99 protein-coding genes, 1 tRNA gene and 7 pseudogenes (2 of these 107 only partly in view) are annotated in these 114,199 nt (G+C 70.2%); 52 read left to right on the top strand and 55 right to left on the bottom strand.

The annotated features are described in order from the left end of the window. From ACIREI_RS31705 to ACIREI_RS31685, 5 genes are all read left to right on the top strand, one after another. On the top strand, nt 1-613 hold the 3' portion of the coding sequence (locus tag ACIREI_RS31705; protein ID WP_403340021.1) for an HNH endonuclease family protein. It extends 32 nt beyond the left edge of the window; 613 of the gene's 645 nt are visible here — the last part of the coding sequence; its start codon lies off the left edge, out of view; it ends in the stop codon at nt 611-613. Between the two features lie 110 nt (nt 614-723). Further along, nucleotides 724-2,379 (top strand): alkaline phosphatase D family protein, encoded by a 1,656-nt coding sequence (locus ACIREI_RS31700; RefSeq protein ID WP_403340018.1) that lies wholly within the window; start codon nt 724-726, stop codon nt 2,377-2,379. A 524-nt stretch (nt 2,380-2,903) separates the two neighbouring features. After that, a complete protein-coding gene (locus ACIREI_RS31695; RefSeq protein ID WP_403340015.1) occupies nt 2,904-4,844 on the top strand; it encodes an FAD/NAD(P)-binding protein in 1,941 nt (646 codons plus the stop codon). A 90-nt stretch (nt 4,845-4,934) separates the two neighbouring features. Beyond that, entirely contained in the window at nt 4,935-5,372 is a 438-nt protein-coding gene (locus ACIREI_RS31690; RefSeq protein WP_403340012.1) for a DoxX family protein, read from the top strand. A 278-nt stretch (nt 5,373-5,650) separates the two neighbouring features. Further along, nucleotides 5,651-6,271, top strand: coding sequence for a DedA family protein (locus ACIREI_RS31685; protein WP_403340009.1), 621 nt, complete (start codon nt 5,651-5,653; stop codon nt 6,269-6,271). Nucleotides 6,272-6,313: 42 nt separating this feature from the next. Here ACIREI_RS31685 and ACIREI_RS31680 read toward each other — a convergent pair whose 3' ends face one another. Continuing rightward, complete coding sequence (locus tag ACIREI_RS31680; RefSeq protein WP_274238571.1) at nt 6,314-6,547, bottom strand: DUF2277 domain-containing protein; 234 nt, start codon at nt 6,545-6,547, stop codon at nt 6,314-6,316. A gap of 89 nt (nt 6,548-6,636) precedes the next feature. On the opposite strand from ACIREI_RS31680, the gene ACIREI_RS31675 reads away from it, so the two are divergent. Continuing rightward, a complete protein-coding gene (locus ACIREI_RS31675; RefSeq protein WP_403340006.1) occupies nt 6,637-7,572 on the top strand; it encodes a ketopantoate reductase family protein in 936 nt (311 codons plus the stop codon). 95 nt (nt 7,573-7,667) lie between these two features. Continuing rightward, nucleotides 7,668-8,012 carry a hypothetical protein gene (locus ACIREI_RS31670; RefSeq protein ID WP_403340005.1) on the top strand — a complete coding sequence of 115 codons (345 nt, stop codon included), beginning with the start codon at nt 7,668-7,670 and terminating at the stop codon, nt 8,010-8,012. A 14-nt stretch (nt 8,013-8,026) separates the two neighbouring features. Here ACIREI_RS31670 and ACIREI_RS31665 read toward each other — a convergent pair. Continuing rightward, nucleotides 8,027-8,567: pseudogene (locus ACIREI_RS31665) on the bottom strand (IS5/IS1182 family transposase); the annotation flags it as partial. A 34-nt stretch (nt 8,568-8,601) separates the two neighbouring features. Next, entirely contained in the window at nt 8,602-9,759 is a 1,158-nt protein-coding gene (locus ACIREI_RS31660; protein WP_403340002.1) for an FAD-dependent monooxygenase, read from the bottom strand. A gap of 73 nt (nt 9,760-9,832) precedes the next feature. Here ACIREI_RS31660 and ACIREI_RS31655 point away from each other — a divergent pair, with 73 nt between their 5' ends. After that, nucleotides 9,833-10,417, top strand: a complete 585-nt coding sequence (locus tag ACIREI_RS31655; RefSeq protein ID WP_403340001.1) for a TetR/AcrR family transcriptional regulator — start codon at nt 9,833-9,835, stop codon at nt 10,415-10,417. A 312-nt stretch (nt 10,418-10,729) separates the two neighbouring features. Here ACIREI_RS31655 and ACIREI_RS31650 read toward each other — a convergent pair. Both ACIREI_RS31650 and ACIREI_RS31645 read right to left on the bottom strand, forming a co-directional pair. Further along, nucleotides 10,730-10,801 (bottom strand) — tRNA-Val (locus ACIREI_RS31650). Continuing rightward, nucleotides 10,792-12,516, bottom strand: coding sequence for an IS200/IS605 family accessory protein TnpB-related protein (locus ACIREI_RS31645; RefSeq protein ID WP_403339998.1), 1,725 nt, complete (start codon nt 12,514-12,516; stop codon nt 10,792-10,794). Before ACIREI_RS31645 ends, ACIREI_RS31650 begins: the two co-directional genes overlap by 10 nt. A gap of 268 nt (nt 12,517-12,784) precedes the next feature. Here ACIREI_RS31645 and ACIREI_RS31640 point away from each other — a divergent pair, with 268 nt between their 5' ends. From ACIREI_RS31640 to ACIREI_RS31630, 3 genes are all read left to right on the top strand, one after another. Further along, nucleotides 12,785-13,594 carry a DUF4097 family beta strand repeat-containing protein gene (locus ACIREI_RS31640; RefSeq protein WP_403339995.1) on the top strand — a complete coding sequence of 270 codons (810 nt, stop codon included), beginning with the start codon at nt 12,785-12,787 and terminating at the stop codon, nt 13,592-13,594. 280 nt (nt 13,595-13,874) lie between these two features. Continuing rightward, complete coding sequence (locus ACIREI_RS31635; protein WP_403340056.1) at nt 13,875-15,287, top strand: hypothetical protein; 1,413 nt, start codon at nt 13,875-13,877, stop codon at nt 15,285-15,287. Between the two features lie 18 nt (nt 15,288-15,305). Further along, on the top strand, nt 15,306-15,527 hold the full coding sequence (locus ACIREI_RS31630) for a zinc ribbon domain-containing protein (RefSeq protein WP_403339992.1): 222 nt from the start codon (nt 15,306-15,308) through the stop codon (nt 15,525-15,527). Nucleotides 15,528-15,676: 149 nt separating this feature from the next. On the opposite strand, the gene ACIREI_RS31625 is transcribed toward ACIREI_RS31630, so the two are convergent. The 3 genes from ACIREI_RS31625 to ACIREI_RS31615 all read right to left on the bottom strand — a co-directional run bounded on the left by ACIREI_RS31625 (nt 15,677) and on the right by ACIREI_RS31615 (nt 20,377). Further along, entirely contained in the window at nt 15,677-16,495 is an 819-nt protein-coding gene (locus ACIREI_RS31625; protein ID WP_403339990.1) for an HAD family hydrolase, read from the bottom strand. Continuing rightward, entirely contained in the window at nt 16,495-19,134 is a 2,640-nt protein-coding gene (locus tag ACIREI_RS31620) for a phosphoribosyltransferase (RefSeq protein WP_403339987.1), read from the bottom strand. The genes ACIREI_RS31625 and ACIREI_RS31620 overlap by 1 nt, the downstream gene beginning before the upstream one ends. A gap of 73 nt (nt 19,135-19,207) precedes the next feature. After that, nucleotides 19,208-20,377, bottom strand: a complete 1,170-nt coding sequence (locus tag ACIREI_RS31615; protein ID WP_403339984.1) for an HpcH/HpaI aldolase/citrate lyase family protein — start codon at nt 20,375-20,377, stop codon at nt 19,208-19,210. Between the two features lie 187 nt (nt 20,378-20,564). Between ACIREI_RS31615 and ACIREI_RS31610 the strand changes: the two genes are divergently transcribed. Then, nucleotides 20,565-21,374, top strand: coding sequence for a TerD family protein (locus tag ACIREI_RS31610; RefSeq protein WP_403339981.1), 810 nt, complete (start codon nt 20,565-20,567; stop codon nt 21,372-21,374). A 30-nt stretch (nt 21,375-21,404) separates the two neighbouring features. Here ACIREI_RS31610 and ACIREI_RS31605 read toward each other — a convergent pair whose 3' ends face one another. The 6 genes from ACIREI_RS31605 to ACIREI_RS31580 form a co-directional block, all read right to left on the bottom strand. Further along, on the bottom strand, nt 21,405-22,142 hold the full coding sequence (locus tag ACIREI_RS31605) for a Tellurium resistance (RefSeq protein ID WP_403339978.1): 738 nt from the start codon (nt 22,140-22,142) through the stop codon (nt 21,405-21,407). A gap of 103 nt (nt 22,143-22,245) precedes the next feature. Continuing rightward, nucleotides 22,246-23,394: a DUF475 domain-containing protein gene (locus ACIREI_RS31600; RefSeq protein ID WP_403339975.1), complete on the bottom strand. Its 1,149-nt coding sequence runs from the start codon at nt 23,392-23,394 to the stop codon at nt 22,246-22,248. Nucleotides 23,395-23,520: 126 nt separating this feature from the next. After that, complete coding sequence (locus ACIREI_RS31595; RefSeq protein ID WP_128428150.1) at nt 23,521-24,096, bottom strand: TerD family protein; 576 nt, start codon at nt 24,094-24,096, stop codon at nt 23,521-23,523. A 122-nt stretch (nt 24,097-24,218) separates the two neighbouring features. Beyond that, nucleotides 24,219-24,794 (bottom strand): calcium homeostasis/redox stress adaptation protein, encoded by a 576-nt coding sequence (locus ACIREI_RS31590; RefSeq protein WP_345010743.1) that lies wholly within the window; start codon nt 24,792-24,794, stop codon nt 24,219-24,221. Between the two features lie 157 nt (nt 24,795-24,951). Next, on the bottom strand, nt 24,952-25,410 hold the full coding sequence (locus ACIREI_RS31585; RefSeq protein ID WP_048582333.1) for a peroxiredoxin: 459 nt from the start codon (nt 25,408-25,410) through the stop codon (nt 24,952-24,954). A gap of 128 nt (nt 25,411-25,538) precedes the next feature. After that, the gene (locus ACIREI_RS31580) at nt 25,539-25,973 is read right to left on the bottom strand and encodes a DUF3052 domain-containing protein (protein WP_030054586.1); all 435 of its coding nucleotides are present in this window, start codon (nt 25,971-25,973) and stop codon (nt 25,539-25,541) included. A 362-nt stretch (nt 25,974-26,335) separates the two neighbouring features. Between ACIREI_RS31580 and aceE the strand changes: the two genes are divergently transcribed. Together aceE and ACIREI_RS31570 are read left to right on the top strand one after the other, a co-directional pair. Then, entirely contained in the window at nt 26,336-29,083 is a 2,748-nt protein-coding gene (gene aceE / locus ACIREI_RS31575) for a pyruvate dehydrogenase (acetyl-transferring), homodimeric type (RefSeq protein ID WP_403339970.1), read from the top strand. 93 nt (nt 29,084-29,176) lie between these two features. Next, complete coding sequence (locus tag ACIREI_RS31570; protein ID WP_403339967.1) at nt 29,177-29,926, top strand: potassium channel family protein; 750 nt, start codon at nt 29,177-29,179, stop codon at nt 29,924-29,926. Between the two features lie 141 nt (nt 29,927-30,067). Here the strand turns inward: ACIREI_RS31570 and ACIREI_RS31565 are convergent, their stop codons facing one another. Next, nucleotides 30,068-30,373 (bottom strand): small hydrophobic protein, encoded by a 306-nt coding sequence (locus tag ACIREI_RS31565; RefSeq protein WP_403339964.1) that lies wholly within the window; start codon nt 30,371-30,373, stop codon nt 30,068-30,070. Between the two features lie 291 nt (nt 30,374-30,664). Then, nucleotides 30,665-32,284 carry an MFS transporter gene (locus ACIREI_RS31560; protein WP_403339961.1) on the bottom strand — a complete coding sequence of 540 codons (1,620 nt, stop codon included), beginning with the start codon at nt 32,282-32,284 and terminating at the stop codon, nt 30,665-30,667. A gap of 66 nt (nt 32,285-32,350) precedes the next feature. Here ACIREI_RS31560 and ACIREI_RS31555 point away from each other — a divergent pair, with 66 nt between their 5' ends. The 3 genes from ACIREI_RS31555 (at nt 32,351) to ACIREI_RS31545 (ending at nt 35,206) form a co-directional block, all read left to right on the top strand. Beyond that, nucleotides 32,351-32,977: a TetR family transcriptional regulator gene (locus tag ACIREI_RS31555; protein WP_403339958.1), complete on the top strand. Its 627-nt coding sequence runs from the start codon at nt 32,351-32,353 to the stop codon at nt 32,975-32,977. A gap of 93 nt (nt 32,978-33,070) precedes the next feature. Further along, nucleotides 33,071-34,288, top strand: a complete 1,218-nt coding sequence (locus ACIREI_RS31550) for an alpha/beta hydrolase (protein ID WP_403339956.1) — start codon at nt 33,071-33,073, stop codon at nt 34,286-34,288. Nucleotides 34,289-34,345: 57 nt separating this feature from the next. Continuing rightward, nucleotides 34,346-35,206, top strand: coding sequence for a DUF4429 domain-containing protein (locus tag ACIREI_RS31545; RefSeq protein ID WP_403340054.1), 861 nt, complete (start codon nt 34,346-34,348; stop codon nt 35,204-35,206). Nucleotides 35,207-35,382: 176 nt separating this feature from the next. Here ACIREI_RS31545 and ACIREI_RS31540 read toward each other — a convergent pair whose 3' ends face one another. Both ACIREI_RS31540 and ACIREI_RS31535 read right to left on the bottom strand, forming a co-directional pair. Next, nucleotides 35,383-36,396: an aldo/keto reductase gene (locus ACIREI_RS31540; protein ID WP_403339954.1), complete on the bottom strand. Its 1,014-nt coding sequence runs from the start codon at nt 36,394-36,396 to the stop codon at nt 35,383-35,385. Further along, nucleotides 36,393-36,893, bottom strand: a complete 501-nt coding sequence (locus tag ACIREI_RS31535; RefSeq protein ID WP_403339951.1) for a MerR family transcriptional regulator — start codon at nt 36,891-36,893, stop codon at nt 36,393-36,395. The genes ACIREI_RS31540 and ACIREI_RS31535 overlap by 4 nt, the downstream gene beginning before the upstream one ends. 234 nt (nt 36,894-37,127) lie before the next feature. Between ACIREI_RS31535 and ACIREI_RS31530 the strand changes: the two genes are divergently transcribed. Beyond that, entirely contained in the window at nt 37,128-37,952 is an 825-nt protein-coding gene (locus tag ACIREI_RS31530; protein WP_403339948.1) for a serine hydrolase domain-containing protein, read from the top strand. Here ACIREI_RS31530 and ACIREI_RS31525 read toward each other — a convergent pair. Further along, a pseudogene (locus ACIREI_RS31525) lies at nt 37,924-38,779 on the bottom strand (MMPL family transporter); the annotation flags it as partial. The gene ACIREI_RS31530 and the pseudogene ACIREI_RS31525 overlap by 29 nt on opposite strands. A gap of 11 nt (nt 38,780-38,790) precedes the next feature. Beyond that, nucleotides 38,791-39,438: pseudogene (locus ACIREI_RS31520) on the bottom strand (pirin family protein); the annotation flags it as partial. A gap of 300 nt (nt 39,439-39,738) precedes the next feature. On the opposite strand from ACIREI_RS31520, the gene fasR reads away from it, so the two are divergent. From fasR to fabF, 5 genes are all read left to right on the top strand, one after another. Next, nucleotides 39,739-40,944, top strand: a complete 1,206-nt coding sequence (gene fasR, locus ACIREI_RS31515) for a fatty acid biosynthesis transcriptional regulator FasR (RefSeq protein WP_403339945.1) — start codon at nt 39,739-39,741, stop codon at nt 40,942-40,944. Nucleotides 40,945-41,033: 89 nt separating this feature from the next. Beyond that, nucleotides 41,034-41,966 (top strand): ACP S-malonyltransferase, encoded by a 933-nt coding sequence (locus ACIREI_RS31510; protein WP_403339942.1) that lies wholly within the window; start codon nt 41,034-41,036, stop codon nt 41,964-41,966. A 16-nt stretch (nt 41,967-41,982) separates the two neighbouring features. After that, entirely contained in the window at nt 41,983-42,984 is a 1,002-nt protein-coding gene (locus ACIREI_RS31505) for a ketoacyl-ACP synthase III (RefSeq protein WP_403339939.1), read from the top strand. 101 nt (nt 42,985-43,085) lie between these two features. Next, the gene (locus tag ACIREI_RS31500) at nt 43,086-43,334 is read left to right on the top strand and encodes an acyl carrier protein (RefSeq protein ID WP_004001566.1); all 249 of its coding nucleotides are present in this window, start codon (nt 43,086-43,088) and stop codon (nt 43,332-43,334) included. An 85-nt stretch (nt 43,335-43,419) separates the two neighbouring features. Then, nucleotides 43,420-44,691 carry a beta-ketoacyl-ACP synthase II gene (gene fabF / locus ACIREI_RS31495; protein WP_403339935.1) on the top strand — a complete coding sequence of 424 codons (1,272 nt, stop codon included), beginning with the start codon at nt 43,420-43,422 and terminating at the stop codon, nt 44,689-44,691. Between the two features lie 66 nt (nt 44,692-44,757). On the opposite strand, the gene ACIREI_RS31490 is transcribed toward fabF, so the two are convergent. Continuing rightward, nucleotides 44,758-45,252, bottom strand: a complete 495-nt coding sequence (locus ACIREI_RS31490) for a DUF3145 domain-containing protein (protein ID WP_194046559.1) — start codon at nt 45,250-45,252, stop codon at nt 44,758-44,760. A 270-nt stretch (nt 45,253-45,522) separates the two neighbouring features. On the opposite strand from ACIREI_RS31490, the gene ACIREI_RS31485 reads away from it, so the two are divergent. Both ACIREI_RS31485 and ACIREI_RS31480 read left to right on the top strand, forming a co-directional pair. Then, nucleotides 45,523-46,413, top strand: coding sequence for an SGNH/GDSL hydrolase family protein (locus ACIREI_RS31485; RefSeq protein ID WP_403339932.1), 891 nt, complete (start codon nt 45,523-45,525; stop codon nt 46,411-46,413). Nucleotides 46,414-46,423: 10 nt separating this feature from the next. Next, nucleotides 46,424-47,401: an aldose epimerase family protein gene (locus ACIREI_RS31480; RefSeq protein WP_403339929.1), complete on the top strand. Its 978-nt coding sequence runs from the start codon at nt 46,424-46,426 to the stop codon at nt 47,399-47,401. Nucleotides 47,402-47,477: 76 nt separating this feature from the next. On the opposite strand, the gene ACIREI_RS31475 is transcribed toward ACIREI_RS31480, so the two are convergent. The 3 genes and pseudogenes from ACIREI_RS31475 to ACIREI_RS31465 all read right to left on the bottom strand — a co-directional run bounded on the left by ACIREI_RS31475 (nt 47,478) and on the right by ACIREI_RS31465 (nt 50,313). Further along, nucleotides 47,478-49,919, bottom strand: a complete 2,442-nt coding sequence (locus ACIREI_RS31475; RefSeq protein WP_403339926.1) for a glycoside hydrolase family 3 protein — start codon at nt 49,917-49,919, stop codon at nt 47,478-47,480. Between the two features lie 116 nt (nt 49,920-50,035). Then, nucleotides 50,036-50,167, bottom strand: a pseudogene (locus tag ACIREI_RS31470) (RidA family protein); the annotation flags it as partial. Beyond that, entirely contained in the window at nt 50,131-50,313 is a 183-nt protein-coding gene (locus tag ACIREI_RS31465; protein WP_403340065.1) for a hypothetical protein, read from the bottom strand. The pseudogene ACIREI_RS31470 and the gene ACIREI_RS31465, both read right to left, overlap by 37 nt. Here ACIREI_RS31465 and ACIREI_RS31460 point away from each other — a divergent pair. Both ACIREI_RS31460 and ACIREI_RS31455 read left to right on the top strand, forming a co-directional pair. Further along, nucleotides 50,272-50,409: pseudogene (locus ACIREI_RS31460) on the top strand (LysR substrate-binding domain-containing protein); the annotation flags it as partial. The gene ACIREI_RS31465 and the pseudogene ACIREI_RS31460 overlap by 42 nt on opposite strands. A gap of 105 nt (nt 50,410-50,514) precedes the next feature. Further along, complete coding sequence (locus ACIREI_RS31455; protein WP_403339923.1) at nt 50,515-51,780, top strand: pyroglutamyl peptidase; 1,266 nt, start codon at nt 50,515-50,517, stop codon at nt 51,778-51,780. Here the strand turns inward: ACIREI_RS31455 and ACIREI_RS31450 are convergent. Then, nucleotides 51,770-52,564 carry an EI24 domain-containing protein gene (locus ACIREI_RS31450; RefSeq protein WP_403339920.1) on the bottom strand — a complete coding sequence of 265 codons (795 nt, stop codon included), beginning with the start codon at nt 52,562-52,564 and terminating at the stop codon, nt 51,770-51,772. The two genes, ACIREI_RS31455 and ACIREI_RS31450, sit on opposite strands and share 11 nt — an antisense overlap. 70 nt (nt 52,565-52,634) lie before the next feature. Beyond that, complete coding sequence (locus ACIREI_RS31445) at nt 52,635-53,498, bottom strand: hypothetical protein (protein WP_403339917.1); 864 nt, start codon at nt 53,496-53,498, stop codon at nt 52,635-52,637. 170 nt (nt 53,499-53,668) lie between these two features. Between ACIREI_RS31445 and ACIREI_RS31440 the strand changes: the two genes are divergently transcribed. Both ACIREI_RS31440 and ACIREI_RS31435 read left to right on the top strand, forming a co-directional pair. Continuing rightward, the gene (locus tag ACIREI_RS31440) at nt 53,669-56,242 is read left to right on the top strand and encodes a M14 family zinc carboxypeptidase (RefSeq protein WP_403339914.1); all 2,574 of its coding nucleotides are present in this window, start codon (nt 53,669-53,671) and stop codon (nt 56,240-56,242) included. Next, nucleotides 56,239-57,390 (top strand): serine hydrolase domain-containing protein, encoded by a 1,152-nt coding sequence (locus ACIREI_RS31435; RefSeq protein WP_403339911.1) that lies wholly within the window; start codon nt 56,239-56,241, stop codon nt 57,388-57,390. Before ACIREI_RS31440 ends, ACIREI_RS31435 begins: the two co-directional genes overlap by 4 nt. 100 nt (nt 57,391-57,490) lie before the next feature. Here the strand turns inward: ACIREI_RS31435 and ACIREI_RS31430 are convergent, their stop codons facing one another. Both ACIREI_RS31430 and ACIREI_RS31425 read right to left on the bottom strand, forming a co-directional pair. Continuing rightward, nucleotides 57,491-57,910 carry an organic hydroperoxide resistance protein gene (locus tag ACIREI_RS31430; protein ID WP_403339909.1) on the bottom strand — a complete coding sequence of 140 codons (420 nt, stop codon included), beginning with the start codon at nt 57,908-57,910 and terminating at the stop codon, nt 57,491-57,493. A gap of 131 nt (nt 57,911-58,041) precedes the next feature. Beyond that, on the bottom strand, nt 58,042-59,040 hold the full coding sequence (locus tag ACIREI_RS31425) for an NADP-dependent oxidoreductase (RefSeq protein WP_403339906.1): 999 nt from the start codon (nt 59,038-59,040) through the stop codon (nt 58,042-58,044). 89 nt (nt 59,041-59,129) lie between these two features. On the opposite strand from ACIREI_RS31425, the gene ACIREI_RS31420 reads away from it, so the two are divergent. Next, nucleotides 59,130-59,573, top strand: a complete 444-nt coding sequence (locus ACIREI_RS31420) for a MarR family winged helix-turn-helix transcriptional regulator (protein ID WP_403339903.1) — start codon at nt 59,130-59,132, stop codon at nt 59,571-59,573. Between the two features lie 87 nt (nt 59,574-59,660). Here the strand turns inward: ACIREI_RS31420 and ACIREI_RS31415 are convergent, their stop codons facing one another. From ACIREI_RS31415 to ACIREI_RS31385, 7 genes are all read right to left on the bottom strand, one after another. After that, a complete protein-coding gene (locus ACIREI_RS31415; RefSeq protein ID WP_403339901.1) occupies nt 59,661-60,923 on the bottom strand; it encodes a hypothetical protein in 1,263 nt (420 codons plus the stop codon). Between the two features lie 163 nt (nt 60,924-61,086). Continuing rightward, a complete protein-coding gene (locus tag ACIREI_RS31410) occupies nt 61,087-62,106 on the bottom strand; it encodes a hypothetical protein (protein ID WP_403339898.1) in 1,020 nt (339 codons plus the stop codon). A 208-nt stretch (nt 62,107-62,314) separates the two neighbouring features. Then, the gene (yjfF, locus tag ACIREI_RS31405; RefSeq protein ID WP_403339895.1) at nt 62,315-63,346 is read right to left on the bottom strand and encodes a galactofuranose ABC transporter, permease protein YjfF; all 1,032 of its coding nucleotides are present in this window, start codon (nt 63,344-63,346) and stop codon (nt 62,315-62,317) included. Further along, nucleotides 63,343-64,437 carry an ABC transporter permease gene (locus ACIREI_RS31400; RefSeq protein WP_403340051.1) on the bottom strand — a complete coding sequence of 365 codons (1,095 nt, stop codon included), beginning with the start codon at nt 64,435-64,437 and terminating at the stop codon, nt 63,343-63,345. The genes yjfF and ACIREI_RS31400 overlap by 4 nt, the downstream gene beginning before the upstream one ends. A gap of 11 nt (nt 64,438-64,448) precedes the next feature. Next, the gene (locus ACIREI_RS31395) at nt 64,449-65,987 is read right to left on the bottom strand and encodes a sugar ABC transporter ATP-binding protein (RefSeq protein ID WP_403339893.1); all 1,539 of its coding nucleotides are present in this window, start codon (nt 65,985-65,987) and stop codon (nt 64,449-64,451) included. Nucleotides 65,988-66,139: 152 nt separating this feature from the next. Further along, the gene (locus tag ACIREI_RS31390; RefSeq protein WP_403339891.1) at nt 66,140-67,138 is read right to left on the bottom strand and encodes an ABC transporter substrate-binding protein; all 999 of its coding nucleotides are present in this window, start codon (nt 67,136-67,138) and stop codon (nt 66,140-66,142) included. 160 nt (nt 67,139-67,298) lie between these two features. Then, nucleotides 67,299-68,339, bottom strand: a complete 1,041-nt coding sequence (locus tag ACIREI_RS31385) for a LacI family DNA-binding transcriptional regulator (RefSeq protein WP_403339888.1) — start codon at nt 68,337-68,339, stop codon at nt 67,299-67,301. Between the two features lie 756 nt (nt 68,340-69,095). Here ACIREI_RS31385 and ACIREI_RS31380 point away from each other — a divergent pair. The 8 genes from ACIREI_RS31380 to ACIREI_RS31345 all read left to right on the top strand — a co-directional run bounded on the left by ACIREI_RS31380 (nt 69,096) and on the right by ACIREI_RS31345 (nt 79,350). Further along, complete coding sequence (locus ACIREI_RS31380) at nt 69,096-70,259, top strand: mandelate racemase/muconate lactonizing enzyme family protein (RefSeq protein ID WP_403339885.1); 1,164 nt, start codon at nt 69,096-69,098, stop codon at nt 70,257-70,259. 31 nt (nt 70,260-70,290) lie between these two features. Continuing rightward, nucleotides 70,291-71,295 (top strand): zinc-binding dehydrogenase, encoded by a 1,005-nt coding sequence (locus tag ACIREI_RS31375; RefSeq protein WP_403339883.1) that lies wholly within the window; start codon nt 70,291-70,293, stop codon nt 71,293-71,295. A 122-nt stretch (nt 71,296-71,417) separates the two neighbouring features. Next, nucleotides 71,418-72,386, top strand: a complete 969-nt coding sequence (locus tag ACIREI_RS31370; protein ID WP_403339880.1) for a hypothetical protein — start codon at nt 71,418-71,420, stop codon at nt 72,384-72,386. Nucleotides 72,387-72,523: 137 nt separating this feature from the next. After that, a complete protein-coding gene (gene chvE, locus ACIREI_RS31365) occupies nt 72,524-73,636 on the top strand; it encodes a multiple monosaccharide ABC transporter substrate-binding protein (protein WP_403339878.1) in 1,113 nt (370 codons plus the stop codon). Nucleotides 73,637-73,668: 32 nt separating this feature from the next. Further along, on the top strand, nt 73,669-75,219 hold the full coding sequence (gene mmsA, locus ACIREI_RS31360) for a multiple monosaccharide ABC transporter ATP-binding protein (RefSeq protein WP_403339876.1): 1,551 nt from the start codon (nt 73,669-73,671) through the stop codon (nt 75,217-75,219). Further along, the gene (gene mmsB, locus ACIREI_RS31355) at nt 75,216-76,460 is read left to right on the top strand and encodes a multiple monosaccharide ABC transporter permease (RefSeq protein ID WP_403339873.1); all 1,245 of its coding nucleotides are present in this window, start codon (nt 75,216-75,218) and stop codon (nt 76,458-76,460) included. The genes mmsA and mmsB overlap by 4 nt, the downstream gene beginning before the upstream one ends. A gap of 67 nt (nt 76,461-76,527) precedes the next feature. After that, nucleotides 76,528-77,574: an aldose epimerase family protein gene (locus tag ACIREI_RS31350; RefSeq protein WP_403339870.1), complete on the top strand. Its 1,047-nt coding sequence runs from the start codon at nt 76,528-76,530 to the stop codon at nt 77,572-77,574. Between the two features lie 186 nt (nt 77,575-77,760). Then, complete coding sequence (locus ACIREI_RS31345; protein ID WP_403339867.1) at nt 77,761-79,350, top strand: pyridoxal phosphate-dependent aminotransferase; 1,590 nt, start codon at nt 77,761-77,763, stop codon at nt 79,348-79,350. Nucleotides 79,351-79,378: 28 nt separating this feature from the next. Here ACIREI_RS31345 and ACIREI_RS31340 read toward each other — a convergent pair whose 3' ends face one another. Further along, nucleotides 79,379-80,812 (bottom strand): family 43 glycosylhydrolase, encoded by a 1,434-nt coding sequence (locus tag ACIREI_RS31340; RefSeq protein WP_403339864.1) that lies wholly within the window; start codon nt 80,810-80,812, stop codon nt 79,379-79,381. Beyond that, on the bottom strand, nt 80,794-81,813 hold the full coding sequence (locus tag ACIREI_RS31335; protein WP_403339861.1) for an arabinan endo-1,5-alpha-L-arabinosidase: 1,020 nt from the start codon (nt 81,811-81,813) through the stop codon (nt 80,794-80,796). Before ACIREI_RS31335 ends, ACIREI_RS31340 begins: the two co-directional genes overlap by 19 nt. 236 nt (nt 81,814-82,049) lie before the next feature. On the opposite strand from ACIREI_RS31335, the gene ACIREI_RS31330 reads away from it, so the two are divergent. From ACIREI_RS31330 to ACIREI_RS31320, 3 genes and pseudogenes are all read left to right on the top strand, one after another. Further along, complete coding sequence (locus tag ACIREI_RS31330) at nt 82,050-82,469, top strand: hypothetical protein (RefSeq protein WP_403339858.1); 420 nt, start codon at nt 82,050-82,052, stop codon at nt 82,467-82,469. Nucleotides 82,470-82,590: 121 nt separating this feature from the next. After that, entirely contained in the window at nt 82,591-82,836 is a 246-nt protein-coding gene (locus ACIREI_RS31325; RefSeq protein WP_403339855.1) for a hypothetical protein, read from the top strand. A gap of 148 nt (nt 82,837-82,984) precedes the next feature. Continuing rightward, nucleotides 82,985-83,866, top strand: a pseudogene (locus tag ACIREI_RS31320) (IS5 family transposase). A gap of 18 nt (nt 83,867-83,884) precedes the next feature. Here ACIREI_RS31320 and ACIREI_RS31315 read toward each other — a convergent pair. The 5 genes from ACIREI_RS31315 to ACIREI_RS31295 all read right to left on the bottom strand — a co-directional run bounded on the left by ACIREI_RS31315 (nt 83,885) and on the right by ACIREI_RS31295 (nt 87,851). Then, entirely contained in the window at nt 83,885-84,376 is a 492-nt protein-coding gene (locus ACIREI_RS31315; protein WP_403340049.1) for a DUF1877 family protein, read from the bottom strand. Between the two features lie 486 nt (nt 84,377-84,862). After that, nucleotides 84,863-85,093, bottom strand: coding sequence for a hypothetical protein (locus ACIREI_RS31310; protein ID WP_403339852.1), 231 nt, complete (start codon nt 85,091-85,093; stop codon nt 84,863-84,865). Nucleotides 85,094-85,489: 396 nt separating this feature from the next. Beyond that, on the bottom strand, nt 85,490-86,260 hold the full coding sequence (locus tag ACIREI_RS31305; RefSeq protein WP_403339849.1) for an aminoglycoside phosphotransferase family protein: 771 nt from the start codon (nt 86,258-86,260) through the stop codon (nt 85,490-85,492). A 35-nt stretch (nt 86,261-86,295) separates the two neighbouring features. Next, nucleotides 86,296-87,294, bottom strand: coding sequence for a winged helix-turn-helix domain-containing protein (locus tag ACIREI_RS31300; protein WP_403339847.1), 999 nt, complete (start codon nt 87,292-87,294; stop codon nt 86,296-86,298). Between the two features lie 176 nt (nt 87,295-87,470). Next, nucleotides 87,471-87,851, bottom strand: a complete 381-nt coding sequence (locus tag ACIREI_RS31295) for a peptidase inhibitor family I36 protein (protein WP_403339844.1) — start codon at nt 87,849-87,851, stop codon at nt 87,471-87,473. A gap of 195 nt (nt 87,852-88,046) precedes the next feature. Here ACIREI_RS31295 and ACIREI_RS31290 point away from each other — a divergent pair. After that, a pseudogene (locus tag ACIREI_RS31290) lies at nt 88,047-88,761 on the top strand (intradiol ring-cleavage dioxygenase). 42 nt (nt 88,762-88,803) lie between these two features. Here ACIREI_RS31290 and ACIREI_RS31285 read toward each other — a convergent pair. Beyond that, nucleotides 88,804-89,463, bottom strand: coding sequence for a DUF4360 domain-containing protein (locus tag ACIREI_RS31285; protein ID WP_403339841.1), 660 nt, complete (start codon nt 89,461-89,463; stop codon nt 88,804-88,806). 277 nt (nt 89,464-89,740) lie between these two features. Between ACIREI_RS31285 and ACIREI_RS31280 the strand changes: the two genes are divergently transcribed. Continuing rightward, on the top strand, nt 89,741-90,010 hold the full coding sequence (locus ACIREI_RS31280; protein WP_403339839.1) for a hypothetical protein: 270 nt from the start codon (nt 89,741-89,743) through the stop codon (nt 90,008-90,010). A gap of 11 nt (nt 90,011-90,021) precedes the next feature. On the opposite strand, the gene ACIREI_RS31275 is transcribed toward ACIREI_RS31280, so the two are convergent. The 6 genes from ACIREI_RS31275 to ACIREI_RS31250 all read right to left on the bottom strand — a co-directional run bounded on the left by ACIREI_RS31275 (nt 90,022) and on the right by ACIREI_RS31250 (nt 96,786). Next, nucleotides 90,022-90,936 (bottom strand): sulfite exporter TauE/SafE family protein, encoded by a 915-nt coding sequence (locus ACIREI_RS31275; RefSeq protein ID WP_403339836.1) that lies wholly within the window; start codon nt 90,934-90,936, stop codon nt 90,022-90,024. Between the two features lie 147 nt (nt 90,937-91,083). Continuing rightward, complete coding sequence (locus ACIREI_RS31270) at nt 91,084-92,595, bottom strand: alpha-N-arabinofuranosidase (protein WP_403339833.1); 1,512 nt, start codon at nt 92,593-92,595, stop codon at nt 91,084-91,086. An 81-nt stretch (nt 92,596-92,676) separates the two neighbouring features. Continuing rightward, nucleotides 92,677-93,648, bottom strand: a complete 972-nt coding sequence (locus ACIREI_RS31265) for an arabinan endo-1,5-alpha-L-arabinosidase (RefSeq protein ID WP_403339830.1) — start codon at nt 93,646-93,648, stop codon at nt 92,677-92,679. Beyond that, nucleotides 93,645-94,505 carry a carbohydrate ABC transporter permease gene (locus ACIREI_RS31260; RefSeq protein WP_403339827.1) on the bottom strand — a complete coding sequence of 287 codons (861 nt, stop codon included), beginning with the start codon at nt 94,503-94,505 and terminating at the stop codon, nt 93,645-93,647. Before ACIREI_RS31260 ends, ACIREI_RS31265 begins: the two co-directional genes overlap by 4 nt. Next, nucleotides 94,502-95,440, bottom strand: coding sequence for a carbohydrate ABC transporter permease (locus ACIREI_RS31255; protein WP_403339824.1), 939 nt, complete (start codon nt 95,438-95,440; stop codon nt 94,502-94,504). The genes ACIREI_RS31260 and ACIREI_RS31255 overlap by 4 nt, the downstream gene beginning before the upstream one ends. Continuing rightward, nucleotides 95,437-96,786, bottom strand: a complete 1,350-nt coding sequence (locus ACIREI_RS31250; protein WP_403339822.1) for an extracellular solute-binding protein — start codon at nt 96,784-96,786, stop codon at nt 95,437-95,439. Before ACIREI_RS31250 ends, ACIREI_RS31255 begins: the two co-directional genes overlap by 4 nt. A 293-nt stretch (nt 96,787-97,079) precedes the next feature. Here ACIREI_RS31250 and ACIREI_RS31245 point away from each other — a divergent pair, with 293 nt between their 5' ends. The 3 genes from ACIREI_RS31245 to ACIREI_RS31235 are packed head-to-tail and all read left to right on the top strand — an operon-like array spanning nt 97,080 to nt 100,347. Then, nucleotides 97,080-97,718 (top strand): toxin-antitoxin system, toxin component family protein, encoded by a 639-nt coding sequence (locus ACIREI_RS31245; RefSeq protein WP_403339819.1) that lies wholly within the window; start codon nt 97,080-97,082, stop codon nt 97,716-97,718. Between the two features lie 38 nt (nt 97,719-97,756). Continuing rightward, nucleotides 97,757-98,944 (top strand): MAB_1171c family putative transporter, encoded by a 1,188-nt coding sequence (locus ACIREI_RS31240; protein WP_403340046.1) that lies wholly within the window; start codon nt 97,757-97,759, stop codon nt 98,942-98,944. Beyond that, complete coding sequence (locus ACIREI_RS31235; protein WP_403339816.1) at nt 98,941-100,347, top strand: NAD(P)/FAD-dependent oxidoreductase; 1,407 nt, start codon at nt 98,941-98,943, stop codon at nt 100,345-100,347. The genes ACIREI_RS31240 and ACIREI_RS31235 overlap by 4 nt, the downstream gene beginning before the upstream one ends. 203 nt (nt 100,348-100,550) lie before the next feature. On the opposite strand, the gene ACIREI_RS31230 is transcribed toward ACIREI_RS31235, so the two are convergent. The 3 genes from ACIREI_RS31230 to ACIREI_RS31220 all read right to left on the bottom strand — a co-directional run bounded on the left by ACIREI_RS31230 (nt 100,551) and on the right by ACIREI_RS31220 (nt 102,808). Further along, the gene (locus ACIREI_RS31230) at nt 100,551-101,411 is read right to left on the bottom strand and encodes an SMP-30/gluconolactonase/LRE family protein (RefSeq protein ID WP_403339815.1); all 861 of its coding nucleotides are present in this window, start codon (nt 101,409-101,411) and stop codon (nt 100,551-100,553) included. Then, nucleotides 101,408-102,181: an IclR family transcriptional regulator gene (locus ACIREI_RS31225; protein WP_403339812.1), complete on the bottom strand. Its 774-nt coding sequence runs from the start codon at nt 102,179-102,181 to the stop codon at nt 101,408-101,410. The genes ACIREI_RS31230 and ACIREI_RS31225 overlap by 4 nt, the downstream gene beginning before the upstream one ends. A 150-nt stretch (nt 102,182-102,331) precedes the next feature. Then, a complete protein-coding gene (locus ACIREI_RS31220; protein WP_403339810.1) occupies nt 102,332-102,808 on the bottom strand; it encodes a hypothetical protein in 477 nt (158 codons plus the stop codon). A 165-nt stretch (nt 102,809-102,973) separates the two neighbouring features. On the opposite strand from ACIREI_RS31220, the gene ACIREI_RS31215 reads away from it, so the two are divergent. Then, entirely contained in the window at nt 102,974-103,561 is a 588-nt protein-coding gene (locus tag ACIREI_RS31215; protein WP_403339808.1) for a DUF2269 domain-containing protein, read from the top strand. A gap of 12 nt (nt 103,562-103,573) precedes the next feature. On the opposite strand, the gene ACIREI_RS31210 is transcribed toward ACIREI_RS31215, so the two are convergent. The 3 genes from ACIREI_RS31210 to ACIREI_RS31200 all read right to left on the bottom strand — a co-directional run bounded on the left by ACIREI_RS31210 (nt 103,574) and on the right by ACIREI_RS31200 (nt 105,496). Further along, nucleotides 103,574-103,735: a hypothetical protein gene (locus ACIREI_RS31210; protein ID WP_403339806.1), complete on the bottom strand. Its 162-nt coding sequence runs from the start codon at nt 103,733-103,735 to the stop codon at nt 103,574-103,576. Nucleotides 103,736-104,021: 286 nt separating this feature from the next. Beyond that, on the bottom strand, nt 104,022-105,272 hold the full coding sequence (locus tag ACIREI_RS31205; protein WP_403340044.1) for a helix-turn-helix domain-containing protein: 1,251 nt from the start codon (nt 105,270-105,272) through the stop codon (nt 104,022-104,024). Between the two features lie 71 nt (nt 105,273-105,343). Further along, a complete protein-coding gene (locus ACIREI_RS31200; protein WP_167364376.1) occupies nt 105,344-105,496 on the bottom strand; it encodes a hypothetical protein in 153 nt (50 codons plus the stop codon). Between the two features lie 233 nt (nt 105,497-105,729). On the opposite strand from ACIREI_RS31200, the gene ACIREI_RS31195 reads away from it, so the two are divergent. The 5 genes from ACIREI_RS31195 to ACIREI_RS31175 form a co-directional block, all read left to right on the top strand. Then, complete coding sequence (locus ACIREI_RS31195) at nt 105,730-106,716, top strand: DUF3068 domain-containing protein (protein ID WP_403339803.1); 987 nt, start codon at nt 105,730-105,732, stop codon at nt 106,714-106,716. 253 nt (nt 106,717-106,969) lie between these two features. Then, the gene (locus ACIREI_RS31190) at nt 106,970-108,124 is read left to right on the top strand and encodes a glycosyltransferase family 4 protein (RefSeq protein ID WP_403339801.1); all 1,155 of its coding nucleotides are present in this window, start codon (nt 106,970-106,972) and stop codon (nt 108,122-108,124) included. A gap of 172 nt (nt 108,125-108,296) precedes the next feature. Beyond that, the gene (locus ACIREI_RS31185; protein WP_403339798.1) at nt 108,297-108,974 is read left to right on the top strand and encodes a class I SAM-dependent methyltransferase; all 678 of its coding nucleotides are present in this window, start codon (nt 108,297-108,299) and stop codon (nt 108,972-108,974) included. Next, nucleotides 108,971-113,383 (top strand): alpha-(1->3)-arabinofuranosyltransferase family protein, encoded by a 4,413-nt coding sequence (locus ACIREI_RS31180; protein WP_403339795.1) that lies wholly within the window; start codon nt 108,971-108,973, stop codon nt 113,381-113,383. Before ACIREI_RS31185 ends, ACIREI_RS31180 begins: the two co-directional genes overlap by 4 nt. Further along, nucleotides 113,380-114,199, top strand: the 5' portion of a protein-coding gene (locus ACIREI_RS31175; protein WP_403339792.1) for a condensation protein. 566 nt of this gene lie beyond the right edge of the window; only the first 820 of its 1,386 coding nucleotides appear in the window; the start codon lies at nt 113,380-113,382; its stop codon lies beyond the right edge, outside the window. The genes ACIREI_RS31180 and ACIREI_RS31175 overlap by 4 nt, the downstream gene beginning before the upstream one ends.

Genomic DNA, 114,199 nt, shown 5'->3' with positions numbered 1-114,199 from the left:
CATACTCGCGGCCCTCAGCGGCCTCATAGCCTCCGTCGCCCTCTTCAACGCCCCGACCGCCTCCGCCGCGCTCCCCACGCCCGTCAGCGGCGCGACCGCCCGCAGCTACCTGGCCCAGCTCACCGTGGCCACGGAGGACCGCACCGGCTACGACCGCGACCTCTTCCCGCACTGGATCACCCAGTCCGGCACCTGCAACACCCGCGAGGTCGTCCTCAAGCGCGACGGCACCAACGTCGTCCAGGACTCCGCCTGCGCCGCCACCAGCGGCCGCTGGGTCTCCCCGTACGACGGCGCCACCTGGACCGCCGCCTCCGACGTCGACATCGACCACCTCGTCCCGCTGGCCGAGGCCTGGGACTCCGGCGCCGACAGCTGGACCACCTCCCGGCGCCAGGCCTTCGCCAACGACCTGACCCGCCCGCAGCTGATCGCCGTCACCGACAACGTGAACCAGGCCAAGGGCGACCAGGACCCGGCCACCTGGATGCCGTCGGTCAGCTCGTACCGCTGCACCTACGTGCGCGCCTGGGTCCAGGTGAAGTACTACTACGACCTCTCGGTCGACTCGGCGGAGAAGTCCGCCCTGACGAACTACCTCGCGAGCTGCTGAACAGAGCACCGACGGTGAGCTGACGGAGTTCGGCAAACCGTGACCTGCGGAACCTCCCCGCTCCCCTCCGTCGTTCCGTACCGTACGGGGCGACGGAGAGGGGCGATGACGTGGCCGAACTGCGCCTGGGACCACTGCTGAGGTACGCCGACGGCTCGGCGGCGACCGTCTGGGTCGAGGCGAGCCGTCCGTGCGCCGCCGAGGTGCGCGGGGCGGAGGGTGCCCACGGCACGTCCCGCACGTTCCAGATCGCGGGCCACCACTACGCCCTGATCCCGGTGACCGGTCTGACCCCGGGATCCTCACAGTCTTACGAGGTCCTCCTCGACGGCACACGCGTGTGGCCGCTGCCCGACTCCCCGTTCCCGGACTCCGTCATCCGCACCCCTGCCGACGGCGATCCCGTCCGCCTCGCCTTCGGCTCCTGCCGGTGGGCCGCGCCGCCGGCCGGTGAGGAGGACCCGGTCGGCCCGGACGCCCTGGACACACTGGCCGCCCGGATCGCCGCCGACCCGGACGGCGAGCGGCCGGACGTGCTGGTGCTGCTGGGCGACCAGGTGTACGCCGACGAGACCTCCAAGGCGACCCGGCACTGGCTGGCCGCCCGGCGCGATCTGAGCGAACCGCCGGGCGACGAGGTCGCGGACTACGAGGAGTACACCCGCCTCTACTACGAGTCCTGGCTCGACCCGGAGGTGCGCTGGCTGCTCTCCACCGTCCCCAGCTGCATGATCTTCGACGACCACGACGTCATCGACGACTGGAACACCTCCGCCGCCTGGCTCGCCGACATGCGGGCCACCCCGTGGTGGCGGGAGCGGCTGCTGAGCGGACTGATGTCGTACTGGGTCCACCAGCACCTGGGGAACCTCTCCCCGGCCGAGCTGGCCGCCGACCCGCTCCTCGCCGCCGTACGCGAAGTCCCGGACGGTACCGACCTGTTGCGCGACTTCGCCTGTCGCGCCGACGCCGAACCGGCCTCCGTCCGCTGGAGCTACCGGCGCGACTTCGGCCGCGTACGGCTGCTGATGGTGGACACGCGGGCGGCCCGGGTGCTCGACGAGGACGCGCGCTCGATGCTCGACCCGGGCGAGGCGCGGTGGCTGCGCGAGCAGGCGCTGGACGATCGCGGTTCGTACGACCACCTCCTCATCGGTACGTCCCTGCCCTGGCTGCTGCCGCACCTGGTGCACGACGCCGAGGCGTGGAACGCGGCCCTGTGCCGGGGCGATCGCGGGGAGCGCTGGGCGCGGTTCGGGGAGGATCTGCGGCGACGGGCGGACCTGGAGCACTGGGCGGCGTTCCCGTCGTCCTTCGACGCGCTGGCGGAACTCATCGCCGAGGCCGGCTCGGGGGCGCAGGCGCCGGCGACGGTATGTGTGCTCTCCGGGGACGTGCATCACGCGTACGTGGCCGAGCCGACCTGGCCGAGGGGGCAGGGCCCCGACGCCCGCGTCTTCCAGCTGACCTGCTCGCCCGTCCACAACGCCATCCACCTGGCGATCCGGCTCGGCTTCCGCTTCGGCTGGAGCGGGGTGGCGCGGATGCTCGGCCGGTGGTTCGCGGGACACGGAGGCTGTCCACGGCCACCGATCGACTGGCGCAGGACGGGCGGCCCCTGGTTCGGCAACCAGCTCATGACCCTGACGCTGCGCGGACGTTCGGCACGGCTGCGGCTGGAGCAGGCGCGGGCGGGACGGGGTGCGGAGGGGCGCGGCACAGGGGCACGGTTGCGGACGGTGGCGGAGTCCGAACTCGCCCCGTGACCGACCCGCACTCACCGCTGCCCCACCCCACGACCCGACCTCGCCCCATAACGGGCCTGCCTCGGCCCTGCCTCGACACGCGACCGCCCCGGACCCACCGCCTGATCGGCCCGCCCTCACCCGTGATTGCCCCCTTCGCCCACGATCAGCTCATCCCCTGCCACGTCGCAGGTCCTATCCGCCCCACCATCGACCCTGGCTCGGCACGCGCCCGGCCCGGACCCGCCGCTGATCGGTCACCCTCGCCCACGATCAGCCCAGACCCGCCACATGACGCCCCAGACCCGCCACGTGACGCCCCCGACTCGACACGTGACCCAACCCGTTGACGCGCGATCACCCCCGACCCAACGCGCCATCCATCCACCCTCGCCCCATAATCAACCCTTTCCCACCGCTTGCGACCCACGTGGCACGTGATGCTCGTGATGCATCCCACACTCGCTCACCCCGGGTCTCGGTTCGCCCCACTCCCGACGGCATGATGAGCCGGACCGTCCGCTTCCATCCTGCGGATCGCTCCAATGCGCCCCACACGCCCGGGAGTCACCCCTTTGTCTGTACCGACCTCCGTACCGACCCCGGAGTCCCCCACGGTCTCCGTCGCCCTGGTCGGCGCCGGCCCCCGCGGCACCAGCGTTCTGGAACGCCTCTGCGCCTCGGCTCCCGAGCTCCTCCCGCCCGGCGCCCGCCTCACGGTCCACGTGGTCGACCCGGCGCCGCCCGGACCCGGGCGGGTGTGGCGGACCGCGCAGTCGTCCGAGCTGTTGATGAACACGGTGTCCTCACAGGTCACGCTGTTCACCGACGACAGCGTGGACTGCTCGGGCCCGGTCCGGCCCGGCCCCAGCCTCTACGACTGGGCGGCAGGCGCGCTGGGCCCGGACGAGTACCCGACCCGTGCGCACTACGGCCGGTACCTGGAGTGGGTGTTCGCGAAGGTCGTGCGCGAGGCGCCCCCGGCGATACGCGTCGAGACGTACGCGGCCCGTGCGGTACGGCTCGACGACGCGCCCGACGGCCGCCAGGTCCTCACCCTCGACGACGGCCGCACCCTGCCCGGCCTGTCCGCCGTGGTCCTGGCACAGGGGCATCTGCCGACGGCCGCCGACGCGCCCCAGCGCCGTCTCGCCGCGTACGCCGAACACCACGGCCTGCGCTACGTACCGCCCGCGAACCCGGCCGACGTCCACCTCTCCCCCGTACCCCCGGGGGAACCGGTGCTGTTGCGCGGCCTGGGCCTCAACTTCTTCGACCACATCGCCCTGTTGACCACGGGCCGCGGCGGCCGCTTCGTACGTACCGGCGAAGAACTCCGCTACGTCCCGTCCGGCAACGAGCCCCGCCTGTACGCCGGTTCGCGCCGCGGCATCCCGTACCAGGCGCGCGGCGACAACGCGAAGGGGCCGTACGGCCGTCACCTCCCGCTCGTCCTGACCCCGGAGGTGATCGCCGGGTTCCGCAAGCGCGCGGACTCGGGCGAGGCGCCGGACTTCCTCGCGGAGATATGGCCGTTGGTGGCGAAGGAGGTGGAGACGGTCTACTACACGGCGCTGATACCGCCGGCCCGGCGGCCGGAGTTCGCCGCACGCTTCCTCGCCGTCCCGCACCGCGAGCCTCAAGAACCCTCCCTGCTCGACGAGTTCGGCGTCCCGGAGCACGAGCGCTGGAGCTGGGACCGGATCTCCCGCCCCTACGCGGAGTGCGACGTCGCGGATCCCGTGCGGTGGCGCGCGTGGCTGCTGGCCCACCTGCGCGAGGACGCCGCCGAGGCCGCCCGGGGCAATGTGCGCGGCCCACTGAAGTCGGCCCTCGACGTGCTGCGCGACCTGCGCAACGAGCTGCGGCTGATCGTCGACCACGGCGGCCTCACCGGCACCTCGCGCCGGGACCACCTGGACCGCTGGTACACCCCGCTCAACGCCTTCCTGTCCATCGGCCCGCCCCGCCGGCGCGTGGAGGAGCTGACGGCCCTGATCGAGGCGGGCGTGGTGGAGGTGCTCGGGCCCCGGCTGGAGGTGCGGGCGCAGGACGGGGCATGGGTTGCGCACTCGCCCGAGGTGCCCGGCTCGACGGTCCGGGCGACGACCCTGATAGAGGCCCGCCTGCCGGAGCCCGACCTGCGCCGCACCGCCGACGACCTGCTGGCCGGGCTGCTGAAGACCGGGCAGTGCCGCCCGCACACCGTCGACGGTTACGAGACGGGAGGGCTGGACGTGACGCAGCGGCCGTACCGTCTGATCGACCGTCAGGGCCAGGCGCACGCGAGGCGCTTCGCGTTCGGTGTGCCTACGGAGGGTGTGCACTGGGTGACGGCGGCGGGGGCGCGGCCGGGTGTGGATTCGGTCACTCTTTCGGACGCGGATGCGGTGGCGAGGGCGGCGCTACGTGCGGCCACTTACGGGGCGGAAGGGGATTCCGGGGTCGATTCTTGGCCGAATGTTGAACTTGCAAGCATTGATTAGGACTACCTAACGTGGGGCCTACCGATCGGTATCCGTCCCCACGCCGTCCCTCACAGGGACGGCAGACCCCAGACCGAGGGAGTCCCCCACATGACCGGACGCCTCAACAGCGCCCAGCCTTACGCCATCGGCCTCTTCCGCATAGTCGTCGGCCTGCTCTTCGCCTGCCACGGCGCCAACTCGCTCTTCGGTACCTTCGGGGGCCGGACCGTGGAAGCCGGCACCTGGCCCGGCTGGTACGCCGCAGTGATCGAACTCGTCGGCGGCAGCCTGGTCCTGCTCGGCCTCGGCACCCGCGCCGCGGCGTTCATCTCCTCCGGCGCCATGGCGTACGCGTACTTCAAGGTCCACCAGCCCCAGGCCCTGTGGCCCATCGAGAACCAGGGCGAAGGCGCCGCCATGTACTGCTGGGCCATGTTCCTGCTGATCTTCACCGGCTCCGGCGCGCTCGGCCTGGACCGGCTGTTCGCCAAGCGTTCCGGCGCCGAGAGCAGGACGGCGGCCGACAAGACGCCGGTCGCCGCCTGACGGCTGCTCAGGCATCCGCCCAGGCCCGGCCCCACGCCCGGCCCCGGGCCGGCCCGTTGCGACGGCGCCCGTATCCGCGAGGCTCACGCGGTACGGGCGCCGTTTCACCGCGCTCGTCCGCACGACAGCCGCGTGAACATCCTGTGCCGAACACACGAGCCCCCGATGGATCTCCTGTCAGACCCCGGGCGTACGCTGTATGGCTGTCATAGGCCGCCCCTGCCGCTCCCCCACGACGTCGCGGCACGGTCTGGCCACGGGGGAAACGGGGAGTTGCGGTGTTCGAGGGTCTCGGGGACGTGGGTTTGCTGACAGCGAGCCCATGGATCTACGTGGTGGTCGGACTGTCGGTCCTGCTGGACGTGTTCGTGCCGGTCCTGCCGAGCGGCGTCCTGGTGATCACGGCGGCGACGGCGGCGGCCGCGGGTTCGGGCGCCGCGACCGGCCAGGTCCCCGGCGACGTCCCGGACATCCTGGCCCTGACGCTCTGCGCCGCGACGGCCTCCGTCCTCGGCGACCTGGTCGCCTACCGCCTCGCCTGGCGCGGCGGCGCCCGCCTGGACCGCGCGATCGCCCGCTCCCGCCGCCTGACCTCGGCGCAGGAACGTCTCGGCACGGCCCTGGCCCGGGGCGGCGGCGCCCTGGTGGTCCTGGCCCGCTTCGCCCCCGCCGGCCGCTCGGTGGTCTCACTGAGCGCCGGCGCCACACACCGCAGCCCGCGCGACTTCCTGCCCTGGTCCGCCCTGGCAGGCGTCACCTGGGCCACGTACAGCGTGGCCCTCGGCTATTTCGGCGCCCAGTGGCTGGGCGCGACGTGGCTGGCGACGGCGGTGTCGGTGGCGGCACTGTTCGCGGCGGGGGCGGGGGCGACGTACGTGATGCGCCGGAAGCCGGCGTAGCCGCCCGCAGGTCCGGCCGCTGGAAGCACCAGGCGTCAGGCGTCAGCCGGCCTTGCGCGCCGGCGCGGCGCCACGCACCTCCAGCCCGTCGAGCAGGTCGGCCGTGGCCTCGGCGATCAGATCGACGGCACGGTCGAAGACCTCCCGGTTGTGCGCGGCGGGAGCCCGGAACCCGGAGACCTTGCGCACGTACTGCAGGGCGGCGGCCCGGATCTCCTCCTCCGTCGCCTCTTCGGGCAACGCGGGCGGACGAAGCGTCTTGATACTGCGGCACATGTCCAACAGTCTCCCTCGGGGAGGGGCCTGTCTGCCATGATCACGTCGAGGCGGCCACCACAACGGGGCCGACCGACGAGAGGAATCACATGACGGCGCATCCCACGGCGGCGAACGACAGCGCGCCGACCGACCGTCTCACCGTGGCGGTACTCGGCCCGGGCGGCATAGGCGGCCTGCTCGCCGCCCTGCTGTCCAGGGCCGGCCACCGCGTGATCTGCCTGGCCGGCGACGAGACGGCCAAGACCCTGCGTACGACCGGAATCCACGTCCGCAGCGGCCTGTTCGGGGAGTTCACGGCAGAGGTCGAGACGGACACCGAGCTCCGGGAACCGGTCGACGCCTGCCTGATCGCGGTCAAGGCCACCGCCCTCGACGCCGCCCTGACCCGCGTCCCGCCCACCGCGCCGGGCGACGCCCTGATCGTCCCCTTCCTGAACGGCGTGGAACACCCGCAGACCCTCCGCACCCGCTACCGCCCCGACCGCGTCGCCCCCGCCGTCATCCGCGCCGAGTCGACGCGTATCGCCCCGGGGGAGATCGAACACGCCAGCCCCTTCGCCGAGATCGACCTCACCGGCGACCCGGTCCCCCGCGGCCGCCTCGACACCCTCGCCCACGCCCTGGCCACGGCCGGCCCCACCACCCGCGTCTGCCAGGACGAGACGGCGACACTCTGGGCGAAGATGTCCTTCCTGGCCCCGTTCGCCCTGCTGACCACCCACCACGCCCTTCCCCTGGGCGAAGTACGCACCCACCACCGCGAGGAGCTGACCTCCCTCGTCGAGGAAACGGCAGCCGTCAGCCGCGCCTGCGGCGGCCCCGCCGACCCGGCCCAGGCGCTCGCCCGCTACGACGCCTTCCCACCGAGCACGAAGTCGTCGATGCAACGTGACGCCGAGGCGGGCCGCCCCCTCGAACTGGACGCGATCGGCGGCGCGTTGCTGCGCGCGGCGGAGCGGCACGGGACCCCCGCACCGGTGACGACCCGCCTGGTACAGCAGCTGAGGACCGTCGGCCACTAGGCCCCCCATCAGGCCCTTACCGACTCACACACTCGTTCGCATGAACCACCCAAAGAAACTCGCCACCCAAAATCGAACAGGCGTAGCATTGGGCCGTGGCTACGCCCTATGACTTTCCGAGTGACCTCCTCGCCGGCCAGGAGGAGCTGCATCAGGTCCGGGCCGAGCTGTCGGCCCTGCTGAAGCGACTCCCCTGGTCGGTCGTACCCCTGGACGGATTCAGCGACGACAACGGCTGGCGCAAGGTCGAGCGCCCCGCCTCCCCCGGCTGGACGGAGGACGAGCAGGCCGAGGTGGAGAAGCTCCGGCACCGCGAGCACGAACTCGCGGTCTTCGTCAGCGGCCACCGCTTCTGGTCGGACCTCACCGGACCGGAACGGGTGGACGCCCGCACAAAGCTGAAGCACGCCCACGAGGCACCCGCCGAGGCGGAGAACTGAAACGCGAAGGGTCCCGAGACGCAGCGTCGGGCGATCATGAGTTTGATGCCGCCCTTCCACAGCAGGCAGCGGTGCCTGTCGAAGTGGGAGCCCCAATCGGCGTACAGGCATCGGAGTTACGGCAGGGCCGCCCTCTCAGACCCCGAATCGGCGGGCCCCCTTCAGTAACAGGAACTGGATGACATCGCGACGGTTGCCGTCGGTGAGCGTGACAGCGAGCGGAGTTCCGCGGCGATCGACGATCAGATGATGGCTGGAGCAGGGACGGCGCCGTCGACCGGTGAGGGGCCGACATGATCCCCCCTTGAGCCCGGACGTGCGAGCCGTCAGCCGCCTAGTCATCCCGGTCCAGCAGGTTTGGGCGAAGCCCCTGTCCGCAGGCGGCGTGAAGGCGCGGCCACGCCGACCTCAGCCCAGTCCCAAAGCCGGCGCCAAGCCGTGGCCCCGGAGCAGCCGACGGCTCGGCGGGTACGTCGCCACGCGCCACCGGTCTGCAACACGTACACGGCTCCCGCGAGCACCCTCCAAAACGCGCGGTCGCCCGGGGTCACGGTGACACCACTCCCGAACGGGTGGCCGCGAGTCGCGGTCAGCGTAGCCGTGGTGGGACCCAGCCGTGGTGTCGAAGGATCATGCGCACGGCGGCACCGGAGGGTGTCAGCCGCATCGCCGTGTTGCGCAGGGCGACGGCCAGTGGGTGGGAGAGCTGCTGGCCCATCCGCCCGGCCTGCCGGGCGGCCCGAGCGACGGCCTGGCTGCGCGGTCGGCGTTCGGCGTCGTACCGGGCGAGCGCGGCCTCGACGGTGGGCTCGGCGGCGAGTGAGGCGGACAAGGTGACCGCATCCTCCAGAGCCTGGCAGGCTCCCTGTCCGAGGTTGGGGGTCATCGCATGTGCCGCGTCGCCGAGCAGCGCGATCCGGCCGACGGTGTACGAGGGGAGCGGCGTCCGGAGTTCGTTGACGTCGTGGTGCAGCACCGCGTCTGGCTGGGTCGCATTGAGCAGGGCGGGGATCGGGTCGTGCCAGCCGTGGAACCGGCGGCGCAGTTCGGCCAGCGGGTCGGCGAACCGTGTCCCGGCGGGGAGATTGAGGACGGCATGCCACTCGGCCCGCCCGTCCTGGAACGTGATGTGCCCGAATTCGGCGCCTTGCCCCCAGGTCAGCTCGAAGTCGGTGCGTAGTTCGACCGCTTGCTCGGTGATGGCACGCAGCACCGTCGAGCGGCCGTAGACGGGGCCGGGGTGTGATGGGAAGAGAAGGCTGCGCACCTTGCTGCCGATGCCGTCGGCTGCCACCACCAGTTCGGCGTCCAGGATCGTATCGCCGCAGCCGACTCGAACTATCCCGGGGCCGATCTGCTGGACCGAGTCGGCCTCGGAACCGATCAGCAGTACCTCGGCAGGCAGGGACTCGCGAAGCAACTGGTGCAGGGTGGAGCGCGGGATGCCCATGATCGGCATGCCGACCGCCTTCTCCAGCGCCACGCCGTCCATTCGGGCCAACCAACGACCTTCTGGTGTGCGGGTGCCGCCGGTGTACTGGCCTCGCGAGACCGCCCGCACCGCCGCGCCCACGCCGAGTTCGTACAGGGCCCGTAGGCCGTTGGCGGCCAACGAGATGCCTGCCCCCACGTCGTCGAGCACGGCCGCGCGTTCGACGACCGTCACCTGCCAGCCGATACGGCGCAAACCGATCGCGGCGGCAAGCCCACCGATGCCCCCTCCGACGACCACTGCCGTGTTGCCCACGCCAAACCCCTGGCTTCTTTCTACATCTGTAGAAGGCGACCTTACCCGCCCTCTACGGGTGTAGAAAGGAAGCATGGCTTCTGATCGGCGCGTCCTCCTCGCGGACGCGGCTCTCGACGTACTCGCCGACGAAGGGATCCGCAGCCTGACCCACCGGGCAGTCGACCGTAAAGCGGCCCTGCCGCCGGGCACCACGTCGGCATACTTCCGCACCCGGGCCGCACTGCTCACCGGACTCGTCACCCGGCTGGTCCAACTCGATCAGGCTGAACTGCAGACCACAGCCGAGCGGCTTCCACCCCTCCGCACCGTCGAGGAACTGGTGAACGGCATGGCGCTGCTCACCCGACGGCGGCTCACCGGCGAGGGCCGCCGCCGCTCACTCGCCCGCTATGCCTGCTACGTCGAGAGCGTGCGCGACCCGGAGCTGCGCGAGATTCTCATACCTCGCGAGAACGCCGGCCGGGAAGCCGTTCGCCTGTTCCTCATCGAGCACGGTGTAACGGACGTCGAGAACCGCACCCATACTCTGCTGACCTGCATCGACGGACTCGTCTTCGACCGGCTGGTGAACGGAGGCGAAGTGCCGCGCGAGGCTCTCGAAGGCTTGGTCGCCGCTGCCCTACGCCAGGACCGAGCCACCCCGGCCCCGACCTGAGCAACAGAGCACTCCGCCATAAAGCCCTGCTCGTACTGCCAGCGACGTCATCTGCCTCCGCCGCCTGCGCTCCAGGTCATCGCGTGCGGCGACCGCATCGAGCAGGCATGGAAGGTGCCGGTGCTGCCCCAGTCGTATGCGGTCCACACCGATGAGGCCCGAGACTCGCTGTACAGCTACGTCATCGCGCGGGTGACGAGGAGCCTCCGTTTGGCGCGCAAGGACGAGTCGCGGCTTCCTCGTCCCGCCTGGCCCCATAGGAAAGACCCCCCGGGGAAATCCTGGGGGGTCTTTCCTGCTACTTGGTTCCTGTGGGCGCGGACGGTTTCGAACCGCCGACATCCTGCTTGTAAGGCAGGCGCTCTACCACTGAGCTACGCACCCGGGACGAGTCGACAGCCTACATTGTCCCGGGCCCTGTCCTGCAAACCGATATCGCGGTCCGCACAGGAGGTCAGCTCTCTTCCTGGAGACCGGGCGGGAGCGTCCCGATCCCAGGACTCCCACCCAGCCGCGTGCCCCGAGCGGTGTTGGGCACGCTGGTCGCCCGCTTTCGCTCCGCTTCCGGGCGACACGGATCGTGTCCGTGGTCCAGGGGCGCGGGGGCGGGGTCCCTCACGCCTTCGGGACTCCGGTCCGGCCTGGGCGGTCCGATGCCCCGCACAATCTCTCCGGTCGTGCGGGGGCGGTGCCGTCCGTCGCCGGATCGGATGCCCGAGGGCGCGCCGTCCGATCGCCACGGCTGCAGCGTCGTGGCGAGTGGTCTTACGCCGCGAGGTGGCCAACGGCTGTTGCCAGTGCTGGGCACCCCATCGGGAGGTGTAGGCCGGGTCCACCGCGACCACCGCGACGTTCTGCTCGGTGGCCATCGAAACCAGCCTGGCCCTGAGCTTGGCGGTGGGGAAGCGGGAGAGGAGGGCGCGGAAACGCTTGTTCCCGCCATGCCGCTCGCGGCTCGTGCTTTCGGCGAAGTCGAGGTCCTCGATTGCGATCGCCGCCACCCCGCTCCTGCGGGCGTAGTACAGCAGCCGGGTGAGCGCGTGACGAATCTGGGCGTCCCGGTGATGGGCGCTGCCTGACAGGTCGTAGGAGAAGCGCCGGGGCTCGCCCACGGGGTTGCCGTGCAGGTCGAGGTGCCAGGCGGCGAGGTGGTCGTCGTTCATGTCCACCGCGATCAGACCATGAGCCAGGGCTGCCTCAAGTGGCAGCACCGGGGCTTGCATACGCTTCCAGGAGGCAGTCACGTACCACCGGCCGCGAAGGACGTCGTGGTGGACGCGATAGGCCACCGCTCGGTTGGCGGCGATCCGGTCCAGCCACTCCCCGGCCCGATGCCTGAAGGCCACAGTTGCATCGAACACGTAGCGACAGTGCGGGGCATTGGCCAGATGGGCAAGAGCAGCCGGAAGCCTGATCGACAGTTGTCCGTCATCGGTGACACGGATGGTCTCGTTGCCCCAGCGCTTGCCGGTCTCCCCATCCGCGGCCAGGAACATCCGGGCGGCCTGCCACTGCTCCCGCCATGCCTGTCGGCTCAGCCCTGCTTCGTCCACATGATGACGCCTGCGTGCGAGCGTCTTGCCGCCGCGCACCACGCGCACCCGGCCCGCCATCCAGTCCGACTCCAGGGCTGACAACCGGTCCTGCAGGACACGAAGACGGCGAGACTTGGCATGCCACTCCGTCCTGGTGGCGTAGCCACTCACCAACCCGGCCCGCTTATCTCCTCTGAGACCCAGCGGGCGGGCAAGCCGGGCCTCGATCCGCGTGATCTGCCCTCGTAGCCAGGCCATCTCTGCACCCTGGCCACGTCTCGCCAGCGCCCATTGATCGTCCGTGGCCTTGGTGACACTGCCCGCCCACCGTGCCGAAGAGGACACCGTCAGCGCCCGCTTCCGCTCAGCCCAGGAGGCAGCATCCTGGACCCGCCCCTGCCGGGATCGCGTCGCCAAATCCCCTGACGCCAGCGAACCGAGGAACATGCCGACCCCGGTCAGTACCGCCGCGTCCTGCGGTGACACCCGCAGCCGCGCCCGGATCGACACCCCGGCTGGACCGGGCACCACGAACGACGCGGCCAACTCACGCAGGCCACCCACCCGATCACCCCCACCGACCCCGAAGATCCCTTCATCACATCCAACGAACGCCCACCGGAAAGGTCACTCATTCGATGCAAGAACGCTTGTCCCGCCCCACAGGTCCACGTGCGCCACCTCACACAGCCCGCAGCACCGGGGGCTAGCCCCACCCTTAATCCGGTAGCACGCCGGATCCCTGGCAGAACCCCGGATCCGTACGGTCGAAGCACCGTCGCAATCCCGGGCCACCAAGACCGGCCCAGGGAAGTCTCAGGGGGAGATCGTCATGGCCCGTACCGTGCCCGTCCGCACCGCCCGTGCCGCCCGTACTGGCCGTGCCGCCCGCGTCACCGTCGTCGCCGGGGCCGTCGTGGTGCTTCTTGCCGGGGTCAGCGCATGCGGGGCCGCTGCCGGGGACGACAAGGAACCCGAGCATCGGTCGTTCGCGTTGGAGGGAAGGACCCTGACCATCGACTCCGACGACTCGGCGCTGGAGATCGTCGCCGCCGAGGGGAACAAGGCCGGCGCGGTCGAGGTCACGCGGTGGTTCGAGGGGTCGGTCGTGGTCGGCTCGGATCCCAAGGTGACCTGGTCGATGGAGGACGACCGGCTGGTGCTGCGGGAGAAGTGCTCCGGCATGATCGCCAACTGCTCGGCCAAGCACCGGATCGAGGTGCCGCGCGGGGTCACCGTGAAGGTCGAGGACGGGGACGGGAGTGTGCGGGCGCGCGGGTTCCGGGACGCGTTGAGCATTCGTACCGGGGACGGGTCCGTGCGGGTCACCGACTCCAGTGGTCCGCTGGACCTGAGGACCGGCGACGGCTCCATGCACGTCTCCGACGTCTCCTCGCGCCAGGTGAGGGCGCGGACCGGGGACGGCTCGGTCCGGCTCGAACTCGGCACCGTGCCGGACCTGGTGGAGACCCGCAGCGGCGACGGCTCGGTGACGATCGAGTTGCCTCGGGCGACGTACCGCGTGTCGGCCGAGACCGGTGACGGCGCGGTGGATGTGTCCGTGCCCCGGGACAACACCAGCTCCCATGTGGTCTCCGCCCGTAGCGGCGATGGAAAAGTCACGGTGCGAACCGCGAACTAACCGGCCCGTGTGTTCGTCCTAAACCGGTGGGAGAATGAACCGGGCAGGGCGAATGACAGCACGGGAGAGGGATGTGACGGCGACACCTCCGCAGCCGAACTCGCCGTCAGTACCGGGCGCGCAGGGACATCCCGCGCGGAAGGTCCCGCAGCCCGTACGCCGCGTCCCTCGCGACCCGACCGGCGACGCGTTCGACACGGCCCACCTCCCTGGCGGCACGGCCCACGTGCCTCATGACCCGGCCCGCGGCGCACACGACCTGGTTCGCGGCCCGTACGACCTGGTTCCCCTTCCGCGCAACACGGTCCGCAGTCCGCGCGACGCGGCTCGCGCCCCTCGCCGCACCGTCCGCGGCGTCCCGCGCGCCGCCCGCGGGGCCCTCCGGGACACCTTCGCCCTCGTCACCCTGCCCCTCGTCATCGCGCTCGCCCTGCCCGCCGCCTTCGCCGGTGGGGGTACGCGGCGCTGGTTCGGTGGGCGGGCCGAGAGTCAGCGGGCCGAGGCGCAGGCCGCGAAGGACGCGGCGGCGGCCGCGTTCTACGAGCTGGACACCGCCCAGCGGGACCTGCGGATCTCGATCGAGACGATCACGGCCGTCGACGACTCCCCCGCCGCCCGCCGTGCGATCACCGACTTCGAGGCGCTCGGGCGGCGTATCGACGAGGCCAGTCACCAGTACATCCAGGCCGTCGACGCGCACGACCTCGACCGCGACGACCTGGAGGCCTCGGCCGCCGCCCGCGCCCGCACCGAGCTGACGCAGGCCAAGGACGAGTTGGGTCGCGTCAAGCAGGACCTGGACCGGTTCGAGGAGGGGCTCGGTCCGCTGCTCGGCAAGGCCGAGACCCAGCTGGCCCGGCTCGCCCCGGCCGTCGAACGCGCCCGGCAGGGCCTGCTGGCCGCCTCGAACGCCCTGGACGCCGTACGGGGGTCGGGGCTGAAGGCGGACGATCTCGCCGCCCGGCTCGCGGCGCTCGCCCCGGAGCTGACCAAGCTGAACCAGGGCGCCGGGCAGCATGGTGTGCCGCAGACGCTGGAGCGTGCCGACCGGGTCGCTCGGGAGGCGGAGGCCGTCCGGGTGGAGGCCGAGCGGCTGCCGGAGAGGGCCGCCGAGATCGATCACCGGCTCGTGTCGCTGCGGACGCGTGCGCAGGCGCTCACCACCCGTGCCGGGCAGGTCGAGCCGGTGCTGAGCGAGTTGCGGCGGCGGTTCACGGCGGCCTGCTGGCAGGACCTGCAGAGCGTCCCGGACCGGGCCGGGGAGAACGTACGGCAGGCCGAGGTGAAGCTGAAGGAGGCGCAGGCCGCACGTGACGAGCAGCGCTGGCCGGACGCCACCGCGCTGCTGTCGACGGTCCGGGCGCTGCTGAACAGCACCGACGAGTCGGTGTCCGCCGCCGGGGACCGGCTGCGCCGGCTGAACGCCGTGCAGAAGGATCCCCAGCAGGAGATCGACCGGACCCGCTTCGCGATCCGGGACGCCCAGCGGCTGGCCATGGCGGGCCGCAACACGCCCGATCCGCGGCATGCGCGCCCGCTGGACGACTCGGTCGCCCGGCTGGAGCGTGCGGTCGGCACGCTGGAGGGGCGTCACCCGGACTACTGGCACTTCCTGACCGAGACGGAGGCGGTGCGGCGGACGGTGGCCCGGGTGGTCGCGCAGATCCGTGAGGAGCGCGGGGGCGGGCACTGACGGGGCTAACCTGTGCGTATGCCTCGCTATGAGTACCGCTGCCGCAGCTGCGGCGACACGTTTGAACTGAGCCGGCCGATGGCGGAGTCGTCCGCGCCGGCCGCGTGCCCTGCGGGGCATGACGACACGGTGAAGCTTTTGTCGACGGTGGCTGTGGGCGGCACGGCCGGCGCCCCCGCGGCGCCGAGGCCTGCCGGCGGCGGGGGCGGTGGGTGTTGTGGTGGGGGCTGTTGTGGCTAGGTAGACCGGTGCATTGTTGTCTGCGGGTTGCGTGAGGGCTTGTCGCGCAGTTCCCCGCGCCCCTTGGCGCGGTTGCAGCTCAGCCAACCCAGGGGCGCGGGGAACTGCGCGACGAGCCACACACGACCCGCAGCCGCCCGCGCCACCGATCATCCCGAGCTCTTGGGCGCCACGGCCTTCAAGAACTCCCTGAGGATCCGCTCCCCCGCCAAGACTCCCCGCTCCGGCAGCGCACTGATCGCCGGGGCGGTCCAGTCGGCGTCCGCCAGCTCGCCGTGCCCCGGTCGCCAGCCCTTGTCGGCGGCCAGCAAGAGGTCGGCGTCAAGCAGGGAGTCCCCCGCCGCCAGCGTCAGTTCCGCCCCCGTCCGGCGGGCGACCTCGTGCATGGCGGCGCTCTTGGTGAGCGGCTTCGGGACGGCGTAGAGCTTGCGGCCCTGCAAGGACACCGTCCAGCCCCGGTTCTCCGCCCACACCGCGAGCTCCTTCACCCACTCCTCGGGCAGCAGCTCGCGCTCGACGACGAGGTAGGCGAAGAGGTCCTCGGCGATCCGGTGCTTGCGCACCCACGCCGGGGAGGCCGTCGCCATCAGGTGGTCCTGCACCTCCCCCAGCGGCGCGCACTCGTCGGCCAGCCGGGCGGCGACCCGCGCGTTCCAGTCGGGGTCGGAGACGCCGTCGACCAGCAGGTGGCCGCCGTTGGCGCAGATCGCGTACTTCGGCGGCGGGCCCGGCAGGTTGATGCGCTGGTACTGCTTGCGGGTCCGGGTCGTCGTCGGCACGAAGACCGCCGCGTCGCCGAGGTCGGTCAGCAGTTGCGCCGACGTCTCGGTCATGTACGACAGCGGCTTGCTCTCGTGCACCTCCACGCACAGCAGCCTGGGTGCCCGCGCGTCCGGCATGGTCAGCGCGAGGGCCGCGGCGGAGTAGATCAGCGTCCGGTCGAGGTCGCTCGCCACCAGCACCGGCATCAGAGGTTCACCGCCTTGCCGTCGGCACCCGTCGCGCCCCGCGTGTACTTGGGGTGGATCAACCCCACGCAGGTGTACGGCAGTTCGGCCACCTCTTCCACCGGTACCCCTCTCTGTTCGGCCAGCAGACGTACGTGGTCCAGGTCGGCGCCGGCTCCGGCCCGCGCCAGGATCTTCCAGGGCACGCGGCGCAGCAGCACCCGCGTGGTCTCGCCGACGCCCGGCTTGACGAGGTTCACGTCGTGGATGCCGTACTCCTCGCTGATGCGCTCGACGGCCGCCCAGCCCTCCCAGGTCGGCGTGCGGTCGCCGGAGAGCAGTTCCTTGGCCGTGGCGTCGACCGCGTCCACGACCTCGGGGAAGCGCGCGGAGACGGCGTCCAGGAAGGCCACGGAGACGTCGGTGCCGGCGAGTTCGCGGTAGAACTTCGCGCCGTGGTAGTCGTGCGGGCCGACCAGGTCGGCACGCAGGACGGTGCGTGAAATGAGGCCGGAGACCGTGGAGTTGAGGCAGGCGGACGGGATGAGGTAGTCGTCGCGGGTGCCGTACGTCCGCACGCACGAGCCCGGGTCGGCCAGTACGGCGATCTCCGGGTCGAAGCCGGTGATGCCGTCGGACTTCTCGAACTCCGCCAGCGCCACGGCGAGTTCGCGGGTGATGGCGCCCTTGCCGGTCCAGCCGTCGACGAAGACGACGTCCCGCGGGTCGTGGTGCGCGGCCAGCCAGCGCAGCGCGTTGGCGTCGATGCCGCGGCCGCGGACGATCGAGACGGCATAGTGCGGCAGTTCGAGGCCGTGCCGGAACTGTGCCCAGCGGCGCATGAGTATGCCCACCGGGGTGCCGGCGCGGGCGAGCGAGACGAGCACCGGACGGGGCGACCGCTCGGCGAGGACGAGCTCGGTGACCGCGCCGGCCGCCTGCGCCAGCCGTGCCGCCGACTCCTCCAGGGCCGCGTGGAACAGCGCCTGGTACTGCTCGCTGGGCTGGTACTCCACGGGCAGCGACTCGGCGTAGTGCGCGCCGCCGCTCTGAATGGCCTCTTCCCGTTCCTCGGTCGGCGCCTCCAGGGTCACGTCCGAGAGGTCCTGCAGCAGCCAGCCGACCTCCTCGGGGGCGTACGAGGAGAAGGCGGGGCCGCGGAGGGGCTCGGGCAGCATCGGGTGCCTTTCGGGGATGGCCAGGGGGCCGGGGACGTACGACGGCACGACCGCGAGCATGACGTGCGGGGTGTGGGCGGCGAGCTGCGCCAACAGGCCCTCGGGCGCGTGCAGTTCGGGGGTGTCGGCGACCGAGTCGACGACGGCTATGACGGCGTCGAAGCCGGCGCCCGCGACGTTGTAGGCGTAGCGCTCGCCGGGGCCGTCGGCAGGGTCGTCGTGGGCGGGGAAGACGAGGCGGGTGCGTATCGCGTAACCGGGGTCGTCGACCGCGAGGACGGGCGAGCGGGTCGTGGTCGAGAACCGCACCTCGACGCCCCCGGCGACCTGCTCCAGCTCACGGGCGAGCTGCAGCGGCGCGTACATCAGCTCCTCGAAGCCGAGGACGAGGACGCTCCGCGTGTCGGCGGGGAGTGCCTCTGCGAGGCGGGCCGCCATGGCGGGGAGGGCGTTTTCGAGGCGGGTGCGGTGCGCGGGGGTGAAGCCGTGACGGCCGCCGTCGGGGAGGCCGGGGGGCCAGTGCAGGTCTATGCGGGCGGGGTGGGGGGCGGTGAGCTTGTCGTCCGAGTGCGAGCCGGTGGGGGCTTGTCGCGCCCACGCGGCGGTAGCCGCAGATTCAACACAGCCCCGCGCCCCTAGGGAGGTGGTCCGACCGTTGGTTTCAAATCCGGCGGCCCCACCATCGCCCTCAAGGGGCGCGGGGAACTGCGCGACCGGCCACGACGGCGCCGCAGACGACCGACTACCACCCTCGGCACTCTCCTCCTCGTACCGCGCCACCAACGCCTGCCCCTTCTCCAACACCCCCTCCGGCAACCGCACCGTCCCCGAAGCCGCGGCCACCAGATCCACTCGCGCGCCGATCTCCCGCGCGAACTCCTCCAGTCGCCCGGCGTCGGCCGCCGACCGCATGTCCACCAGCGCGACCACGACGTACCGCCGCCGCGGATACCGCTCGTGGAGATCACGGATCGTGTTCAGGACCGTGTTCCCGGTCGAGAACTCGTCGTCGACCAGTACCAGCGGCCCGTCCCCGACCAGCAAGGCGGGATCCTCCGGCAACAAAAGATGAGACGTGGCGTGCGAGTGGGACTCCTCGAAGCCGCCCGCCCTGGCGACCCCGGCGACCGGGCGGCGGGTGGAGTGCAGGTAGGGGGCGAGGCCGATGCCGTCGGCGACGGAGTGGCCGAGCCCGGTCGCCGTCTCCGCGTAGCCGAGGACGACGGCCCTGGCGGCCTCGTCGGCGCCCAGGAGATCCCGTACCCGGCGGCCGAGGGCGAAGCCGGCGCCGTACACCACGGACGGTGACTGCGGTACGTGCTTGCCGAGCACGTTGGAGACCAGCAGGTGCGCCCGCTTGGGGTTGCGGCGCAGGGCGAGCCCCAGCATCCGCGTGAGCTCGTCGTCGCCCACGAGCTGGACTCCGAGCCGCTCGGCGACCCAGCTCCCGGACCAGACCCCGTTGTTCACTGCGTTGTTCATGCGTCCCTTGGATATAGAAGCCGGTCAGCCGGCGCGAAGCCAGTCGAACGGTCGGAAGCCGGTCGTTTCCGGTTCAGGCGGGGATGCCGGCGGCGAGCAGCTCCACGAAGCCGATGTCCTCGTTGGCCACACCGAACACCTCGGCCCGCAGCAGGGTCCGCTCCGCCCAGGCGCGATGCGGCTTCACCTCATTCATCTTGTTCGTGTACTGCGACCTGAGTACACCCCCACCGCAGCGCTCGGGCCGCAGGATGTCCTTGGCGTCACTGAACTCCTCGTGACTGACCACGGACAGTGCGTGCACCGGCAGCACGTGCGAGGGGTGGATGCAGGTCTTGCCGAGCAGGCCGTTGGCGTGGTCCAGGGTGATCTCGCGCAGCAGGCCGTCCATGGAGTGCTCGATGAGGGCTTCGCGGAGCTCCTCGGCCTGGCCTTCGAGGAAGGGGCTACGGCGCAGCTGGGGCTTGAACATACGTTCCTGCACCCGGAAGTACTCCCACACCGGCCCGGTCACCGTGAACCCGGTGCCGTCGGCTCTGCCCAGCATGTTCACCACGTCGGCGATCACGGAGGCGACGATCTGGACGTCGTAGGCGGTCATGTCCGGGGCACGCCGGAGGCCGTACGACGAGCAGAAGTCGGTGACGCCCAGGCGCAGCGCCAGCACCCGCTCCCGGTACTTGTCGACCGCGCGGAAGATGCCCTCCAGGGTCTCCACGCGCGACTCCCGGTAGAGCAGCTCGGGCGACTCCAGCACCGGCATGGCGAACAGGCGGCGCCCGCTCTGTGCCTCGGCGCTCGCGAGGGCCTCCAGGAAGGGCATGCCGCGCTCTTCGGTGAACTTCGGCAGCACGAATCCGGACAGCAGCCGTACGGCGGGACCGAGCCGCCTTACGAGATCGGGGATCTGCTCGGGCGTACGGACCCGGATGAAGAGCAGCGGCAGGTCCACCGCGCTGCCCCGTTCCGCGAGGTCGGTGAACTGCCGGACGAGGTTCTCCTCGCCCTCCGCCACGTCCTCGTCGCCGATCGAGTCCTCCAGGCACAGCACCATCGAGACCACGCCGCGCCCGGTCTGCTTGACGATGTCGTCGGCGAGCCGCGGCCGTGTGGCCGGACTGTAGAGCGTGGCGCCCAGGGCCGCGGAGAGCAGTCGGGCCGGGGAACCGGCGCTGAACTCGCACGGCTCCTGGTGGAAGAGGCGCTGACGCACCTCCGGGGCGATGTGCCCGAAATGACGCATAGAGCTCCCCCGTGGCGACTCGATGGCCCCTGTGACCTGTTCACAGGTGGCCGGTAATAGTACGTAGATACCCATGTCAGGGGTTCCCGCAGGGCATGAATTTCTGGTAACGCGGACAAACACGAGCGCACACGGCCTGTGTACCCCCGCGTTGTCGTGACCAGGACGGAGAGGGCAGGATGACCGCATGACGCACGCGATGTTGAAGGGGTCGAACGTCCCGCTCGAAGCCACGACGGTACGCGCCGTGCTGCGCTGGACGCCCGGGCAGGGGGTCCCGGATGTCGATGCCTCCGCACTGCTCCTCGGCCCCGACGGTCGTGTGCGCTCCGACGAGGACTTCGTCTTCTACAACCAGCCCCGCCACCCTTCCGGACAGGTCTGGCGCCTCGGCAAGAAGCGACTCACCGAGGGCCTCACCGACACGATCCAGACAGATCTGGCCGGTGTCGAGGCCGCGGTCGGTCAGATTCTCCTGGTCGCTTCGGCGGACGGCGTCACCTTCGACCGCGTACGGGACCTGCGCATCCTGCTGTACGACGCGGCGGCCGCCGACGGCGATCCGCTGGCGTACTTCGACGTCAAGCCGGAGACGGGCGCGGAGACCGCTCTGATCTGCGGGGAGCTGTACCGCCGCGGCGAGGGCTGGAAGTTCCGCGCCTTGGGCGAGGGCTATTCGGACGGCCTCAAGGGCCTGGCCACGGACTACGGCATCTCGGTGGACGAGGCGGAGGCGATGGAGGAGTCCGCCCCGACGGCCACGCCGGAGATCTCCCAGCCCCTGCCGCCCGAGCAGCCGACGGCGGCGGTCCCGTCCCAGCCCTCCTACGGCTACCCGCAGCAGCCCCCGCCGACCCAACCGGCCTACGGCTACCCCCAGCCCACCAGCCAGCCGGCCACAGCCCAGTCGGGCTACGGCTACCCGCCCCCGGCGACGACAGCCCCGGGCCAGGAGTTCCGCCTGCCTCCCCAGGGCCCCCAATTCATCGGACGGTGACTGGGACGCGGCTTTAGGGGCGCGCGGCGACTACTTCTCCGCTTTGGTCTTGTATCCGCGCCCCCACTGCAACCCCCACCCGAACAACCGATCCAGCTCGGCCTGGAACCCGTAAACGAACTTCACCTCGCGCCGGACCCAGATCTCCCCCTTCACGTTCTCGATCATCACCACCGCGCAGGACCGAGCCTGCGGGTGCCGCTCGTCGAGGCCTATCTCGATCCGGGGCCCGTTGCTCGGGTACAACGTGACGATCGCGTGCGTACGGTCGAACGCCGGCGTCTGGTCGTAGATGTACACGAAGACCAGCAGCCGCTTGATGGCCTCCCGATGATCAAGGTTGACGTACATCGTCTCCCCGGACGCCGACCCGAACCGGTCGTCCCCGCTGAGCTTCACGTACGGCGGCGAGTTCACATCCCCGAGGAACCCGCCCAGCGGCTGCACGACCCCCTTCGTCCCGTCGGCCAGCTCATACAGACACCCGAGGTCGAGGTCCACGTTGACCATGCTCTGACTGTGCCCGAGCACCTCCGGCGGCTTGAGCGCCTTGAAGGGATGCCGCAACAGACTCTCCCGCTGCGATCCTCCGATGTCCGACGTCCGCATCCGCCAGGCCAGGTTGACCCGGAGATGCCCGGTCGCCGCGCCCTGCTTGGTGAGCGAGACCCGGTCGTGCCGCTTGGTCAGCTCGATCGAGTTCGACGACGCGCTGCCCGAGTCGAAATCGGCCGCCTTGCCACGCCAGAGTCCGTCCAAGAAGCCCATTCCGCCCCCACGTCCCACGAAGACCTGCGTTCACTTGGAAAAACCGGCGGGGCGGCCGGAGGCCCGGCCGCCCCGCTCAGAGCGTTCCTCACCCGCAGGGGTGTCACACCCCGGACGAGACCTCAGTCTTCTCGTCCGAGGTCGCCGCTTTTCCCTCCGCTGCCGCCAGCGCACGGTTGCGGCGCACCGAGGACAAGAAGGACCAGCCGATCAGGATCACGCCGATCGAGCCGGTGATGAGCTCGTGGATCTCGTACTGGATGGTGACCAGCAGGATCATGGCCAGCGCGCCGATCGCGTAGTGCGCGCCGTGCTCCAGGTAGACGTACTCGTCGAGGGTGCCCTGCCGTACGAGGTACACGGTCAGCGAACGGACGTACATCGCGCCGATACCGAGGCCCAGCGCCATCAGGACGATGTCGTTGGTGATGGCGAAGGCGCCGATCACACCGTCGAAGGAGAAGGAGGCGTCCAGGACCTCGAGGTAGAGGAACATGAAGAACGCGGCCTTGCCGGCCATGGCGACCGCCGAGCGGGGCTTGCCGGTGCGCTCGGCCTCTTCCTCGGCCTCGTGCTCGCGTTCCTCCTCCTCTTCGAGCTTGTCCTCGAAGTAGCCGGAGAGACCGCCCACGATCATGTAGGTGATCAGGCCGCCGATGCCGGAGAGCAGGACCGTCTCCGCCTTGTCGACGTGCGCACCGCCGTGCTGGTGGGCGTTGGTCGCGAAGGTCAGGGCCGAGATCAGCAGAACGACGAGCGCGATGCAGACCGACAGCATGTCGACCTTGCCGAGCTTGGCGAGCGGGCGCTCCAGCCAGCCGAGCCACTTGATGTCCCGGTCCTCGAAGATGAAGTCCAGGAAGATCATCAGCAGGAACATGCCACCGAACGCGGCGATCGCCGGGTGGGCGTCGGTGACGAGCTCCTGGTAACGGTCCTTGTCGCTGAGTGCGAGGTCGACCGCCTCGATCGGCCCGAGCGATGCGCTGATCGCGACGATCACGACGGGGAAGACCAGTCGCATACCGAAGACGGCGATCAGGATGCCGATGGTGAGGAAGATCTTCTGCCAGAAGGCATTCATCTTCTTCAGGATTCCGGCGTTGACCACCGCGTTGTCGAACGACAGCGAGATCTCGAGGACGGAGAGGATCGCCACGATGCCGAAGGCGGTCCACCCCCCGAAGAGGACCGCTGCAACCAGGCCGAGCGCGGTGACCGCGAACGACCAGCCGAAGGTTTTCAGAACCACTGGCTACCCAATCCTGTGTGTACGGGGCTCCCGAGCGCCGCACTCGGCTTTACGAAGACTTTGAAGCCGAAGTCTAGTCGGCCGCCCTCCTCACCCCACGGGGCCCCGACTTTTGCTCATATCGCGTTATGAGACGTTGACTCCGAAGTCCAGCGCGATGCCGCGCAGACCCGACGCGTACCCCTGTCCGACCGCCCGGAACTTCCACTCTCCCTGGTGGCGGTACACCTCGCCGAAGATCATGGCGGTCTCGGTGGAGGCGTCCTCGCTCAGGTCGTAGCGGGCGAGCTCCTGGCCGTCGGCCTGGTTCACGACGCGGATGAAGGCGTTGCTGACCTGGCCGAAGGTCTGGCCGCGCTCGTCGGCCATGTGGATGGAGACGGGGAAGACGATCTTGTCGCACTGGGCCGGCACCTTGGAGAGGTCGATCAGGAGCGACTCGTCGTCGCCGTCACCCTCGCCGGTGAGGTTGTCCCCGGTGTGCTCCACCGAGCCGTCCGGGCTCTTGAGCTGGTTGTAGAAGACGAACCACTCATCGCCCATGACCCGTCCGCCGGTACACATCAGGGCGCTGGCGTCGAGGTCGAAGGGGGCTCCGGTGGTGGAGCGCGCGTCCCAGCCGAGCCCGATCATCACCTGAGTGAGGTTCGGTGCGGCCTTGGACAGGGAGACATTGCCTCCCTTGGCGAGCGTGACGCCCATATTGCTGGTCCTCCCCGCGTGATGCTTTTTGGTTGTCCTGCGCATCCGGCGCCGCACTCAAACGAATGCGGCGCCGGACTCAGCCAGTGGTGTCCTGGACGGTCACCCCCCGGATGGTGACCTCAGACGTTCACACCGAAGTCCTGTGCGATGCCGCGCAGGCCCGAGGCGTAGCCCTGGCCGATGGCGCGGAACTTCCACTCCGCGCCGTGCCGGTACAGCTCGCCGAAGACCATCGCGGTCTCGGTGGACGCGTCCTCGCTGAGGTCGTAGCGCGCGATCTCGGCGCCGCCGGCCTGGTTGACGACGCGGATGAACGCGTTGCGCACCTGACCGAAGGACTGCTGGCGGTTCTCGGCGTCGTAGATCGAGACCGGGAAGACGATCTTCTCGACGTCCGCCGGGACGCCCGCGAGGTTGATCTTGATCTGCTCGTCGTCGCCCTCGCCCTCACCGGTGAGGTTGTCGCCGGTGTGCTCGACGGAGCCGTCGGCGCTCTTGAGGTTGTTGAAGAAGACGAAGTTCGCGTCGCTGCCGACCTTGCCTTCCGGGTTCAGCAGCAGCGCGCTGGCGTCCAGGTCGAAGTCGGTGCCGGTCGTGGTGCGGATGTCCCACCCCAGACCGACGATGACCGCAGTGAGGCCCGGAGCCTCCTTGCTCAGTGATACGTTGCCGCCCTTGCTGAGGCTGACTCCCACGAGTCCTCCATTGGTTTCCAGGGGCGGGGAGCCCCGCCGTGCGTTTGATATCGGATCAACGAGTCGATCCTAGTGACGGGTTCCCGTACCTCGCAGGCCCTGGTGCCGAAGAATCACAGGTGTCGGCCACCGGAGGGACCGGACGGGATCACACGGGTCAGAGGGTGTCGAGCGCCTTGACGTACTCGTTGAGGTCACGGGCGTCCGGCAGGGCGTTGACGACCGTCCAGCGCACGACGCCCTCCTTGTCGATGACGAAGGTGCCGCGCACCGCGCAGCCCTTGTCCTCGGCGAAGACGCCGTAGGCGCGGCTGACCTCGCCGTGCGGCCAGAAGTCGCTGAGCAGCGGGTACTCCAGGCCCTCCTGCTCGGCGAAGACGCGCAGGGTGTGGATGGAGTCGTTGGAGACGGCGAGCACCTGGGTGTCGCGGTCGGAGAACTGCGGCAGGTTGTCGCGCACCTCGCACAGCTCGCCGGTGCACACGCCGGTGAAGGCGAAGGGGTAGAAGAGCAGGACGACGTTCTTGGAGCCACGGAAGTCGGAGAGCTTCACGGTGGCGCCGTGGTTGTCCTTGAGCTCGAAGTCGGGGGCCTTGTCGCCGACCTGGATCGCCATCGTCGTGGATGTCCCTTCGGTGGGGCTGTTCGGGTGGAACCCACCCTATGCAGCGACCACCCAGGCCCGTGCAGGAGGCCGGGCCGGGCTTTTCAGCCCGGCCCGGCACCGCCAGCGGCTACTACCGATTACTTCTTGGTCTTGGCGGCCTTGGGCGTCACCAGCCGGCTGCCGCTCCAGTCCTTGCCGACGCTGACGCTCTTGGATGCCGACAGACCCGCCGTGGTCGCGGCTTCAGAGATGTCGCTGGGCTCCACGTAGCCGTCACGGCCGGTCTTCGGCGTCAGCAACAGGATCGCGCCGCCCTCTTCGATGTACGTGGTGGCGTCCACCAGCGCATCCGTCAGGTCGCCGTCCTCGTCGCGGAACCACAGCACCGCGGCATCGGCAACGTCGTCGTAGTCCTCGTCCACGAGTTCTGTGCCGGTGACTGACTCAATGGCCTCGCGGAGTTCCTGGTCTACGTCGTCGTCGTAGCCGATCTCCTGGACCACCTGCTCGGGCTGGAACCCCAGCCTCTCGGCAAGGGTCCGCTCCTCCGCGTGGTCCGCGGTCGCGCTCACGGGTTGCCTCCTGATCATGTCTTGGGAAATAACTCAGCCACGCGCGTGCGCGAAGCATTGGCCGTAGTCCACACGGGCGGGACGGATCGCGCAAGTACCCGGCCGTTCAGACCGCCGAAACGGTGACGATCCTGAACGTGTCACCGCAACTTCAGGCACACCATCATCGTCCCAAGGTGACGTACACCACGCCAATCTGCCCCCTTTGGGCGTTTGGGAACCCTGAGCGGGTACTCCGCCGTTACCAAGACCCGGTTACCTCGCAGTAGAGATGACGTTTGGCGCCCCGAGGTACACGATGGGGAGCGGTGCAGACGCCCAGAAACCCCAGAAACACAGCCCTCTGACAGGTAAGGAACAGCGTGGCTTCCGGATCCGATCGAAACCCGATCATCATTGGCGGCCTTCCGAGTCAGGTTCCTGACTTCGATCCCGAGGAAACCCAGGAGTGGCTCGATTCCCTCGACGCCGCCGTGGACGAGCGCGGCCGGGAGCGGGCCCGCTATCTGATGCTGCGGCTGATCGAGCGGGCCCGTGAGAAGCGCGTGGCCGTGCCCGAGATGCGCAGCACGGACTACGTCAACACGATCGCCACCAAGGACGAGCCGTTCTTCCCGGGCAACGAGGAGATCGAGCGCAAGATCCTCAACGCGACCCGGTGGAACGCCGCGGTCATGGTGTCCAGGGCCCAGCGCCCCGGCATCGGCGTCGGCGGCCACATCGCGACCTTCGCCTCCTCCGCCTCGCTCTACGACGTGGGCTTCAACCACTTCTTCCGGGGCAAGGACGAGGGCGACGGCGGCGACCAGGTCTTCTTCCAGGGCCACGCCTCTCCGGGCATCTACGCGCGCGCGTTCCTGCTGGACCGGCTCAGTGAGCAGAACCTGGACGCGTTCCGCCAGGAGAAGTCGAAGGCGCCGTACGGGCTGTCCAGCTATCCGCACCCGCGGCTGATGCCGGGCTTCTGGGAGTTCCCGACCGTGTCGATGGGCCTCGGCCCGATCGGCGCGATCTACCAGGCGCGGATGAACCGCTACATGGAGGCGCGCGGCATCGCCGACACCTCCAAGTCGCATGTGTGGGCGTTCCTCGGCGACGGCGAGATGGACGAGCCGGAGTCGCTGGGCCAGCTGTCCATCGCCGCCCGCGAGGGCCTGGACAACCTCACCTTCGTGGTCAACTGCAACCTGCAGCGCCTGGACGGCCCGGTGCGCGGCAACGGCAAGGTCATCCAGGAGCTGGAGTCGATCTTCCGCGGCGCCGGCTGGAACGTCATCAAGCTGGTGTGGGACCGCAGCTGGGACCCGCTGCTCGCGCAGGACCGCGACGGGGTGCTGGTCAACCGGATGAACACCACGCCGGACGGCCAGTTCCAGACGTACGCCACCGAGACCGGCGCCTACATCCGCGACCACTTCTTCGGTGACGACCAGCGGCTGCGCGCGATGGTCGAGGGCATGACCGACGACCAGATCCTGCACCTGGGCCGCGGCGGTCACGACCACAAGAAGATCTACGCCGCCTATTCGGCCGCCCGGGCGCACAAGGGCCAGCCGACGGTGATCCTCGCCAAGACGATCAAGGGCTGGACGCTCGGTCCCAACTTCGAGGGCCGCAACGCCACGCACCAGATGAAGAAGCTGACGGTCGACGACCTCAAGCGCTTCCGCGACCGGCTGCACCTGCCGATCGCCGACAAGGACCTGGACAGCGGGCTCCCGCCGTACTACCACCCCGGGCGGGACTCCGAGGAGATCCAGTACATGCACGACCGCCGCAAGGGGCTCGGCGGTTACGTCCCGACGCGTGTGGTGCGCTCCAAGCCGCTGGCGCTGCCGGACGACAAGACGTACGCGACCGTGAAGAAGGGCTCCGGCCAGCAGTCCATCGCCACGACCATGGCGTTCGTACGGCTGCTCAAGGACCTCATGCGGGACAAGGAGCTCGGCCGGAGGTTCGTGCTGATCGCACCGGACGAGTACCGCACGTTCGGCATGGACTCGTTCTTCCCGAGCGCGAAGATCTACAACCCGCTGGGCCAGCAGTACGAGGCGGTCGACCGCGATCTGCTGCTCGCCTACAAGGAGTCGCCGCAGGGCCAGATGCTGCACGACGGCATCTCCGAGGCGGGCTGTACGGCCTCGCTGATCGCGGCGGGTTCGGCGTACGCCACGCACGGCGAGCCGCTGATCCCGGTCTACGTCTTCTACTCGATGTTCGGTTTCCAGCGCACCGGTGACCAGTTCTGGCAGATGTCGGACCAGCTGGCGCGCGGTTTCGTACTGGGCGCGACCGCCGGCCGTACGACGCTGACCGGTGAGGGCCTGCAGCACGCCGACGGCCACTCGCAGCTGCTCGCCTCGACCAACCCGGGCTGTGTGTCGTACGACCCGGCGTTCGGCTACGAGATCGCGCACATCGTCAAGGACGGTCTGCGCCGGATGTACGGCGGCGACGCCGAGCACCCGCACGGCGAGGACGTCTTCTACTACCTCACCGTCTACAACGAGCCGATCCAGCACCCGGCCGAGCCGGAGAACGTGGACGTCGAGGGCATCCTCAAGGGCGTCTACCGCTTCAGCGAGGGCACGTCCGGGTCGATCCCCGCGCAGATCATCGCGTCCGGTGTGGCCGTCCCCTGGGCGGTCGAGGCGCAGAAGATCCTCGCCGAGGAGTGGAACGTCAAGGCGGACGTCTGGTCGGCGACCTCCTGGAACGAGCTGCGGCGTGAGGCCGTGGAGTGCGAGGAGCACAACCTGCTGCATCCGGAGGAGGAGCAGCGGGTGCCGTGGGTGACGCGCAAGCTCAGCGGGGCCGAGGGTCCGTTCGTGGCCGTCTCCGACTGGATGCGGTCGGTGCCGGACCAGATCGCCCGGTGGGTGCCGGGGACGTACCAGTCGCTGGGTGCGGACGGGTTCGGCTTCGCCGACACCCGCGGGGCGGCCCGCCGCTTCTTCCACATCGACGCGCAGTCGGTGGTCGTCGGCGTGCTGACGGAGCTGGCGAAGGAGGGCAAGGTGGACCGGTCGGTGCTGAAGCAGGCGATCGACCGTTACCAGCTGCTCGATGTGTCGGCGGCGGACCCGGGTGCCGCGGGAGGCGACGCCTAGTCTCGGCGGCGTCCGTCAAGGCTGTGCAGGGGTGGTGTGCCCGTGGGTGACCTGCGGGATACACCACCCCTTCACATTTCCTACGATGCGCCCATGAAGCACCCGCCCGCGCAAGTCCGTTGGGAACGGCGCACCCAGCGCCCCCTGTTCGCTCTGGCTCTGGTGTTCGCCGTGGCCTATGCCGTGCCGATCGTCGACCCGGACGCGAACGGTGAGGTGGTGGCCGCGTGTCTCGCGGTGGAGTGGGTGGTGTGGGGCGCGTTCGCCCTGGACTACGTCGTACGGCTCGCTCTCGCCGAGCGGCGGGTGGAGTTCGTACGGGGCCACTGGCTCGATCTGTTCGCGGTCGTACTGCCGCTGGTCCAGCCGCTGCGGCTGCTGCGGCTCGTGGCCATGCTGCTGCTCGTGGGGCAGCGCGCACGGATGGCCTCGCAGGTGCGGCTGACGACCTATGTCGTCGGGTCGGTGGTCGGGCTGCTGATGTTCGGGTCGCTGGCCGTGCTGTCCGTCGAACGGGACTCACCGGACGGGAACATCAAGACGCTGGGTGACGCGGTGTGGTGGTCCTTTACGACCATGACGACCGTGGGGTACGGGGATCACGCGCCGACCACGGGGGTGGGGCGGATGCTCGCCGTGGGGCTGATGCTGTCCGGGATCGCCTTGCTGGGTGTGGTGACCGCGAACATCGCCGCGTGGTTCATAGCTCGGTTCGAGATGGACGACGTGGAGGAGCGGCGCCAGACGGAGGCGATTCGGCTGCTTACTGAGGAAGTTCGGGCGCTGCGGGCGGAGGTTGCCGTGCTGTCGGGGGAAACCGTGAATGACGAGCGGGTGCGTTAGCGAGGTGCCCGGGGTGGGGGCCGGCGGGGGTTGGTCGCACAGCCCGGCGCTTACGGGGCGCCGCCCTTCTTTGGGTCGGGAGCCGCCCTAGGCGGCACGAATGCCCGCGGCTGGGCAGGCCCGAGGGGCGCGGGGTGGGCGTCAGAACATGCCGTTGCCCGGGCTCGCCGCCCCCGCCAGCCAGATGATGGCCAGCAGCGTGTCTATCGCGCCCAGGACCACCGCGATCAGGGCGGGGACAGGGCGGGCTCCGGACCAACTGCGGCCCATCGCCAGCCATCCACAGGCGATCGCCACGGGACCCAGGATGATGCCCAGTACGAAGAACCCGGCAACCGCGCAGACGGCTCCGATGATGCCCAGCGTCGCGCGATCCGGCCCGGTCCGTGACCACGTCCGGCCACGTGAGCGGGGGTACCTGCGCGTTCGGTGTCCGAAGCCCGCCATAGTCAACTCAACTCCCAGAACCTTTCGGTCGGTTGGGTTCGCCGAGTCGAGTACCCCGCGTGCGGGCGCTAATCCTCCGGTTGTTCCGGGCCGTCGGCGCGCTGTCCCCCTCCGGCAGCGCGCCGCAGCCCAGGCCGCCCTCCTCGTCGTACGAACTTGCCCGAGGAACATGCCGTACGAAGGGCTCCACCCAATCTGGCCTGCGGCGCACGCCGGAGGGGAGGGATCTTTAGCGAAGTCACCCTGATAGGGGAACTCCGGCCGCGGATCCCTCCGTTGACCCGAGACGGGTCAGATGTGTCCCGCGCCCGCGCCCGCCTGCGCGTTCTCACCGCGCTTGGTGAGGAAGGCGACGAAGACGGCGACGACCGCCACGCCCGCGGCGACCAGGGACGCCAGGCTCATGCCCGAGATGAACGTGTCGTGCGCCACGCCCTCGATCTTCGCGGCGATGGCGTCCGGCGTGCCCGGGGCCAGCGGTGCCACACCGACCTGGACCGCCTCGGAGGCCTGCGCCTCCTGGGCCTCGGTGAGCGGCGGCAGGCCCGCGGACGTCCAGTTGCCGGCGAGGTCGCTGTCGACCTTGGAGGCCATGACGGCGCCCAGGACGGCCGTACCGAGGCTGCCGCCGATCTGCATCGCGGCCTGCTGGAGACCGCCGGCGACGCCGGACAGCTCCATGGGCGCGTTGCCGACGATGACCTCGGTGGCGCCGACCATGACCGGGGCGAGGCCGAGGCCGAGGAGGGCGAACCAGAGCGACATGATGGCGCTGCCGGTGTCCGTGTCCAGCGTGGACATGCCGTACATGGCGATCGCGGTGGCCGCCATGCCGCCCGCCAGCGGGACCCGCGGGCCCAGCTTGGTGATCATCGCGCCCGCGAGCGGGGAGCCGACGATCATCATGCCGGTGAGGGGCAGGAGGTGCAGGCCGGCGTCGATCGGGCTCATGCCGTGCACGTTCTGGAGGTAGAACGTCACGAAGAACAGGCCGCCCATGAAGGCGATGGCCATCAGGACCATCAGTACGACACCCGCGGACAGCGGGACCGAGCGGAAGAGGGCCAGCGGGATCAGGGGCTCCTTCACCTTCTTCTCCCAGAAGGCGAAGAGTGCGAAGCCCAGGACCGACGCGGCTATGAACGCCCAGGTCTTGCCGTCGCCCCAGCCCCACTCCGGGGCCTTGATCAGGGCCCAGACCAGGCAGAACATCGCGGCCGACAGCAGGGCGATGCCCAGGATGTCGAAGGAGCGCGGGGCGTTCTCGGCGCGGTGGTCGAGCAGGATCAGCACGCCGAGGACGACGGCGAGGACGCCGACCGGCACGTTGATGAAGAACACCGACTGCCAGTTGACGTGCTCGACGAGGACGCCGCCGAGGATCGGGCCGCCCGCGGTGGAGGCGCCGATGACCATGCCCCAGATGCCGATGGCCATGTTGAGCTTCTCGGCCGGGAAGGTCGCCCGCAGCAGGCCGAGCGCGGCCGGCATGAGCAGCGCGCCGAACAGGCCCTGGAAGACGCGGAAGGTGACGACCAGCGCGATGCTGTCGGACAGGCCGATGGCACCGGAGGCGGCCGCGAAGCCGACCACGCCGATCAGGAAGGTCTGGCGGTGCCCGAAGCGGTCGCCGAGCTTGCCGGCGGTGATCAGGGAGACCGCGAGAGCGAGGAAGTACCCGTTGGTGATCCACTGGACCTGGGCGAAGGTGGCGCCGAGGTCCTTCTGGATGGCCGGGTTGGCGATGGCCACGATGGTGCCGTCGAGGGCCACCATCATGACCCCCACTGCGACGGTGATGAGGGTGAACCAAGGGTGCCCGCGCAGCCCCTTGGCCGGCGTCGCGTCCGACGGGCCCGCCGGCGCCTTGCCCCCCGACCCCGTCGTGTCGATGGTGGTCTGACTAGTCATGCGTTCGAGGCTAGTGACAGCCTCTGACAATTGACAAACCAATTCACAAGTCGGTAACTGACAGACATGGAAACACTGCGCGAACGCAAGAAGCAGCGCACCCGGGAAGCACTGCTGCGTACTGCGCTGGAGCTCTTCATCACCCAGGGATACGAGCGCACCACCGTCGACGACATCGCCGATGCCGTCGATGTGTCGCAGCGCACGTTCTTCCGCTACTTCGCCGGCAAGGAGGAGGCGGCCCTCGCCCTGGAGGGGATGACGGTGGCGCACTTCCTGGAGGCGGTGCGCGAGCGCCCGTCGCACGAGGCCCCCATGGAGGCGCTGCGGCAGGCCGTACTGGAGGGCTGGGACACGCTCAACGACGTGATCGAGGCCGTCGTACCCGTCGAGCTGTATCTGCGCATGCACAAGGTGATCGAGTCGACGCCCGCCCTGCTCGCCGCCCATCTGCGGCGCTCGGTGGAGATCGAGGAGGCGATCGCGCTCATCCTCGCCGAGCGCGAGGGGGTCGACATGGACACCGATCCGCGGCCGCGGCTCGCGGTGGCCGTCTTCGGCGGGGTGATGCGCCTGACGGAGCGTCAGTGGAGCACGGGCGGGGACTTCAGCCTGGACGCCATGCGGACGTTGACCATCTCATATCTCGAACAGGTGGGCCCGGCACTCAGCGAGAGCTGGCGAACACGCTGAGGTCATCGGCCTGTTAACGCCGCCTTGATCGAAACGTGATACCCGTCACTCGGTTAACGCGAGACCCTCTCGTTCTCCTAGTGTGTCCTTCCAGTGACTTCCTTCGACACGTCCCCGCAACTGAACGTCTGGCGCGCGCTGCTCGCTCTGGCCGTGGTGTTCGTGATGCTGGCGACCACCGGCTGGACCGCCATGCGACACCATCGCAGCGCCTCGCCGCTCGAGGCGTCGCTCAGCGCCTGGGAGGACGGCAGCATCGCCGGGCGCCGGCTGCCGGACACGGACTCCTCCCCAACCCGGATCGCCCGTTTCTTCGCCTCGCTCACCGCACCGCAGCGCAGCAGCCTCGCGCACCGCTATCCGCTCGCCGTCGGCAATATGAACGGCGCCCCCGTCGAGCTGCGCTACCGCGCCAACCGCGTCGCGCTCGACCAGGCGCGCAAGGTCGAGCAGAAACGCATGCACGACGCCGGGCTCACGCCGGACGGGCAGCGTGAGGCGGGCCGCCGAATGCATCGCTTCGAGTCGATGATGCAGGCGGACCGGCACATCCTCGCCTTCGACCCGGAGGGCTCGGGGCGGGCCGCGGAGGTGTTCGGCGACCTGACGAAGGCCGAGCGGATCTCGGTCGTCGTCCCGGGCGTCGACACCGACCTGCTGACCTTCCAGCGCACCAGCCGCGCGTACTCGGCACCGGTCGGCATGGCGCAGTCCCTGTACGCGGCCGAGCGCGAGGTGAGCCCCTCGACGCGTACGGCCGTGATCGCCTGGGCCGACTACACCACGCCGAGCGGGCTCGGCATCGACTCGGCGACGGCGATGCGCGCCGCGAGCGGGGCCATCCGCCTGAACGCGCTGGTGCGGGCCCTGCCCGGTGCGTCGCCGGTCTCCCTGTTCTGCCACAGCTACGGCTCGGTGCTGTGCGGGCTTGCCGCGCCGACGCTGCCGGAACGGGTGGCCGACATAGCGGTGGCCGGCTCCCCCGGGATGCGGGTCGCGAAGGCCTCCCAGCTGCGTACGTCCGCCCATGTGTGGGCGATGCGGGACGCGGACGACTGGGTGCAGGACGTGCCGTATCTCGAGGTCGGCGGGCTGGGCCACGGGGAGGACCCGGTGTCGGCGGTGTTCGGCGCGCGGGTGCTGTCGGCACGGGAAGCGAAGGGGCACGCCGGCTATTTCGAGCCGGGCACGGACAGTGTGCTGAACTTCGCCGAGATCGGCGTTGGCGCGTACGAGTCGGTGCGGTGCGCCGACGATGCCGAGGCCTGTCGGGCGGGTTTGTCCGACACGGCGTCGGCCGGACGCGCGTAGAAGCGCAGGAATTGCGGGTTGCGCGGGGTGGCGACGGAGGAGCACGTGCCGCATACGATGAGCCGCATGGGTGACGTACTGGCCGGATTTCATGCCGCCTGGGAGTTCGAGTCCGACTCCGTGCTCATCCGTTACGAACGGGGGATTCGAACACCCAAACTCTTTCAGAGTCTCGGGGAACGCCGTGTTCCGCTGGAGGCGATCGCCGGGGTGACGCCGACGCCGGGCAGGCGCGGGACCGTGGCCCTGCGCATCGAGCTGCGGCCGGGCGCCGATCCGTTGCTGGAGGCCGCGGCGGGGCAGTTGAAGGACGGCAGCGATCCGTATCGGCTGGTGCTGCCGGCCGACAAGGAGACGCTGGCCGAGTACTACGCCGACGAGTTGCGGGCGCGGTTGACGCAGACCGGGCCCGCCGAGGAGTTCCTCGTGGCGGCGCCCGAAGTGCCGTTGCAGTTCAAGGCGTACGACGGGAAGGCGTCCTTCGACGGGGAGACCGTCCGGTTCCGGTGGTTCTGGACGGGGGCGTCCTCGGCGAAGTGGAAGGCCGGGGACCAGCGCTTCCCGGTGGGCGAGTTGAGCGGGGTCGAGTGGCGGTCGCCGGAGGTGTTCGAGGGGTATCTACGGCTGCTGCGGCGGGACTCCGCGGACGCGCAGCCCGCGCAGGCCGACCAGGATCCGGCGGCCGTGGTGTTCGGGCTGGGGTATGGGCCCGTGCACGAGTCGTTGCCGTTCGCTGCGGCGGTGTTGGCGGCGGTGCGGAAGTCGGGGCCGGCGGCCGCGGTGCCGGTGGCGGCACCGCGGCGTGACCCCGCCGATATCGCCGAGCGGATTCGTCACCTGGGGGAGCTGTATGAGGCTGGGCTGGTGACGGATGAGGAGTTCTCGGTCAAGAAGGCCGAGTTGTTGGCGGAGCTTTAGGACTGAGCGTCTGCCGGGTGCGGTCGTCGGTTGGCTGCGGGCCGGTGGTGGTTGATCGCGCCCACGCGGCGGAGCCGCGTATCGAAACAGCCCCGCGCCCCTTAGGGCGTCGCAGTTCCCCGGCGACCGCAGGGGCGCCGTGCTACTCCCTGCCCGGCGCCGGCAAGGGCGCCGTCCTACTCCCTCCCCGCCGACGCGAACCGCATGTCCGCGTACCTGTCGCCCGCCACCTTCGCCGCGATCGGCTCCAGCAGCTCCATGTCCTCCTCGCCCAGCACGATCCGGGTCGCCGCCACGTTCTCCTCCACCCGTGTCGGCTTGCGCGTGCCCGGGATCGGGATGACCGGGAGGCCGTGCAGTGCCGCCTGCTGCTGGACCCAGGCCAGGGCGATCTGGCCCAGGGAGGCGCCGTGGGAGTCGGCGACCTTGCGGATCGGGTCCAGCAGGGCGGCGTTGGCGGCCGCGTTGTCGCCCGTGAAACGGGGCTGCTGGCGGCGGAAGTCGTCGGAGGTGAGGTCCTCGGCCTTGGCGAAGGAGCCGGTGAGGAAGCCTCGGCCCAACGGGGAGTACGGGACAAGGGCCACGCCCAGTTCGCGGGCCGTGGGGACCACCTTGGGCTCGATGTCGCGGCTGAACAGCGACCACTCGGACTGGACGGCCGCGATCGGGTGCACCGCCTGCGCGGCGCGCAGTTCGTCCGCCGTCACCTCGCTCAGGCCCAGGTGCTTGACCTTGCCCTCGCGGACCAGCTCGGCCATGACGCCGACGGTCTCCTCGATGGGGACGTTCACGTCCCGGCGGTGCATGTAGTAGAGGTCGATCGCGTCGACGTCCAGGCGCTTCAGGCTCGCCTCGATGCACTGGCGTATGTAGGGCGCGTCGTTGCGGATGATCCGCTTCGTGGGGTCGTCCGGGTCGATCGCCAGAGCGAACTTCGTGGCGATGACGACCTCGTCGCGGTGCGCCTTGAAGAACGGCGACAGGAACTTCTCGTTCTCTCCCGCGCCGTACGCGTCCGCCGTGTCGTACAGCGTGACGCCCAGTTCCAGCGCCCGTTCCAGGGTCGCCCTGGACTCGCCCGCGTCCGAGGGGCCGTACGCGAAGCTCATGCCCATGCAGCCGAGGCCCTGGACACCCACCTCGGGGCCCGCCGCGCCGAGTCGTGCCGTCGCGATCCTGTTGTCCGTCATCCGGCCTTCTCCGCCTTTTCCGTCGTCTTCTGCTCGTACGTCTTGTCCTGCTCGTACAGACGCCCCGCGTCCGCGTAGAAACTGATCTTCCGGTCGAGTACGGCCAGCGTGTCCTGGAGCTCGGTGATCCGGGCGAGGACGTCGCGGCGGGTCGTCTCCAGCAGCTCGAAGCGCGCGCCGAACGTGTGGTCGCCCTCGCGCACCAGCTCGGCGTACCGGACCATGTCGGCGACCGGCATGCCGGTCAGCCGCAGCTTGCCGACGAGGTCGAGCCAGTCCAGGTCGCGGTTGCTGTAGCGGCGCTGGCCCGTGTGCGAGCGGTCGATGTGCGGCATGAGGCCGATCCGCTCGTACCAGCGCAGGGTGTGGGCCGTCAGACCGGTGAAGGCGACGACCTCGCTGATGGTGTAGCTGTCCTGGCCTTCCGGGCGCCGGTGCGGATGCGGCGGAGCGGCACAGCTGTCGGTCCTGGTACTCGTGGTCTCCATCACCGTCATGCCCTCCACGCTATGACCTTGGAGTGCGCTCCAAGCAAGCGGAAACGGTAAGAAAGGCACGGGACATGGCGTGATCGCCGTGGTTGGCGTGCGGGGCATGAGTCTCGTGCGCCGTGCCATACAGCCCCGCGCCCCTTGGGGTGTTGCCGAACTGCTTGCTGTCCCTCACCGGGCTTTCCCCGGACACCGACCCCTCGATGCGAACGTATCTGTGAGCGGCTTAGGCTCGTCAGCATGTCCTTGCAGTCCACGCAGAGCCTCGCACTGATCGAGAACTGGCCCGTTCCCACCGCCGCCGCAGGTGTCGTACGAGCCGACGGCACGGTCCTCGGGACCCACGGCCCCGTCGGGCACCGCTTCCCCCTCGCCTCGGTCACCAAGCCGCTGGCCGCCTACGCGGTGCTGGTCGCCTACGAGGAGGGCGCGGTCGAGCTGGACGAGCCGGCCGGGCCGGAGGGGTCGACGGTGCGGCATCTGCTCGCGCACACCTCGGGGCTGGCCTTCGACGAGCACCGGGTGACGGCCCCGCCCGGGGAGCGGCGGCTGTACTCGAACGCCGGGTTCGAGCAGCTCGGGGACCACATCGCCAAGGCGACCGACATCCCGTTCGCGGAGTATCTGCGGCAGGCGGTGCTGGAGCCGCTGGGCATGACGGCCACCTCGCTGGAGGGCTCTCCGGCCAAGGACGGGGTGTCGACCGTCGAGGATCTGCTGCGGTTCGCGGCGGAGGTGCAGGCGCCGCGGCTGCTGGACCCGCGGACGGTCGCCGAGGCGATGACCGTGCAGTACCCGGGGACGAAGGGCGTGCTGCCGGGGTACGGGCACCAGAACCCGAACGACTGGGGGCTCGGCTTCGAGATCCGGGACGGCAAGTCGCCGCACTGGACGGGGTCTTCGTCCTCGCCGCGCACCTTCGGGCATTTCGGGCAGTCGGGTACGTTCCTGTGGATCGACCCGGATGCGGGGGCCGCCTGCGTCGCCCTCACGGACCGGGCGTTCGGGCCCTGGGCGGTCGAGGTGTGGCCGGGGTTCACGGACGCGGTGCGCGCCGAGCTGTAGTCGCGCCACCCGCCGCGCGGGCCGCGCCCTCCCCCTCCGCGTCGATGTGCGGCAGCGCCCGGTCCAGCCACCGGGGGGTCCGCCAGGCGTGCCGGCCCAGCAGCGTCATCACGGCGGGCACCATGAGCAGGCGCACCACGGTGGCGTCGATGAGCACGCTGACGGCGAGGCCCAGGCCCAGCATCTTGACCACGATGTTGTCGCTGACGATGAAGGCCGCGAAGACGCTCACCATGATCAGCGCCGCGCAGGTGATCACGCGTGCGGTGATCTCCAGCGCGTGGGCGACCGAGGCCTTCGCGTCCCCGGTGCGCAGCCAGGCCTCGTGCACCCGGGAGAGCAGGAAGATCTCGTAGTCCATGCTCAGCCCGAGCCACCAGCAGGCCGCGGAAGACCGCGAGGGTGATCAGGAAGGCCAGGGCGACCACGACGCAGATGATCAGCGGCAGCCGGCTCGCGACGAGGTCGCGGAAGTCGACCTGGGCGGCCGTAGTGCCGGGCGAGCAGCCCGAGGCAGGCCAGACCGCCGACCACGCCGATCAGCGCGGTGATCAGGGCAGTCCGGCGGCGATCACACTGCCGAAGCCGATGAGCAGGACCACGATGGCGACCGCGAAGCCGATCAGCTCGCTCACCCGGTCGTCGGCCTCGGGCCGCGCCAGCTCACCGAGCGATCCGCCGTACTCGACGTCGGCACCGGCGGCTCTCAGCGGCTGTACGGCATCGTCGACCCCGGCGAGGTAGCCGTCGCCGAGGAGGAAGGGCTGCTCGTCGAAGCGGATGGTGACGTAGGCGGTCTTCCCGTCGGAGGACACCGGCCCGACCTTTCGCCCAACGGCGCCATCTCCCAGATCAGCAGCTCCGCCGCGCTCCCCCCCACCGCCTCCACACCCTCGGCGTCCGTGACGCGCACGGCGTCGCCGGCCCTCAACTCCTCACCGCCCAGGTGCACTTCACCGCGCACGACATGCACATACGCGTACGCCCCGTCCGGCACCGCCGTCCGCTCCCCCGCCCCCAGCCGCCGTACGTGCAGCATCGCGCCCGCCTCCGGGACGGCGTACGGCGTCGAGTCCGCGATGCCGTGGACGATCTCGTACGAGGGGTCGCCGCCCGGCGAGAGTGGGGCCAGCCAGGTCTGGATGAAGGTGAGGGGGCTGTCGCCGTCGTTGCGCTCCACGTGCCGTACGCCACCCGCCGAGCTGAGCCGCTGCACGTCCCCGGGGCCGACCCGGGTCTCGTGGCCGGTGGAGTCGCGGTGGGTCAGCTCGCCCTCGACCACCCACGTCACGATCTCGGTGTGGCTGTGAGGGTGCTCGTCGAAGCCGGCGCCGGGGGCGAGCCGCTCCTCGTTGCAGGCGATCATCGCGCCGAAGCGGAGGTTGTCGGGGTCGTAGTGCGGGCCGAAGGAGAAGGCGTGGCGTGACTCGATGCCCGCTGCCGGATCCCCTCCGGGGTAGCGCTCCGCGGCGCGCCGTACGTCCATCACGGTACCCACGGTAGCCCTGCCGACGAGCCCGCACCGATGCCGGCCAAGGGCCCACCCGCCCGTACCGTCCCTCCGAGGACGCCGGGCACAAGCCCACCCACCTCCACTCTCCCCGCATCACCCGGGGCAAGTGCCCACCAACCTCCACTGGTCCGACGACACCGGCTGGAGCGCCCCGGAGGCGACCGAGCCAAACATTCGGCACACCAGCCGCAAAAGGCACCGCACAGCCCACCGAGCCATCAAGCGCACACCCTCCGGCACGCGCACCCGTCCCGATAAGGCAGTCTTGTCCCCGTGCCCGAACCCGTAGCCCGTAAGTCCGAAGCCGCCGCGCACGACATCCATCCCCACTCCGCGACCCTGAAGCGGCTCGAGAAGTCCTCCGGTTCTCTCGCCGCGCAGGCCATCGCGCGGATGGACGAGACGCTGCCGTGGTACCGGGCCATGCCACCGGAGAACCGTTCCTGGATCGGTCTCGTCGCCCAGGCCGGTATCGCCGCCTTCACCGAGTGGTTCCGGCGTCCCGACGCGCCCCAGGCGATCTCCACCGACGTCTTCGGGACCGCGCCCCGGGAACTGACCCGCGCGATCACGCTGCGGCAGACCGTCGAGATGGTGCGCACCACCATCGAGGTCATGGAGTCGGCCATCGACGAGGTGGCGGCGCCCGGCGACGAGAGCGTGCTGCGCGAAGCCCTGCTGGTGTACGCCCGGGAGATCGCCTTCGCCACCGCCCAGGTCTACGCCCAGGCCGCGGAGGCACGCGGCGCGTGGGACGCCCGTCTGGAGTCGCTCGTCGTCAACGCCGTACTGAGCGGCGAGGCCGACGAGGGGGCCGTGTCGCGGGCCGCCGCGCTCGGATGGAACTCCCCCGAGCACGTCTGTGTCGTCCTCGGCACCGCTCCCGACGGGGACAGTGAGCTCACCGTCGAGGCGATCCGGCGGGCGGCCCGGCACGCCAAGCTGCAGGTGCTGACCGGGGTGCTCGGGGACCGGTTGGTCGTGATCGCCGGTGGCAGTGACAACCCGATCGCGGTCGCCAAGTCGCTGATCGGGCCGTATGCCGCCGGGCCGGTCGTCGCGGGGCCCGTCGTACCCGATCTGCTCGCCGCCACGCGGTCCGCGCAGGCCGCGGCCGCCGGGCTGAAGGCCTGTTCGGCGTGGCAGGACGCCCCCCGTCCGGTGCTCGCCGACGATCTGCTTCCGGAGCGCGCCATCGCGGGTGATCCGAGTGCGCGCGAGCAGTTGGTGGAGGAGATCTACAGACCGCTGGAGGAGGCCGGGTCGGCTCTTCTGGAGACGCTCTCCGTCTATCTCGAACAGGCGAGCAGCCTGGAGGGGGCCGCACGGATGCTCTTCGTGCATCCCAACACCGTGCGCTACCGGCTTCGACGTGTGACTGACGTCACCGGCTGGTCGCCTTCCGATGTACGCTCCGCGTTCACTTTGCGCATCGCGCTGATCCTGGGGCGTCTGGTCGACGGCGATCTCCAACTCTAGGCTTTTGTCGGGGGCCCACAAAACCCCCTCGTGTTCTTCGTCCTTGTCCCCACGGGCGGCTGTGGCCGTCCCCAAGAGAGAGTGTGAGAGTGCTCGTACTCGTCGCTCCCGGCCAGGGCGCCCAGACGCCCGGCTTCCTGACCCCCTGGCTCGAACTCCCCGGTGTCCGCGGTGCCATCGAGGCATGGTCCGACGCCGTGCAGCTCGACCTCGTGCGTTACGGCACCGAGGGCGACGCGGAGGAGATCCGCGACACCGCGGTGGCGCAGCCGCTGCTGGTGGCGGCCGGACTGGCCTCCGCCCACATGCTCTTCGACGACCCCGCGGACCTGCCCCGCAAGGTGGGCGCGATCGCCGGACACAGCGTCGGCGAGCTGACCGCCGCCGGCCTGGCCGGGGTGCTCTCCGACGAGGAGACCGTCCGGCTCGTCCGCACCCGTGGTCTGGGCATGGCCGAGGCCGCCGCGATCACCGAGACCGGCATGTCGGCGCTGCTCGGCGGCGACCCGGAGGTCTCCGTCGCGCACCTGGAGAAGCTGGGCCTGACCCCGGCGAACATCAACGGCGCCGGCCAGATCGTGGCCGCGGGCACCATGGAGCAGCTCGCCGCGCTGAACGAGGACAAGCCCGAGGGGGTGCGCAAGGTCGTCCCGCTGAAGGTCGCCGGCGCCTTCCACACGCACCACATGGGCCCCGCCGTCGAGAAGCTGGCCGAGGCCGCCAAGGAGCTCGTCCCCGCCGACCCGAGGCTCACCTACGTCTCCAACAAGGACGGCAAGGCGGTCGCCACCGGCGCCGAGGTGCTGGAGCGTCTCGTCGGGCAGGTCGCCAACCCGGTCCGCTGGGACCTGTGCATGGAGACCTTCAAGGAGCTCGGCGTCACGGCCCTGATCGAGGTGTGCCCGGGCGGCACGCTGACCGGTCTGGCCAGGCGCGCGCTGCCGGGTGTGCGGACCCTGGCGCTGAAGACCCCCGACGACCTGGACGCGGCTCGCGAGCTCATCGCCGAGCACAGTGCCTGACAAGGAGCCCTAGAGCATGGCGAAGCTGAAGCCCAGCAAGGGTGCCCCGTACGCGCGCATCCTCGGTGTCGGCGGCTACCGCCCGACGCGGGTCGTGCCCAACGAGGTGATCCTCGAGACGATCGACTCGTCCGACGAGTGGATCCGTTCGCGCTCCGGCATCGAGACGCGGCACTGGGCGAACGACGAGGAGACCGTCGCCGCGATGTCGATCGAGGCGTCCGGCAAGGCGATCGCCGACGCCGGGATCTCCGCCGAGCAGATCGGCGGCGTGATCGTCTCCACCGTCTCGCACTTCAAGCAGACCCCGGCCGTCGCCACCGAGATCGCCGACAAGCTCGGCACCGACAAGGCCGCCGCCTTCGACATCTCGGCCGGCTGCGCGGGCTTCGGCTACGCCCTCACCCTCGCCAAGGGCATGATCGTCGAGGGTTCCGCCGAGTACGTCCTCGTCATCGGCGTCGAGCGGCTCAGCGACCTCACCGACCTGGAGGACCGCGCGACGGCCTTCCTGTTCGGCGACGGCGCCGGCGCGGTCGTCGTGGGTCCGTCCCAGGAGCCGGCGATCGGACCCACGGTCTGGGGCTCCGAGGGCGACAAGTCCGAGACGATCAAGCAGACCGTGCCGTGGACGGACTACCGCTCCGGCGAGGTCGACAAGTTCCCTGCGATCACGCAGGAGGGCCAGGCGGTGTTCCGCTGGGCCGTGTTCGAGATGGCGAAGGTCGCCCAGCAGGCGCTGGACGCGGCCGGGATCAGCTCGAGCGACCTGGACGTCTTCATTCCGCACCAGGCCAACGAGCGGATCATCGACTCGATGGTGAAGACACTCAAGCTGCCGGAGCACGTCACGGTCGCCCGCGACGTGCGCACCACCGGCAACACCTCGGCCGCCTCGATCCCGCTCGCGATGGAGCGGCTCCTGGCGACCGGCGAGGCGAAGAGCGGCGACACCGCGCTCGTCATCGGATTCGGGGCGGGTCTCGTTTACGCCGCCACGGTCGTTACTCTCCCCTAGGCACTCCGTGCCGGATCATGCGAACCGGCGCGGGAAACGCACCACCTGCCGCTGCCGCGGCGGGCGCCAAACCCTCAGAACAACAACGAAGGAGCGCCAAGATGGCCGCCACTCAGGAAGAGATCGTCGCCGGTCTCGCCGACATCGTGAACGAGATCGCCGGCATCCCGGTTGAGGACGTCCAGCTGGACAAGTCCTTCACCGACGACCTGGACGTCGACTCGCTGTCCATGGTCGAGGTCGTCGTCGCCGCCGAAGAGCGCTTCGACGTCAAGATCCCGGACGAGGACGTCAAGAACCTCAAGACGGTCGGCGACGCGACCGACTACATCCTCAAGCACCAGGGCTGATCCACCGATCAGGCCTCAGGGCTGAACTGCCCCGCCACCCGGCGGTGGCGCCGCTGAATCCCCATTCCTTGGAGAAAGAATTCCCGTGAGCTCGACCAATCGCACCGTGGTCGTCACCGGTATCGGCGCAACCACACCGCTGGGTGGCGACGCAGCCTCTACCTGGGAGGGCCTGATCGCCGGACGTTCCGGCGTCAAGCCCCTGGAGCAGGAGTGGGCCGCCGAGCAGGCGGTCCGTATCGCCGCGCCGGTCGCCGTGGAGCCGACCGAGGTCATCCCGCGGCCGCAGGCCCGCCGACTGGACCGCTCGGCGCAGTTCGCGCTGATCGCCGCCCAGGAGGCCTGGAAGGACGCCGGGTTCGAGGCGAAGGCCGGCGACGACACGAGCGTCGACCCGGACCGCCTCGGCGCGGTCATCGCCTCCGGCATCGGTGGCGTGACGACGCTGCTCGACCAGTACGACGTGCTCAAGGAGAAGGGCGTCCGCCGCGTCTCCCCGCACACCGTCCCCATGCTGATGCCGAACAGCCCCTCCGCCAACGTGGGTCTGGCCGTGGGCGCCCGGGCGGGCGTGCACACGCCGGTCTCCGCGTGCGCTTCGGGTGCCGAGGCCATCGGCTACGCCATCGAGATGATCCGTACCGGCCGCGCCGACATCGTCGTCGCGGGTGGCACGGAGGCGGCGATCCACCCGCTGCCGATCGCCGCGTTCGGCAACATGATGGCGATGTCCAAGAACAACGACGACCCGCAGGGCGCGTCGCGTCCGTACGACGTCGCCCGCGACGGCTTCGTCCTCGGCGAGGGCGCCGGTGTGATCGTCCTGGAGTCCGCCGAGCACGCCGCGAAGCGCGGGGCCCGCGTGTACGCCGAGGCGGTCGGGCAGGGCATCTCCGCCGACAGCCACGACATCGTGCAGCCGGAGCCGGAAGGACGTGGCATCAGCCACGCCCTGCAGAACCTGCTCGACCGGACGGATCTCGACCCGGCGGAGATCGTGCACGTCAACGCGCACGCGACGTCCACGCCGGCCGGTGACATCGCCGAGTTGAAGGCGCTGCGGAAGGTGTTCGGTGACGATGCCGACCACATGGCGGTGTCGGCGACGAAGTCGATGACGGGTCACCTGCTCGGTGGCGCGGGTGGCGTCGAGACCGTCGCGACCGTGCTCGCGCTGTACAACCGGATTGCTCCGCCGACGATCAACATCGAGAACCTGGACCCGGAGGCCGAGGCGAACGCCGACGTCGTCCGTGGTGAGGCGCGCAAGCTGCCCGTCGAGGGCCGGATCGCCGCGCTGAACGATTCGTTCGGGTTCGGTGGGCACAACGTGGTGCTGGCGTTCCGGACGATCTGAGAAGCGTCGATACGCACGTGAAGGGCCCCCACCTTTCGAGGTGGGGGCCCTTCACATGTCCAAGCGTCAGACGACCTGGTGGAGCCAGCGGACCGGGGCGCCCTCGCCCGCGTACCTGAAGGGTTCGAGTTCGTCGTCCCACGGCTTGCCCAGCAGCTTGGCGATCTCCGCCTCCAGGTCCGTCTCGCCGCGCTGGGAGCGGGCCAGGGCGGCGCGCAGGCGGTCCTCGGGGATCAGGATGTCGCCGTGAATGCCGGTGACCGCGTGGAAGATGCCCAGGTCGGGGGTGCAGCTGTAGCGCTCGCCCTCGGCGGTGGGGCAGGGCTCGGCGGTGACCTCGAAGCGCAGGAGGTGCCAGCCGCGCAGGGCCGACGCCAGCTTGGAGGCGGTGCCCGCCTCGCCCTGCCAGGAGAACTCCGAGCGCCAGGTGCCGGGCGCGGCGGGCTGCCGGATCCAGTCGAGGTTGACGCGTGTGCCGAGCACCCCGGCGACGGCCCACTCGACGTGCGGGCACAGCGCGCGCGGCGCGGAGTGCACGTACAGAACTCCACGTGTCGTCACCGGGACCTCCGGGCAGAGCGGACATCTTGCGAACTGGCGGACGGCAGTGGCCGGGCGGCCACGTTGATGGCGAGGCTACCGTGCTGCGGCGCAAGGAGTGTGACGTACCGTCGGTCCCGGTGCCGCGAAACGCCCGCCATTCACCCGCCAGGACGCTTGTACGGGTGTGAGCCGTTGCATGAGACGGGCGGGAACCCTCGTGCGTTGTTATTGGTTGGAAACCATGACGGGTCAACCATGACGGGGCCGAGCGAGGGGATGGACCAGGGCATGCGGAAGCGACGGCACGTTGCGCGCGTTGTCTTCGCCGCCGTGGCCGCGGCTGTGCTGGGCGCCGCCGGCTGTGACGCCGTGGGCGGCAACTCCCCGGCGCCGTCCGGCACGGGCGCGCAGAGCGCGCGTCCGTCGCCGAAGCCGCCCCCGGCCTGGGACCGCAGCCCTGCCTCGATCGCGGCGGTGGGCGACTCCATCACGACCGCTTTCGACGCGTGTGCGGTCCTGTCGGACTGCCCCGAGGTCTCGTGGGCGACCGGCGGCAGTGCGCGGGTCGACAGTCTCGCCGTACGGCTGCTGGGGAAGGCGAAGGCGGCCGAGCGGAGCTGGAACTACGCGGTGACCGGGGCGCGGATGGCGGACGTGGCCGGTCAGATGAGCCGGGCCGTGGCGCGCGAGCCGCAGCTGGTGACGGTGATGGCGGGGGCGAACGACGCCTGCCGGGACACGACGGCCGCGATGACGTCGGTGGCCGACTTCCGGACGCAGTTCGAGGACGCCATGGGCACGCTGCGGGACGCGCTGCCGAAGGCGCAGGTGTATGTGGCGAGCGTGCCGGATCTGATGCGGCTGTGGGAGCAGGGACGTACGAACCCCATGAGCAAGCAGGTGTGGGGGCTCGGTATCTGCCCGTCCATGCTGAGCGAGCCCGACTCCCTCACCACGGCGGCGAACCAGCGGCGCGAGACGGTGCAGAAGCGGGTCGAGGCGTACAACAAGGTGCTGGAGGAGGTCTGTGCGAAGGACCGCCGGTGCCGGTTCGACGGCGGCGCGGTGTACGAGTTCCGGTTCGGTGCCGAGCAACTGAGCCAGTGGGACTGGTTCCACCCGAGTGTGGACGGTCAGGCGCGGCTGGCCGAGATCGCCTACCGCACGGTCACGAACTAGTGTTCCGCTCATGAGCGAACACTTCGGCACACTTTCCGACGGCACTCCGGTACAGCGCTGGACTCTGGAGCGCGCGGGCGTGCGGGTACGTGTCCTGTCGTACGGGGGCATCGTGCAGTCGCTGGAGGTGCCGGACCGGGAGGGGCATGCCGGGGACGTGGTGCTGGGGTTCGCCGGTCTGGACGGCTATCTGTCCCACCCGGGGCCGTATTTGGGCGCGCTCATCGGGCGGTACGCCAACCGGATCGCGGGCGGCCGTTTCCCGCTGGACGGCGTGACGTACGCGCTGGATCCGAACAACGCGCCCAACTCCCTGCACGGCGGCGAGCGCGGTTTCGACAAGCGGGTGTGGGAGGTGACGCCGGTCGAGCACGGTGTGCGGCTCAGCAGGGTCAGCCCGCACGGCGAGGAGGGCTTCCCGGGGCGGGTCGAGGTCTCGGCGACCTACACCCTGGAGGCCGACGGCGCGCTGCGGATCGCGTACGAGGCGGTGACGGACGCGCCGACCGTGGTGAACCTGACCAACCACAGCTACTTCAATCTGGCCGGGGCCGGGTCCGGCGACGCGGGCGGGCATGAACTGCGGCTGGTCGCTTCCCGGTTCACCCCGGTCGACTCGGATCTCATCCCGACCGGCTCCCTGGACGAGGTGGCGGGCACGCGCTTCGACTTCCGTCAGGCGCGGAAGGTGGGGGCGGGATACGACCACAACTTCGTGCTCGACAAGGGGGTGACGGCGAGTGCGGTGGAGGTCGCCGAGCTGTACGACCCGTCGACCGGGCGGGCGCTGACGGTGGCTACCACCGAGCCCGGCCTCCAGCTCTACACCGCCGACCATCTGAGCGAGCCCTTCGCCCCGGGCGACGGCATCGCGCTGGAGACCCAGCACTTCCCCGACTCCCCGAACCGTCCGGAGTTCCCGAGCACCGTGCTGCGGCCGGGCGAGGTGTTCCGCTCGGAGACGGTGTACGGCTTCTCGGTGCGCTGACGGGCCTTGAGCGTACGAGCCCCGGTCCAGGTGTCAGGGGCCTGGACCGGGGCTGTTCCTGGGTACTTCTCCCGGATCAGACGTTAATCGTCGTCGCCACCCGACGGTCGGCGATCGAGCGCCCGGCCTGGATCTCGTACGAACCCTTCACAAGGGTCCACGAATTGGTCTTCTCGTCCCAGATCTCAAAGGCACGGCGCGGGAGGTCGATCACCGCTTCGGCGGTCTCCCCCGGCCCCGCCGTCACGCCCGCGAAGCCGGCCAGCCACCGCGCGGGGCGGTCGGCGTCCGGCTCGCCCGGCGCCAGATAGACCTGTACGACCTCCCGCCCCGCGCGCTCGCCCGAGTTGCGGACGCGGACCCTGACCGTCGTGTCCTGGGCCTCGACGGACTCGTACGTCCAGTCGGTGTAGCCGAGGCCGTGCCCGAAGGGGTACGCCGGGACCCTGCCCTCCTTCTCCCAGGCGCGGTAGCCGATGAAGACGCCCTCGGTGTAAGGGAGTTCGCCGTTCGAGGGGACGACCTGGCTGACCGGGGCGTCGGCCAGGGAGCCCCAGGTGGTGGGCAGTCGGCCGCCCGGCTCGTGCGCGCCCGTGAGGACGTCCGCCAGGGCGGCGCCGCCCTCCTGCCCGGGGAACCAGCTCAGCAGGACGGCGGCGACGTCCTCGTGCCACGGCAGCTCCACCGGGGAGCCGGAGTTGACGACCACGACGGTGTGGGGATTGGCGGCGGCGACGGCGCGAACCAGGTCGTTCTGGCGGCCGGGCAGGGTGAGGTCCGTGCGGTCGAAGCCCTCGGACTCGACGCGGTCGGTGGTGGCGACCACGACGACGGCGGTTTCGGCGTTCCGCGCCGCTTCGACGGCCTCGGCGATGAGCTCGTCGGGGTCGCGCCGCGGGTCCTGGTGGGCCAGGGCGAAGATGACCGCCTGCATCGGGATGTCGGCGGTGCCTTCGACGACGTACGTGAGGGAGACCTCGACCGGTTCGCCGGCGGTCAGTTCGACCTGGGCGCGGGGTGTGGGCTCGCCGAAGAAGGTGATGAAGGGGTCGTCCTTCGCGGGGCTCTGGACGGCGTCGAAGTACGTCGCGGCGCCGATGGTGAGCTTGAAGGTGCCGATGCCCTGGATGCCGAAGGTGTGCGTGCCGCTCTCGCGCGGGGTGAAGGTGCCGGTCAGCTCGACGGTGTGCAGCCGCTCGTGGGTGACCCCGTCGGGCAGGGCCGAGGGCCCCATCCACTTGAGCTGGCCGCCCGGCGCGGAGTCGGAGCCGATGACGTCGCCGTCGGTGTCCCGGCACACGGCGCGCAGCTCGAAGCCGACGTCGAAGACGGAGAGTTCGGTGTTCGGGTCGGCGCCGACGGCGTAGGTGAGGGTGCCCTCGGGGAGGGCGGCGGTGAGGCCGTCGAGCGGGGAGACGATGCGGGCGGGGAAGACGGTGGCGGAGCCGCCGCCGAGGATGCGGGCGTCGCGGGCGGCGGCGCCGATGAGCGCGACGGTGCCGTTCGGCCGCAGCGGGAGGGCACCTCGGTTGCGTACGAGGACGAACGAACGGCGGGCGATCTCGCGGGCCAGTGCGCTGCCGTCGACGGTCTCGGGGAGCTCGGTGACGACGGGCTCGGCACCCTCCAGGATGCCGACGCGGGCGGCGAGCCGCAGGACGTTGCGCACGGCGTCGTCCACCTTGGCCTCGGCCACCTCCCCGTCCCGTACCGCCTGGGCGAGGGCGGCGCCGTAGACGGTCCCCGGGCCCGGCATGGCGACGTCGAGGCCGCCCTCGATGGCGCCCTTCGTCGAGCGGGCGGCCAGCCAGTCGGAGACGTTGAAGCCGTCGAAGCCCCATTCGCCGCGCAGGACCTCGTTCACCAGGTGGTGGTGCTCGGTCATCGTCGTGCCGTTGACCGTGTTGTAGGCGGTCATGATGCCCCAGGGGTGGGCGTTCTCGACGATGATCTCGAAGGGCGCCAGGTACAGCTCGCGCAGGGCGCGTTCGCTGACGGTGTTGTTCACCGTGAAGCGGTCGGTCTCGGCGTCGTTGGCGACGAAGTGCTTGACGGTGGTGCCGACGCCGCCGGACTGGACGCCGTTCACATAGCCCGCGCCGATCGTCCCCGTCAGGTACGGGTCCTCGCTGTAGGCCTCGAAGTGGCGCCCGCCGAGCGGGGAGCGATGGAGATTGACGGTGGGGGCGAGGAGCACGTGCACGCCCTTGCGGCGGGCCTCCTGGGCGAGCAGGACCCCTGCCCTGCGGGCGAGTTCGGGGTCCCAGGTGGCGGCGAGGGCGGTGGGAGAGGGCAGCGCGACGGACGGGTCGTCGGCGGTCCAGCGCACACCCCGGACGCCGATCGGGCCGTCGGACATGACGAGGGACTTCAGGCCGATCCCGGGGAGCGCGGGCAGGGTCCACATGTCCTGGCCGGAGAGCAGCCGTGCCTTCGCGTCGAGGTCGAGTCCGGCGAGGGCGGCCTCGACGACCGCCTCGCGTGCGGCGTCGTCGGCCTGAGTGCGGGTTCCCGCCATCGCGGTGCCTCCTCGTTGGGTCAGGGCGCGTCTCCATCCTTCCTCGGCACCTACGGAGGTTTCGAAACCGCGACCGTCGATTGATCGCCGGGCGCGGTTGCCCGGAGGTGCGTTTCTCAGGCTGCCGGGCGAACGCCTCCCGCGCGGACGGCGGCCACGACCTCGACCTCGACGCGGGCTTCCGGCCGGAAGAGCCTCGGCACCTCGAAGGTCATGCTGGTGGGCGGGATGCCGGTGAGGAACTGCCGCGGGCCTGCTCGGCGAACTCGCCCTCGCCGGTCAGGAATAACCAGCCCGTCCGGCGTTTGAGGACGAGGCCGCACCAGGCCTGCTGGACCGGCTGGGTGCGGGGGATCTCGATCTGCGGCAGGGCTTCCGGCCGCGTGTGGCGCACGTCGTCGGTGAGTGGACCGCCAAGCAGGGCTACGTCGCCGCCGGACTCGGCGTGGCCCTGGTCCCGGCGCTGGCCGCCGCGTCCGTGCGACCGGACGGTGCCGGTGTCCACACCATGGCGTAGACCACTCCCGTCACGGGATACTTCCGGCGTCCCACACCATGCACGCTCCCCCACCGTGACGGAAGGACCGGAACTCCCTTGAATTCCCTACGCGTTCGCATCGGCGTCCTCGGACTGGCCCTGCTGACCGGCCTCTCGGCCTCCACGGCCGGGACCGCCACCGCGGCCGCCACCGCGGCGGCGCCCGCGCCGACCGTCGAGGAACAGCGCCTCGACAGGACGGTCCCCCTGGAGATCCTGCGCCGCTCCGGATTCGACGCCCCGGTAACGGAGTTCGCCCGCGATCTCGGCACCGCGAGCTCGTACGCGCAGGCCCGGCGCGTCGTCGTGCACGAGGGGACGGCGCTGTGGCGGCGGGCCGTCGACCGGGCGCAGGGGCGTGGTCCGGCGGGCGGGGATCTCAGCCGGGACGACGATCGGCCGCTGTACTGGGCGCGGTTGTCGATGACGCGGGAGGTGCGGACCTGGGAGCCGGGGTTCGGGTTGAGCGACAGCCAACGGGCCGCCCTGCTCGACGTGTTGGAGCGGACCTCGCGCGGTCACACCGACATCCGCCATCCGCACGGCAAGGGGCTGAAGCGGATCCTGGTCACCGGGTTCGACCCCTTCACCCTCGACCGGGACATCCGTATCTCCAACCCGTCCGGGGCCACCGCGCTCGCCCTCGACGGCACGGTGATCGAGACCGCGGACGGTCCGGCGCGGGTGGAGACCGCCGTGTTCCCGGTGCGCTGGCGGGACTTCGCCGAGGGAACCGTGGAGCGGACGCTGCGGCCGTATCTGAAGCAGGTCGACCTGTTCACGACCGTGAGCCAGGGGCGCGTCGGGCGGTTCGACATCGAGCGGACCAACGGGGCCTGGCGGGGCGGCTTCGGGGACAACGACAACGTCGGCCGGTCCGGGACGATCCCCGTCGCCGACCCGGCCTCGCAGCCGCAGTGGACGACGACGACCCTGCCGTACAAGGAGATCGTCGCAGCGGACACCGGGCGCTTCCCCGTGTACGACAACACGAGCGTGACCGAGATCCCGGCGGACGGCACGCAGCCCGTCGTACGGCCGGACGGGCCGACGCCCGGGTCGACCGCGCGGGCCGGGGGCGGCGGGGACTACCTGTCCAACGAGATCGCCTACCGGGCGACGCTGCTCCGGGACCGGCTGGGGCTGCACGACGTACTGCCGGGCGGGCATGTGCACACGCCGGTGCTGCAGTTCGGGGCGGGCAACACGGATCCGGCGACCGGGTCGGTGACCGACCCCGAGTTCGTCCACAACCGGCTGGACATCATCGCCCAGGTGCGGACGATCCTGAAGGTGGCGGCGGGCAGCCCGGTCACCAGCTGACGGTCTCCGAGTCGGGCGCGGGCGCCGCTTCCTCCTGGGTCTCCTCGCCCAGCAGCTCCCGCGCCATGAGGGTGGCGCCCGCGACGGCCCCCGGCATCAGGAACACCGCGACGAACGGCACCAGGAAGGCCGCGGCCAGGGGTGTGCCGAAGCCCCACACCAGGGTCTTGCGGGAGCGGAGCAGGGTCAGGCGGTCGCGGAGTCCGACGCGGCGGCGCTGGAGGGCGACCGCCGTGAGCTCCTCGGTGAGGAAGAAGCCGGTGACGACGACACCGATCACTGGTACGACCGTCTGGCCGACGACCGGGATGAAACCGAGGGCGAAGAGCAGGACGCCCCAGACGGCGGCGCGCAGCACGATCCGCAGGCTGTCGCGGCCCGAGATCCACAGCTCGCGCCAGAGCGGCAGGCCGGACTCGGGGGCCGTGCCGTCGGGGGAGACGTCCCGGTCGACCTTCTCGGAGAGGTTCTCGTAGAAGGGCTGGCCGATCAGGAGCGTGACCGCGGTGAAGGTGACCACGGAGAGGAGGAGGCCGAGGGCGAACAGAACGGCGGTGAGGAAGCCGCGGAAGAGGCCCTGCCAGGGGCTCGACCAGTCGTCGGCGAACGGCGTCGACCAGGACACGAGGTCCGCGCCCCACAGCGCGAGCGCGACCAGGGCGGCCGCGTAGAGCACCAGGGTGATCAGGCCGGGGATCAGCCCGAAGCCGTACTGCTTGCCGTGCCGGGCCACCCACCGCTGGCCCTTGAGGAGATACCGGAACCCTGTCCCAAGATCGCGCATGCAGGGCACTCTAGTCCGGCCGTGTCACACCGCAGTCACGGTCGTTTCGACGCCCGGTCACCGCGGCCCCTCACACCGGCGTCACCGTCACCACGACCCCCTGCTCGGCCGCCGGGCTCACCGCCGCCGACACCCGTACCGCCGCCGCCCGGGCCACCCGCCCCGCGCGCGACGCCCCGGCCAGCAGCAGGGGCTGTATCCGCTCCAGCCCGGTCACCAGGAGCTCCTCCCCGGCGATCAGCGCCGGACGCGCCGCCTTCGTGGTCGCCGCCGCTGCCTCCGTGAGGTCGGCGAGGGGCGGGAGGGTCACGCGGACCACGTTCGCGCCGGCGGCGGCCGCACGCTCGGCCAGGGCCACCTGGAGCGGGATCAGGGGCGTGAGTGCGGCCGTCAAGGCGTCGGCGATACGGCCGAGTTCCGGGGACGACTCGCGCAGGACCTCCGCCGTGGAGCGGAGCAGCGGGGTCAGGGCGAGCAGGGCGCCCGCGGCCACGCCGGCCGTCGCCGGCAGCAGGGGCGACGCCGCCTCGACCAGCTCGCCGAGCGCCGCCGCGAACTCCTCCACCGCCGGCTCCACCGCGTCCAGCACCGGCAGCAGGCTGTCGCCCAGCGCGGCCAGCAGGGCCTGTGCCGGTTCGCTCACCGGGTGGACCGCGAGGGGCGCTCCGCTGGTGCCGAGGCGGGTGAGGGTCTCGACGATGCGGTAGAAGGCCTCCTGGGCCTGCGGTGAGGCGCTTGCCTCGGCCAGTTCGGCGGTGGTCCGCCGCAGTACGCGCAGGGCCTCGGCTCCCGATCCGTCCCTGGGGTCGAAGGTGTTGATGGCGATGCGGGTGATGTTCCCGGCCGTCTCCAGGAGTTGGCCGGTGATGTCCGTCGTGCCGCGTGCCATGCGGAGTACGTCGTCCCTGCTGGGGAGCGAAGGGATCGTCGCCATGGTCCTCTCCTCGCCTCCTGCCGCCGCCGGTGCGCTCTCAGCATGCCCCGTCCGGCGGCCCCCGCATGGGCCATCCGGGCCATCCGTGACGCCAACTCCCTCTTGTTGCGGTTGAGTCGAACAGGTACATCTCGCCGTACCGATCTCAGGAAGTTCCGGAGGAGGTACGCGTGCGCACCACGAGAACCGTTCCTGCGAGACCCGTTCCGATCATCGCCCTCGCCGTCACCACGGCGGGCTCCCTGCTCCTCACCCCGCACACGGCGGTCGCCGACCCGCGGCCCCCGGTCCACCGCGAGGCCGCGCTCGACCGGCAGGCCGCGCGGACGCCCGCGAGCGCCGCCCAGCGCGCCCTGGGCACAGCCGAGGCGGCGTCCGAAGCGGCCTCGGCGGCCATCGCCGACGACAGCCGCGGCTACCCCCGCCGGCAGGTCCTCACCCCCGGCCCCGAGAACCCGGCCGACAAGTCCATCAAGCTCGGCCTCACCCCGTACCACGCCATCGCGCCCGAGCTGAACGCCCTGCAGGCCCTCGGCGACCGGGTGAGCGTCGAGGTCGCGGGCCGCTCGGCCGGCGGGCACCGGCTCTATCTCGTCACCGTCACCGCCCCGGAGACCGCCCGTCAGACCCGGGCCCAGGCGCGGATGCGGGAGCTCATCGAGAACGTACCCGCCGTCGCCGCCAAGTCCCCCGAGATCAAGCGGACCTACAAGACCCCCGTCTTCTTCAACAACAACATCCACGGCAACGAGTGGGAGGGCACGGACGCCTCCCTGAGGCTCATCGAGCGGCTCGCCACCGCCAAGGACGCGGACACGCGCGACCTGCTCGCCCACAGCCGCCTGTACTTCAACATCACCGCCAACCCGGACGGCCGTATCGCCGGAACCCGCGCCAACGCGAACGGCTTCGACATGAACCGGGACTTCGTCACCGCCTCGCAGCCCGAGGTGCGGGCGATGCGGCAGATCATGACCGCCAAGCAGCCGGCCGTCATGCTCGACCTGCACGGCTACGTCAACGGCACCCTCATCGAGCCCACCACTCCCCCGCACGGCGAGAACTACGAGTACGACCTGTTCCTGAAGAACACCTACGCCAACGCCCTCCGTATGGAGTCCGCCGTCAACGGCCTCGGCTACACGCCCGCCGAGGACGGTGTGCAACCGGCCCAGATCCCCTTCCGTGACCAGGAGGAGGGCTGGGACGACTGGCCGCCGATCTTCACCCCGCAGTACGCGGCCTTCCACGGCACGGTCGCCGCGCACACGGTGGAGATCCCGATGCGGGTGAACAACGCCGACTACAACACCCTGCCGGTCGCCGAGCTGCGCCGCCGGTCCGCGATCAACGTCGACGTCGCCGGGGCCGCCCTGCGCGCCACCCTCGACTTCGTGCGGTCCAAGCGCGCCTCGCTCGTCGCCGACCAGATCGAGGTCTTCCGGCGGGGAGCCGCGGGCGCCGCGCAGGTGCCGGTGTCACCCGAGACCGTCCCGGGCGTCCCCGGCATCGGCCCCGAGGACGTCTACACGACCACCTTCCCGCGCGCGTACGTCATCCCGGCCGCCGGAACCGCCGCCGCCCGCCTCGTCGACCACCTCCTCGCCAACGACGTACGGGTCACCCGCGCCACCCGCTCCTTCCGGCTGGGCGGCCGGACGTACGCCCCGGGCTCGTACGTCGTCGACATGCACCAGCCCAAGCGCGGCCTCGCGAACGCGCTGCTCGCGGACGGGCGGGACATCAGCGACAAGGTCTCGGTGATGTACGACATCTCCGGCTGGAGCCTCGGCCGGCTGTGGGGCGCGGCGGTGGAGACCCTGCCGCGCATGCCGTACGACGGCCTCCTGCGCCCGGTCCGTGCGACGGCCTCCGTCGCGTACGTCGCCCCGCGCGGCGATCTGCGGCTGGGGCTCGTCGACCCGAGCGAGGTCGCCGCGCTCAACTCCCTGCTGCGGCAGGGCGTCGAGGTCCGCCGCGCCGCCGACGGCAGCGCGATCGTGCCGGGCTCGGCGCGCCGGCAGGCCGCTGAGGCCGCCCGCGCGTACGGCGTCGCCTTCCACGCGACGAAGGTCACCGGCACCGCCCCGCTGCACCGCACCCGCGTCGCCGCGGCCGTGACCGCGGGTGAGCTGTTCGCGCTGCGGGAGATGGGCTTCGAGGTCACGCCGGTCTCGACGGCTGTGCTGAACGCCGGGTTCGACTGGTCGGCGGTGGATGTGCTGTTCGTGTCGGCGGGGCTCGACCGCGACGACCTGGACGCGGACGCCCGTGCGGCCCTGGACGCCTTCCTCGACGGGCACGGTCTCGTCGGCCGGGGTGCCACGGGGGCCGCGCTCAGCTCGTCGGCCGGGCTGCTGGCGGCGAAGCCGGTCGAGGGCAACGGAAACGCCAACGGCGTGGTGCGCGTCGTGAATTCGGGCGGCGCCCTGATGGATGGCGCTCCGGAGTACGGCTTCGTGTACGCGCCCGTGTGGTTCACCGACCTCGGGCCGCAGGTGCGCGTCGAGCAGGCGTACGCGACCGGGAACCCGCTCGTCTCCGGGCACTGGCGGCCTTCGGAGGACGGCTCGGGCGGGCCCGCGGACGCGGCGGGGCAGGCCTCGGTGATCAGCGGCCCGCGGGCCGTGCTGTTCGGCACCGAGCCGCTCTTCCGCGATCATCCGAAGGGGGAATTCGCCCAGGTCGGACGGGCGTTGTTCGCCATGGCACAGGCAAGCGGCTCAGGTGAGGAGAGCGGATGACGCAGGAGATCCACGGGACCGTCGCGGACGGCTTCGAGGGGGTGCGCGAGGAGTTCGCGGCGTTCGTGGCGGGGGAACTGCCCGACTACGAGGGGCAGTTGTGCGCCCATGTGCGAGGCCGCCGGGTGGTCGACCTGTGGGTGGGTGACGGCTGTGAGGCCGACTCCCTCTACGGCGTGTTCTCGTCGACCAAGGGCGCCGCTCACCTCGTGGTCGCGCTTCTCGTGCAGGACGGCACGCTGGAGCTGGACCGCAAGGTGACGTACTACTGGCCGGAGTTCGGGGCCGAGGGCAAGGGCGGACTGACGCTGCGCGATCTGCTCGCGCACCGTGCGGGGCTGATCGGGCTGGACGCCGGGTTCACCAGGGACGAGCTGGCCGACGATGCCGCCATCGCCGAACGGCTCGCGGACCAGCGGCCGTTCTGGCGCCCCGGCACGGCCTTCGGCTATCACGCGCTCGTCATCGGCGCGCTCGCCGGTGAGGTGGTACGGCGGGCCACGGGCCGTTCGCTCCAGGAGGTGTACGAGGAGCGGGTGCGGGCGCCGTACGGCCTGGACTTCCACCTCGGACTCCCCGAGGAGCTGGAGCCCCGCTACCGCTCCGTGCGGCCGATGGCCCCGACGCCGGAGCAGCAGGCGGTGCTGGACTCGGTGCCGAGAGGGCCGCACACCCTGGCCTCGATCGCCTTCAACACGCATGTGCCGGACCCGGGCGAGCTGGTGGACCACGCCAACTCCCGTACGGTGCGCGCCAAGGGGCCCGCGTCGGCGGGCGGGGTGGCGGCCGCGCGCGGGCTCGCCGGGATGTACGCGGCGGCGATCAGCGAGGTCGACGGGCGGCCGCCGCTGCTGAAGCCGGACACCGTCGCCGAGGTCGGCCAGATCCATTCGACCGGGTACGACCTGGTGGCCCGGACGCACAAGTCCTTCGGGCTCGGCTTCCAGGCGGTCTCCGACACGTGGTACCCGTTCCTGGGCGCGGGGGCCTTCGGCCACAGCGGGGCGGGGGGTTCGCAGGCGTTCGCGGACCCGCGCAGTGGGCTGGCGTACGGCTACACCCGGCGTCGGTGCGCGTTTCCGGGCGGGGCGGCGCCGGAGAACGAGCGGTTCGTGCGGGCCGTTCACTCGGCGGCCTTGGCGAGCTGAGACATCGCGCACGGCCACCGTGCGCGACAGAGGCCGCACCCCACGTCCAGGGGTGCGGCCTCCGCCGTGGCAACGAACCGTGTCAGACCGGCGTCACGGCTCAGACCAGCGTCACGGTGATGTTGCCGTGGGTCGCCTTCGAGTACGGGCAGACCTGGTGGGCCTTCTCGAGGAGCCCCTTGGCGGTCTCCACGTCGACGTTCGGGATCTCGGCGGAGATCTCGACGATGATCCCGAAGCCGTCGTCGTTCTTGCCGATGCCGACCTTCGCGGTGACGGTCGAGCCGGAGATGTCGGCCTGCTCCTGGCGGGCGACGACGCCCAGGGCGCCCTGGAAGCAGGCGCTGTAGCCGGCCGCGAACAGCTGCTCCGGGTTGGTGCCGGCGCCGCTGCCGCCCATCTCCTTGGGCGGGTTCACGACGACGTCGAGCCTGCCATCGTCGGTGGCGACCCGGCCGTCGCGGCCGTTGTGGGCGGTGGCGACGGCGGTGTACAGGACGTCGGACTGCTGGATGGACATGCGGTGTCTTCCTCCTCGGTCCGCCGCGACTCGCGCCCACGATCGCGACGGAATTCGGAAAGAAGTTACCGCATGCCGGAAATCCAGCACCAGACCCGGAGGTCGTCGGGCCGTCGGGCCGTCAGGCGCAGTCAGAGCTTGACGATCATCTTCCCGGTGTTGTCGCCGCGCAGGACCCCGAGGAACGCCTCCAGGTTGTTCCCGATGCCCTCGACGACCGTCTCGCGGTACTTGAGCTGCCCGGACGCGACCCAGGGGCCGACCTCCTGGACGAACTGCGGCTGGAGGTCGTAGTGGTCGCCGACGAGGAGGCCCTCCATGCGGCCGCGGGTCGCGATGAGGCGGGCGAGGTTCTTCGGGCCGGGGGCGGGCTCGGTGTTGTTGTAGACCGAGATCATGCCGCAGATGGCGATCCGGCCGTGCGTGTTGAGCCGTCCGATGGCGGCCTCCAGGTGGTCGCCGCCGACGTTGTCGAAGTAGACGTCGATACCGTCCGGGGCGGCCTCGCGCAGCTGCTCGCTCACCGAGCCGTTCTTGTAGTTGAACGCGGCGTCGAAGCCGTACTCCTCGACCAGCAGCTTGACCTTCTCGTCGGACCCGGCCGAGCCGATGACCCGGGAGGCGCCCTTGAGCTTCGCGATCTGGCCGACCTGACCGCCGACGGCACCGGCCGCGCCGGAGACGAAGACGACGTCGCCCTCCTTGAAGGACGCGGTGCGCAGCAGGCCGGCGTAGGCGGTGAGGCCGGTCATGCCGAGGACGCCGAGGTACGTGGACAGGGGCGCGGCGTCCGGGTCGACCTTGACGGCGTTCTTCGCGTCCACGGCCGCGAACTCGCGCCAGCCGAAGAAGTGCAGGAGGTGATCACCGACGGCGATCCCCTCGGCGTTGGAGGCCACCACCTCGCCGACCGCGCCGCCCTGCATGACCTTGCCCAGCTCGAAGGGGGCGACATAGGACTTGGCGGCACTCATCCGGCCGCGCATGTACGGGTCCACGGAGAGGTACTTGTTCCGGACGAGCACCTGCCCCTCGCCGGGCGTCGGCATCTCGGCCTCGACCAGGGCGAAGTCCTCGGCCTTGGGCCAGCCGACGGGGCGGGAGAGGAGGTGCCATTCGCGGTTGATCATGGGGGGCGCCTTTCCGGTTTACTTCAGTACCTGAAACAACCATGCTCCTGAATATTTCAGGATGTCAAGTAACCGGGTACCCTGAGAGCATGGCCACTGCACCCAGGACCCGCCGCCCCGATGAGCTGACCCTCGAAGTCGTCGACCTCATCGGCGCGGTCGTGGCCCGCTACCACGAGGAGTACGACGAGGCCGCCGCCGAGCACGCCCTCACCGGCGCGCAGGCCCGGCTGCTGAGCCTGCTGTCCCTCGAACCGCTGCCGATGCGGAAGCTGGCCCAGCGGCTGCGGTGCGAGCCGTCGAACGTGACCGGCATCGTGGACCGGCTGGAGTCCCGGGGCCTGGTGGAGCGCCGCCCGGACCCGGCGGACCGGCGCGTGAAGCTGGCGGCGGCGACGGACGAGGGCCGACGGGTGGCCCGCAGCCTGCGGGAGTCACTGCGGTTCGCGCGGGAGCCGCTCGCGGGGCTCTCCGAGGAGGAGCGGCTGGCGCTGCGGGATCTGCTGCGGCGGATGCTGGGCGTGGACGTCTAGGCCGCGGTTGCCGGGGCGCCCTGGTGCGGGTGGGCCTCGTCAGGGAGGGGCCGCGTCACTGCTGGACCTCGTCACGGGTGAGCGCCGTCACGGCTGGACCTCGTCACGGGCGGGCGTCGGGCTCTCGGCGCGTCCGGCCGCCGCGAGCAGCGCCAGGAGCGCCAGGACGGCGAGCAGGACGAGCGCGAGCAGCAGGATCGTGAGCGCGGTGGGTTCGTTCCACAGCGCGAAGAAGAAGGCCAGGACCACCAGAGCGGACAGGGCGATCGACCGGCGGTAGGTCTGCGCCCACACGCCGACCCGTCCGGCCCGGATCTCGTGCCCGTACGCCCAGGCCGCGACGGAGTCCGCGGTGCGGTCCGAGGCGCGGCGGATCGCCACCGGCAGTCGCCCGGGGCCGATCAGACAGGCGCCGAGCGCGACCAGGATCCCGAGCACGATCGTCGTGCGCAGGGCGGCCCGCGGGAAGCGCAGCAGCGTGTCGAAGACGGCCGCCGCGGCCGCGTCCGACTGCACGGCGGCCGGGAGATGGTCCAGGTAGTAGCGGCGCGCGACGACCAGGGCGATGACCGCCACCAGGGCGGCGAAGGCGGCGCCCAGTCCGGTACGGGCCAGCGCGCGCCGCCGGCTGCGGGCCAGCAGCACCCCGGCCGCGCCGGTCACCACGGTGAGGACGGGCAGCCAGTAGCCGGCCACGTCCAGCAGGTGAGCGCCGTCGCGGATCTTCTCCAGCTCCTCGGACTGGAACAGCACCAGCTGTTTGTCGACCCGGGGGATGTGGCCCGCGGGCGACAGCCCTTCGGCGACGAGCTCCCGCTTCACCTGCTCGACGAGCGTGCCCACATCGAGGGTCACCGTGCCGTCCGCGACCCCCACGGCACCCCGGCCCTCTCCGGTGAGGGCGTGCACGACGGCGTGGTGGGCCTGTTCGTTGGCATTCTTCCAGGTGGTGGCGAAGGCGTCGCTGTGCACGATCCGTCGGACGACCTTCGTCACCGCGCCGTGCACGGCCGAGTCGATCTGCGGCCCGAGCCCCCGGACGGCCGCGGTGGCCCGGGGCGGCAGGCCCTGGGAGCGCAGCCAGTCGGCGAGTTCCGCGGCGGCCCGGTCGCCGTCGATGCGGACGTCCACGGCCTCGGAGATCCGGTCGACGGCCGCGTCCTGGACGGCCGGCTCGGTGGCCAGCGGGGCGACCGTGTACACGTACCGGTCGGTGTCGAGCGCGATGTCGTGGACCCACACCGTGAGCAGTACGACGGGCACGAGGACGCAGGTGACCACGATCAGCACCGCGGAAGCCGTGGCCCGGGCGATCCGCCCGGGCGCGGAGGGCCTGCGCGCGGCACTCATGCGGACTCCAGCTCGTCCAGGGGCCCCTCCCTCCCCTCCATTGCGTCCGCGCAGCACGCGAAGGGCACGCCGGGCAGGTCCATACGGGTCCTGCGTGGCGTGCCCCGAGGCCGACCGAAGTTGCGAATGTGAACGCTCTACACGCACCGCCGAGCGGGACGGTTCACGTGCACCACCACAGGAACCGGTTGCACGTCTCCGACGGCGACGGGTCCGGGGTCGGGTCCGACGCGGTCGGTTCCTCCGTCGGCGCCTGGGTCGCCGGGTCGGACGTCGGGGCGGGGTCCGAGGTGGACGTGCCGGAGCCGTCGCCGCCCGTCGCCGCCGACTGTGTGGCCTTGTCGGAGGTCTTGTCCTCGTCCTTCTTCTTGTCCTCGTCCTTCGGCGACTTCGAGGCCGAGGGCGACGTCGAGGGATCCGGTGACGGTGAGCTCTTCCCGTCCGCCCCCGTCGTGCCGTCCGTCGCGTCGGGGGACGCGGACACCTCCCCCGCCGCCGCGCCCTCCGCGGACTCGTCCCCGGCCGCCGCAGGCTTCGGGCTCGAGCCCGGGGCGTCCATGCCGAGTTCCGCGAGGCTCAGACCCCCGGCGGCCAGGACGAACCCGGCGGCGATCAGCAGGGCCCGGCGACGGCGGCGGCGGTGCGCGGCGGCCTTGCGATCGCGACGGCTCACACCGCCCGCGGACTCCTCGTCGTCGTCCAGGTCGTCCGGGTCGTCGCGGTCGTCGTCGTGCTCCGGCTCGTCGTCGTAGGCGTCGCGGCCGTCGCGGCCGTCCGGGTACGCGCCACCCTGGCCGTCGTGGTGACCGTGGTCGTGGCCTTGGTCGTCCCGGTACGCGCCGTCCTGGGGCGCGTAATCGTCCCGGTACTCGCCACCGCCGTACTGGTCGCCCCCGTACGCGCCACCGCCGTACCCGGCACCCCCGTACTCGCCACCGCCGTACTGGCCCTCGTACCCGCCGCCGTACGAGCCCCCGGCTCCCATGGGCCCCACCGGCCCGCCCACCGCCTGAGCAGCCCCCTGTACGGCCGTCTGAGCCGGTATCTGCTGGGCCATGGGTGACATCTGCGGATACACGTCACCCGCGCCCGCGTGCACGCGTAGCTGTTCGACCGTGGCGCCGCACCCGGGGCAGGCGAGGGCGCCGTTCAGGTGCCGTCGGCACGGGTGGCAGTAGTCCATGACGCGGGAAGACTAGGTTCCGCACAGGGATCGTTCCTAGAGCCTCCCGTGAAGATTGTGTGCGGAACTGGTCTTTCCGGATTACTCAGTTGAGGTCAAGCCCGACCATTCGCCGCGATCCCTCCGGCGCCGGGTTCCGAAAAACGCCGAGCGGTCCGTCACACGGCAGGCGTGTGACGGACCGCGTCGGTGCGCAGCGCCCTTCCGGTCAGGTCTGCTTACGGGTCGTCATCGCCCGCTGGATCAGGATGAACGCGCAGAGCAGCACACCGGTGGCGATCTTCGTCCACCAGGAGCTGAGCGTGCCCTCGAACTGGATGATGCTCTTGATCAGGCCCAGCACGAGGACACCGAACAGGGTGCCCAGGACGTAACCGGAGCCGCCCGTCAGCAGCGTGCCGCCGATGACGACCGCGGCGATCGCGTCGAGTTCCATGCCGACGGCGTGCAGCGGGTCGCCGGACTGGATGTACAGCATGAACAACAGGCCGGCCAGCGCAGAGCAGAAGCCGCTCATCGTGTACACGGCGATCTTCGTGCCGCCCAGGGGGAGCCCCATCAGCAGCGCGGACTGCTCGTTGCCGCCGATGGCGTACACCCGGCGGCCGAAGCGCGTGTAATGGAGTATGTAGAAGGCGGCGGCGAGGACGACCAGGGCCACGATGGCGCCGATCGACAGCTCCCCCAGCCCCAACGACACGCGTGTCTGGGCCATGCTGCTCACCATGGAGTCGCTGATGGAGATGGACTCCTTGCTGATGACCAGGCACAGGCCCCGGAAGAGGAAGAGGCCGGCGAGGGTCACGATGAACGGCTGGATCTCGAAGTTGTGGATCACATAGCCCATGAGGAAGCCGCCGAACGCGCCCACGCTCAGGGCGATCGGGATGACCAGCAGCAGCGGCAGGCCCTGGCGCTCCACCAGCCATGCCGTGAACATGGTGGTGAAGCCGATCAGCGAGCCCACGGACAGGTCGATTCCGCCGGACATGATGACGAAGGTGGCGCCGACGGCGGCGACCAGCAGATAACCGTTGTCGATGAACAGGTTGAGGAAGACCTGCGGTTCGCCGAACCCGTAGTTCTGGTACCGGCTGAGACCGGTGATGTACATCGCGAGGAACAGGGCGGCCGTGACCAGGACGGGCAGCCGCCGGTCGCCGAGCAGGCGGGTGACCGCGGACGCCTGGGACGCCGTACGGCCTGTCGGCGCCGTGGGGGTCTTGGTGGTCGCACTCATCGCGACACCTCCATCTTCGGGGCGGCGTCGGCGGCGGGAGCGGCCGGAGCCGGGGCGGCGGCCCGGCGCAGCCCCTTGGGGCCCTTGGCGCCGAAGACCTTGGCCCGGAACTTCGGGGACTGCAGCAGGCAGACGATGATGACGACGACGGCCTTGAAGACCAGGTTGGTCTGGGTGGGCACGCCGATGGTGTAGATCGTGGTGGTCAGGGTCTGGATCACGAGGGCGCCGACCACCGTGCCGCCGATCGAGAACCGGCCGCCGAGCAGCGAGGTGCCGCCGATGACGACGGCGAGGATCGCGTCCAGCTCGATCCACAGGCCGGCGTTGTTGCCGTCCGCGGCCGAGGTGTTGGAGCTGATCATCAGGCCCGCGATGCCCGCGCACAGGGCGCAGAACATGTACACCATGATCTTGATGCGCCGGGACCGGATGCCGACCAGGCGGCTGGCCTCGGCGTTGCCGCCGACCGACTCCACGAGCAGGCCGAGCGCCGTACGGCGGGTCAGGGCCACCGTGACGGCCACGACCACGGCCACCACGAAGATGGAGAAGGGCAGGGTCAGCCAGTAGCCGCCGCCGATCAGCTTGTACGGCTCGCTGTTGATGGTGATGATCTGGCCGTCGGTGATCAGCTGGGCGACACCGCGTCCGGCGACCATGATGATCAGGGTCGCGATGATCGGCTGGATGCCCATCCGGGCGACCAGGAAGCCGTTCCACAGACCGCAGACGACGGCCGCCACCAGGCCTATGCCCATCGCCAGGAAAACTCCGGCCAGGGCGTTCTGGTCGGCCTGGTCACTGATGTACGAGCAGGTCAGGGCGCCGGTGATGGCGACCACGGCACCCACCGACAGGTCGATGCCGCCGGTGGCGATGACCAGGGTCATGCCGACCGCCACCAGGATCAGGGGCGAGCCGAAGAGCACGATCGAGACGAGGCTGCCGTAGAGGTGGCCGTCCGTCATCCTGATCGCGAAGAAGTCGGGGGTGAAGGGGACGTTGACGAGCAGCAGGGCTACCAGGACCGCGACCGGCCAGAACAGGTGGTGGTGCGTCAGCGCTCGCCAGCGGGAAGTCGCGGCCATGGACGGGGTGCTCATGCGTGTTCTCCGCTCGCGATGGTCTCCAGGATCTTGCTGGTGGTGATCTCCGGCCCGTTGGTGAGTCGCGCGACCAGCTTGCGGTCTCGCAGCACGCCGATGGTGTGGCTGAGGCGGAGGACCTCCTCCAGCTCGGCCGCGATGTAGAGCACGGCCATGCCGTCCTCGGAGAGGGACACCACGAGCTTCTGGATCTCGGCCTTGGCACCGACGTCGATGCCGCGCGTGGGCTCGTCGAGGATCAGCAGCTGCGGCTGGGTGATCAGCCAGCGGGCGAGCAGCACCTTCTGCTGGTTGCCGCCGCTCAACTGGCCGACCCTGGCCTCGGGGTTGGCGGGGCGGATGTCCAGGGCCTTGATGTACTTGGCGACGAGTTCGTCGCGCTGGGCGACCGGGATGGGCCGGGCCCAGCCGCGCGCCGCCTGGAGGGCGAGGATGATGTTCTCCCGCACCGTCAGATCGGGGACGAGCCCCTCGGTCTTGCGGTTCTCCGAGCAGAACGCGACTCCGGCGCCGATGGCGTCGTTCGGGGCGCTCATCGAGACCCGCTTGCCGCCGATGGTCACCTTGCCGCTGTCGGGCTGGTCGGCGCCGAAGAGCAGCCGGGCCAGTTCGGTGCGGCCCGAGCCCAGCAGTCCGGCGAGGCCGATCACCTCGCCCTTCTTGATCTCCAGGTCGAAGGGGGCGATGCCGCCGGTGCGGCCCAGCCCCTCGGCCTCGACCAGGGTCTCGCCGACATCGGAGCGCAGCTGGTGCTCGTGCAGCTCCTCCAGCTGGTCCAGGGCCTTGCCGATCATCAGCTCGATCAGCGCGACCTGGTCGAGGTCGCGGACCATGTGCTCGCCGACCAGGGTGCCGTTGCGCAGCACGGTCATGCGGTCGCAGATCTCGTAGATCTGGTCGAGGAAGTGCGACACGAAGAGGATCGCGACGCCCTCGTCCCGCAGCCGCCGCATCAGGCGGAAGAGTTCGAGGACCTCGTCGCGGTCGAGGCTGGACGTGGGCTCGTCCAGGACGAGCACCTTGGTGCCGGAGCCCTCGCCGTCGCTGTCGCCGTGGCCCACCGACCGTACGATCGCGACCAGTTGCTGCACGGCCAACGGGTACGAGGACAGGGGTGCGGTCACGTCGATGTCGAGGCCGAGGCGGTCGACCATCTCCGCGGCCTCCTTGCGCATCCGCTTCCACTGGATGCGGCCGGCGCGCGTGGGTTCACGTCCGATGAAGATGTTCTCCGCCACCGAGAGGTTGGGGCAGAGGTTGACCTCCTGGTAGACGGTGCTGATGCCGGCGTGCTGCGCCTGCAGCGGGCTGCCGATGTGCACGGTCTTGCCGTCGAGGGTGACGGTGCCGCCGTCCAGGGAGTGAACCCCGGTCAGCACCTTGATCAGCGTGGACTTCCCCGCGCCGTTCTCGCCCATGAGGGCGTGGATCTCGCCGGGGAAGAGCCGGAAGTCGACGCCCGACAGAGCCCGTACCCCCGGAAACTCCTTGACTATGCCCGTCATTTCCAGAACGGGCCTCGGCTCTGCCATACCTCTCCTAGTGAGGGACCCACCGGCTTTACCCGGTGGGGGAACTCAGTCCGTGTGGGGTGATTGCGCCCCGTATCGAGCTGCCGCAGGCCCACAGGGCCTGGCCGACCGGGCTAAGGCCGGCCAGAGGCTCCTGCCGGTTGGTGCGGTGGTCAGTACTTGCGGGTGGGGAGCGCGTCCTTGGCCTGGTCCTGCATGAAGTCGCTCTCCTTGGTCTTGATCCAGCGCTCGACCGTCTCGCCCGCGTGGACCTTCTTCACGACCTCCATCAGCTGGGGGCCGAGCAGCGGGTTGCACTCGACGATCGCGTTGATCTTGCCTTCGGACATCGCGACGAAGCCGTCCTTCACGCCGTCGACCGTGACGATCAGGATGTCCTTGCCGGGCTTCTTGCCGGCCGCCTCGATGGCCTGGATGGCGCCGATACCCATGTCGTCGTTGTGCGCGAACAGCACGTCGATGTCCGGGTTGGACTGCAGGAAGGCCGCCATGACCTGCTTGCCGCCGGCGCGGGTGAAGTCACCGGTCTGGCTGACGACGATCTTCCAGTCGTCCGCGTGATCGGCGTCCATGACCTCCTTGAAGCCCTTGGCGCGCTCGATCGCGGGGGCGGCACCGGTGGTGCCCTCCAGCTGGGCGATCTTCACGTCGCCCTTGTGGCCGGCCTTCTCCAGGACCTTCTCCAGGATCTTGGCGGCGCGCCGGCCCTCGTCCGTGAAGTCGGAGCCGACCAGGGTGACGAACAGGGACTCGTCGCTCTCCACGGACCGGTCGGTCAGGATGACCGGGATCTTCGCGGCCTTGGCCTCGTTGAGGATGGCGTCCCAGCCGGTGACGACGACCGGGGAGAAGGCGATGACGTCGACCTTCTGCGCGATGTAGCTGCGGATCGCGGAGATCTGGTTCTCCTGCTTCTGCTGCGCGTCGGAGAACTTGAGGTTGTAGCCCGCCTCCTTGGCGGCCGACTTCACCGAGTCGGTGTTGGCGGTGCGCCAGCCGCTCTCGGAGCCGACCTGGGAGAAGCCGAGGGTGATCGTCTTGCTGCCGCCGGAGGAGCCGGAGGTGTCGCCGTCCTCCTTGGCGCAGGCCGCCAGGGTGCCCGCAGCCGCCACGCCGACCGCCGCGGTGAGGAAGTTCCGTCTGTTGAGCATGTGCCTTCTCCTTTGAAGAGCCGGTCCGGGGATGGGCCCCTGGGACTCGGTGGTCACTCGGTGAGACCGGCCGGCCGCGGCGCGTCCAGCCTGTCGATCATTGTTCGAAATATCGGGCATACTGAGGTGGATCGAGCGACGCCGAGGCGTCGGTGGAGCGTCAGCCGGGCGCCGTCCCCGACTGAGGGGTGTACGGGAACGTACTGGCACGAACGACGAGTTGGGGTTCGACCGTGGACGTCCCGGACGAGGTCCGGCCCTCGATGAGGTCCAGCAGCAGGGCGATGCTCCGCTGGCCCACCGTCGAGAAGTCCTGCCGGACGGTGGTGAGGGGCGGGGCGAAGAACTCCGACTCCGGGATGTCGTCGAAGCCGACCACCGCGACGTCCTGGGGGGTGCGCACCCCCGCCTCACGCAGGGCCCGCAACACCCCCAGCGCCATCTGGTCGTTGGCGACGAAGACGGCGGTCAGGCCCCGGCCCACCCAGCCCGCCAGTTCCTGACCGGCCCGGTAACCCGACAGCGGACTCCAGTCCCCGCGCAGCGGCATCGGCGGTTCGACACCGGCCTCTTCGAGGGTCTCCCGCCAGCCGACGGTGCGGTCCAGCGCCTCCTGCCAGGACTCGGGTCCGGCCAGGTGCCAGACCTTGCGGTGACCGGCGGCCAGCAGATGACCGGTGGCCAGCCGGGCGCCCAGATTCTGGTCGACGTTGACGCTGGGGATCTCGGCACCGGACCCGGTGCCCACGGCCACCACCGGGAAGGGGTGGCGGAGTTCGGCGAGGGCCTGGACGGCCGAGCGCTGCGGGGCGAGGGCGATCACCCCCTCCACCCCGCCCTCACTGAGCCGGTTCAGCGCCTCGGCGAGGGTCTCGACCGTCAGCTCACGCAGACTGACCGTGGAGACGAGATACCCCTGGGCACGCGCCGCCTCCTCCAACGCGAACAGGGTGCTGGCCGGCCCGTAGAGCGTGGTGCTGGAGGCGACCACACCGAGGGTCCGGGTGCGCCGGGTGGCGAGTGCCCGTGCGGAGAAGTTGCGGCGGTAGCCCATCTCCTCGATCGCGCGCAGCACCTTGGCCCGGGTCGCGTCCCGCACATTGGGGTGATCGTCCAGTACGCGGGAGACGGTCTGGTGGGACACACCGGCCAGGCGTGCCACGTCGGCCATGGTGGGCGGCCGCAACTGCGAGTGGGTCACGGCCGCACCTCCTTGGTGGTCGTCTGCCGATAAGACCTGTGCCGTGGGCGGACGAATCCGCTCGGCCGGCTTCACGCCGGGGTTCCGGAACGCCCCAGGACATGGGGCGGCAAGGCGAGTTGGCGCACTTCGGGCACGACGCTCGTACCTCCTTGGATGCCGCGGGGCGACGACTGGTGAGCGCGGACGTCATTGTGAGCGCTAACAATTCATGGCGGTCAAGAGGGCTGCGCCAGGTCCGTCATCACGGTTGAATAACGCGCCGGTCGCCGAGCGTCACGGAGGTGGCGCGTTCCGACGCGCACCCCGGCCGGGAGCACCCCCTTGGCCCGAACACGTTGACGCAGGCCGCCCCGCCGCCCTGAACCGGGGCGCCGCAAGGGCCGATTCACCCACCAGGACCGCGTCCCGACGGACAGGACCGCAGGAACGGACCACTGCCCGGACCACGCCTCCATGGCCGGAAAACGATCGCCGACACCCGCCCCGCGAGGGCCGCCCGCCCCGCCGGAACAGCCTGCTGTCCGCCATGGACGGGACCAACATCCGGGTCATCACGCGCACAATGAGAGCCACTTTTCGAGCTCCGAGCACCGGATATTTGTACCCATTTGTCACCATTTCCGCCGCCGGTCCGAAACCGCTACCCGTTCGCCCCATTGACACTCCGACCGGGTCGTCCCTACTGTCGCGACCAGAATTTCGAACGTCTTACGAGATTTCGAACAGTCGGACTCGAAGGGGACAGGGAGAATCGTGCGCATCACGGGAATCAGCACACACGTGGTAGGGACGCCGTGGCGGAACCTGACCTACGTGCAGGTGCACACCGACGAGGGACTCACCGGAGTCGGCGAGACCCGCATGCTGGGCCACACCGACGCGCTGCTCGGCTATCTGCACGAGGCGAAGACCAATCACATTCTCGGGTCGGACCCCTTCGCTGTCGAGGATCTGGCCCGCCGGATGAAGTACGGCGACTACGGCCGGGCCGGCGAGATCGTGATGTCCGGCATCGCCGTGATCGAGATGGCGTGCTGGGACATCAAGGGCAAGGCCCTCGGCGTCCCCGTCTGGCAGCTGCTCGGCGGCAAGGTCACCGACAAGGTCAAGGCGTACGCCAACGGCTGGTACACCACGGAGCGCACTCCCGAGGCCTACCACAAGGCGGCGCGGGGCGTCATGGAGCGCGGGTACCGGGCGCTCAAGATCGACCCCTTCGGCACCGGCCACTTCGAGCTGGACCACCAGGAGAGCCTGTACGCCGTCTCGCTGATCGAGGCCGTGCGCGACGCGATCGGGCCGGACGCCGAGCTGATGCTGGAGATGCACGGCCGGTTCTCGCCCTCCACCGCCGTCCGCCTCGCCAAGGACCTGGCCCCCTTCAAGCCCGCGTGGCTGGAGGAGCCGGTGCCGCCGGAGAACCTGAAGGCGCTGGAGAAGGTCGCCGCCAAGGTCGACATGCCGGTCGCCACGGGTGAGCGCATTCACGACCGCATCGAGTTCCGCGAGCTCTTCGAGAGCCAGGCCGTGGACATCATCCAGCCCGACGTCGGCCACATCGGCGGCATCTGGGAGACCCGCAAGCTCGCCGCCACCGCCGAGACCCACTACATGCTGGTCGCGCCGCACAACGTGGGCGGGCCGGTGCTGACCGCCGCCTCGCTCCAGGTCGGCTTCACCGCACCCAACTTCAAGATCCTCGAGCACTTCAACGACTTCGCGGACGCGGAGATCAAGAAGGTCATCAAGGGCGCCCCCCAGGTGAACCCCGAGGACGGCTGCTTCCACCTGTCCCACGAGCCCGGTCTCGGTGTCGAGCTGGACGTGGACGCGGCGGCGGAGTTCCCGCAGCAGCAGGCTCGCTTCGACCTGTGGGCCGAGGGCTGGGAGCAGCGCAAGCCCAAGGGGAACAAGTGAGCACCCGCCGGTCCGGCTCCAGGGGGCTGCGGTGAGCGCCGCCGTGGTGATCGAGGCTCCGGGCGAGCACCGGCTGGTGCCGCACGAGCCTCGGCAGCCGGAGGCCGGCGAGGCCCTGGTCCGGGTGCACGCCTCCGGGATCTGCGGCAGCGACCGCGAGGTCTTCCAGGGCAACCGGCCCGAGGGGTACGTCCGTTACCCCCTCACCCCGGGCCACGAGTGGTCCGGGACGGTGACCGCGGTCGGGGACGGCGTTCCCTCACGTCTCGTAGGCCGCAAGGTGGTCGGCGAAGGCTTCCGCAACTGCCAGGTGTGCGACCGCTGTCACGCGGGCGAGACCACGCTGTGCACCGCGGGGTACGAGGAGACCGGCTTCACCCAGCCGGGCGCGATGGCCACCACGCTGACACTCCCCGCCCGTCTGCTGCACGTCCTCCCGGACGACGCGGATCTGACGGCTGCGGCACTGCTGGAGCCGGCCGCGTGCATCGCGGCCGCCGCGCTCAAGGCGAGGGCCGTTCCCGGTGAGCGGGTCGCGGTCGTGGGCACCGGAACGCTGGGCATGTTCGCCGTTCAGTTCCTGAAGGCCGCCTCCCCGGCCGAGCTGCTCGTCGTGGGCACCCGCCCGGACCGGGCCGAGCTGTCCAAGCGGTTCGGCGCCACGGACTTCCGGACCAAGGACCAGGAGCTCCCCGGCGACTTCGACGTCGTCATCGAGACCGCCGGGTCCGCGGACGCGGCGCGCACCGCCGCCGCACTGCTGCGGCGGGGCGGGCGGCTGGTCCTGACGGGGATCCCGGCGCCGGGCGCGGACGGGCTCGACCCGACGGACCTCGTCGTACGCCAGCTGGAGGTGCACACCGTGTTCGGCGCGGCGCCGGACGCCTGGGCGCACACGGTGCGGGTCTTCGGGGCCGGGCTCCTCGATCCGCTGCCGCTGGTCACGCACGAGCTGCCGCTGGAGCAGTTCACGCAGGCCATCGAGCTGGTGGGGTCCGGCGACCCGACGGTCGGAAAGGTCCTGCTGCGGCCATGACCGCCCCCTGAGCCGTACGCCGGTACGGGGTACCTGACGACCCCGTACCGGCGTACATCCACAATCTTGTTGCACCCAGAACCGCGAACCTCGTCCGAAATATCGAACGTGAAGGACAGCCAGTGACCGACACCACCGCCCCGGCCCCGCGCCGACCCGGCGAACAGGCCCTTGCCTCGCTCGGCCTGGGCGCGCCCGCCCTCGACCCTTCCGACGCCTCCCCGCACTCCTTCCCCGGCGGTGGCCGCTGGCGCACCGAGGTGCCCTCCGTCGAGGGGCCCGAGGCGCTCGCCGTGGTCCTCAAGGAGTCCTCGCGCCTCGATGTGCCGATCCACCGGATCAGCCAGGGCAGCGGCATCTGGATGCTCACCGACGCCGAGATCACCGAGATGGTGGAGGCCACGGCCGAACGTGACATCGAGCTCTGCCTGTTCACCGGCCCGCGCGGCACCTGGGACATCGGCGGCTCCACCCGTACCGACTCCAAGGGCGCCGGCCTCAGGGCCCGCGGCCACGACGCGGTCGCCGGCTGCGTGGAGGACGCCGTACGCGCGACCGAGCTGGGCGTGAAGTGCCTGCTCGTCGCCGATGAGGGTGTGCTGTGGACGCTGCACCGGGCCCGCGTCGCCGGGATCCTGCCGGCCGACACGACCCTCAAGGTGTCGGCGCTGATCGGCCCGGTCAACCCGACCTCGTACGCCGTGTACGAGAACCTGGGCGGCGACTCGATCAACGTGCCCAGCGATCTGACACTGGATCACCTCACCGAGATCCGGCGGGTCTCCGCCGCCCCCATGGACATGTACATCGAGGCCCCCGACGACCTCGGCGGCTACATCCGGATGTACGAGGTCGCCGAGCTGATCCGGCGCGGCGCACCGCTCTACCTGAAGTTCGGCCTGTCGAAGGCCCCCGGGATCTACCCCTACGGGAACCACATGCGGGACCTCACGCTGTCCACGGCCAAGGAACGTGTACGGCGCGGCCGGCTGGCTCTGGACCTCCTCGCACGACACGGAGCGGACGGCGACATGGCGCCGCTCGGCTCGCGGCTGCCGGGTGACCTGAAGCGGTTCGGAAATCCCTCATAACGAACCGGCCAACTGTCTTCACAGAAGACGACGCAGTCACACAGAATCCCCCACATCTCCTCTGGCGTCCTTTCGGCTCATGAAGTGCCGTCCCCGCCAGAACGTTCCAGGCCTTCAAGACATCAAGGATGATGATCATGCGCACTCGCCGAGCCGCAATCGCCGCCATAGCCGGAGCCGCCTCCCTGGCCCTCACCCTGTCCGCCTGTGGCCAGAGCGGTGAGGGCGGCAGCAAGGAGGAGGCCGGGGACGCCAAGGGCGGGACCATCGGCATCTCGATGCCGACCAAGTCCTCCGAGCGCTGGATCGCCGACGGCAAGAACGTCGTCGCGGACCTGGAGTCCAAGGGCTACAAGACCACGCTGGTCTACGGCGAGGACGACCCGGACCAGCAGGTCTCGCAGATCGAGAACCTCATCACGCAGGGCGTGAAGGCGCTGATCGTCGCGGCCATCGACAACAAGTCGATGAACAACGTGCTCCAGCAGGCCAAGGACGCGAACATCCCGGTCATCTCCTACGACCGCCTGATCCTCGGTACGCCGAACGTCGACTACTACGCGTCGTTCGACAACGAGAAGGTCGGCGAGCTCCAGGCCAACTACATCGTCGAGAAGCTCGGCCTGAAGGACGGCTCCAAGAAGGGCCCCTTCAACATCGAGCTGTTCGCCGGCTCCAACGACGACAACAACACCCGCTACTTCTTCGGCGGGGCGATGACCGTCCTGCAGCCCTACATCGACAAGAAGCAGCTCGTCGTCCGCTCCGGCCAGACCGCGCTGAACCAGGTCACCACCCTGCGCTGGGACGGCGGCAAGGCCCAGAACCGCATGGACGAAATCCTGACCTCGGCCTACAAGAGCGAGCGTGTCGACGCGGTCCTCTCGCCGTACGACGGCATCTCCATCGGCATCCTCTCGGCGCTGCGGTCGGACGACTACGGCTCCAAGAGCAAGCCGTGGCCGATCGTCACCGGTCAGGACGCCGAGGTCGCCTCGGTGAAGTCGATCATCGCCGACGAGCAGTCGATGACCGTGTACAAGGACACCCGTGAACTCGCCAAGGTGGCCTCGAACATGGTCGACGCGGCGCTCAACGGCAAGAAGCCCGAGGTCAACGACACCAAGACCTACGACAACGGCTCCAAGGTCGTCCCCGCCTACCTGCTCACGCCGGTCAGCGTCGACAAGGCCAACTACCAGAAGGAGGTCGTCGACTCCGGCTACATCAAGGAAAGCGACCTCAAGTAACCGCCGGCACACTCTGATTGGAAGGCACGACCATGGCGGGACCCGTCCTGGAAATGCGCTCGATCGTCAAGACCTTTCCCGGCGTCAAGGCGCTGTCGGACGTCACGCTGACCGTCCAGCAGGGCGAGGTCCACGCCATCTGTGGGGAGAACGGCGCCGGTAAGTCGACCCTGATGAAGGTCCTCTCCGGCGTCCACCCGCACGGCACCTACGAGGGGGACATCCTCTTCGAGGGCGAAGTCTGCGAGTTCAAGGACATCCGGGCGAGCGAGCACCGCGGCATCGTCATCATCCACCAGGAACTGGCGCTGTCGCCGTTCCTCTCCCTCGCGGAGAACATCTTCCTCGGCAACGAGCACGCCAAGGGCGGGTTCATCGACTGGCGGGAGACCCTGCGGCACGGCACCGAGTTGCTGCGCCGGGTCGGGCTCAGTGACCACCCGGACACCCGCGTCGCCGACATCGGCGTGGGCAAGCAGCAGCTGGTGGAGATCGCGAAGGCGCTGTCGAAGAAGGTGAAGCTGCTCATCCTGGATGAGCCGACCGCGGCCCTGAACGACGAGGACAGCGGCAAACTCCTGGATCTCATCCTGGAGTTGAAGAAGCAGGGCATCACCTCGATCATCATCTCCCACAAGCTCAACGAGATCCGCAAGGTCGCCGACTCGGTGACGATCCTCCGCGACGGCAAGACCATCGAGACGCTCGATGTGAAGGCGCCGGAGACCACCGAGGACCGGATCATCAGCGGGATGGTCGGCCGGGACCTGGAGAACCGGTTCCCGGACCGCACCCCGCACGAGCCGGAGAAGGGCTCGGCCCCCGCGCTGGAGATCCGCAACTGGACCGTGCACCACCCGATCGACCAGCAGCGCAAGGTCGTCGACGATGTGTCCCTGTCCGTGCGGCGCGGCGAGATCGTCGGCATCGCGGGCCTGATGGGCGCCGGCCGCACCGAGCTCGCGATGAGCGTCTTCGGGCGGACCTACGGCCGTTACGCGCAGGGCACGGTCCTCAAGGACGGCAAGGAGATCCGTACGAAGACCGTCCCCGAGGCGGTCAAGCACGGCATCGCGTACGTCACCGAGGACCGCAAGCACTACGGCCTCAACCTCATCGACACCATCAACCGCAACATCTCGCTCAGCGCGCTGGGCAAGGTCGCCAAGCGGGGCGTGGTCGACGAGCACGAGGAGCGGCAGGTCGCCGAGGGCTTCCGCAAGTCCATGAACATCAAGGCGCCGACCGTCTTCGAACCGGTGGGCAAGCTGTCCGGCGGCAACCAGCAGAAAGTCGTCCTCAGCAAGTGGATCTTCGCGGGTCCGGACGTGCTGATCCTGGACGAGCCGACGCGCGGCATCGACGTCGGCGCCAAGTACGAGATCTACACGGTCATCGACCAGCTGGCCGCCCAGGGCAAGGCGGTCGTCTTCATCTCGTCCGAGCTGCCGGAACTGCTCGGCATGTGTGACCGCATCTACACGATGGCCGCGGGGCGGCTGACCGGTGAGTTCTCGCGGGCCGAGGCCTCGCAGGAATCGCTGATGCGTCAGATGACAAAGGACAAAGAGGTATCCCGATGAGCACGGATGTGACCGCCAAGACCCCGGCCCCCGCGCCGCCGGGCAAGAGCGGAGGGGCCGCGGGCGACGGTCTGCTCCAGCTGGTGATGGACGGCATGCGCCGCAACATGCGGCAGTACGGCATGCTGATCGCCCTCGGCCTGATCGTGGTGCTGTTCGCCGTGTGGACCGACGGCGACCTGCTGCTGCCGCGCAACGTCTCCAACCTGGTGCTGCAGAACAGCTACATCCTCATCCTCGCGATGGGCATGATGCTGGTGATCATCGCGGGCCACATCGACCTGTCGGTCGGTTCGCTGACGGCGTTCATCGGCTCGATGGCAGCCGTGTTCATGGTCAAGAACGATCTGCCATGGCCGGTCGCCGTGATTCTGTGCCTGGCGGTGGGCGCGATCGCGGGCGCGGTCCAAGGCTTCTTCATCGCATACGGCGGCATACCATCCTTCATCGTGACCCTCGCGGGCATGCTGATCTTCCGCGGTCTGACCGAGATCTTCCTCGAGGGCCAGACCCTCGGCCCGTTCCCGGAGGGCCTGCAGAAGGTCGCCAACGGCTTCCTGCCGGAGGTCGGTCCGAACACGAACTACCACAACCTCACACTGCTGCTCGGCTTCGGCATGATCGCGTTCGTGGTCTTCCAGGAGTTCCGTGACCGCCGCCGCCAGCAGGAGTTCCACCTCGACGTCCCGCCCTTCAACCTGTTCCTGCTGAAGCTGGTCGCGCTCGGCGCCGCCATCCTCACGCTGACGATGCTGCTGGCCAGCTACAAGGGCGCCCCGATCGTGCTGCTCATCCTGGGCGTGCTGCTCGTCGGCTTCGGCTACGTCATGCGCAACGCGATCATCGGCCGCCACATCTACGCCATCGGCGGCAACCTGCCCGCGGCCAAGCTGTCGGGTGTGAAGGACAAGAAGGTCACCTTCCTGATCTTCGTGAACATGGGCATGCTCGCGGCCCTGGCGGGTCTGGTCTTCGCCGCCCGCTTCAACGCGGCCTCCCCCAAGGCCGGCCTCAACTTCGAGCTGGAGGCGATCGCGGCCTCGTTCATCGGCGGCGCGTCGATGAGCGGCGGTGTCGGCACCGTCCTCGGCGCGATCATCGGTGGCCTGGTCCTCGGTGTGCTGAACAACGGCATGAACCTCGTCGGCATCGGCACCGACTGGCAGCAGGTCATCAAGGGCCTGGTGCTGCTGGCGGCGGTCGGGTTCGACGTGTGGAACAAGCGCAAGGTCGGTTCGTAGGTTTGCACCGAAGGGCCCCGCCGGAAGGCGGGGCCCTGTTCTTTTCAGCAACGGAGGCAACAAGCCGGTGAAGTCGCTCTTCGGCACCCTCGCCGACGGCACCGAGGTCCACAGCTGGTCGCTCGCCAACGGCGGCACGCGGATGAAGGTCCTCTCCTACGGCGGCATCGTGCAGTCCCTGGAGATCCCGGACGGCCTCGGCCAACTCGCCAACGTCTCCCTGGGCTTCGACACCATCGAGGACTACGTCGCCAAGAGCCCGTACTTCGGCGCCCTGATCGGCCGGTTCGGCAACCGCATCGGCGAGGGCCGGTTCACCCTCGACGGCGAGGCCTACGACGTCAACTCCAACGACGCCGTGAACAGCCTGCACGGCGGCGCCAAGGGCTTCGACAAGAAGGTCTGGGACATCGAGCCGTTCACCAAGGGCTCCGACGTCGGCCTGTACCTGTACTGCACCTCCGCCGACGGCGAGATGGGCTACCCGGGCACGCTCAAGGTGAAGGTGACGTACACCCTCACCAAGCACGGCGACTGGCGCATCGACTACGAGGCCACCACCGACAAGACCACCGTCGTCAACCTCACCAGCCACGTGTACTGGAACCTCGCCGGCGAGGGCAGCGGCACGATCGAGAACCACGAGCTCAAGATCGCCGCGTCCCGCTACACCCCCGTCGACTCGGGCCTCATCCCCACCGGTGAGCCGGCCCCCGTCGCGGGCACCCCCTTCGACTTCCGCCGCACCAAGGTGATCGGTGAGAATCTGCGCGAGGCGCACCAGCAACTGCTGTACGCCAAGGGCATCGACCACAACTGGGTGCTCGACAAGGGCATCTCGCCCAAGCCCGAGTGGATCGCCACGCTGAAGGACCCGTCCTCCGGGCGCACCCTGCGCATGGCGACCACCGAGCCCGGCCTGCAGTTCTACTCGGGCAACTTCCTCGACGGCACCCTGGTCGGCCCCTCCGGCCGCGCCTACCGGCAGGGCGACGCGCTGTGCCTGGAGACGCAGCACTTCCCGGACTCGCCGAACAGGCCGTCGTTCCCGTCGACGGTGCTGCGGCCGGGACAGACGTACCGGTCCACGACGATCCACTCGTTCAGCCGCTGACGTCTCCTCGAGGGCCCCATCTGACGGACCTTCACAGGTGGCACACAAGTTCTTACCGATTTCTCAGTGGTTGAACAGCGCCATCCCAGCCTCCGTATGTAAGAGCGGCCCGTGCTCCCCCGCGCGGGCCACCCAAGACGACGGGCCCGGTCTTCCCCGCCGGGCCCGCCCTCATACGGAGGTTCCATGGCCGACAACGTCACCTCGCTGTTCCGCAGTACCGCGGCACACAGCCCGTCGATGGCGGCGTTGACGCGGGAGGGCGGCGACGGGGCCGGTCCGGTCGACTTCTGCATCCCCTGCAACCCCTACTTCCCGACGCCGGAGATGTTCCAGGACATGGGGACGCGGCTGCGGGACATCATCACGTACTACCCGAGCAGCGCCGACACGATCACGGCCGAGCTGTGCAGCCTGCTCCAACTCCCGCCGCAGTGCGTGGCGATGGGCAACGGCTCCACGGAGCTGATCACCTGGATCGACCACCTCCTGGTCCGTGAGTCCCTCGCCATCCCCGTCCCCACCTTCGGCCGCTGGACCGACCAGCCGATGGAGACCGGCAAGCGGGTCGACATGTTCCCGCTGCAGGAGTCCAGCGGATTCGCCCTGGACCTCGCGCAGTACGCCGAGTTCATCCGGGCCAGGGGGACCCGGGTGGCGGTCATCTGCAACCCCAACAACCCCGACGGCGGCTACCTCCACAAGCATGCGCTCGTGCAGTTCATGGACGCGATGGCCGACCTCGACCTGGTCATCATCGACGAGTCGTTCCTGGAGTTCGCCGACGCCGAGCAGGAGCCGTCGGTGGTCCAGGAGGCGATGCTTCGCCCGAACGTCATCGTCCTGCGCTCCCTCGGCAAGAACTTCGGCCTGCACGGCATCCGCTTCGGCTACCTGGTCGCCAACCCGGCGCTCGCGGGCATGGTCCGCTCGATGCTGCCGAAGTGGAACCTCAACGCCTTCGCCGAGCACGTGGTGTTCATGCTCAAGAACCACGGCCCCGAGTACGCGCAGAGCCTGCACCAGGTACGCAAGGACCGCCTCGACATGGCCAGCCAGCTCGCCGCGCTGCCCGGCCTGACGGTCTACCCGTCCCAGGGCAACTTCCTCTTCGTGCGCCTCCCCGTGGGCGCGGAAGGCACCGTGGTCCGCGACCGGCTGCTCACCGAGCACCGGATCCTGGTCCGCGAGTGCGGCAACAAGATCGGTTCGTCCAGCCGCTTCCTGCGACTCGTGGTGCGCCCCCAGGTGGACGTGCGTCGCCTGGTGTCCGGCCTGGAGCAGGTGCTCTACGGGTCCAGGAGGGGAGCCGCCGTGCCCGAGCTGGGTACAGGGACCAACTACAGCTCGGGTACGGCGGCCGTGGACCGGTTGGTCAGCTCCACCAACGGATCGGGGATGCAGGGGCTTGCCGCGCAGGCCATGGCGGCCGGGATGCCCGCGGCGGCTCAGCCCGCCGGCATGCCGATGCCGATGCCGGCGCCGGCATCGGTGGCTCCGGCCCCGGCCCCCGTGCCGGTCCCTGCTCCCATGCCCGCCGCGCCCTCGCCGATGCCGTTCCCGTCGCCTGTGGCGCCGGCGGCCGCGGCTGCGGCTGCGCCGGCCGCTGCTGCCGCGATGGGCGGGCCCACCCCGCCGGGGGTCCCGGCTCGGGGTGGGCTTACGGCGGCGCAGGTGCGGGGGACGACCGGGCCGGGGCTTACTCCGGCCGCGGCCACCGGGTGGCCCAACAGTCAGAGTTGGCCCAATGCGGCGGGGATGGGGCAGGTCGGGTAGCGCCTGTTCGCCCCTGGCGGCACTGCGCTTACGCCGGATTCAGGCGCCACTGTTGGCAGTTGTTGTTCAACCACGCCCACTGACGTACGTCTGCCCCGTCCGCCGTCCCGCAGTTCGCCACGTCGGCAACCTTGCCCGTGGCCTGGTTGACGATCTGCACGTAGCCGCCGTCCGTGGCGATGAAACGGAAGCGCTGGCAGGTGTTGTTCAGCCAGGACCACTGGCGCAGGTCGGCGCCGTCGGCGGAGGAGCAGTTCTCGGTGTCGAGGACCTTGCCGGTGGCGACGTTGACCAGGCGGTGGGTGTCGTCGCCGAGGTCCTCCAGGCGCCACTTCTGGTTGTTGCCGCCGCTGCACGTCCACTGCTGGACGTTCGCCCCGTCGGCCGTCGAACTGCCCGCCACGTCGAGGCACTTGCCGCTGTTGCGGTTGCTGATGGTGTACGTCGTCGACGCGGACGACGGCTCACCGGAGGGGCCGGTCATGCTCGCGCCGAGCCGCACCGGGGTGCCGAAGTTCGGGGTGCCGTCGGAGTTCCAGGTGAACTTCTGCGCCCGTGTCGTACGGCCGTTGTCGCAGCCGTCGCTCGCACTGTCGTTGGCGTGGTAGACGATCCAGTTCTCGGTACCGTCGGGGGAAGTGAAGAAGCCGTTGTGGCCGGGCCCGTACACGCCGTTGGAGTCACTGCGCTGGAAGACCGGCGTGGACTTCTTGGTCCAGGAGGAGGCCGAGAGCGGGTCGGAGCCGGTGAGCGTCAGCTGGCCGAGCTTGTAGTCGGGTGTCCAGCAGCCGCTTCCCGAGTAGATGAGGAAGGTCTTGCCGCCCCGCTGGAGGATCTCCGGCCCCTCGTTGACCGTGCCGTTGCGCTCCCAGTCGTAGGTCGGCGTGGAGATGGTGGAGAAGCCGGTGGCGAGGGTGTACGGGTTCGACATCCGGGCCGCGACGATGTTCTGTGTGCCGCCGCCGATCGCGCTACCGAACAGGTACAGCTGGCCGTTGATGGTGGCCACGTTCGCGTCCAGCATCCAGGCGGAGTTGAGCTGGTTCTTGTAGGTGTACGGCCCCATGGGGTCGGACCCGGCGCTCTCCAGCACATGGGTGCGCTGGGTCGGGTTGTAGTCGGAGATGTTCTGCCCGGCGACGTAGTACAGGTACCAGCGGCCGTTGAGGAAGTGGATCTCCGGCGCCCAGATGTTGCAGCAGCGGCTCGCCGCGTCGCCCTTCCACACCTGCACGCTGGGCGCGGTGGCGAGGCCGGCGAGGGTGGCGGACTTGCGCATGGTGATGACGTCGGTCCAACTCGTCGTCACCATGTAGTAGTTGCCGTTGTGGTACGAGATCCAAGGGTCGGCGCCCTTCTGCGTCTTGACCGGGTTGGTGAAGGACGCCGCGCTGGCGGACGGTTGCCCGATCGAGAGGGCCAGCAGCAGCGCTGCCAGCAGGGTCAGTATGCGACGGGCCATCCGGTGCTCCAGTTCAGTAGGTTGATGCCCAGCTTGGGCGTGCCGTTGTCGTTGCCGTCGTAGTAGTGGTAGACGATCAGGTCCCCGTCGACGTCGTTCATGATCGACTGGCCGCCGGGGCCGATGACGCTGCCGTGCGACTCCAGGACCGGAGTCCCGCCGTTGTTCATCATCGAGACGCCGTTCTTGTCGACGTACGGCCCGGTGACGCTGGTGGACCGGCCGACCTTGACCTTGTAGGTGGAGCTGGTGCCGGCGCAGCAGGTGTCGTAGGAGGCGAAGAGGTAGTAGTAGCTGCCCCGCTTGACGATGTAGGGCGCCTCGACGGCCTTGGTGCCGGTCGGGCGGGAGGCGAGCGAGTAGCGGGTGGTGTTGCTCGACAGCTGCTTCCCGGTGGACGGGTTGATCTGGATCATCTTGATGCCGGTCCACCAACTGCCGAAGGACAGCCACCACTTGCCGTCGCTGTCGACGAAGAGGTTGGGGTCGATGGCGTTGTAGTCGCTGGAGGAGCTGGACGTGTAGACGACGCCGTAGTCGGTCCAGCTGCCCGGCCGGCCGGTCGTCGAGCCCGCGAGGCCGATGGCCGAGGTGTTCGAGCCGAACTTCGAGACGGAGTAGTACATCAGGTACTTGCCGCCCTGGTACGAGATGTCCGGCGCCCAGGCCTCCGGCACGGAGGAGTACGTCGACCACCAGCCGGGGCGGCTGCCGAAGGCGTCGGCGCCCGCGCTGAAGGCGGTGCGGTCGGACGACGTCTTGCTGGCGATGCCGCCGCCGGTGGCGTACAGCAGGTACTGGCCGGACGAGGTGCGGATCATCGTCGGGTCGTGGGTGACGACGGAACCGGTGACCCGGCCGGGGTTGGGGTAGGCCGACGCCGTGGAGGGGATCAGGGCGAGCAGGGCGGCGGCGGGGAGGGCGAAGAGGGCGGCTCGGCGGGAGGTGCCGGACCTACGGGACTTGCGGAGGGTGCGGGAGGTACGGGAGGTGCGGCTCACGTGGATCCTCCTTGCGGTGGGGGGAGTTCACATGACGTTCGACATTTCGACCATCGATCGCCACTTCGGACGGGACCGTAGAATCGAATCACTTGCGCGTCAACGGTCCGCGCAGACACAGGAAGTCGACAGCGTCGCAGGGGTTGTTCAGAGATCAAGCATTGGGCATAGTCCGTTCACCATCGCGGAGATCTCGTGAACGCCGCGCCACCTGGGATCCACAGGGAGAAACAGGCATGCCCAAGCTCAGACGCATAGTCATGACCGCCCTCGCCGCGTCCGCCCTCACCGTCGCCACGGCCGCCTCGGCCCACGCGGCCACCATCGACTACTACACGAACACGGCCAACGTCTGCGGTTCCGTCGGCTTCAGCAAGTACGGCGACGTCTTCCGGTTCCTCGACGTCTGCAGGGACTACAGGGGCGTGCGCGTGCAGGTCACGAACCCGACGACGGGAGTCCCGTCCACCAGCGACGCCAAGTGGAGCCACGACTACACCGGCGGATACACCGGCTACGACTGGGACAACGCCGGCACCTACAACACCGACATCAATGAGGACGCCTGCTTCTACTTCCGGGCGGGCCTTGTCGACAACGGCGACTACGTGGACGACTCGTACGGCAGCTGGCGCCTGGCCTGCGCCTCGAACTAGCGCTCCAGTGCGTTTTGAAGTTTGGTGATCGCGAAGTCGTGCCCCTGAAGGTTGAGCAAGCAGGCGCACACCCCTTGAGCTGCGCCGTTGTGCACGCTGCTGACCTGGCATGATGCCCCCCATGGAAACCGGGTTCCCGTGGGGGTCCACGCCGACCGTCGATCTCCGCCTGTGGCGCTCTGACGCCATCGTGCTGTTCGACTGGCTGATGAGCACCGACCTGGACACCGTGCCAATCACCCACCCGGCTCAGAAGCAGGCTCTCGCAGACCTTCTGGCACGTTTGGAAGAGGTGGACGTCATCGAGTCCACCGAGGAAGAGATCGCCGCAGCCCAGGAAGAGGTGGCCAAGGACATGGACGGGTAGGGCACCTGGAGCGATCAAACTTGGATGGCACGAGCTCATCGTTCGCTGTCACAGGACACGGGCCGGCCCACCACAAGATCGCGAAAGCAGACTGGAGCACCAGGGCGTGTATCGAAAGTGGATCTTGAGCATGCGACGATTTTGATTCGTGGGGCGACGAGATCTGACGGATGCGCAGTGGGCGGCGCTGGAGCCGCTGTTGCCGAAGGGCAAGAAGCCGGGCCGGTCGGCGATATGGACCCGGCGACGACTGATCGACGGCACACGGTGGCGGACCCGAACCGGGACGCCGTGGCGGGATGTTCCGGAGCGGTACGGGCCCTGGGGCGGGCGTACGACCGGTTTCGCTGCTGGCAGCGAGACGGTATCTGGCAGCGGATCTTCACCGAGCTGCAGGCCCGGGCCGACGCCCAGGACCTGATCACCTGGGACCTCAACGTCGACTCCACCATCGTCCGGGCCGCCCACCGGCACGCGGCCGGGGCAAGGAAAAGGGGGACCTGCAAAAGGAACCGCCCGGCGGCCTCGTCATCGAGCCGGACGACCATGGGCTCAGGCGCTCCCGCGGCGGCCTGACCACCAAGCTACACCTGGCCGCCGAGCAGGGGCAGAAGCCCATGTCCATCGTGGTCACAGCCGGACAGCGCGGCGGCTCACCGCAGTTCGAGCCCGTCCTGGACAAGGTCCGCGTGCCCCGCATGGGGCCGGGCAGGCCGCGCACTCGGCCCGATCGAGTGCGCCCCGACAAAAGCGTACGCTTCCGGAAAAACCGCGCCGCGCTTACCTACGCAGACGTAAAATCCGCTGCACCATCCCAGACGAGGCCGACCAGGCCCGCAACCGAGAGAAGCTCGGCTCCCGCGGCGGCCGTCCACCGAAGTTCGACCCAGAGGACTACAAGGCCCGGCACGCCGTCGAGTGCGGCATCAACCGGCTGAAGCGGCACCGGGCCGTCGCCACGCGATACGACAAACTTGCTGTCCGCTACGACTCGACATTGCTGGTCGCCGCCATCAACGAATGGCTGTGACCGGCACGCGACCACGTCTCAAGCCCACACTGTCCTGACCACGGCGTGGCCTGCTTCAGCCGCCCGCCCATAGAACCCTTGGAGGCCCCTGTGATAGTCGAGGAACTCCTGCCTGACCTGTGCCTCGTCCCAGCCGCCCCAGACGAACTTGGCACCGGCGACGTTCCACAGCTCGTCGAACGAGACACGTGCGAGGAAGCCTGCGGCCTGTGACACCCCAGGCGGCTCCAGAATCCCCAGGGGCGGGTTGGAGGGGTCGGCATCGGCGCTGTGTGCCACTGGCCGCCCGCCGTAAATCGGCAGCTCCCAAGAGTCGTCGGCATCCCCATCGAGGACATCGGCAGCGGCATAGAGGTCATTGACGGAGCCCCAGACCTTGTCGATCGACTCGGCGATGCCCGCTGCGTACTCGTCGGGATGGTTCTCCCAAGCCTCCCGCATGAACGCCGCAAGCCAGGTGTGGTCGTCCCGGATCTCGGATTCCGCGACGGCGCGCATGTGCATGTGCATGCTCACGGCGACGAGTCCTCCCAGTTCGGCGGCCCGCCTGTCGGGCCGAACGGAGAGAACCTACTCGACGGCACTGACGGCGCAATGCCCGTCTCTTGACGCTGGGATGCCCGGCTCTGCCAGGACGCCCTCCGACACCGAGCGCCGCGTGTCGTCGAGATCGACCGCTGCGGACAGGTACCCATCCGTACGGACGTTCGCAACAGGCCCTAGCCCGGCGAGCGGCGTCCGACGAGTGACAGCCACCCATGGCAGGTCCACTTCCGCACGGACGGTCTTGCCGGGTGGCTCGCGGTCCAGCACTCCGGCAGCGGGTTCTGTACGGGTGTCGCCGGCGTGCGCAGTCCGCGGCTCCAAGGTCCGCGCACGAACGCCAGTTGGCGCTTTCAATGGAAGCCTGGGCGGTGTTTTTCTCTCACTGCGGGAAGAGCTAAAAGAAATCGGGCCCTGGAATCAAATGATCCAGGGCCCGTCGCACATATTTCGTCAGTGACCGGCAGCGTGCGCGTGCACGCCCAGCGCGACGCCCTCGGGCGAGACCGCGGCAAAGACGTCGGCGCAGGCGACGGCGGACACGGTCTCGGAGAGACCGGCGACACCACCGGAGAGGGTGCCCGCGAGACCGGCGGAGGCGGCGGCGCCCGCCTGGCCACCGGAGATGTTGTCCAGGGCGGCGTCGGCGATCTCGGCCGTTTCAACCTGAGAGGTGAAGCTCATAACCTGCGGTTCCCTTCGCGTGAACATGCTGCAAAATACGGCGGTGGCTGACCGATTCCCGGACCGGAATCCATTCCCGGCGCCTCCATCCGTGCGCAGGATCAAAGCACGCCGAAGAGGAGACGGCCAGCCGCGTCGGGGCGGTGCACGACGTATTCCGACGACCGGCTTCACCGCTATGACCGCAGGGTCACCGAATACGCCAACTTCTTCACGGGACCTGCCGCCTTACTGCGTACCTGACTGTTGCGGCCCGGTTTCCAAGGCGGACACTTCGGCGACAAGACGGCGCGCGGCGACAGGGATGTGGTGGATGGCCAGGCCCGGCATGAACTTCTGGCGCGCTGGTGTGGACGTTTGCCGGAGGTTCGGGCCCCGCGCCTGAAACTGTCAGGGCTACTCGGCCAGATGCCGGTGCATCCTGCTCCAGTTGATCCTGTTGTCGAGTTCGGTCAGGAGCCCGTCAGCAGCCCAGGTGGCCTGCGGCTCGTGCCCCTGCTCGGCCAGCCGACGCACGAGGTCGGCGTTGTCCTGCTGTCTGGCGATGACGGCGTCGACGATCCCCACGGTCGAGTCGAGGCCGTACGCGCTGCAGAAGTCCTCCAGTCGCGAACGGCGGTCGGGCGGCGCCGGGTAGTGCAGCCAGCGCAGACACTCGGCATCGTCGCGGAAGGGGGCGACGTACTCCAGCGCGTAGGCCACATCGTGCAAGCGGGGTGCCGGGCGGGCGAAATCCCAGTCGATGATTCCCACCGGCCGATTACCCTGCCAGACGACGTTCCACGGGCCGAAGTCCCCATGGCAGACAACCTCGTCGTCCCCTGGGCTGTCAGATTCCGTGGACCATGTCGCGCCCGGCGGAGGTGAAAAGCCCCTGCAGGCATCGTGGTAGTCGCGCAACAGCCGGGCGAAGTTCCTCAGACCTTGGCCGTCCACGACCTTGGCCCAGCCCGACGGGCCGGATTCACCCTCGATGAAGGTGAGGACCTCACGTCCCTCGTCGTCGATTCCCAGCGGCCGCGGCGCATAGGCGAAACCGACCTTCGCAAGGTGCCGCAGCAACGCATGGACGGTGGGCGTCCACGGCTGGACGGGCCTGCGGACGGTGTCACCGATCCGCACCACCCGACGATGAGCTCCGTCCTGCATCACTTCATCGGTCGACACGCGGTTCACGCTACCCAGCCCGCGCCGTCATCAGTTCATGCCGAACACCCTGACCAAGGAGCCGTACGCCCGTCCAGCAACGCGAGCCCCAGCGGCGTCACGGAATGCAGCACGGCCTTCCCCGCCCTGCACGTGCTCACCAGCCCCGCCTTCCGCAGGATGCCGACATGGTGGCTGGCCGTGGCGGGGGCGATGCCCGCGTCGTGGGCGAGTTCGGTGGTCGTCACGCCGTGGTCCGCGACCGATTCGAGGATCCCGGCGCGGGTGCGCCCGAGGAGGGCGTTGAGGGAACGCAGCCCCGGTGTGCCGCCGCTCAGGACCGTCTCGTGGGTCATCGGGTAGACCACGACGCACGGCAGCGCCGGGTCCTTGAGCAGCGTCGGCTTGCGCCGGCAGAAGTACGACGGGAGGACCAGCAGTCCGCGTCCGTCGAGGCGTACGTCACGGTCCGCGCCCAGCCCCGTCAGCTCCAGGACCGGAGGCCGCCAGACGAGGCCGGGGTGGAGCGTGCTCAGCAGGCCGCCGAGGTCGCCGTCCGCCAAGTACCGGCTGTGGGCCGCGCGTTCGGCGTCGAAGCGGGTGCGGACGCGACCCCACCACGGCGCCAGCGCGGTCGCGAAGTACTCCCGGAACGTGCGCGCGAGGTGGGCGACCGCCTCCTTGTCACCGTCGGCCAGCGGCCTCGCCCAGGGCGGCAGTCGTCGGCCGGCGCGGGACAGTTCCACCAGGTCGTGCCGGAGCCGCTGCCGTGGCGTGGACAGCAGGGCGCCGACCCCCGCGTCCAGGCCGCCGGTGCCGGCCGCCGGGGTGAGGAAGTCCGCCGAGTAGCCGACCGGCGGGGCCAGGCGGAGCAACGGCCGTACCTCCGCGGGTAAGTCGTGACGCACCCGCCGTCGCCAGCCGCCGAAGGCGGCGGAGCCGTCGCCCGTCTGGAGCATGTGCATGCTGAGCAGCGCCTCCCACATGGGATCGGGGGCCGGTGCCAGCCGGATGTGTGCGAGGTCATCATCGGTGAAGTGAATGCGTACCGCCATGTGAGCCATCCCCGTTCGGCGCATCGTGCGTCCCATGCTCCGACGGTCCTCGGCTCTTGCCATCCTCAGAAGTCATGGGGCGCCACACCCCGGCCTCGCTCCGGTCCCCCCGCATGCCGAAGCCCCGCCGCATGTGTTCGCACACATACGGCGGGGCGCTCCTCCGGCAGGACCGGTCAGCAGGGCTCGACGGAACTCACCTGGTCACGGACCGGCGATCCCAGGTCCAGTGCCTGCCCGTCCAGGATCACCTGGATCTCGTTCTCGTAGTCCGCGTCCCGGTACAGGCACCAGTCGTCGCCGGAGATGTTCTTCACCGACCACACGTGGTCGTTGAGGCCGCCCGGCAGCTGGCCCAGGTTGGACGCGCCGTCCGACAGCGAGTAGTGCGCGCCGCCGCCCTGCGCGTCGTGGTAGATGCAGAACTCCGACGGGTCGCAGGGCCAGGTGGCCGGGTCGCCGGCCGCCTGCGCGGACGTGGGAATCGCCAGCATGGCGGCGCTGCCGACGAGGGCTGCCAGACCGAGGGAGAGACGGTGCTTGCGAGTGGAGCGCATGAACATGAGGTGCTTCCTTTCCCCGTTGTCGTGCGTACGACGACCAGCCTGCGGTCCGCACCTCAACCCCCGCACCCGCCTTCGATCTGGATCGAATTGATTCCAAGTTGCTTGTCGCGCATGGAACTTGACGGATGTTCACTTTGCTCAACTGACAGCTCATCAACAGCATCCGTTGCCTACGGTGCCGTGCTCATGACAGACACTTCGCAGGCAACCCCCACCACGATCGGACGCCGCACCGTACTGATCGCCACCGGCGCCACGGCCGCCTCCCTGGCCGTCGCCGCCGCGGCCGTCTTCACCCTCACCAAGGAGATGACCGAAGGCCCCTACTACCTCGACGGACAGCTCGTCCGCGCCGACATCGGCGAGGACAAGACAGGCTTCCCGCTGCAGCTGACCCTCACCGTCGTCGACGACGACACCTGCGCTCCCCTCGGCAACGCCCTCGTCGAGCTCTGGCGGCGACGCCCTCGGCGAGTACTCCGGCTTCGTCGGCAACAACGGCCACGACGAGCCCGACAACGGCACCTTCCTGCGCGGCGGCACCCTCACCGACGCCGACGGGGTCGCCAGGATCACCACCGTCTATCCGGGCTGGTACAGAGGCCGCTGCGTCCACATCCACGTCAAGGTGCACAGGGACGTCACCCTCACCTCCGACGGCTCCTTCACGGGCGGCCAGGAACTCCACACCGGGCAGCTCTTCTTCGACGAGGCGACCACGACGAGCGTCGGCGCGCTGTCGCCGTACTCGGCCAACACGGTCACCCGCACCACCCTCGCCCAGGACTCCATCTACGACGACGGAGGCGCCGCGTCCGGCCTCCTGACCCTGACGGCCCTGGGCGGTTCGCCGTCGGCGGGATACACGGGGACGCTGACGCTGGGGGTCGAGAGCAGCTGACGTACCCCCAGCGTCAGTTCACCGGGCGTACCCGGGGTCCGCTCAGGACTCCGGGCACTCCTTCCATGCCAGGTGGTACACCGTGCTGATGTCCCCGTCCGTCGAGTCCATCGTCATGAAGCTGACCTTGTCCGGCGAGGACGTGCCGGCGTTGACCCGCAGCTCGGTGTTGATGTTGAAGTTGCGCTGGACTCCGCAGGGTGCCCAGACCAGCTGGGCCCAGTCGGTGCTGTCGGTGGCCTGCCAGTTGTCGTTGAGGGGGCCACTGTAGGAGTGGTTGCGGAACTGGGTGTTCGGCGAGCCCTGGAAGTAGTACGAGGCCCGCTGGATGGCGCTCGCGCCGGGCTGGAGGGCGGCGAAGCCGCGGTAGTCGGCGCTGGCGATGGCGTAGGTGAAGCCCTGCGGGACGTGCACGACCAGGTTGAGCTGGCAGTTCTTGCGGAACGCCGTGGGATCGGAGTTGCCGCCGACCTGGGCGAGGTAGTCGCTGTAGGTGACGGTGAAGGCGGTGTTGTCCTCGGAGACGGCGACGGCGGTGGTGCCCTGGGGGCAGCCGGAGCCGTTCACCGTGGCGACCTTGATGACGATCTTGTCCGGCGGCGGGTCCTCGAACGCGGGGGACGCCTGCGCGGGCAACGCCGTGGTGAGCAGGGCGGCCAGCGCGCCTCCGCTCAGCAGGTATCTCAGGAGTCCACGTGCCATGGAGCTCTCCTTGGGGTCGGGGGGTGGCTACGCCCCCGACCCGTGCAGCCCTGTTGAAGCTTTGAAGAAACGGTGATGTTTCTGTGAAGGCCGGAGGCGTACGAATCGTAGGAGTCGCACGTGCGGTCGACAGGGGCCAACTCCAGCCATTTACCGCACAGTTGAGTGACGCACCCTCAGGTCATTCACAGCCGCACAGGGCAACAGTCAGGCACACACAGGCGCGACCCGATCCCCGGGGCCCTACGTCTCGCGCGCGGTGCACGTCCATATGCGGGTGCACACGGCTGTGACGTTCACCGGCGACTCGTACACAGGCGGCGAGACCATTCACACCGGGCGGCTGTTCTTCGACCCGGACATCGGCACGGAGATCCGGGCGACCTCGCCGTATTCCGAAAACACCACGCGGGAGACGCTGCCGGCGGACGACGGCATCTTCGACGACGGTGGCCCGTCCTCCGGGCCGCCGACCCTGACCGCGCTCGGTGACGGCGCCCCGGACGGCTACAAGGCGACCTTGACAGCGGGCGTCGGCACCGTCTGACAGCCGATCGGTCAGGTGCTGACGGGCAGCCGCTCCCCGGCGGACTCGGCCGCGACCGCCTTGCCCTCCTTCAGGTGGGCGCGGATCGAGTACGCCAGGGCGGCGGCCCACAGCGCGTACAGGGCGACGTACACCGCCACGGCCGTCAACCCGGACACCGCGAGCCAGTCGCTGTTCAGCAGGGTGCGGACGTTGGTGACGAGGATGACGCCGCCCACCGCGGAGCCCAGGACGCGGGGCGGCAGGATGCGCACCAGCCACGCGGCGATCGGTGCGGCGACCAGTCCGCCGAGGAGGAAGGCGGCGACCCAGACGAAGTCGATGCCCTGCGAGCCCAGCGAGAGCAGGAAGCCGAGGCTCGCGGCGACCGCGACCAGGAACTCGCTGGTGTCGATCGAGCCGATGACCTTGCGCGGCTCCATCCGCCCGGAGGCGAGCAGGGCGGGGGTCCCGACCGGTCCCCAGCCCCCGCCGCCCGTCGCGTCGAGGAACCCGGCGACCAGGCCGAGCGGGGTCAGGAAGCGGCGCCGCAACGGCAGCCCCACCCGGTCCTTGGGCAGGCCGCGGAAGGTGAAGCGGGACATGACGTACACGCCGAGGCCCAGCAGGATGAGCGACATCAGCGGTGCCGCCACCTCGGTCGACAGCTTCGACAGGACGGTCGCGCCGAGGAAGGAACCGATCGCGCCCGGCACTCCGATCTTCCCGACGACCTTCCAGTCGACGTTCCCGAAGCGCCAGTGCGAGGCGCCGGACATCAGCGTCGTACCGATCTCGGCGAGGTGGACCGTGGCCGAGGCGGCGGCCGGGTTGGTGCCCATGGCCAGCAGCAGGGTGGTCGACGTCACGCCGTAGGCCATACCGAGGCTGCCGTCCACGAGCTGGGCCCCCAGGCCCGCGAGGGCGAGCAATATCAGCGTGCGCATGCGGCCGGTCCCGTCTTCCCTAGGTTTCCTACCGGGTTGGTAGGGATGGACGGGACCAGACCTTAGGGCATCAACCTGAGGGCGGGATGAGAGCGTCCAAGGTATGGACAGTTGTCCGAGGAGTGGACAACAGCTCCAGCGCGGACGTCAGCTCAGCCGGATCACATTCCAGGAGAGCGGCTCCAGTACGGCGGTGAGGGTGCCGTCCGTCAGCGCCGTGCCCTCGACCTGGTGCGGGGCGACCCGCTCGGGGTCGTCGAGGGTGTTGCGGGCATCCGGGTCGGCGTCCGCGAGGGCGCTGTGCTCGACGACCCAGGTCAGGTCGAGGCCGTTCAGGGCGACTTCGAGCGGAAGGGCGTCGGTGCGGCTGCGGTTGACCGCGAAGACGGTGACGGTGCCGTCCTCGGCGCGCACGGCGGTGGCGTGCAGCAGGTCGGTCTCGCCGTACTTCTTCGTCTCGTACGTCGGCGAGTCCACGCGGACGTCCAGGACCTGGCCGCGGCCGTACTTGGAGGCCTGCGCGAACGGGAAGAACGTCGTCTGCCGCCACGCCGGGCCGCCCGGCTCGGTCATGATCGGGGCGATGACGTTGACCAGCTGGGCGAGGCAGGCCACGGTGACGCGGTCGGCGTGCCGCAGCAGCGCGATGAGCAGGGAGCCGAAGACGACCGCGTCCATGACGCTGTAGTTGTCCTCCAGGAGACGCGGGGCCTCGGCCCAGTCCCGCGCGCCGGAGTTCTCGATCTCGTGCCACTTCGAGATGTACCAGACGTTCCACTCGTCGAAGGAGAGGTTGATCTTCTTCTTGGACTTGAGCTTCGCGCCCACGTGGTCGGCGGTCGCGACGACGTTCTCGATGAACGACTCCATGTCGACGGCCGAGGCGAGGAAGGAGTCGAGGTCGCCGTTCTCGGGCCAGTAGTAGGCGTGCAGCGAGATGTAGTCGACGAGGTCGTACGTCTCGGCGAGGACCGTCGCCTCCCACTCGGCGAACGTGGGCATGGACTGACTGGAGGAGCCACAGGCGACGAGTTCGACGCCCGGGTCGATCTGGCGCATCGCGCGGGCCGTCTCGGCGGCGATCCGGCCGTACTCCGTCGCCGTCTTGTGGCCGGTCTGCCAGGGGCCGTCCATCTCGTTGCCGAGGCACCAGAGGTTGATGCCGAAGGGGTCCTTGTCGCCGTGGGCGGCACGGAGATCGGAGAGCGCGGTGCCGGCGGGATGGTTGGCGTACTCCTGGAGTTCGAGGGCCTCGGCGACACCGCGGGTGCCGAGGTTGAGGGCCATCATCGGCTCGGCCTGGGGGCCGATCTTCTTCAGGAAGGCGATGTACTCGGAGAGGCCGAACTGGTTGGTCTCGGTGGAGCGCCAGGCGAGGTCGAGGCGGCGAGGACGCTCCGCTGCGGGGCCGACTGAGTCCTCCCACTTGTAGCCCGACACGAAGTTGCCGCCGGGGTAGCGGATGGCGGTGGCGCCGAGTTCACGGACGAGTTCCAGGACGTCGGTGCGGATGCCGTCCTCGTCGGCGGTGGGGTGGCCCGGTTCGAAGATGCCGGTGTAGACGCAGCGGCCGAGGTGTTCCACGAAGCTGCCGAAGAGGCGGGGGTTTACTTCGCCGACGGTGAAGGCGGGGTCGAGGGTGAAGCGGGCGGTGTGCATGTTCGCCTTTCGGGGTGGGTGGTTCTTGGTGCGTTGGCGGCTGCGGGGTCGTGGGGGTTGCTCGCGCAGTTCCCCGCGCCCCTAAAAGACCTCCGGCCAGCCGTCGGCTGTCCAGTGCAGTTGGTTCAGGCCCAGTTTGGGGGTGCCTGCGTCCTCTGCGTCGTAGTAGTGGTATGCCAGCCAGTCGTGGCCCCTGTCGCGGAACACCGACTGGCCTCCCGTGCCGATGTACTTGCCGTGGCCCTCCAGCAGCAGGTCTCCCCCGCCCTCCAGCAGCGGCTTGCCCGTGCTGTCGGTGTACGGGCCGGTCACCGACGTCGATCTACCCACCCTGATCTTGTACGTCGAGTTCACGCCCGAACAGCACTGGTCGTAGGAAGCGAACAGGTAGTAGTGGCGGCCGTGCTTCACGATGTACGGGCCCTCCACCGCGTACGGCGCGTCCGGCCGCGTCGCCAGGTGGTGGACCGGTGCTCCCTCGACCGCCTTGCCTGTCCTCGGGTTCAGCTCGACCATGCGGATGCCGGTCCAGTAGGAGCCGAAGGACATCCACAGGCGGCCGTCGGCGCGGATGAGGGCCGGGTCGATGGCGTTCCACTCGTCCGTCCGCTCGGACGTGAAGACCTTGCCCTGGTCGGTCCAGGTGCCGGGCAGACCGGACGGAGAGGTCGCCACACCGATCGCGGAGTGGTTGGTGCCCCAGGACGACACGGCGTAGTAGAGCCAGTACCGGCCCGCTCGGTAGGAGATGTCCGGGGCCCAGGGGTCGCCGGTGTCGTTGTACTCGTACCACCAACTCGGGGGCGTCGCGAAGGCGTTGCCCGCGTCGTCCCACTGCTTGCCGTCCTTCGAGAGGCGGGCGCCGATGATGCCGCCGGTCGAGTAGGCCGCGTACTGGCCGGACTTGAGGTGGATGACGGTCGGATCGTGGATGATCTGCTGGCCGGTGATCGGGCGGGGGTCAGGGTAAGCCCCTGCCGCCTGGGCGGAGTTGGGCAGCAGGGTGAGGACGGCCGTCACGGCCAGCGCGGTGAGCGTTCTGCGGAGGGTCACTGTCCCGCCAATCCCGTGTGGGCGACGCCCGCCACGATCTGCCGCTGGAAGAAGACGAAGACGACGATGAGGGGCAGCCCGGCCATCAGGCCGCCGGCCATGAGCTGGGCCCACTGGATGCCGTAGGAGTTCATGACGGTCGCGATGCCGTTCGGCATGGTCATCAGGTCGGGGTTGTTGGTCACCATGTAGGGCCACAGGAAGTTGTTCCACGACGCGATGAAGGTGAAGATGCCGACCGCCGCGAGGGAGGGGCGGGCCAGTGGGACGACGATGGTGAAGAAGACCCGCCAGCGGCCGGCGCCGTCGATGAACGCGGCCTCCTCCAGTTCGCGCGGGATGCCCTGGAAGAACTTGTAGAGGATGTAGACCATCGCGGCGGGCGAGCACTGCGGCAGGATCATGCCCCAGTAGGTGTCGACCATCCCCATCTGCTGGACCGTGGTGAACAGGGGGACGCCGAGGACGGCCGGGGAGATCATCAGGCCCGACATGACGATGCCCATGAGCACGCCCTTGCCGCGGAACTCGGTGCGGGCGAAGCCGTATCCGGCGAGTGCGCTGACCGCCAGCACGACGGAGGTGACGCAGACCGACACCACCAGGGAGTTGACGAACCAGTTCGTGACGTTGCCGGTCTCCCACAGCGACTTCCACGCCTGGGTCGTCCAGACCTTCGGCAGCCAGTGCGGCGGGATCGAGGCCGCCTCCGCCTCGGACTTGAACGAGGTGAGCAGGGCCGCGGCGATCGGCGCCACGAAGACGGCGGAGACGGCGACGCCGAGGATCGTGAGGATGATCTGGCTGGGCGTCCACGGCTTGCGGGGGCTCTTGCGGAGCTGTACGGCGGTGGTCATCGGCCGCCCTCCTCACGGTTGCGCAGCAGCCACATCCGCGTCAGGGCGACGACTGCGATGATCACGAAGAAGATGATGGACATCGCGGAGGCGTAGCCCACGCGGTAGCTGGTGAAGCCCTGTTCGAGGGTGTACTGGACGAAGGAGCGGGTGCTGAGCTCCGGTCCCGGTGAGAAGTCCATCATCACGACGGCCTGGTCGAAGAGCTGGAGCGAGGCGAGGATCTGAAGCGCGATCACCAGGCCGGTGATGTTGCGCAGCATCGGCAGGGTGATGTGGACGATGCGGTGCCAGGCGTTGGCACCGTCGAGCTTCGCGGCCTCGTAGAGGTGGTCGGGGATGCCCTGGAGGGCGGCGAGGTAGAGCAGGAAGCTGAAGCCGACCGTCCACCACAGGGTCTCGATGACGATGGCGAGCATCGCGTACGACTTGTCGGTCAGCCAGGGCGTGTCGAGACCGAAGGTCTCGTTGATCAGGCCGAGGCCCTGGGTGAACAGCCACTGGAACATGTTGGCGGCGACCGTCGACGGCAGCAGGAACGGCACGAAGAAGCACAGCCGCCACAGCCATTTGCCGCGCTCGATGTGGTGGGCGAGCATCGCGAGCAGGAAGGCGAGGACGGTGATGCACGGGACGACCAGCAGCGTGAAGTAGGCGCTGTTTCCGAGCGCGTCCCACATCGCCGAGTCGTTCAGGGCCTCGCGGTAGTTGTCGAAGCCGACGAAGCTCGCGCCCTCGCCGGAGATGTTGGCGTCCGTGAAGCTGAGGTAGACGCCGCGCAGCAGCGGCCAGATCACGAACAGGACGAAGAGCAGCAGGAACGGGGCGACGAACCAGCCTCCGTGCTGGAAGCCCTGCTTGCGGCGGAGGGTCGCGGTGGCGGTGGCGGTCTTGGCCCGTGCCGGTGCGACGACGGTCTGAGCGCTGGTCGTCATGCGACCGCACCTCCCTGCGCGGCGGTCCTGCCGTCCATCGGGTTCTTCGAGGCGAGGAGCTGGGTGAGCCGGCTCTTCATGCGGTTCGCCACCGCGGCCGGCTTGGCGGAGCCCATGGTCGAGGAGACGACGACCGGGCCGAGGTCCTGGGCGAGGACGCCGGTGGAGCCCGCGAACCACACCTTCGGCTCGGTGGCCTGGTGGTCCATGGCGCTGACGTACTCGTTCTGCGGGGTGAGCTTCTTGTACGCGTCCGTGGAGAGCGTCGGCGTGTACGCGGGGATGTGGCCGCCGGCCGCCCACTGCAGGGCGTGCTTGACGACGTAGGCGGCGAGTCGGTGCGCGCCCTCGTTGGTGGCGCCGCCGCGGTCCGCCTGGTGAGGCAGGACGAAGGCGTGCGACTCGGCGTGGGTGGCCTGCTTGCCGAAGACGGGCGGCAGCGGGGTCGCGCCGTAGTCCAGCTCGGCGCCGGAGAAGACCGGCACGGACCAGTTGCCCTCCCAGGTGAAGGGGGCGCCGTTGACGAACTGCTCGCCCGTGGGGGCGCCGGGGATGACGTACCCGTCGGTGACGTGGCGGCGGAGGAACTCCAGGACCTGGGTGGCCTTGTCCGTGTCGAAGAGGACCTCGGTGTTGGCGTCGTTGAACCACTGGCCGCCGAGTTGGGTGTAGAAGGCGACGAAGAACCACCACTGGAAGTTCTGGTCGTTGGTCCACAGGCCGATCGTCTGCAGGCCCTTCTTCTGGACGGCCTTGGCCTTCTTCAGGACGTCGAACCACTCGTCGGTGGAGGTGACCGGGATCATCCGGCCGTCGTCGCCGAGCAGGCCGGCCTTCCCCAGCACGTCCTTGCGGTAGAAGCAGAGCTGGACGTGGATGTCGAGCGGGAGGGCGTAGAGCTTGCCGTCGATGACGCCGCGCTGCCACAGCTTGGGGTTGAAGTCCTGCTCCCGTATGCCGTACTCGGCGAGCAGCTCGACGTCCCACGGGTCGAGGAGGCGGCCCGGCGAGAAGCCGGTGACGCGGCCCATGTGCATGACGCCGAGGTCGGGTGCGCGGTTGCCGGCGGCGGCCATGGCGAGCTTGGTGTAGAAGGGGTTGCCCCACTGGAGGGTGGAGTCCTTCACGTCGATGCCGGGGTTCGCCTTACGGAAGGCGTCCAGCATCGCGATCATGTTGGCGCCGTCGCCGCCGCTGAAGAGGTTCCAGTAGCGCACGCGGGTGTCCGCGCTGGAGGCGAGCGCGTCGGCGCCGGTCCCGAGCGCCGCGAAGCCGAAGCTGCCGGCCACCGCCAAGCCGCCTGCCGCGGCGAGGAGTTGCCTGCGATTCAGGTCAGGTCGTCCCATTCCCCGCCCTAACTGTTCGATATACCGGATCATGCCCGTAACTTCGAACGGGACCGTAGGCTGCAAGCGCTTTCCAGTCAATGGGTTCTGCACGAATCACGGCACTCTCCGGGCAGGGCGGTGCGGCGGCCGAGCGAGGGTCGGGCCGGGTCGGGCCGGGGCGGTCCCAGCAACACAGCCGAGCCGGAACTGTCGTTCCCGGTTGAACAACGGTCGCCGGATCACATGACGCGGACAGTTCGGGTCGCATAGGCTCGAACGGCCCGCCGAGCGGCGGGGGAACAGGGGATGCGATGGACATCGCGGGCGCGCGCAAGAGGGCGGCCCGGGTCGCCTCGGCGCTACGGCTGCGGCGCTCTCCCGCCGCCTCCGGCATGCGCGACCTGGCCTCCGATCTGAGCGCCGCCGTACGGTCCAGACCTCATCCCCCGGCGGACGTACGCGAGTTGTCCCACGCGCTGTGCGCGGAGATGAGCACGCGGCGCGGCGGGCGGCCCGTCGAGCTGCGCTTCGAGCGGTTCCCGGACGAGATCGAAGTGACCGGGCTGTGGGTGGAGTTCCAGGACTTCGACCTGGTCATCGTCGAGGAGCGGGCCGAGGCGATGCAACAACTGGTCATCCTCGGCCACGAGTTGTGGCACCTGCACGCCGGTCACGGCCACGACCACACGGCCGGCACGGCGGCCGCGCACGCCCTCGCCGAGCGGCCCGGCTGGCAGGACATCGCCCTCGCGGTGGCCGCCCGCGACGGCTCCCGGCAGCGGGACGAGGCCGAGGCCGACGACTTCGGGCACCGACTGGCCGCCGCCTTCCGGCCGTTGCTGTCGGGGCAGGGGCCGGACGCGCCGCTCGGACCCGTGCAGCGTTCGCTGGGCTATCGGGGGAACGGGAGGACGGCGGGTTACCCCGGGAGCGGGAGGACCGCGCGGTGACCGGGCTCGCGGCGGACCCGTCCGATCTGCTCAGCGACATGTCCATCTCGTTCTGGATCCCGACCGTCGTCCTGACGGCCGCCCTGGCGATCAAGCTGCCCACCATCATCCGGCTGTGGCGGGACCCGCTGCTGCGCGCCGTCGGCGGTCTACTGCTGTTCGCGTGCGCCGTGTTCGTCTTCGCCGCCCCGCGCACCATCGCGTGGACCAACCGCGTCACCGGCGTACCGAACATCTCGGCGCCCTGGGTGTACTCGCTGCTCACCGCACTGTGCGCGTCCTGGCTGCTGCTGATCATCGCCTGGCGCAACGGCCTGGCCAACCGCTCGGCCGCGACGCGCCGCGCGACCCGCTGGGTCGTCTCCGTCTACGCCGGTGTGGTCATCGCCCTGTGGGTGCTCTTCGCCCTCGCGGACGCCCCCGTGGAACGACTGCGGGACCTGGACACGTACTACGCCACCACGCCCTTCATGCGCGAGCAGATCCTGCTCTACCTGCTCGCGCACACCGTGGCCTGCGCGATCACGGCCCGGCTGATCTGGGACTGGATCCGCACCGACGGGCTCGACGCCTGGCTCCGCTGGGGCCTGCGGTTCCTGGGCGTCGGCTACGCGACGAACCTGCTCTTCGACGCGTCCAAGCTGACCGCCGTCGTCGCCCGGTGGACGGGCCACGACCTGGACTGGCTGAGCACCTATCTGGCGCCGTCGGCCGCGTGCGTCTCCGCCTCCCTGGTCGCGGTGGGCTTCATCATCCCGCACGCCGGCCAGTACCTGCACGAGCGCTGGCGCCTGTGGCAGCGCCACCGGCAACTGCGTCCCCTCCGCGCGCTGATGCGGTCGGTCACCGGCGCACGCGAACCGGTCACCCTGCGCGGCACCGCGGAGCTGCGGCTGATCCGCCGCGAGACGTTCATCCGCGACGGGCTCCTGCAGGTGTCCCGGTACCTCGACGAGGACCTGCGCGTACGGTCGTACGACGCGGCCCTCGCCCTCGGCTCGGATCCCGCCCGCGCGGCGGCCCTCGCCGCGGCCGTGACGATCCTGGACGCCGTCGACACCAGGCAGCGGCGCCCGCAGACCGACGTCGACGCCTCCCCGTCCGGCCCGGACACCGCGTATCTGCTGCGGGAGATCCAGGCCGTGTCCCGAGCCCTGCGTCATCCCGACGACATCGAGGCGGTACGCGCCCGAGCGGCCGCCCCGGCAGAGAGTGCCCCCGCATGAACGAACGCCCCGCCCCAGACGTCAGAACCGCCGTCGTCCTGGGGGGATCCCACACCGGCATGCTCGCGGCCGGCGCGCTCGCCGGGTTCGTCGACCGTGTGGTCGTCGTCGACCGGGACGCCCTGCCCGAGGGTCCCGAGCCTCGCAAGGGGCTGCCGCAGGCGCGGCACGCGCACATGCTGTGGTCGGGCGGGGCGCGGGCCATGGAGGAGCTGCTGCCGGGCATCACCGAGACGCTCCGCGAGGCCGGGGCGCAGCGCCTGCCGGTCACCACGGACGTGGTCGCCCTGTCGGCGCGGGGCTGGTTCCGGCGCTGGCCCGAGTCGCACCACGTGATCCTGGCGGGCCGGGACCTGCTGGACGCGACGATCCGCGCGCGGGTCCTCGCCGACGAGCGGATCGAACTGGTCGAGCGGGCGGAGGCGGTCGGCCTGGCGGGCACGGACGCCGCCGTGACGGGCGTACGCATCCGGACCCACGACGGCGCCGAACGCACCCTCGACGCCTGCCTGGTCGTCGACGCCACCGGCCGGGGCTCCGGGGCGTCCCGGTGGCTCACCGCCCTCGGCCTGCCCGCACCCGGGCGGCGTGAGGTCGACTCCGGCCTGGTGTACGCCAGTCGGCTCTACCTCGCCCTCGAGCACGCCCGGGACGGCTTCCCGGTCGTCAACGTGCAGCCCGACCCCCGCGACGGCGGGCCGGGCCGGGCGGGGTTCCTGCTGCCGATCGAGGACGGCCGGTGGATCGTCACCCTGTCCGGCACCCGGGGCGGCGAACCCACCGCGGCGGCCGAGGACTTCGTCCGGTTCGCCCGCGACGAGCTGCGGCATCCGCTGATCGGCGAGCTGCTGGAGAAGGCCGAGCCGCTGACCGACGTGTCGGTCACCCGCACCACCGTCAACCGCCGGTTCTTCTACGAGCGGATGCCGGTGTGGCCGGAGAACTTCGTCGTCCTCGGCGACGCGCTCGCCGCGTTCAACCCGGTCTACGGGCACGGTCTGGCGGTGGCCGCCCAAAGCGCGCTGATCCTGCGGGATGTGACACGGCGTCATGGTTCGGCGGCGCCGGGCCTGGCACGCCGGATCCAGAAGGCGGTGGCCCGTCCCGTCGGCGCCGCCTGGGATCTCGCCATCGGGCAGGACGTGTTCTACCCGGGCGCGACCGAGAACGGGCCCACGCTCAGGGAACGCCTCGTGGCCGCGTACGTCGACCGGCTGATGCACACCGCCACCGGGAACGGCCGGATCGCCCGGCGCGTGACGGATGTGACGTCGCTGGAGCGCGGCGCCCAGGTGCTGCTGACCCCGGCCGTACTGCTGGCCGCCGCGGCCGGCCCGCTCAAGCCGGCGCTGAGCGGGCCGCCGCTCACGACGGAGGAGCGGAAGGCGGCGGGGCTGCGGTAGGTGGGCGCGGCGGGCAGGGCTGGGCGCGGCTCGGCCCTTGAACGCCGGCTGGGCTCAGCCTGGAGTCCCGGCGGGAGTTCGGACCGGGAATCCCGGCTGGGGCTCAGCCCTGGAACCCCGGCAGGAACTCGGTCCTGGCACCCCGGCAGGGGCTCAACCCGGGAATCCCGGCAGGGGCTCAGTCCCGGAATGCCGACTGAAGCTCAGCCCTTGAATGCCGGTTGCGCCAGCCCCGTCCCCGCCCCCGGCACCACGAACACCGACCCCGCCAGCGGAGGCGGTGACGCCAGTCCGACGCGGGCCGTCGTGATGTACAGGTCGGTCAGTTCGGGCCCGGCGAAGGCGCACGCCGTCACCCGGGGCACCGGAAGCGGGATCACCCGGTCCAGCTCGCCGTCCGGCGTGTAGCGGCGTACGGCCGAGCCCTCCCACAGGGCCACCCACACGCACCCCTCGGCGTCGACGGTGAGCCCGTCCGGGAACCCGGCCCCGTCCTCGATCTCGACGAACGGCCGCCGATCGGCGACGCTCCCGTCCACGTGGTCGAAGACGTCGACGCGCCGGGTCGGCGAGTCGATGTAGTACATGAGGCTGCCGTCCGGACTCCAGCCGGTGCCGTTGCTCACGGCCACGTCGTCGAGGACCACCTCGACCGAACCGTCACCGGTGACCCGGGACAGGGTGCCGCCGCCCGGAGCCTCGTCGTAGCGCATGGTGCCCGCCCACAGGGAGCCGTCGGGGGCGACGGCGGCGTCGTTGGCCCGGCGGCCGGGAACGGGCTCGTGGTGCAGCCAGCGGAAGGTGTCGTCCGGGTCCAGCAGTCCCACGCCGTCCCGGAGATTGAGGACGAGGCCGCCGCCGGCGCGTGGCTTGACGGCGCCGATGTGCTGCGGGGTCGTACGGACCGAGCGCCGACCGGAGACGGGGTCGTAGGTGTGGATCCGGGACCCCAGGATGTCGATCCAGATGAGCCGCCCGCTGACCGGATCCCAGGTCGGCCCCTCACCGAGCTCGGCCTCCGCCTGAATGGCGACCTCGTACGCGCTCACACCACGCTTGGTCATGCCACGCTCCGGTGTCCGAGACGCTCCGACAGCTCGGCGGCCCCCTTGGCGGCGAGCTGCTCCAGTTCGGCGCGCCGGTCGTCGCTCCAGCGGATCATGGGCACGGAGATGGAGAGGGCGGCGACGACCTGCCCCGTACGGTCCCGCACGGGAGCGGCCACGCACGACACGTCCGGGTTGGACTCCCGCCTCTCGACGGCGATCCCCCGCTCCCGAATCTCCGCGAGGGCCTCGCGCAGGGCGGCCGGGTCGGTGATGCTGTTCGGTGTCATGCCGACGAGCTCGACCCCGTCCGGGACCCGGGCGGTGAGCTCGGGCTCGGGAAGGGAGGCCAGCAGCATCTTGCCGACCGACGTGCAGTGCGCGGGCAGCCGGCGACCGGCGGCGGACACCATCCGCACCGCGTGCGTCGAGTCCACCTTGGCGATGTAGATGACGTCGGTGCCCTCGAGGATCGCCACGTGCACGGTCTCGTCACAGGTCTCGGCGACGGACCGGGCGACCTGCTGCCCCTCGGCCGCGAGGTCGAGCTGCTCGGCGTAGCGGCTGCCGAGCTGGTAAGGCCGTACACCGAGGCGGTACCGTCCCGGCTGACCCGGTACCTGGACGATGTACGACCGGGCGGCGAGCGTGGTGACCAACTCGTGCACGGTGGTGCGCGGCAGCTGGAGCTTGCGCACGATGTCGGGGGCGGAGAGCGTACCGTCCCCGTCGAGGAAGAGCTCGAGAATGTCGAGAGCTCGGGTCACGGCTGGTACGAGGCGTCCCACGTCCGGCCCCCTCCCTTGAGTATCGGTGACTGTGTTCGAGATTTCAACAGTCGATCGGAATAACGAACACAGGCTACTCAAAGTCCGTTTGCCCGGGCAATGGGCAGGCGGAACCGGCTCGAAAGCACTCCAGCGCCCGGCCGGTCTCCGTCAGCGCCGCGATCCCCCCACCCGGGTGTACGTCAGGTCGAAGTCCGTCGTCCAGTGCTCGCCGTCCGGTGACTGCTCCCAGCCGCCCTCGATCGTGTTGCCGTCGGGGCTGACGGTGGCGGTGAGGCGCTGGTGGAAGCCGGGGGCGGTGCGCCACTGGCGCCAGGTGCGGTCGGTCATGCTGCCTCGGTAGACGCGGGCGACGCCGCGGCTATCGGCGTAGAGGACGGTGAATTCCTCGGCGGTGTCGTCGTAGCCGGTCAGGGCGACGGTCGGGAAGGGGGCGTGCCGGGCCCACTCGCCGGGGAGGGACGTCTCGGGGGCGGCGTCCGCGCGCTGGGCGAGGAAGGCTCCGCCCGCCAGCCAGGCGAACTCCGTCCGGACGGGGCCGACGCTGCGGCCGGCGGCCCACATGTCCCACTCGCCGACGAACACGTCCAGCTGCCGCAGTGCGGGGTGGGGGGTCGGTTGGCGCATTCGGCTCTCCTCTGTTGTGAAGCTCTGTGTCTCCGGGCCCCGGGGCTCCGGCTCGGGTGGAGCAGGCGGAGTGTCGCCGGGTACGCCGACGCCAGTACACGGGGTTACTCCCCCTGTCAGACGTCCTCGCCGCTCGCGCCCGGCACGGTGTCTTCCATGCCTTCCATGCCTTCCAGGTCCTCCTCTTCCTCCGCTGCCTCCGCCTCCTCCCTGAAACTGAGCCGGCCCGCCCGCCGGGCCTCCCTCGTCGTCCATGTCGTCGGGGCCGCGAGCTGGCTCGGGCTCACGGTCGGGCTGCTCGCGCTCGGGGTCACCGCGGCCACCACCGGGACCGCGGTGACCGTGGAGGCGTCGGTGCGGGCCATGAAGCTGTTCGCGGACTGGCTCCTGCTGCCCGTCGCGTTCCTCACGCTGGTCAGCGGGCTGGTGCTGTCCCTGGGTACGCCGTGGGGGCTGGCCCGGCACCGGTGGGTCTGGACCAAGTTCTGGCTGACCCTCGCCACGACCACCGCCACCGTCTTCGCCCTGCGCCCCGGCGTGAACTCCGCCGTCGCCGCCGTCACCGCGGGTGGGCCGCTGCCCGATGCCGGTGACGTACTGTTCGGGCCGATCGTGTCGCTGTCCGCGTACGTCTTCATGACGGTGATCTCGGTCCTGAAGCCCTGGGGCCTGACGCGACGAGGCCGACGTCTGCGTGCCACGCCCTCCCGCCGGCCGACGGGCACCGCCGAGCCCGCCCGCCGGACCTCCTGATTCGCCCCTGGGTCAGAGGTACTGTCCGTCATCCGCCCCCTGCGCCGACTCCGGCCACACCTTCACCGCCACCACATGGGCGAAGTTGACCAGCGCGAATCCGTTCGCGGCGTCGTCCCGGGCGGTCAGTTCGAAGCGTAGGGTGCGGCCCTCGTCGAAGGCCTCGTGCCGCACAGCCGGCAACCTCCACCGCCCCGGCGGCGACATGCAGGTGAAGTCCCGAAGTCCGTCCCCCACCAAGGGAGTTCACCATGCGCACCCGTCTGGCCCGGCTCGGCGCCGTACTGGCCGCGACCAGTGCGATGTCGCCCCCGTCAGCGCCGCCCTGCGCGACCGGATCCACGCCGCGTTGAAGAAGCAGTTCGGGAAGTGAATGGCCGCCATGGTCGAGAGCGACGGCACCGGGCACAACGCCTGGCCGTACACGAACGTGCTGAGCAGCAGGACAGCCCAGCAGCGGCTATCGGCGCGTCTCCCCCAGCACCCCCTTCAACCGCTGCGCCCGCAACACCAGTTCCAGTTCGAACCGCCGGTCCGGGTCGTCCATCTCGTCGCCCCACAACTCCCGGATCTGCCGGAGGCGGTACCGGACCGTCTGGGGATGGACGCCCAGACGGGCCGCCACCTCCGGCGCCCCGCCCCTGGTCTCCAGCCACGCCAGCAACGTCTCCGCCAGCCGCCGGCCGTGCGTGGGCCCGCAGTGCTCCAGTGGCGCCAGACACCGCAGGGCCAGGTCGTCGATCAGTTCCTCCGGCTGCAGGAGGACCAGGGCTTCCGTGTGCTCGGTGCAGTAGAGGACCTCGCCGGCCGGCAGCAGCCGCCGTTCCATGAGGCGTACGGCGGCCTCGGCCCAGCGCAGCGACTTCGCCGCGTCGGCCGGCGGGACCGGGGGCCCGATCGCGCCCGCCCAGCCGGTCAGGGCTCGATGCAGCAGTTCGGGGCGGCCGGCGGCGTCCGGTTCGGGGACGACCATGCGCGGCTGCTCGTACTCCATGTCGAGCAGGACGCCCTGCCCCACCGCCGGCGCCATGGCCTCCCGCGCCGGGCGCAGCAGCACGCCCACCGCGACCTTCTCCGGCAGCGGCCAGCCGATCCGGGCCGCCCGCTCGGCCAGGGCGTCCGCCGGATCGCCGCGGTGGTGCTCGGCCAACAGCAGCTCCATCAGGCCGCGTTGGAGGCGTAACCGCTCGCCGGCCTGGCGTGCCGCCGCCTCCGCGTAACCGCGCACGGACTGGTCGACGAGGCCGTCCAGGTACTCGTATCCCGCGTCCACCAGCTCGTACATCGCGGGCGGCGGAATGTCGACGCGCTGGCCGATCTCGGCGAAACGACGCCAGGCGAGGCGTACGCCCATCCGGTAGATCGCCTGGAGCGAGTCCAGGGAGCGGCCGTGCAGGCCCTCTCCGCGGCCGAACTCCTGGAAGACGCCCGGCGGGACGGTCGGGCGGCCCTCCGAGGTCTCCAGGTGCTGGACGAAGACCTCGATCGCACGCCGGATGCCGACCATCGCCATCGGCTCGCCCGACTCGTCCAGGACGACCGGCAGATGCGGGTACTCACGGCGGATCTCGCGCAGGATCTCCTCTGCGAGGGCCGGTGCCTCGGCCAGGGCCAGCTCGGCGAAACGGCGTACCTGTAAGCGGGGCACGTCGCGCCAGGCCGAACGCGTGGTTCCGGCCGGGGAGGACGGAGAGGCCGTGGGGGCCGCCACAGGGGTGGCGGCTGTCGCGGGCGCAGCGGCCGTAGCAGCCGTCGAGGTCGTGGAGCGGGTGGCTGCCACGGTCAACTCCCCTGGCCCGCCTGCTCGTATGTGATCAAGGGCGTGTTCGGCTGGTCGGGCGTCGCTTCCAGCAGCGCGACGACGCCGAGCGCGGCACCCACCGCGAGTACGGCGGCGAGCGCGACGGTCAGCGTGGCGGCGAGCAGTCTGGACATCGCAGGGTCAGCCTCTCTGCATCCGGAGGTCGTCCCCACCCCGGTGGTGCCAGCCTGATCCCGACCCCTGCCTGTCGGTTCAGTCTCGACAAGCCTGGTCGGCACGTCAAGACATTGACACTCCGTCAAGGGACGCCTACGGTTCCCGGCCCAAGAACGGCCAGGCAACGACCGTGCACCGAATGTGCACTGAGCGTGCATCGACCATGCGCCAATCCCCCCAGGAGTGCCGGATGCGCCGTACAGCCTCACCCCTCTCGTTGATCCTGCTGGGCATCGGCACGTTTCTGCTGGTACTGGCGCCGATGCTGGCCTGGTACGTGACCCCGCGTGCCGCCGTGAACCCCATCGACATCGACACCACCGCCGTGTACACCGGCACCGGCAGCGTCTTCGACACCGACAAGATCAAGACCGTGCCGGACCAGAAGATCACCGTCACCCAGCGGGTGCGCGGCAATGTGGCCGAAAGCGAGCGCAGCGGCAACGGCGTCTGGGACGTGATCACCACCGTCGACACCGACAAGTCGCTGCCGGCCGCCGACCCGCACGACGCGCTGGACTTCACCCCGCACCGCTGGGTGATGGACCGGAAGACGACGAAACCGGTGCACTGCTGCAAGGAGACGCCGTACATCGAGGGCGAGGCCTATCTGAAGTTCCCGTTCGACGTCGAGAAGCGCTCCTACCAGTGGTGGGACAACACCGGTGGCACGACGGTCACCATGCGCTACGACGGCACCGAGAAGATCCAGGGGTACACGGGTTACCGGTTCACCGGCACGGTCGCGCCGCGCAAGGTGGGCACCCGGCTCGTCCCCGGCAGCCTCGTCGACGAGCCGAAGCGCCCGCAGGTGCTGGCCGAGGAGTGGTACTCCAACCACGGGTTCAAACTGGTCGTGGACCAGCGCACCGGACGGGTGATCTACGCCCAGACCGGCCCGCGCCGCACCCTGCGGGCGCCCGGCGGCGACAAGGACGCGGCGGTGCTGCTGGACAGCGAGAAGATCTCGTTCACCACGGCCACGCAGAAGGAGGCCGTGCGGCAGGCGAAGCGGGACAGCGGTCTGCTGCGCATGGTGGGCGAGACGTTGCCGATCGGGGCCGCTGGGGCGGGATTCGTGCTTGCGGTGGTCGGTGGCGTTTTGGTGGCACGGGGGCGGAGGCGCCCGGAATCACCGGCTACGGCCGAGATGCCCCAGCCCTCGCTCACAATGTGACGTGACGTCAGCTCTAATAAAGCCCGAAATTGTCACGCCGGTGAGTAGCCGTGGCGAACGGCTGGGCGAAAACTGTCCAACCCCACCCGGACACAGCCTGTCCACACCCCACGCACAACGACCGTAAGTGACCGAGAACCCCCGAATCCCCCCACGGGAACCCAAACCTCACGGGAGCCCAAACCCTCCGGGAACCCGAACCCTCCCCCACCCCCACGCTGAGTTCCGCACCCTGAGACGAGTTGGAGCACCCATGCCCCAGCACGTGCCGTCCCCGCTGCGCGCCACCCTCCCCTGGGCGTCGCAGCAGCACCCCCCGGCGCTCCCCCCACATCCGCGCCGAATCGTTTTTCTCGCCCACCGTGACCTGGGCAACGAGGCCGCCGGCGGCTCCGAGCTGCTCGTCGACCGCCTCGCTGACGGGCTCACCCGGCTCGGCCACCAGGTCACCCTGCTGTGCGGGGGCCCGGCGGCGTACCGGGACTACCGGGTCGTGTCGGCCGGTGGTTCCTACGGCCACTACCTGCGCGCCAGATCCGCCTTCGCCCGTCAGGTCGGCGACTGCGATCTGCTGGTCGAGGTCTGCAACGGGATGCCGTACTTCGCCCCGCTCTGGCATCGCGGGCCGACGTTGTGCCTGGTCAACCATGTGCACACCGATCTGTGGAAGATGCGCTTCGGCGGGGCGCTGGCGCCCGCGGCGCGGCTCGGCCGAAGACTGGAGCACTGGGCGTTGACCGGTGCGCAGCATCGGAGCCTGATGGTCGCCGTGTCCCCGTCCACGGCGCAGGCGCTCCGCGGGATCGGCGTCGAGCGGGAGCGTATCCGTGTGGTGCACAACGGGGTCGAGGAACCGGGCCCGCTGGGTGACCGCTCGCCGGAGCCGCTGTTCGTGGCCGTCGGGCGGCTCGTCGAGTACAAGCGGATCGATCTGCTGCTGCGGCTGTGGGAACGGGTGCGGCCCGTCACCGGCGGGCGGCTGGTCATCGTCGGGGACGGCCCTGAGCGGCAGTCTCTCGAGCAACTCGCCGGTCCCGGCGTCGAGTTCGTGGGCCACGTCTCGGAGGCGGAGAAGCACCGGCTGCTGTGTGCGGCGTGGCTGTTGCTCCATCCCTCCGCCGTGGAGGGGTGGGGTCTCGTCGTCACCGAGGCCGCGACGCGTGAGACGCCGACCATTGCCTTTGATGTGCCCGGACTGCGGGATTCCGTCGTGGACGGGGAGACCGGGGTGCTCGCGGGCGGGGAGTCGTCGTTCGCGGCTGCCTGGTGCACGCTTGCGCTGTCCGGGCATCGGCGGGAGTTGATGGGGAAGGCTGCGCGGGACCGGGCGGCACGCTATCGCTGGGATCGGACGGTTACGCAGTTCCGTGCCGTTGCCGCGGAGGCGGTGCGGCGCCGTGACGCCTAAACGCCGTGTTGGTTCGGTCGTCTCGCGAGTGCCGGTGGTTCGTGGCTGGTCGCGCCCGCGCGGCGGTAGCCGCAAATTCAACACAGCCCCGCGCCCCTATCGGGGCGTGCCCGACCCCCGAGCTGTCAAGGACCCCTCGTTTCGTCGCTCGCTCGCCCTCTTTCGTGCGTTCATGCATGAGCAGGACGACCCCGAAGCCTGCTACTCGCTCCTCGCCCGTGACGCCGCCGACCAGGTCGAGGCCTACGACGGTCCCGTCGCCGGACGCACCGTCGTGGACGTCGGCGGTGGTGGCGGTTACTTCACCGAGGAGTTCCGGCGGCGTGGTGCGCAGGCCTACCTCTTCGAGCCGGACGTGGCGGAGCTCGGGGAGAAACCTCCCGACGGGGCCGTCGTCGCGGACGGGTATCTGTTGCCGCTGTACGACGGGGTCGCCGACGTCACCTTCTCCTCCAATGTGTTGGAGCATGTGGCCGATCCGCAGACGTTCCTCAGTGAGCTGGCGCGGGTGACCCGGCCCGGTGGGCTGATCTACGTGTCGTTCACCAACTGGCTGTCCCCCTGGGGCGGCCATGAGTGGGCGCCCTGGCACTACCTCGGCGCCGAGCGGGCCCGCGCCCGCTACCAGCGCCGTACGGGGCGGCCCGCCAAGCACACCCTCGGCGAGAACCTCTTCGCCGTGCACATCGGCGCCACCCTGCGGCAGGTCCGCGCCCGCGACGACGTCGAGGTCGTCTCGGCGCGCTCCCGCTACTGGCCGTTCCTCGCGGAGGGCATCGTGAAGGTGCCCGGCCTGCGCGAGTTCGCCACCTGGAACCTCCTCCTCATCCTCAGGCGGTGTCCACCATGACGACGACCACGGTCCAGGCTCCTCCCCCGGCAGCCGTGCCCACCCCCGCGCCCGCCTCCGGTCCGCCGGAGGGGCCGCGGTCGCGGCGCTGGCTGCTGGGGTTCTGGGCCGTGGTGTTCGTGCTGTTGCTGGCGGTGCAGCCGGGGCGGCAGACCTTCGACACCAAGCTGGGTGTGACCGTCGATCCGGGCCGGTTCCTGTCCGACCTCGGGCAACTCTGGTCCGACCAGGGCAGCTTCGGCGGGATCCAGAACCAGTACTCGGGCTATCTGTGGCCGATGCTGCCGTTCTACTGGCTGGCCGACGCCGTACGGCTGCCGGTGTGGCTGGCGGAGCGGTTGTGGCTGTCGCTGATCGTGTCGGTGGCCTTCTGGGGTGCGCTGCGGCTGGCCGAGCGGCTGGGGGTGGGCAGCGGGGCGTCGCGGCTTCTCGGCGCCGTCGTATATGCGCTGTGGCCCGTCTTCACCATCGTGGTCGGGTCGACGTCGGCGGCCGCGCTGCCGGGTGCGTTCCTGCCGTGGGTGTTGCTGCCGCTGACCAATGAGCGGTACGCCGCACGCGTCGCCGCCCTGCGCTCGGCGTTGATCATCCCCTTCATGGGCGGCGTCAATGCCGCCTCGACGCTGGCCTCGCTGCTGCCCGTCGGGCTGTATCTGCTCTCCCGCCCGCCCGGGCCACGGCAGCGCAAGCTGATCGCGTGGTGGGTGCCGGGTGTCGTCCTGGCGACCGCCTGGTGGGTGATCCCGCTCCTGCTGCTCGGCACGTACGGCGAGAACTTCCTTCCGTACGTGGAGAATTCGCAGACCACGACCGAGACCATGTCGGCGACGGAGGCGCTGCGCGGCGCCGGGAACTGGGTCGCCTATCTGCACTTCGGGGAGTCCTGGCTGCCGGCCGGCTGGACCGTGGCCGCGTCCGTCGTCGTGATCGTCTGCTCGGCGCTGGCGTCCGGGCTGGGGCTCGCCGGGCTGGCCCGGCGGGACATGCCGGAGCGGCGGTGGCTGGTGCTGACCGTGGTGACGGTCGCGCTGATCCTGCTCGCCGGGTACGGCGGGGCGTTCGGCGCGCCCTTCCACGGGGTCGTGCAGGACTGGCTGGACGGCGGTCTCGTGCCCTTCCGGAACATCTACAAGTTCCAGCCGGGGCTGGCCCTGGCGCTGGTGCTGGGGCTCGCCCATCTGGTGGGCGTGGCCGCCGAGGCGCGCGGCGCGCGGCCGGTGCGGGGGCGGCGGTTCGCGCCGTTGATCGCCGCGGTCCTGGTGCTGCCGGGGCTGATGTGGCCGTATCTCAACGGTTCGATCCTCAACCCCGGCTCTTTCAAGGAGATCCCCAAGTACTGGCAGGCCACGGCCGACTGGATGGAGAAGTACTCCCCCGACGCCCGCGCCCTCGTCGTCCCGGCCACCGCGCACGGCATCTACACCTGGGGCTCCACCATCGACCAGCCCCTGGACGTCGTGGCCAACTCCCGCTGGGCGCAACGGGATTACGTCCCCTTCGGCACCCCCGGCAACCGGCGCGCCATGGACGCCGTCGAGCAGGCGCTGACGAGCGGCGGCGAAGTTCCGGGGCTGGCGGACTACTTGAGCCGAGCGGGTGTCTATTACGTCGTCGTCCGCAACGACCTCGATCCCGACCAGATCGGTCAGGTGCCGACGACGACGGTGAAGCGGACCCTGGAGCAGTCCGGGTACGAGCGGGTGACCGGCCTCGGGCCGGTCATGACCGGCGGGACGATCGCCCCGGGCACCCCGCTCCAGGTGGAGGGGCTGTATCCACGGCAGCGGGCGGTGGAGATCTACAAGCCGGTGAGCGAGGACGTGCCGCGCCCGCACCAGGCCGGGCTGCAGCCGGTCGCGGACACGGCCGTGGTGTCCGGCGGCCCCGAGGCGCTGCTGCCGCTGGCGTCCCAACTGCGCGGCCGGGCAAGTGTGTTGACCGGCGACAACCATCCCGGGCTCGGCTCACCGCAGGTACAGGTGGTCGGCGACGGGCTGCGGCGCGCGGACACGCGCTTCGGGCTGATCAACGCCAACACGTCGTACACGTACACGCGCGATGAGCGCAACGCGCCGGACGCCGCCCAGGACGCGGGCGAGAAGCCGCACCAGATCCTGCCGACGACCGGCCTCGACCACCAGACGGTGGCCGAGCTGCGCGGCGCACGGTCGGTGACCGCGTCCTCGTACGGCAGCTGGCTCTTCCACCTCCCGCAGTTCGATCCGGTGAACGCCTTCGACGGCAACCCGGACACGGCCTGGACCGAGGGGGCGGAGGGCTCGCCGGACGGGGAGTGGCTGCGGATCGCCTTCGCGGGCGGGTCGTACGACATGCCGTCGTCGTTCAAGGTGGCGCCGCTGCCACAGGAAGGTGTGCGGGAGGCGCCGACGCGGGTGCGGGTGGAGACGGAGAAGGGGTCGGTGAGCTCCTTCCTGCGGCCGGACGGCTCGACGCAGTCGGTCAAGGCGCCTGCGGGCGCGACGAGTTGGATGAAGCTGACGATCACCGACTCGGTGTCGCGGCGGGGCGGGCTGACCGGGGCCGGCTTCTCCGAGATCGCCCTGCCCGACGTACAGGTGACCCGGCTGCTGCGGCTGCCCACCGACGCCGAGGACTCCTCGGCCGCCGCCGACATCGTCTCCCTGTCCCGTGCGGCCGACCCCACCGGGCTGTCGCCGACGGGCACGGAGGCCGGCCTGCACCGCAGCTTCACCACGGCCACCGCGGGGACGTACGAGATGCGGGCGAGCGCGGTGCCGGTGCCGGGCGAGGAGCTGGACCGGCTGCTGTACGAGGTGGCGCCGGAGCAGCAGAACCGGATCGTCGCCACCGCCGACTCCACGGCTCGGCTGGGGACGGGCCTGTCCCCGCGCAACCTCACCGACGGCGATCTGACCACGGCGTGGATCGCGGGCGACCGGCCGACGATCCATCTGCGCTGGCCCGGAAAGCAGGCGGTGGGAGAGATCGTGCTCGCGCCGGCGGGCGGGCTGACCACGCGTCCGACCGAGGTGCACATCAGCTCCCCGGACGGCGCGGTGATCGCCGGCGTCGACGAGAACGGCTGGGTCCGCTTCCCCGCCATCACCACCGACCGCCTGGACATCACGATCACCCAGACGGCGCCGCTGACCCTCTACAACCCGATGGTGGGCGAGGACCTGCAGCTGCCGGCCGGCCTCACGGAGGCCTACATCCCGGCCCTCGACCAGTACCGCACCCCCCAGCCGCGGGAATCCCGGCCGTTCTCGCTGCCGTGCGGCAAGGGGCCTGTGGTGTCGGTGGACGGGAAGCTCCACGAGACGAGCGCGCGGGGCACCGTACGGGACCTGATGGAGCGGCGACAGATCGACGTGACGCTCTGCCAGCAAGGGCGTGGGGACGCCGAGTTGTCGCTGTCTGCCGGTGACCATCGGGTCGAGGCCGGGGACGGCGGGCCCCTCACGCTCACCGACGTGACCCTGACCCGCGGCACGGTCGCCGAGGCCGCGACGGCAGGGCGGGAGCTGGAGATTCGGGACTGGCTCGGCGACCGGCGCGCGGTGACGGTCGGTACGGGGGCGGCGAGCTACCTGACGATGTACGAGAACTTCAACGACGGCTGGCGCGCCACGCTGAACGGCAAGGAACTGTCGCCGGTACGGCTGGACGGCTGGCAGCAGGGCTGGCGGATCCCGGCCGGCGCCGGTGGCACGGTCGAGCTGTCGTACGAGCCGGCGGTGCTGTACGAGGGCGGGCTGATCGGCAGTGCGGTGGCGCTCGCGCTGCTGGTGGGGCTGGCGCTGTGGCGCCGGCGGGCACCGAATCCCGATGAGCCGCAGGTCGCTCCGCCGCTGCCCGGGCTGTGGCTGGGCACGGTGGCCGTGACGGTGGTGGGCGTGTTCATCGCCGGGTGGTTCGCGCTGCTGGTGCCCGCGCTGGCCGTGGTGGCGTGGCGCCGGCACACGCTGCTGGTGCCGATCGCGGTGGCGGCGCTCGCCGGGGCGGGGGTCGCCGCGGCGGTGGGGGCCGGGGAGCCGGTGGGCGTGGCAGAGGGCGCCTTCGGGCCGGCGGCTCAACTGCTGGCGCTGGTCGGGTTGTTCGCGGGTGTGGTGAGTGTGCGGGAGCGGGAGGAGGCGGTCGGGGTGCCGCCGGCTGTCGCCGGAGGCGGTGTTCCGGCAGGCGCCCCGGAAGCGCCGACACGGCCGTTGCCGCAGCGTGAGCGCGGGCGCAGTCCGCTGGGCGCCGAGCCACCCGGGCCGACGGGTCCCCGCCCCGAGTCGGGGCCGACCGTCTCCGCACGCGGCCCCGGCGGGCCGGACCCGGATCCGCCGACCGCGCGCCTCGGGTTCGGCAAGCCGAGGTTCCTGCCGAGCCGCCCCGGCGACACTCCGGAGCCCGACGACACCGGGAAGGGCCAGGCCACATGACCGCACTGCAGCAGCCCGCACGCGCCGAGGGTCCCCTGCGTCCGCCGGTACGCGTCCCGTTCCCGGTCGTGGACGAGGTCGCCCGGCACTGCCTCCAGGAGGAGGAGCCGGAGACGGTGCACATCGAGGTGCACCTTCCGGGACGGCTGGACGCGGGGCGCCTGCGTGCGGCCTTCGCGGAGGCGCTGCGCCGGCATCCCCGCATCCTCATGCGGGAGGCGCCGGGGCGTTGGTATCGGCGCCGGTACGAGTGGGAGCTGACGGCGGAGCCGGACGTGGAGGTGGTGAGCTTCCCGGCACCGGGGCGGGACGCGCTGCGGGACGCGCGGACACGGGCCCTGACGGAGGCACCGCCGCTGTCCCTTTCGCCGCCGATACGGCTGGAGGTGGTGGAGGGGAGCGGGCCGGTCGAGGGGAGCGAGGCGACGGACGCCGTAGGTGTGCCGCCGCGCGGGGCCGACGGTCCGCAGCCACACACAGCACAAGGGACCGTCCTCTTCCTCACCATCAACCACACCGCCCTCGACGGCCCCGCCTGCCTCCGCGTCCTCGCCACAGCCGCAGAGTTGTACGGCGGCCGGGACAACTCGCCGGCAGCCTCACCGATCCGTACGACGGAAGCCCCACCGCACCCCGAAGAGACCCCCTCCAACTGGTCCCACCCCGCCCGGGTGGCGCAAGGCACCCCCGAACCCTCCCCCGGCAACGGCATGCTCGTCACCGAACTCCCCCTCCCCCACCGCCCCAAGGGCTCCCCCTACACGGTCAACGACCAGCTCATGGTCACCACGGCCCTGACCATCGCCCACTGGAACA

This window comes from Streptomyces sp. NPDC093591, assembly GCF_044764885.1.
Taxonomy (GTDB): domain Bacteria; phylum Actinomycetota; class Actinomycetes; order Streptomycetales; family Streptomycetaceae; genus Streptomyces.
The sequence above is the reverse complement of the archived record's forward strand: the minus strand, read 5'-3'. Positions and strand labels throughout refer to the sequence as shown.

Bases quoted from the DNA above. Each gene is read 5' to 3' on its own strand.
- ACIREI_RS31300 (WP_403339847.1), bottom strand. From the start codon at position 87,294: ATGGCGGTACGCATTCACTTCACCGATGATGACCTCGCACACATCCGG.
- ACIREI_RS31435 (WP_403339911.1), top strand. From the start codon at position 56,239: ATGACGCAGGAGATCCACGGGACCGTCGCGGACGGCTTCGAGGGGGTG.
- ACIREI_RS31630 (WP_403339992.1), top strand. From the start codon at position 15,306: ATGCCTCGCTATGAGTACCGCTGCCGCAGCTGCGGCGACACGTTTGAA.
- mmsB (WP_403339873.1), top strand. From the start codon at position 75,216: ATGAGCACGGATGTGACCGCCAAGACCCCGGCCCCCGCGCCGCCGGGC.
- ACIREI_RS31185 (WP_403339798.1), top strand. From the start codon at position 108,297: ATGCATGAGCAGGACGACCCCGAAGCCTGCTACTCGCTCCTCGCCCGT.
- ACIREI_RS31620 (WP_403339987.1), bottom strand. From the start codon at position 19,134: ATGAACAACGCAGTGAACAACGGGGTCTGGTCCGGGAGCTGGGTCGCC.
- ACIREI_RS31200 (WP_167364376.1), bottom strand. From the start codon at position 105,496: ATGTCCAGACTGCTCGCCGCCACGCTGACCGTCGCGCTCGCCGCCGTA.
- chvE (WP_403339878.1), top strand. From the start codon at position 72,524: ATGCGCACTCGCCGAGCCGCAATCGCCGCCATAGCCGGAGCCGCCTCC.
- ACIREI_RS31545 (WP_403340054.1), top strand. From the start codon at position 34,346: ATGAGCCGCATGGGTGACGTACTGGCCGGATTTCATGCCGCCTGGGAG.
- ACIREI_RS31540 (WP_403339954.1), bottom strand. From the start codon at position 36,396: ATGACGGACAACAGGATCGCGACGGCACGACTCGGCGCGGCGGGCCCC.
- ACIREI_RS31535 (WP_403339951.1), bottom strand. From the start codon at position 36,893: ATGACGGTGATGGAGACCACGAGTACCAGGACCGACAGCTGTGCCGCT.
- ACIREI_RS31655 (WP_403340001.1), top strand. From the start codon at position 9,833: ATGGCTTCTGATCGGCGCGTCCTCCTCGCGGACGCGGCTCTCGACGTA.
- ACIREI_RS31415 (WP_403339901.1), bottom strand. From the start codon at position 60,923: ATGAGTGCCGCGCGCAGGCCCTCCGCGCCCGGGCGGATCGCCCGGGCC.
- ACIREI_RS31195 (WP_403339803.1), top strand. From the start codon at position 105,730: ATGCGCCGTACAGCCTCACCCCTCTCGTTGATCCTGCTGGGCATCGGC.
- ACIREI_RS31295 (WP_403339844.1), bottom strand. From the start codon at position 87,851: ATGCGCTCCACTCGCAAGCACCGTCTCTCCCTCGGTCTGGCAGCCCTC.
- ACIREI_RS31260 (WP_403339827.1), bottom strand. From the start codon at position 94,505: ATGACCACCGCCGTACAGCTCCGCAAGAGCCCCCGCAAGCCGTGGACG.
- ACIREI_RS31255 (WP_403339824.1), bottom strand. From the start codon at position 95,440: ATGACGACCAGCGCTCAGACCGTCGTCGCACCGGCACGGGCCAAGACC.
- yjfF (WP_403339895.1), bottom strand. From the start codon at position 63,346: ATGAGTGCGACCACCAAGACCCCCACGGCGCCGACAGGCCGTACGGCG.
- ACIREI_RS31270 (WP_403339833.1), bottom strand. From the start codon at position 92,595: ATGCACACCGCCCGCTTCACCCTCGACCCCGCCTTCACCGTCGGCGAA.
- ACIREI_RS31430 (WP_403339909.1), bottom strand. From the start codon at position 57,910: ATGTCCATCCAGCAGTCCGACGTCCTGTACACCGCCGTCGCCACCGCC.
- ACIREI_RS31445 (WP_403339917.1), bottom strand. From the start codon at position 53,498: ATGGCGACGATCCCTTCGCTCCCCAGCAGGGACGACGTACTCCGCATG.
- ACIREI_RS31250 (WP_403339822.1), bottom strand. From the start codon at position 96,786: ATGGGACGACCTGACCTGAATCGCAGGCAACTCCTCGCCGCGGCAGGC.
- ACIREI_RS31680 (WP_274238571.1), bottom strand. From the start codon at position 6,547: ATGTGCCGCAGTATCAAGACGCTTCGTCCGCCCGCGTTGCCCGAAGAG.
- ACIREI_RS31555 (WP_403339958.1), top strand. From the start codon at position 32,351: ATGGAAACACTGCGCGAACGCAAGAAGCAGCGCACCCGGGAAGCACTG.
- ACIREI_RS31485 (WP_403339932.1), top strand. From the start codon at position 45,523: ATGCGGAAGCGACGGCACGTTGCGCGCGTTGTCTTCGCCGCCGTGGCC.
- ACIREI_RS31315 (WP_403340049.1), bottom strand. From the start codon at position 84,376: ATGCACATGCACATGCGCGCCGTCGCGGAATCCGAGATCCGGGACGAC.
- ACIREI_RS31625 (WP_403339990.1), bottom strand. From the start codon at position 16,495: ATGCCGGTGCTGGTGGCGAGCGACCTCGACCGGACGCTGATCTACTCC.
- ACIREI_RS31325 (WP_403339855.1), top strand. From the start codon at position 82,591: ATGGAAACCGGGTTCCCGTGGGGGTCCACGCCGACCGTCGATCTCCGC.
- ACIREI_RS31340 (WP_403339864.1), bottom strand. From the start codon at position 80,812: ATGGCCCGTCGCATACTGACCCTGCTGGCAGCGCTGCTGCTGGCCCTC.
- ACIREI_RS31400 (WP_403340051.1), bottom strand. From the start codon at position 64,437: ATGGCCGCGACTTCCCGCTGGCGAGCGCTGACGCACCACCACCTGTTC.
- ACIREI_RS31640 (WP_403339995.1), top strand. From the start codon at position 12,785: ATGGCCCGTACCGTGCCCGTCCGCACCGCCCGTGCCGCCCGTACTGGC.
- ACIREI_RS31480 (WP_403339929.1), top strand. From the start codon at position 46,424: ATGAGCGAACACTTCGGCACACTTTCCGACGGCACTCCGGTACAGCGC.
- ACIREI_RS31585 (WP_048582333.1), bottom strand. From the start codon at position 25,410: ATGGCGATCCAGGTCGGCGACAAGGCCCCCGACTTCGAGCTCAAGGAC.
- ACIREI_RS31530 (WP_403339948.1), top strand. From the start codon at position 37,128: ATGTCCTTGCAGTCCACGCAGAGCCTCGCACTGATCGAGAACTGGCCC.
- ACIREI_RS31615 (WP_403339984.1), bottom strand. From the start codon at position 20,377: ATGCGTCATTTCGGGCACATCGCCCCGGAGGTGCGTCAGCGCCTCTTC.
- ACIREI_RS31595 (WP_128428150.1), bottom strand. From the start codon at position 24,096: ATGGGCGTCACGCTCGCCAAGGGAGGCAATGTCTCCCTGTCCAAGGCC.
- ACIREI_RS31410 (WP_403339898.1), bottom strand. From the start codon at position 62,106: ATGGACTACTGCCACCCGTGCCGACGGCACCTGAACGGCGCCCTCGCC.
- ACIREI_RS31390 (WP_403339891.1), bottom strand. From the start codon at position 67,138: ATGCTCAACAGACGGAACTTCCTCACCGCGGCGGTCGGCGTGGCGGCT.
- ACIREI_RS31310 (WP_403339852.1), bottom strand. From the start codon at position 85,093: ATGAGCTTCACCTCTCAGGTTGAAACGGCCGAGATCGCCGACGCCGCC.
- ACIREI_RS31215 (WP_403339808.1), top strand. From the start codon at position 102,974: ATGCCTTCCAGGTCCTCCTCTTCCTCCGCTGCCTCCGCCTCCTCCCTG.
- ACIREI_RS31395 (WP_403339893.1), bottom strand. From the start codon at position 65,987: ATGGCAGAGCCGAGGCCCGTTCTGGAAATGACGGGCATAGTCAAGGAG.
- ACIREI_RS31330 (WP_403339858.1), top strand. From the start codon at position 82,050: ATGCCCAAGCTCAGACGCATAGTCATGACCGCCCTCGCCGCGTCCGCC.
- ACIREI_RS31285 (WP_403339841.1), bottom strand. From the start codon at position 89,463: ATGGCACGTGGACTCCTGAGATACCTGCTGAGCGGAGGCGCGCTGGCC.
- ACIREI_RS31475 (WP_403339926.1), bottom strand. From the start codon at position 49,919: ATGGCGGGAACCCGCACTCAGGCCGACGACGCCGCACGCGAGGCGGTC.
- mmsA (WP_403339876.1), top strand. From the start codon at position 73,669: ATGGCGGGACCCGTCCTGGAAATGCGCTCGATCGTCAAGACCTTTCCC.
- ACIREI_RS31500 (WP_004001566.1), top strand. From the start codon at position 43,086: ATGGCCGCCACTCAGGAAGAGATCGTCGCCGGTCTCGCCGACATCGTG.
- ACIREI_RS31180 (WP_403339795.1), top strand. From the start codon at position 108,971: ATGACGACGACCACGGTCCAGGCTCCTCCCCCGGCAGCCGTGCCCACC.
- ACIREI_RS31610 (WP_403339981.1), top strand. From the start codon at position 20,565: ATGACGCACGCGATGTTGAAGGGGTCGAACGTCCCGCTCGAAGCCACG.
- ACIREI_RS31560 (WP_403339961.1), bottom strand. From the start codon at position 32,284: ATGACTAGTCAGACCACCATCGACACGACGGGGTCGGGGGGCAAGGCG.
- ACIREI_RS31220 (WP_403339810.1), bottom strand. From the start codon at position 102,808: ATGCGCCAACCGACCCCCCACCCCGCACTGCGGCAGCTGGACGTGTTC.
- ACIREI_RS31245 (WP_403339819.1), top strand. From the start codon at position 97,080: ATGGACATCGCGGGCGCGCGCAAGAGGGCGGCCCGGGTCGCCTCGGCG.
- ACIREI_RS31425 (WP_403339906.1), bottom strand. From the start codon at position 59,040: ATGATCAACCGCGAATGGCACCTCCTCTCCCGCCCCGTCGGCTGGCCC.
- ACIREI_RS31190 (WP_403339801.1), top strand. From the start codon at position 106,970: ATGCCCCAGCACGTGCCGTCCCCGCTGCGCGCCACCCTCCCCTGGGCG.
- ACIREI_RS31675 (WP_403340006.1), top strand. From the start codon at position 6,637: ATGACGGCGCATCCCACGGCGGCGAACGACAGCGCGCCGACCGACCGT.
- ACIREI_RS31605 (WP_403339978.1), bottom strand. From the start codon at position 22,142: ATGGGCTTCTTGGACGGACTCTGGCGTGGCAAGGCGGCCGATTTCGAC.
- ACIREI_RS31240 (WP_403340046.1), top strand. From the start codon at position 97,757: ATGTCCATCTCGTTCTGGATCCCGACCGTCGTCCTGACGGCCGCCCTG.
- ACIREI_RS31565 (WP_403339964.1), bottom strand. From the start codon at position 30,373: ATGGCGGGCTTCGGACACCGAACGCGCAGGTACCCCCGCTCACGTGGC.
- ACIREI_RS31345 (WP_403339867.1), top strand. From the start codon at position 77,761: ATGGCCGACAACGTCACCTCGCTGTTCCGCAGTACCGCGGCACACAGC.
- ACIREI_RS31230 (WP_403339815.1), bottom strand. From the start codon at position 101,411: ATGACCAAGCGTGGTGTGAGCGCGTACGAGGTCGCCATTCAGGCGGAG.
- ACIREI_RS31275 (WP_403339836.1), bottom strand. From the start codon at position 90,936: ATGCGCACGCTGATATTGCTCGCCCTCGCGGGCCTGGGGGCCCAGCTC.
- ACIREI_RS31570 (WP_403339967.1), top strand. From the start codon at position 29,177: ATGAAGCACCCGCCCGCGCAAGTCCGTTGGGAACGGCGCACCCAGCGC.
- ACIREI_RS31690 (WP_403340012.1), top strand. From the start codon at position 4,935: ATGACCGGACGCCTCAACAGCGCCCAGCCTTACGCCATCGGCCTCTTC.
- ACIREI_RS31695 (WP_403340015.1), top strand. From the start codon at position 2,904: ATGCGCCCCACACGCCCGGGAGTCACCCCTTTGTCTGTACCGACCTCC.
- ACIREI_RS31420 (WP_403339903.1), top strand. From the start codon at position 59,130: ATGGCCACTGCACCCAGGACCCGCCGCCCCGATGAGCTGACCCTCGAA.
- ACIREI_RS31505 (WP_403339939.1), top strand. From the start codon at position 41,983: ATGGCGAAGCTGAAGCCCAGCAAGGGTGCCCCGTACGCGCGCATCCTC.
- ACIREI_RS31235 (WP_403339816.1), top strand. From the start codon at position 98,941: ATGAACGAACGCCCCGCCCCAGACGTCAGAACCGCCGTCGTCCTGGGG.
- ACIREI_RS31450 (WP_403339920.1), bottom strand. From the start codon at position 52,564: ATGCGCGATCTTGGGACAGGGTTCCGGTATCTCCTCAAGGGCCAGCGG.